Origin of the sequence: Pseudomonas sp. BYT-1, from assembly GCF_023611805.1 — a bacterium.
GTDB lineage: Bacteria > Pseudomonadota > Gammaproteobacteria > Pseudomonadales > Pseudomonadaceae > Aquipseudomonas > Aquipseudomonas guariconensis.
In genome coordinates this window covers 5030001-5145343 of sequence record NZ_CP072559.1, presented here as the reverse complement: position 1 = coordinate 5145343, position 115343 = coordinate 5030001, and the positions used below count along the sequence as shown (strand labels likewise).

The 115343-nt window shown below is 62.7% G+C and carries 99 protein-coding genes, 1 tRNA gene and 1 pseudogene (2 of these 101 cut by a window edge); 46 read left to right on the top strand and 55 right to left on the bottom strand.

Going from position 1 to position 115343, the window contains the following annotated elements:
- A protein-coding gene (locus J5X93_RS24130; protein ID WP_011920678.1) for an ISL3-like element IS1411 family transposase crosses the window boundary here: on the top strand, positions 1–393 show its 3' portion. 909 nt of this gene lie to the left of the window's left edge; only the last 393 of its 1302 coding nucleotides appear in the window; its start codon lies off the left edge, out of view; its stop codon occupies positions 391–393.
- A gap of 7 nt (positions 394–400) precedes the next feature.
- Here the strand turns inward: J5X93_RS24130 and J5X93_RS24125 are convergent.
- From J5X93_RS24125 to aceE, 3 genes and pseudogenes are all read right to left on the bottom strand, one after another.
- A pseudogene (locus J5X93_RS24125) lies at positions 401–979 on the bottom strand (PAS domain-containing protein); the annotation flags it as partial.
- A gap of 324 nt (positions 980–1303) precedes the next feature.
- Positions 1304–2944: a dihydrolipoyllysine-residue acetyltransferase gene (gene aceF, locus J5X93_RS24120; protein WP_182941940.1), complete on the bottom strand. Its 1641-nt coding sequence runs from the start codon at positions 2942–2944 to the stop codon at positions 1304–1306.
- Positions 2945–2957: 13 nt separating this feature from the next.
- Positions 2958–5603, bottom strand: coding sequence for a pyruvate dehydrogenase (acetyl-transferring), homodimeric type (aceE, locus tag J5X93_RS24115; RefSeq protein ID WP_043212611.1), 2646 nt, complete (start codon positions 5601–5603; stop codon positions 2958–2960).
- 384 nt (positions 5604–5987) lie between these two features.
- On the opposite strand from aceE, the gene glnE reads away from it, so the two are divergent.
- From glnE to J5X93_RS24075, 8 genes are all read left to right on the top strand, one after another.
- A complete protein-coding gene (gene glnE, locus J5X93_RS24110) occupies positions 5988–8921 on the top strand; it encodes a bifunctional [glutamate--ammonia ligase]-adenylyl-L-tyrosine phosphorylase/[glutamate--ammonia-ligase] adenylyltransferase (protein WP_197852584.1) in 2934 nt (977 codons plus the stop codon).
- 133 nt (positions 8922–9054) lie between these two features.
- The gene (gene waaF, locus J5X93_RS24105) at positions 9055–10104 is read left to right on the top strand and encodes a lipopolysaccharide heptosyltransferase II (RefSeq protein WP_043212615.1); all 1050 of its coding nucleotides are present in this window, start codon (positions 9055–9057) and stop codon (positions 10102–10104) included.
- The gene (gene waaC / locus J5X93_RS24100) at positions 10105–11163 is read left to right on the top strand and encodes a lipopolysaccharide heptosyltransferase I (protein WP_250034145.1); all 1059 of its coding nucleotides are present in this window, start codon (positions 10105–10107) and stop codon (positions 11161–11163) included.
- Positions 11163–12287, top strand: a complete 1125-nt coding sequence (locus J5X93_RS24095; RefSeq protein WP_043212619.1) for a glycosyltransferase family 4 protein — start codon at positions 11163–11165, stop codon at positions 12285–12287. Before waaC ends, J5X93_RS24095 begins: the two co-directional genes overlap by 1 nt.
- Positions 12284–13090, top strand: coding sequence for a lipopolysaccharide core heptose(I) kinase RfaP (gene rfaP / locus J5X93_RS24090; protein WP_043212621.1), 807 nt, complete (start codon positions 12284–12286; stop codon positions 13088–13090). Before J5X93_RS24095 ends, rfaP begins: the two co-directional genes overlap by 4 nt.
- A complete protein-coding gene (locus tag J5X93_RS24085; protein WP_043212623.1) occupies positions 13090–13833 on the top strand; it encodes a lipopolysaccharide kinase InaA family protein in 744 nt (247 codons plus the stop codon). Before rfaP ends, J5X93_RS24085 begins: the two co-directional genes overlap by 1 nt.
- On the top strand, positions 13830–14582 hold the full coding sequence (locus J5X93_RS24080) for a lipopolysaccharide kinase InaA family protein (protein ID WP_070571974.1): 753 nt from the start codon (positions 13830–13832) through the stop codon (positions 14580–14582). Before J5X93_RS24085 ends, J5X93_RS24080 begins: the two co-directional genes overlap by 4 nt.
- Entirely contained in the window at positions 14582–16024 is a 1443-nt protein-coding gene (locus J5X93_RS24075) for a lipopolysaccharide kinase InaA family protein (protein ID WP_043212627.1), read from the top strand. Before J5X93_RS24080 ends, J5X93_RS24075 begins: the two co-directional genes overlap by 1 nt.
- Positions 16025–16114: 90 nt before the next feature.
- Here J5X93_RS24075 and J5X93_RS24070 read toward each other — a convergent pair whose 3' ends face one another.
- The 7 genes from J5X93_RS24070 to J5X93_RS24040 all read right to left on the bottom strand — a co-directional run bounded on the left by J5X93_RS24070 (position 16115) and on the right by J5X93_RS24040 (position 24398).
- The gene (locus J5X93_RS24070; protein ID WP_090346288.1) at positions 16115–16294 is read right to left on the bottom strand and encodes a hypothetical protein; all 180 of its coding nucleotides are present in this window, start codon (positions 16292–16294) and stop codon (positions 16115–16117) included.
- Positions 16291–17403: a PepSY-associated TM helix domain-containing protein gene (locus tag J5X93_RS24065; RefSeq protein ID WP_250034141.1), complete on the bottom strand. Its 1113-nt coding sequence runs from the start codon at positions 17401–17403 to the stop codon at positions 16291–16293. Before J5X93_RS24065 ends, J5X93_RS24070 begins: the two co-directional genes overlap by 4 nt.
- A gap of 83 nt (positions 17404–17486) precedes the next feature.
- A complete protein-coding gene (locus J5X93_RS24060) occupies positions 17487–19919 on the bottom strand; it encodes a TonB-dependent siderophore receptor (RefSeq protein ID WP_182941932.1) in 2433 nt (810 codons plus the stop codon).
- Between the two features lie 161 nt (positions 19920–20080).
- Positions 20081–21037, bottom strand: coding sequence for a FecR domain-containing protein (locus tag J5X93_RS24055; RefSeq protein ID WP_043212635.1), 957 nt, complete (start codon positions 21035–21037; stop codon positions 20081–20083).
- Complete coding sequence (locus tag J5X93_RS24050) at positions 21034–21552, bottom strand: RNA polymerase sigma factor (RefSeq protein WP_043212637.1); 519 nt, start codon at positions 21550–21552, stop codon at positions 21034–21036. The genes J5X93_RS24055 and J5X93_RS24050 overlap by 4 nt, the downstream gene beginning before the upstream one ends.
- 198 nt (positions 21553–21750) lie before the next feature.
- On the bottom strand, positions 21751–22464 hold the full coding sequence (locus J5X93_RS24045; RefSeq protein WP_043212639.1) for a 3'-5' exonuclease: 714 nt from the start codon (positions 22462–22464) through the stop codon (positions 21751–21753).
- Complete coding sequence (locus J5X93_RS24040; RefSeq protein WP_043212641.1) at positions 22461–24398, bottom strand: DUF294 nucleotidyltransferase-like domain-containing protein; 1938 nt, start codon at positions 24396–24398, stop codon at positions 22461–22463. Before J5X93_RS24040 ends, J5X93_RS24045 begins: the two co-directional genes overlap by 4 nt.
- Before the next feature lie 214 nt (positions 24399–24612).
- On the opposite strand from J5X93_RS24040, the gene J5X93_RS24035 reads away from it, so the two are divergent.
- The gene (locus J5X93_RS24035) at positions 24613–25062 is read left to right on the top strand and encodes a response regulator (RefSeq protein ID WP_232095199.1); all 450 of its coding nucleotides are present in this window, start codon (positions 24613–24615) and stop codon (positions 25060–25062) included.
- 33 nt (positions 25063–25095) lie between these two features.
- Here the strand turns inward: J5X93_RS24035 and J5X93_RS24030 are convergent, their stop codons facing one another.
- Positions 25096–27273, bottom strand: a complete 2178-nt coding sequence (locus J5X93_RS24030) for a malate synthase G (RefSeq protein ID WP_250034138.1) — start codon at positions 27271–27273, stop codon at positions 25096–25098.
- A gap of 460 nt (positions 27274–27733) precedes the next feature.
- On the opposite strand from J5X93_RS24030, the gene J5X93_RS24025 reads away from it, so the two are divergent.
- On the top strand, positions 27734–28252 hold the full coding sequence (locus J5X93_RS24025; RefSeq protein WP_043212645.1) for a glycine cleavage system transcriptional repressor: 519 nt from the start codon (positions 27734–27736) through the stop codon (positions 28250–28252).
- A 238-nt stretch (positions 28253–28490) separates the two neighbouring features.
- Here J5X93_RS24025 and rarD read toward each other — a convergent pair whose 3' ends face one another.
- The 4 genes from rarD to J5X93_RS24005 all read right to left on the bottom strand — a co-directional run bounded on the left by rarD (position 28491) and on the right by J5X93_RS24005 (position 32087).
- Positions 28491–29378: an EamA family transporter RarD gene (gene rarD, locus J5X93_RS24020; RefSeq protein ID WP_090346268.1), complete on the bottom strand. Its 888-nt coding sequence runs from the start codon at positions 29376–29378 to the stop codon at positions 28491–28493.
- 63 nt (positions 29379–29441) lie between these two features.
- Entirely contained in the window at positions 29442–30416 is a 975-nt protein-coding gene (locus J5X93_RS24015; protein ID WP_090346265.1) for a serine/threonine protein kinase, read from the bottom strand.
- 72 nt (positions 30417–30488) lie between these two features.
- Entirely contained in the window at positions 30489–31253 is a 765-nt protein-coding gene (locus J5X93_RS24010; RefSeq protein WP_250034134.1) for a TOBE domain-containing protein, read from the bottom strand.
- Between the two features lie 96 nt (positions 31254–31349).
- A complete protein-coding gene (locus J5X93_RS24005) occupies positions 31350–32087 on the bottom strand; it encodes a ComF family protein (RefSeq protein WP_250034131.1) in 738 nt (245 codons plus the stop codon).
- An 89-nt stretch (positions 32088–32176) separates the two neighbouring features.
- Here J5X93_RS24005 and bioB point away from each other — a divergent pair, with 89 nt between their 5' ends.
- The 9 genes from bioB to J5X93_RS23960 all read left to right on the top strand — a co-directional run bounded on the left by bioB (position 32177) and on the right by J5X93_RS23960 (position 42544).
- Positions 32177–33235, top strand: a complete 1059-nt coding sequence (gene bioB / locus J5X93_RS24000; protein WP_043212657.1) for a biotin synthase BioB — start codon at positions 32177–32179, stop codon at positions 33233–33235.
- Between the two features lies 1 nt (position 33236).
- Positions 33237–34409 (top strand): 8-amino-7-oxononanoate synthase, encoded by a 1173-nt coding sequence (bioF, locus tag J5X93_RS23995; RefSeq protein WP_070571961.1) that lies wholly within the window; start codon positions 33237–33239, stop codon positions 34407–34409.
- On the top strand, positions 34402–35133 hold the full coding sequence (locus J5X93_RS23990) for an alpha/beta fold hydrolase (RefSeq protein WP_250034129.1): 732 nt from the start codon (positions 34402–34404) through the stop codon (positions 35131–35133). The genes bioF and J5X93_RS23990 overlap by 8 nt, the downstream gene beginning before the upstream one ends.
- The gene (gene bioC / locus J5X93_RS23985; protein ID WP_102081053.1) at positions 35126–35950 is read left to right on the top strand and encodes a malonyl-ACP O-methyltransferase BioC; all 825 of its coding nucleotides are present in this window, start codon (positions 35126–35128) and stop codon (positions 35948–35950) included. The genes J5X93_RS23990 and bioC overlap by 8 nt, the downstream gene beginning before the upstream one ends.
- Position 35951: 1 nt before the next feature.
- The gene (gene bioD / locus J5X93_RS23980; RefSeq protein ID WP_043215852.1) at positions 35952–36632 is read left to right on the top strand and encodes a dethiobiotin synthase; all 681 of its coding nucleotides are present in this window, start codon (positions 35952–35954) and stop codon (positions 36630–36632) included.
- Between the two features lie 117 nt (positions 36633–36749).
- Positions 36750–37046, top strand: a complete 297-nt coding sequence (locus J5X93_RS23975; protein ID WP_043215853.1) for a hypothetical protein — start codon at positions 36750–36752, stop codon at positions 37044–37046.
- A gap of 315 nt (positions 37047–37361) precedes the next feature.
- Positions 37362–39167: a phenylacyl-CoA dehydrogenase gene (locus J5X93_RS23970; protein ID WP_043215854.1), complete on the top strand. Its 1806-nt coding sequence runs from the start codon at positions 37362–37364 to the stop codon at positions 39165–39167.
- Positions 39168–39347: 180 nt separating this feature from the next.
- Positions 39348–40634 carry a GGDEF domain-containing protein gene (locus J5X93_RS23965; protein ID WP_090346249.1) on the top strand — a complete coding sequence of 429 codons (1287 nt, stop codon included), beginning with the start codon at positions 39348–39350 and terminating at the stop codon, positions 40632–40634.
- A 131-nt stretch (positions 40635–40765) separates the two neighbouring features.
- Positions 40766–42544, top strand: a complete 1779-nt coding sequence (locus tag J5X93_RS23960) for an acyl-CoA dehydrogenase C-terminal domain-containing protein (RefSeq protein ID WP_043210343.1) — start codon at positions 40766–40768, stop codon at positions 42542–42544.
- Between the two features lie 318 nt (positions 42545–42862).
- Here the strand turns inward: J5X93_RS23960 and J5X93_RS23955 are convergent, their stop codons facing one another.
- Complete coding sequence (locus J5X93_RS23955; RefSeq protein WP_043210345.1) at positions 42863–43786, bottom strand: LysR family transcriptional regulator; 924 nt, start codon at positions 43784–43786, stop codon at positions 42863–42865.
- A gap of 187 nt (positions 43787–43973) precedes the next feature.
- Between J5X93_RS23955 and J5X93_RS23950 the strand changes: the two genes are divergently transcribed.
- On the top strand, positions 43974–45251 hold the full coding sequence (locus J5X93_RS23950) for an aspartate aminotransferase family protein (RefSeq protein WP_043210346.1): 1278 nt from the start codon (positions 43974–43976) through the stop codon (positions 45249–45251).
- Positions 45252–45416: 165 nt separating this feature from the next.
- Positions 45417–45575: a YqaE/Pmp3 family membrane protein gene (locus J5X93_RS23945; protein ID WP_009681539.1), complete on the top strand. Its 159-nt coding sequence runs from the start codon at positions 45417–45419 to the stop codon at positions 45573–45575.
- Positions 45576–45657: 82 nt separating this feature from the next.
- On the opposite strand, the gene J5X93_RS23940 is transcribed toward J5X93_RS23945, so the two are convergent.
- From J5X93_RS23940 to J5X93_RS23895, 10 genes are all read right to left on the bottom strand, one after another.
- Complete coding sequence (locus tag J5X93_RS23940; RefSeq protein WP_250034127.1) at positions 45658–47490, bottom strand: S9 family peptidase; 1833 nt, start codon at positions 47488–47490, stop codon at positions 45658–45660.
- Positions 47456–48616: a pyrroloquinoline quinone biosynthesis protein PqqE gene (gene pqqE, locus J5X93_RS23935; RefSeq protein WP_090346242.1), complete on the bottom strand. Its 1161-nt coding sequence runs from the start codon at positions 48614–48616 to the stop codon at positions 47456–47458. Before pqqE ends, J5X93_RS23940 begins: the two co-directional genes overlap by 35 nt.
- The gene (gene pqqD, locus J5X93_RS23930) at positions 48588–48863 is read right to left on the bottom strand and encodes a pyrroloquinoline quinone biosynthesis peptide chaperone PqqD (protein ID WP_090346239.1); all 276 of its coding nucleotides are present in this window, start codon (positions 48861–48863) and stop codon (positions 48588–48590) included. The genes pqqE and pqqD overlap by 29 nt, the downstream gene beginning before the upstream one ends.
- Entirely contained in the window at positions 48860–49615 is a 756-nt protein-coding gene (gene pqqC, locus J5X93_RS23925; protein ID WP_182941916.1) for a pyrroloquinoline-quinone synthase PqqC, read from the bottom strand. Before pqqC ends, pqqD begins: the two co-directional genes overlap by 4 nt.
- Positions 49616–49703: 88 nt before the next feature.
- Entirely contained in the window at positions 49704–50615 is a 912-nt protein-coding gene (gene pqqB, locus J5X93_RS23920) for a pyrroloquinoline quinone biosynthesis protein PqqB (protein ID WP_250034126.1), read from the bottom strand.
- Between the two features lie 78 nt (positions 50616–50693).
- On the bottom strand, positions 50694–50765 hold the full coding sequence (gene pqqA / locus J5X93_RS23915; protein WP_003243383.1) for a pyrroloquinoline quinone precursor peptide PqqA: 72 nt from the start codon (positions 50763–50765) through the stop codon (positions 50694–50696).
- Between the two features lie 167 nt (positions 50766–50932).
- Entirely contained in the window at positions 50933–53251 is a 2319-nt protein-coding gene (gene pqqF, locus J5X93_RS23910; RefSeq protein ID WP_250034125.1) for a pyrroloquinoline quinone biosynthesis protein PqqF, read from the bottom strand.
- Positions 53252–53335: 84 nt separating this feature from the next.
- Positions 53336–54130: a carbon-nitrogen hydrolase family protein gene (locus tag J5X93_RS23905; protein WP_250034124.1), complete on the bottom strand. Its 795-nt coding sequence runs from the start codon at positions 54128–54130 to the stop codon at positions 53336–53338.
- 14 nt (positions 54131–54144) lie between these two features.
- Positions 54145–55827 (bottom strand): flavin monoamine oxidase family protein, encoded by a 1683-nt coding sequence (locus tag J5X93_RS23900; protein WP_043210361.1) that lies wholly within the window; start codon positions 55825–55827, stop codon positions 54145–54147.
- Positions 55828–56035: 208 nt separating this feature from the next.
- Positions 56036–56497, bottom strand: a complete 462-nt coding sequence (locus J5X93_RS23895; protein WP_070571947.1) for an Lrp/AsnC family transcriptional regulator — start codon at positions 56495–56497, stop codon at positions 56036–56038.
- A gap of 156 nt (positions 56498–56653) precedes the next feature.
- Here J5X93_RS23895 and J5X93_RS23890 point away from each other — a divergent pair, with 156 nt between their 5' ends.
- A complete protein-coding gene (locus tag J5X93_RS23890) occupies positions 56654–57202 on the top strand; it encodes a serine acetyltransferase (protein WP_043210363.1) in 549 nt (182 codons plus the stop codon).
- Between the two features lie 104 nt (positions 57203–57306).
- Here J5X93_RS23890 and J5X93_RS23885 read toward each other — a convergent pair whose 3' ends face one another.
- From J5X93_RS23885 to rpsU, 7 genes are all read right to left on the bottom strand, one after another.
- Entirely contained in the window at positions 57307–58608 is a 1302-nt protein-coding gene (locus tag J5X93_RS23885; RefSeq protein WP_011920678.1) for an ISL3-like element IS1411 family transposase, read from the bottom strand.
- Between the two features lie 70 nt (positions 58609–58678).
- Complete coding sequence (locus J5X93_RS23880; protein WP_250034121.1) at positions 58679–59416, bottom strand: WaaZ-like lipopolysaccharide core biosynthesis protein; 738 nt, start codon at positions 59414–59416, stop codon at positions 58679–58681.
- Between the two features lie 106 nt (positions 59417–59522).
- A tRNA-Ile gene (locus J5X93_RS23875) sits at positions 59523–59599 on the bottom strand.
- A 15-nt stretch (positions 59600–59614) separates the two neighbouring features.
- Positions 59615–63358: a bifunctional diguanylate cyclase/phosphodiesterase gene (locus J5X93_RS23870; protein WP_043210367.1), complete on the bottom strand. Its 3744-nt coding sequence runs from the start codon at positions 63356–63358 to the stop codon at positions 59615–59617.
- 123 nt (positions 63359–63481) lie between these two features.
- Positions 63482–65335, bottom strand: a complete 1854-nt coding sequence (gene rpoD, locus J5X93_RS23865) for an RNA polymerase sigma factor RpoD (protein WP_250034119.1) — start codon at positions 65333–65335, stop codon at positions 63482–63484.
- A 67-nt stretch (positions 65336–65402) separates the two neighbouring features.
- A complete protein-coding gene (gene dnaG, locus J5X93_RS23860) occupies positions 65403–67385 on the bottom strand; it encodes a DNA primase (RefSeq protein WP_250034116.1) in 1983 nt (660 codons plus the stop codon).
- 285 nt (positions 67386–67670) lie between these two features.
- A complete protein-coding gene (gene rpsU / locus J5X93_RS23855) occupies positions 67671–67886 on the bottom strand; it encodes a 30S ribosomal protein S21 (RefSeq protein WP_003255575.1) in 216 nt (71 codons plus the stop codon).
- A 206-nt stretch (positions 67887–68092) separates the two neighbouring features.
- On the opposite strand from rpsU, the gene tsaD reads away from it, so the two are divergent.
- Positions 68093–69118, top strand: coding sequence for a tRNA (adenosine(37)-N6)-threonylcarbamoyltransferase complex transferase subunit TsaD (tsaD, locus tag J5X93_RS23850; protein WP_043210373.1), 1026 nt, complete (start codon positions 68093–68095; stop codon positions 69116–69118).
- A 23-nt stretch (positions 69119–69141) separates the two neighbouring features.
- Here tsaD and plsY read toward each other — a convergent pair whose 3' ends face one another.
- Positions 69142–69711, bottom strand: coding sequence for a glycerol-3-phosphate 1-O-acyltransferase PlsY (gene plsY / locus J5X93_RS23845; RefSeq protein ID WP_043210374.1), 570 nt, complete (start codon positions 69709–69711; stop codon positions 69142–69144).
- A 74-nt stretch (positions 69712–69785) separates the two neighbouring features.
- On the opposite strand from plsY, the gene folB reads away from it, so the two are divergent.
- Both folB and folK read left to right on the top strand, forming a co-directional pair.
- Complete coding sequence (gene folB / locus J5X93_RS23840; protein ID WP_043210375.1) at positions 69786–70142, top strand: dihydroneopterin aldolase; 357 nt, start codon at positions 69786–69788, stop codon at positions 70140–70142.
- Positions 70133–70651: a 2-amino-4-hydroxy-6-hydroxymethyldihydropteridine diphosphokinase gene (folK, locus tag J5X93_RS23835; RefSeq protein WP_250034113.1), complete on the top strand. Its 519-nt coding sequence runs from the start codon at positions 70133–70135 to the stop codon at positions 70649–70651. Before folB ends, folK begins: the two co-directional genes overlap by 10 nt.
- Positions 70652–70736: 85 nt before the next feature.
- On the opposite strand, the gene J5X93_RS23830 is transcribed toward folK, so the two are convergent.
- The 11 genes from J5X93_RS23830 to J5X93_RS23780 all read right to left on the bottom strand — a co-directional run bounded on the left by J5X93_RS23830 (position 70737) and on the right by J5X93_RS23780 (position 84755).
- Entirely contained in the window at positions 70737–71864 is a 1128-nt protein-coding gene (locus J5X93_RS23830) for a multifunctional CCA addition/repair protein (RefSeq protein WP_250034110.1), read from the bottom strand.
- A 56-nt stretch (positions 71865–71920) separates the two neighbouring features.
- Positions 71921–73489, bottom strand: a complete 1569-nt coding sequence (locus J5X93_RS23825) for a SpoVR family protein (protein ID WP_043210380.1) — start codon at positions 73487–73489, stop codon at positions 71921–71923.
- A complete protein-coding gene (locus J5X93_RS23820; protein ID WP_043210382.1) occupies positions 73486–74757 on the bottom strand; it encodes a YeaH/YhbH family protein in 1272 nt (423 codons plus the stop codon). Before J5X93_RS23820 ends, J5X93_RS23825 begins: the two co-directional genes overlap by 4 nt.
- A 133-nt stretch (positions 74758–74890) precedes the next feature.
- Positions 74891–76813, bottom strand: a complete 1923-nt coding sequence (locus J5X93_RS23815; protein WP_043210384.1) for a PrkA family serine protein kinase — start codon at positions 76811–76813, stop codon at positions 74891–74893.
- A 286-nt stretch (positions 76814–77099) separates the two neighbouring features.
- Complete coding sequence (gene glpE, locus J5X93_RS23810; protein ID WP_043210386.1) at positions 77100–77429, bottom strand: thiosulfate sulfurtransferase GlpE; 330 nt, start codon at positions 77427–77429, stop codon at positions 77100–77102.
- Positions 77430–77469: 40 nt separating this feature from the next.
- Positions 77470–78309, bottom strand: coding sequence for a symmetrical bis(5'-nucleosyl)-tetraphosphatase (locus J5X93_RS23805; RefSeq protein WP_043210389.1), 840 nt, complete (start codon positions 78307–78309; stop codon positions 77470–77472).
- Positions 78309–78689, bottom strand: a complete 381-nt coding sequence (apaG, locus tag J5X93_RS23800; RefSeq protein ID WP_250034107.1) for a Co2+/Mg2+ efflux facilitator ApaG/CorD — start codon at positions 78687–78689, stop codon at positions 78309–78311. Before apaG ends, J5X93_RS23805 begins: the two co-directional genes overlap by 1 nt.
- Positions 78690–78849: 160 nt before the next feature.
- A complete protein-coding gene (gene rsmA, locus J5X93_RS23795) occupies positions 78850–79656 on the bottom strand; it encodes a 16S rRNA (adenine(1518)-N(6)/adenine(1519)-N(6))-dimethyltransferase RsmA (protein WP_043210394.1) in 807 nt (268 codons plus the stop codon).
- On the bottom strand, positions 79653–80642 hold the full coding sequence (pdxA, locus tag J5X93_RS23790) for a 4-hydroxythreonine-4-phosphate dehydrogenase PdxA (protein WP_043210396.1): 990 nt from the start codon (positions 80640–80642) through the stop codon (positions 79653–79655). The genes rsmA and pdxA overlap by 4 nt, the downstream gene beginning before the upstream one ends.
- Positions 80639–81958, bottom strand: coding sequence for a peptidylprolyl isomerase SurA (gene surA, locus J5X93_RS23785; protein ID WP_043210397.1), 1320 nt, complete (start codon positions 81956–81958; stop codon positions 80639–80641). The genes pdxA and surA overlap by 4 nt, the downstream gene beginning before the upstream one ends.
- Positions 81939–84755 carry an LPS-assembly protein LptD gene (locus J5X93_RS23780; protein ID WP_102081042.1) on the bottom strand — a complete coding sequence of 939 codons (2817 nt, stop codon included), beginning with the start codon at positions 84753–84755 and terminating at the stop codon, positions 81939–81941. Before J5X93_RS23780 ends, surA begins: the two co-directional genes overlap by 20 nt.
- A 130-nt stretch (positions 84756–84885) precedes the next feature.
- Between J5X93_RS23780 and J5X93_RS23775 the strand changes: the two genes are divergently transcribed.
- The 3 genes from J5X93_RS23775 to J5X93_RS23765 are packed head-to-tail and all read left to right on the top strand — an operon-like array spanning position 84886 to position 87339.
- Positions 84886–85905: an aminoglycoside phosphotransferase family protein gene (locus J5X93_RS23775; RefSeq protein ID WP_090346209.1), complete on the top strand. Its 1020-nt coding sequence runs from the start codon at positions 84886–84888 to the stop codon at positions 85903–85905.
- Positions 85902–86573 (top strand): N-acetylmuramate alpha-1-phosphate uridylyltransferase MurU, encoded by a 672-nt coding sequence (murU, locus tag J5X93_RS23770; RefSeq protein WP_070571934.1) that lies wholly within the window; start codon positions 85902–85904, stop codon positions 86571–86573. Before J5X93_RS23775 ends, murU begins: the two co-directional genes overlap by 4 nt.
- A gap of 1 nt (position 86574) precedes the next feature.
- Positions 86575–87339: a TerB family tellurite resistance protein gene (locus J5X93_RS23765; RefSeq protein WP_043210406.1), complete on the top strand. Its 765-nt coding sequence runs from the start codon at positions 86575–86577 to the stop codon at positions 87337–87339.
- A 57-nt stretch (positions 87340–87396) separates the two neighbouring features.
- Here J5X93_RS23765 and J5X93_RS23760 read toward each other — a convergent pair whose 3' ends face one another.
- Positions 87397–88395 (bottom strand): alpha/beta hydrolase family protein, encoded by a 999-nt coding sequence (locus tag J5X93_RS23760; RefSeq protein WP_090346203.1) that lies wholly within the window; start codon positions 88393–88395, stop codon positions 87397–87399.
- 95 nt (positions 88396–88490) lie between these two features.
- Here J5X93_RS23760 and J5X93_RS23755 point away from each other — a divergent pair, with 95 nt between their 5' ends.
- The 9 genes from J5X93_RS23755 to trpE all read left to right on the top strand — a co-directional run bounded on the left by J5X93_RS23755 (position 88491) and on the right by trpE (position 99397).
- Positions 88491–90878 carry a PAS domain-containing sensor histidine kinase gene (locus J5X93_RS23755; RefSeq protein WP_182816591.1) on the top strand — a complete coding sequence of 796 codons (2388 nt, stop codon included), beginning with the start codon at positions 88491–88493 and terminating at the stop codon, positions 90876–90878.
- 12 nt (positions 90879–90890) lie between these two features.
- Positions 90891–91520, top strand: coding sequence for a response regulator (locus tag J5X93_RS23750; RefSeq protein WP_043210412.1), 630 nt, complete (start codon positions 90891–90893; stop codon positions 91518–91520).
- 303 nt (positions 91521–91823) lie between these two features.
- Positions 91824–92948, top strand: coding sequence for an ABC transporter ATP-binding protein (locus J5X93_RS23745; protein WP_043210413.1), 1125 nt, complete (start codon positions 91824–91826; stop codon positions 92946–92948).
- Between the two features lie 40 nt (positions 92949–92988).
- Positions 92989–94023: an ABC transporter substrate-binding protein gene (locus J5X93_RS23740; RefSeq protein ID WP_102081039.1), complete on the top strand. Its 1035-nt coding sequence runs from the start codon at positions 92989–92991 to the stop codon at positions 94021–94023.
- A 66-nt stretch (positions 94024–94089) separates the two neighbouring features.
- Positions 94090–95337: an ABC transporter permease gene (locus J5X93_RS23735; protein ID WP_043210418.1), complete on the top strand. Its 1248-nt coding sequence runs from the start codon at positions 94090–94092 to the stop codon at positions 95335–95337.
- Positions 95338–95348: 11 nt separating this feature from the next.
- Positions 95349–96176 carry an ABC transporter permease gene (locus J5X93_RS23730; protein ID WP_043210420.1) on the top strand — a complete coding sequence of 276 codons (828 nt, stop codon included), beginning with the start codon at positions 95349–95351 and terminating at the stop codon, positions 96174–96176.
- Between the two features lie 179 nt (positions 96177–96355).
- Positions 96356–97030 carry a ribulose-phosphate 3-epimerase gene (gene rpe, locus J5X93_RS23725; RefSeq protein ID WP_043210423.1) on the top strand — a complete coding sequence of 225 codons (675 nt, stop codon included), beginning with the start codon at positions 96356–96358 and terminating at the stop codon, positions 97028–97030.
- On the top strand, positions 97027–97845 hold the full coding sequence (locus J5X93_RS23720) for a phosphoglycolate phosphatase (protein WP_043210424.1): 819 nt from the start codon (positions 97027–97029) through the stop codon (positions 97843–97845). The genes rpe and J5X93_RS23720 overlap by 4 nt, the downstream gene beginning before the upstream one ends.
- A gap of 70 nt (positions 97846–97915) precedes the next feature.
- On the top strand, positions 97916–99397 hold the full coding sequence (gene trpE, locus J5X93_RS23715) for an anthranilate synthase component I (protein WP_043210427.1): 1482 nt from the start codon (positions 97916–97918) through the stop codon (positions 99395–99397).
- Between the two features lie 193 nt (positions 99398–99590).
- On the opposite strand, the gene estP is transcribed toward trpE, so the two are convergent.
- Positions 99591–101456 carry an esterase EstP gene (gene estP, locus J5X93_RS23710; protein WP_250034087.1) on the bottom strand — a complete coding sequence of 622 codons (1866 nt, stop codon included), beginning with the start codon at positions 101454–101456 and terminating at the stop codon, positions 99591–99593.
- A gap of 375 nt (positions 101457–101831) precedes the next feature.
- On the opposite strand from estP, the gene J5X93_RS23705 reads away from it, so the two are divergent.
- The 4 genes from J5X93_RS23705 (at position 101832) to J5X93_RS23690 (ending at position 105150) form a co-directional block, all read left to right on the top strand.
- On the top strand, positions 101832–102425 hold the full coding sequence (locus tag J5X93_RS23705) for an aminodeoxychorismate/anthranilate synthase component II (RefSeq protein WP_043210433.1): 594 nt from the start codon (positions 101832–101834) through the stop codon (positions 102423–102425).
- Positions 102426–102434: 9 nt separating this feature from the next.
- A complete protein-coding gene (gene trpD / locus J5X93_RS23700) occupies positions 102435–103484 on the top strand; it encodes an anthranilate phosphoribosyltransferase (RefSeq protein WP_250034083.1) in 1050 nt (349 codons plus the stop codon).
- Positions 103481–104317: an indole-3-glycerol phosphate synthase TrpC gene (gene trpC, locus J5X93_RS23695; RefSeq protein WP_043210439.1), complete on the top strand. Its 837-nt coding sequence runs from the start codon at positions 103481–103483 to the stop codon at positions 104315–104317. Before trpD ends, trpC begins: the two co-directional genes overlap by 4 nt.
- Positions 104318–104445: 128 nt before the next feature.
- Entirely contained in the window at positions 104446–105150 is a 705-nt protein-coding gene (locus J5X93_RS23690) for a lipoate--protein ligase family protein (RefSeq protein WP_250034080.1), read from the top strand.
- Here the strand turns inward: J5X93_RS23690 and crp are convergent.
- Positions 105147–105791 carry a cAMP-activated global transcriptional regulator CRP gene (gene crp / locus J5X93_RS23685; protein ID WP_043210445.1) on the bottom strand — a complete coding sequence of 215 codons (645 nt, stop codon included), beginning with the start codon at positions 105789–105791 and terminating at the stop codon, positions 105147–105149. The two genes, J5X93_RS23690 and crp, sit on opposite strands and share 4 nt — an antisense overlap.
- Before the next feature lie 190 nt (positions 105792–105981).
- Here crp and J5X93_RS23680 point away from each other — a divergent pair, with 190 nt between their 5' ends.
- Entirely contained in the window at positions 105982–106404 is a 423-nt protein-coding gene (locus J5X93_RS23680) for an OsmC family protein (protein ID WP_028689009.1), read from the top strand.
- 37 nt (positions 106405–106441) lie between these two features.
- Here J5X93_RS23680 and J5X93_RS23675 read toward each other — a convergent pair whose 3' ends face one another.
- The 5 genes from J5X93_RS23675 to hemJ form a co-directional block, all read right to left on the bottom strand.
- Positions 106442–107482, bottom strand: a complete 1041-nt coding sequence (locus J5X93_RS23675) for a DUF2157 domain-containing protein (protein WP_250034078.1) — start codon at positions 107480–107482, stop codon at positions 106442–106444.
- Positions 107483–107493: 11 nt separating this feature from the next.
- Positions 107494–108141: a 2-polyprenyl-3-methyl-6-methoxy-1,4-benzoquinone monooxygenase gene (gene coq7 / locus J5X93_RS23670; RefSeq protein WP_043210450.1), complete on the bottom strand. Its 648-nt coding sequence runs from the start codon at positions 108139–108141 to the stop codon at positions 107494–107496.
- Positions 108142–108206: 65 nt separating this feature from the next.
- Complete coding sequence (locus tag J5X93_RS23665; RefSeq protein ID WP_009408519.1) at positions 108207–108545, bottom strand: histidine triad nucleotide-binding protein; 339 nt, start codon at positions 108543–108545, stop codon at positions 108207–108209.
- 64 nt (positions 108546–108609) lie between these two features.
- A complete protein-coding gene (locus J5X93_RS23660) occupies positions 108610–109392 on the bottom strand; it encodes an SDR family NAD(P)-dependent oxidoreductase (protein ID WP_043210455.1) in 783 nt (260 codons plus the stop codon).
- A 120-nt stretch (positions 109393–109512) separates the two neighbouring features.
- Entirely contained in the window at positions 109513–109938 is a 426-nt protein-coding gene (gene hemJ, locus J5X93_RS23655; RefSeq protein WP_043210459.1) for a protoporphyrinogen oxidase HemJ, read from the bottom strand.
- A gap of 141 nt (positions 109939–110079) precedes the next feature.
- Between hemJ and argC the strand changes: the two genes are divergently transcribed.
- Both argC and erpA read left to right on the top strand, forming a co-directional pair.
- Positions 110080–111114, top strand: a complete 1035-nt coding sequence (argC, locus tag J5X93_RS23650; RefSeq protein WP_090346183.1) for an N-acetyl-gamma-glutamyl-phosphate reductase — start codon at positions 110080–110082, stop codon at positions 111112–111114.
- Between the two features lie 166 nt (positions 111115–111280).
- Entirely contained in the window at positions 111281–111631 is a 351-nt protein-coding gene (gene erpA / locus J5X93_RS23645) for an iron-sulfur cluster insertion protein ErpA (RefSeq protein WP_043210464.1), read from the top strand.
- Positions 111632–111692: 61 nt separating this feature from the next.
- On the opposite strand, the gene J5X93_RS23640 is transcribed toward erpA, so the two are convergent.
- On the bottom strand, positions 111693–112784 hold the full coding sequence (locus J5X93_RS23640) for an anhydro-N-acetylmuramic acid kinase (RefSeq protein ID WP_043210467.1): 1092 nt from the start codon (positions 112782–112784) through the stop codon (positions 111693–111695).
- 3 nt (positions 112785–112787) lie between these two features.
- Positions 112788–114218 (bottom strand): peptidoglycan DD-metalloendopeptidase family protein, encoded by a 1431-nt coding sequence (locus tag J5X93_RS23635; protein ID WP_250034076.1) that lies wholly within the window; start codon positions 114216–114218, stop codon positions 112788–112790.
- A 213-nt stretch (positions 114219–114431) separates the two neighbouring features.
- Between J5X93_RS23635 and tyrS the strand changes: the two genes are divergently transcribed.
- Positions 114432–115343, top strand: the 5' portion of a protein-coding gene (gene tyrS, locus J5X93_RS23630; protein ID WP_043210472.1) for a tyrosine--tRNA ligase. The gene runs 288 nt beyond the window's last position; 912 of the gene's 1200 nt are visible here — the first part of the coding sequence; its start codon is at positions 114432–114434; its stop codon lies off the right edge, out of view.

Below are 115343 nucleotides of genomic sequence, written 5' to 3'. Positions count from 1 at the left end.
AACAAAAAGCAACTGTTCCAGCTGTTTGCAGATGAGCACCACCTCGAAGTGGATTGCACCTGGAGCATGTACCAACGGGTGGTCAGCGCCTACAACGAGCCGGATCGAAAACGTGGTAAAAAACTCATGGAAGAGGTCATAAATATCATTACAGCCAGCGACTTGCCCAAAGCGCTCATCGAGGTGAAAGGCTTGGGGGAAACGCTGAAAAAATACGCTGAGAGCATCCTTGCCTACTTCGACCGGCCAGGAACCAGCAACGGTCCAACAGAAGCTATCAACGGGCGACTTGAGCACTTACGAGGTACCGCCTTGGGCTTTAGAAATTTAACCAATTACATAGCCAGGTGCTTGCTGAAGTCAGGAGGGTTTAGAAATCAGCTACACCCTTAAATGCGAAGAGCCAGTTTTCAGCGCTGTAGCGCTGCCGGGCCAGGCGCAGGATAAGGTCCTGCTGGGCGCGCACACGCTCAAGGTGCAGCAGCTGCTCCTGCTGGGCGCGCTGGTTGAGCTGCAAGGCCAGTTGCAGACGGCTGTTGCGAGACTCCAGATCGTCCTCGCCAAGCTCTGGCTCCTGGTCCTGCTGATCATCGAGCACCATGAGATAGCCGCGCAACAGCTGGCGGTTGTGCTGGCGGTAGGCTTCGCCGATCTCCAGCAAGCGCAAGGCTGCGCCGCTGGTGTGCAGGGTGTAGCGGATCCGGTAGTGGTTACGCTGTGCCAGTTGCAGCTGAATCTCGTCATGCAGCCTGTAGCGCGCCTCTGGCTCCATGAGGCTGGCATAGGGTGAGCCGATCAGGGCGCAGAGGTCGGCGGCAGGCAGGCCGAACTGGCGCTCGCAGGCAGGATCGAGATAGAGCATCGCCCAGCTGGCTTCGTTGAGCCGTTCGAAACGCAGCATACCGAGCCGTGAAGGCACGGGGAGCTGCGTGACGACCTCGGCCGCCACTCGGCTGGCGGCATCGGGTTGGCTTTTCATCGAAGACTCGCTTGAAAGGGCGGTTGGCGCGGCGGGCCACGAGCTATGCGGCGGTGCCTAGGGCAAGGTTGCATCATGTCCCGAGGGCTGGCAAGCGGCCATGCGGGAAGCTATGTACAGCTTGTCGGCGGTTGTATGGAAATCTGAAGGCCAGAAGGGGTGGTGGGAACGGGTTCGCCTGCGAAGGGTTGCGAGTTTGACGGCGTATTCGCGTCTTTGGCATCAGGCAAAAAAAGCCCCGCCAGAGTGGCGGGGTTGAGGTACGAGCGTGGCAGCTCGAAACAGGCTTGCCTCACCCCTTGGAGGGTGAGGCAAGGGGCTGCGTTACAGCAGCATGGTGCGGATGTCCGCCAGCACGTCGCCCAGACGCTTGGTGAAGCGCGCGGCGGCGGCGCCGTTGATCACACGGTGATCGTAGGACAGCGACAGCGGCAGCATCAGCTTGGGCTGGAACGCCTTGCCATCCCAGACCGGCTGCATGGTGGCCTTGGAGACACCCAAGATCGCCACCTCAGGCGCGTTGACGATCGGCGTGAAGCCGGTGCCGCCAATGTGGCCGAGGCTGGAGATGGTGAAGCAGGCGCCCTGCATTTCGTCGGAAGACAGTTTCTTGGTGCGGGCCTTCTCGGCCAGCGCCGCGGCTTCGGCAGCCAGTTGCAGCAGGCTCTTCTGGTCGACGTTCTTGATCACAGGGACCAGCAGGCCGTCCGGAGTATCCACGGCGAAGCCGATGTGCACGTACTTCTTGCGGATGATCGCCTTGCCGCTGGGTGCCAGCGAGCTGTTGAAGTCCGGCAGTTCCTTGAGCAGGAAGGCGCAGGCCTTGAGCAGCAGCGGCAGGACGGTCAGCTTCACGCCAGCCTTCTCGGCCACGGCCTTCTGCGCAACGCGGAAGGCTTCCAGCTCAGTGATGTCGGCGGAGTCGAACTGGGTGACGTGCGGCACGTTCAGCCAGCTGCGGTGCAGGTTGGCGGCACCGACCTGCATCAGGCGGGTCAGGGCGACTTCTTCCACTTCACCGAACTTGCTGAAGTCCACAGCCGGGATCGGCGGGATGCCTGCACCACCGGTCGCGCCAGCGGCTGGAGCTTCCTTGGCTTTCTGCATCATGGCCTTGACGTAGACCTGCACGTCTTCTTTCAGGATACGGCCGTGCGGACCGGTCGCGGCGACCGCGCCCAGGTCGACGCCGAACTCACGGGCCAGCAGACGCACGGCAGGACCAGCATGGACCTTGGCGTTGCTGCCAGCAGCCGGCGCGGTGGCGACCGGAGCCGGTGCAGCAGCCGCAGCTGGCGCTGCAGCAGGCGCGGCGGCTGGCGCCGACTCGGCCTTGGCAGGGGCCGGTGCGGCAGCGGCTGGAGCGGCAGCCGGGGCGGCGCCCGCGACTTCCAGCTTCAGGATCAGGTCACCGGTGCCGACTTCGTCGTCCAGCTTGGCGATCACTTCCTTCACCACGCCAGCGGCGGGGGATGGGATCTCCATGGAGGCCTTGTCGGACTCCAGGGTGATCAGCGACTGGTCGGCTTCGACGGTGTCGCCGGCCTTGACCAGTACTTCGATGATCTTGGCCTTGCCCGACGAGCCGATATCCGGAACATGGATGTCCTGCACGCTGGCGGCAGCAGGCGCAGCAGCCGGGGCAGGGGGGGCGGCTGGCGCAGGTGCGGCAGCCGGTTGCTCTGCGGCAGCCGGGGCAGCAGCGGCCGGAGCCTCGGGCGCCGCAGCGGCACCCTCGACTTCCAGGACCATCAGCTCGTCGCCTTCTTTCAGGCGATCACCCAGCTTGACTTTCAGTTCCTTGATCACGCCGGCCTTGGGTGCTGGGATCTCCATGGAGGCCTTGTCGGACTCCAGGGTCAGCAGGCTCTGGTCAGCCTCGATACGGTCACCGACCTTGACGAACAGCTCGATGATTTCACCTTCACCGCTGCCGATGTCAGGTACGCGAATGAGTTCGCTCACTTAAAAATACTCCTCAGCAGTCCAGTGGGTTGCGCTTGTCCGGATCGATGCCGAACTTGACGATGGCGTCGGCCACCACCTTCGGTTCGATCTCGCCACGGTCAGCAAGGGCTTCCAGGGCAGCCAGCACGACGAAGTGACGGTCGACTTCGAAGAAGTGACGCAGCTTCTTGCGGCTGTCGCTGCGACCGAAGCCATCGGTACCCAGGACCTTGTACTCCTTGCTCGGGACCCACTGACGGATCTGTTCGGCGAAGAGCTTCATGTAGTCGGTGGACGCTACAACCGGGCCTTTGCGGCCGGCCAGGCACTGCTCGACGTAGGTCTGCTGTGGCTTCTGGCCAGGCTTGAGGCGGTTGGCGCGTTCCACGGCCAGGCCGTCACGGCGCAGTTCGTTGAAGCTGGTGACGCTCCAGACGTCGGCGCCGACGTTGTATTCCTCGCGCAGGATCTTGGCCGCTTCGCGGACTTCGCGCAGGATGGTGCCCGAACCCAGCAACTGCACGTGGTGCGCGGCCTCGCGGGTGTCTTCCTCGAGCAGGTACATGCCCTTGATGATGCCTTCCTCGGCGCCGGCCGGAATGGCAGGCTGGGTGTAGGCTTCGTTCATCACGGTGATGTAGTAGAAGACGTCCTGTTGCTCTTCGGTCATCTTCTTCATGCCGTCCTGGATGATCACCGCCAGCTCGTAGCCGTAGGTCGGATCATAGGTGCGGCAGTTCGGGATGGTGGCAGCCATCAGGTGGCTGTGACCGTCTTCGTGCTGCAGGCCTTCACCGTTGAGGGTAGTACGGCCGGCGGTACCGCCGATCAGGAAGCCACGGGTGCGGCTGTCGCCAGCGGCCCATGCCAGGTCACCGATACGCTGGAAGCCGAACATCGAATAGAAGATGTAGAACGGCAGCATCGGCTGGTTGTGGTTGCTGTACGAGGTACCGGCGGCGATGAACGACGACATGGCGCCGGCTTCGTTGATGCCTTCCTCGAGGATCTGGCCCTTCTTGTCCTCGCGGTAGAACATCACCTGGTCCTTGTCGACCGGCTCGTAGAGCTGGCCCACGGACGAGTAGATGCCAAGCTGGCGGAACATGCCTTCCATACCGAAGGTACGGGCTTCGTCCGGGATGATCGGAACGATGCGCTGACCGATCTCCTTGTCCTTGACCAGCTGCGCCAGGATACGCACGAAGGCCATGGTGGTGGAGATTTCGCGGTCGCCCGAACCGTCCAGGATCGCCTTCAGGGTTTCCAGCGGTGGAGTCGGGATGCTGAAGCTCTTTGCACGGCGCTGCGGTACGAAGCCACCCAGGGCTGCGCGGCGCTCGGCCAGGTACTTGGCTTCGGCGCTGCCTTCTTCCGGACGGAAGAACGGCAGGTTTTCCAAGTCGGCATCCTTGACTGGGATGTCGAAGCGGTCACGGAAGTGACGCAGGCTGTCGACGTCGACCTTCTTGGTGTTGTGCGCGGTGTTCTTGGCTTCGCCGGCACCGGTACCGTAACCCTTGATGGTCTTGGCCAGGATGACGGTCGGCTGACCTTGATGGTTGACCGCCTGGTGGTAGGCCGCATAGACCTTGTACGGGTCGTGGCCGCCACGGTTGAGCTTCCAGATCTCGTCGTCGGACAGGTCTTCGACCATGGCCTTGAGTTCTGGGGTGTTGAAGAAGTGCTCACGGACGTACGCACCGTCCTTGGCCTTGTAGTTCTGGTACTCGCCGTCGATGACTTCGTCCATGCGGCGCTGCAGGGCACCGTTGGTGTCCTTGGCGAACAGCGGATCCCAGAAGCGGCCCCAGACGACTTTGTTGACGTTCCAGCCTCCGCCACGGAACACGCCTTCGAGTTCCTGGATGATCTTGCCGTTGCCGCGGACCGGGCCGTCGAGGCGCTGCAGGTTGCAGTTGATGACGAAGATCAGGTTGTCCAGCTTCTCGCGGCCAGCCAGGGCGATCGCGCCCAGGGATTCTGGCTCGTCGCACTCGCCGTCGCCCATGAAGCACCAGACCTTCTGCTTACCGGCCGGGATGAAGCCACGGGCTTCCAGGTATTTCATGAAGCGTGCCTGGTAGATCGCCTGGATCGGACCCAGACCCATGGAAACGGTCGGGAACTGCCAGAAGTCAGGCATCAGCCATGGGTGCGGGTAGGAGGACAGGCCCTTGCCGTCCACTTCCTGACGGAAGTTGTTCATCTGGTCTTCAGTGATGCGACCTTCGAGGAAGGCGCGGGCATAGATGCCTGGGGAGGCGTGGCCCTGGAAGAAGATCAGGTCGCCACCGTGCTCCTCGGTAGGAGCCTGGAAGAAGTAGTTGAAGCCGATGTCGTACAGGGTGGCGCTGGAGGCGAAGCTCGAGATGTGGCCGCCCAGGTCCGAATCCCGCAGGTTGGTACGCATGACCATGGCCAGGGCGTTCCAACGTACCATCGAGCGGATGCGGCGTTCCATGAACAGGTCGCCAGGCATGCGTGCTTCGTGGGTAACGGGGATGGTGTTGCGGTATGGCGTGGTGATTGCGTACGGCAGCTGAGAGCCACTACGGGTGGCCAGCTCGCCCATACGGGTCATCAGGTAGTGAGCGCGGTCTTCGCCTTCTTTGTCGAGGACCGACTCCAAGGCATCCAGCCATTCCTGGGTTTCGACGGGATCGAGGTCTTGCATGGCTTGCTCCAGGGCGGAAAGGCCACCAGAATCGGGGGCCTGAGTTTGCGACTGGCCTTTTGGGCAGACGTCGTGAATTCTTGGATTAGCCGGACAGTCATCCGGCGCCGTGTAGTTTTACTACAAATGGTTTGGCATTTCATGCTTTTGAACAGCCGGGGTAGTAGTAAAACTACAGAAAAGCGGCATTTTGTCGCATGCCGGGTTGTGGGGAAAAACGTTCCCGTAGGTTTGGACTGGGCTTTGATTGGGTGAATCTTGATGTTTTTTACCAATGATTCGTTTATTTCAGCTATTTCCAACTTTTGTATGACAGTCCAACCGTCATTCGGCATCCCCTCGGCCGCCTCTACCCCTCCCACTCACGCCGATCAAGGATAGACCATGCGCCTGCCTTTGCCGCTCGATCTGCCCGCCGTCCTGCAACCGCTGGTCGTCCGTAACCAACAATCCCTGCGTGAGGCCATCGCGGGTATCGAGGGTCTGGACTTCGATGCCTGGAGCTCCGCCCAGCGCCATGCGTTCGATCAAGTGGCTGCAGTCAGCGACTTCGTTTTGGAAGTGGCCCTGCGCGAGCCGGCCATGCTCTTTACGCTGCAGGCTAGCGGTGAACTGGAGCGGCCTTTCGCCCCTGGCGAGCTGCGCGCGCGCATCGCCGCCGCTGCCGAAGCGGCGCAGAGCGAGGAGGAGCTTGCGCGCAACCTGCGTCGCGAGCGCAACCGCCAGCAGGTGCGCATCATTTGGCGCGACATCACCCGCCAGGCCGCGCTGGAAGAAACCTGCCGCGACCTTTCCGACCTGGCCGACGCCTCCATCGACCAGGCCTACCAATGGTTGTATCCGCGCCATTGCCAGCAGTTCGGTACGCCCATCGGCAACCGCAGCGGCCAGGCGCAGCACATGGTGGTGCTGGGCATGGGCAAGCTGGGCGCGGTGGAGCTGAACCTGTCTTCGGACATCGATCTGATCTTCGCCTTTCCCGAGGGCGGCGAGACCGAAGGGGTCAAGCGCTCGCTGGACAACCAGGAGTTCTTCACCCGTCTGGGCCAGCGTCTGATCAAGGCGCTGGATCCAGTGACCGTCGATGGTTTCGTGTTCCGTGTCGACATGCGCCTGCGCCCCTACGGCTCGGCCGGTGCCCTGACGTTGTCGTTCAATGCCCTGGAGCAGTACTACCAGGACCAAGGGCGTGATTGGGAACGCTACGCCATGATCAAGGCACGGGTTGTGGCCGGCGACCAGGTGGCCGGCGCCCAGCTGCAGAATATGCTGCGCCCGTTCGTCTACCGGCGTTACCTGGATTTCTCGGCCATCGAGGCGCTGCGCACCATGAAGCAGCTGATCCAGCAGGAAGTGCGGCGCAAGGGCATGTCGGAGAACATCAAGCTCGGCGCGGGCGGTATCCGCGAAGTGGAGTTCATCGCCCAGGCGTTCCAGTTGATCCACGGCGGGCGCGACCTGAGCCTGCAGCAGCGGCCACTGCTCAAGGTGCTGGCGACCCTCGAAGGCCAGGGCTACCTGCCGCCGGCGGTGGTGGCCGAGTTGCGTGAGGGCTATGAGTTCCTGCGTTATACCGAGCATGCGATCCAGGCCATCGCCGACCGCCAGACCCAGATGTTGCCGGAGGACGAAAAGGATCGCGAGCGCGTGGCGTTTATCCTGGGCTTTGCCGACTGGCAGAGCTTCCATGACCAGCTCATGCACTGGCGTGGCCGGATCGACTGGCATTTCCGCCAGGTGATCGCCGACCCCGACGACGAGGAAGGCGAGGGCGAGCTGGTCGTCGGTGGCGAATGGTCGCCGCTGTGGGAGCAGGCCCAGGATGAAGAGGCCGCCTGCCGTCAGTTGGAGGAAGCCGGCTTCAAGCAGCCCGCCGAGGCCTTGCGTCGCCTGGCGTTGCTGCGCTCCAGTCCGTCGCTGCGCTCCATGCAGCGTATCGGTCGCGAGCGCCTGGACGCCTTCATTCCGCGCCTGCTCGCCCAGGCTGTGGAGCACGATGACCCGGACCTGGTCCTGGAGCGCGTGTTGCCGCTGGTCGAGGCGGTGGCGCGACGTTCGGCCTACCTGGTGCTGCTGACCGAGAACCCAGGTGCTTTGCGCCGGTTGCTGACGCTGTGCGCGGCTAGCCCGTGGATCGCCGAACAGATTGCCCGCTACCCGTTGCTGCTCGACGAACTGCTCAATGAAGGCCGGCTGTTCAGCCCGCCCCTGGCGCCGGAGTTGGCCTGCGAGCTGCGCGAGCGCCTGACGCGCATTCCCGAGGACGATCTGGAGCAGCAAATGGAGGCTTTGCGTCACTTCAAGCTGGCCCACAGTCTGCGGGTAGCCGCCTCGGAGATCACCGGCAACCTGCCCCTGATGAAAGTCAGCGACTACCTGACCTGGCTGGCCGAGGCGATCCTCGATCAGGTGCTGGCCCTGGCCTGGCGCCAGACGGTGGCCCGTCACGGCCAGCCCAAGCGCAGCGATGGCAGCCTGTGCGATCCGGGTTTCATCATCGTCGGCTACGGCAAGGTCGGCGGCATCGAGCTGGGGCATGGCTCGGACCTGGACCTGGTGTTCATCCACGATGGCGATCCCCAGGGCGAAACCGACGGCGCCAAACCCATCGACGGCGCGCAATTCTTCACCCGGTTGGGGCAACGCATCATTCATATGCTGACTACCCAGACCAACTCCGGTCAGCTCTATGACGTGGACATGCGCCTGCGTCCTTCCGGCGCCTCGGGGCTGCTGGTCAGTTCCGTGGGTGCCTTCGAGCGCTACCAGCAGGGCGAGGCCTGGACCTGGGAGCACCAGGCTCTGGTGCGGGCGCGAGTGCTGGTGGGCTGCAAGCAGGTCGCGGCGGCGTTCGAGGACGTGCGCGCCCGGGTGCTGGGCAAGCCGCGCGAGTTGGACAAACTGCGCCAGGAAGTGAGCGAGATGCGCGCCAAGATGCGCGACAACCTTGGCACCAAGAGCACCGCCGCCGGCACTGCCGCCAATGCGTTCGAGGCCGGCATGCCCTTCGATATCAAGCAGGATGCCGGCGGTATCGTGGATATCGAATTTATGGTGCAATACGCCGCTTTGGCCTGGTCCCACGACCACCCGGCCCTGCTGCGCTGGACCGACAACATCCGCATTCTCGAGGAGCTGGAGCAGGCTGGGCTGATGCCGGCCGACGATGCGGTGCTGCTGCGCGAGGTATACAAGGCGTTCCGCTCGGCCTCGCACCGCCAGGCCCTGCAGAAGCAAGCCGGGGTCGTCGATGCCGGTCAGTTTGCCGATCAGCGTCGCCAGGTGCGGCGGATCTGGAGCGAGCTCGGGCTGACCTGAGGCCCTCCGCCAGCCCTGTAGGGGCGATCAGCGGTAGAAATGCCTGGGTGTTACACTGTCCGCCACATAGCCTGAATATAAAGAGGGGAGGCCAGGCCAACGCTGAGCCTCCCCGAGCGTTTCTGGACTAAGCATGAGAATACTGATCATTGGGCCCAGCTGGGTCGGCGACATGGTGATGGCGCAGACCTTGTTCCAGTGCCTGAAACAGCAGCACCCCGAATGCGTGATCGACGTGCTGGCGCCCGAGTGGAGCCGGCCGATCCTCGAGCGCATGCCCGAGGTGCGCCAAGCCCTGAGCTTCCCGCTCGGCCATGGCGCGCTGGAGCTGGCCACGCGCCGGCGCATCGGCAAATCCCTGGCGGGTCAGTATGACCAGGCGATCCTCCTGCCTAACTCGCTGAAATCGGCATTGGTACCGTTTTTCGCTGGCATCCCCAAACGCACCGGCTGGCGCGGCGAAATGCGCTTCGGCCTGCTCAACGATGTGCGCAAGCTGGACAAAACCCGCTATCCGCTGATGATCGAGCGCTTCATGGCCCTGGCCTATGCGCCAGGGGCCGAGCTGCCACAGCCCTATCCACGCCCAAGCCTGCGGATCGAAGCGCAGAGCCGTGACGCCGCGCTGGCCAAGTTCGGCCTGGCGCTTGATCGACCGGTGCTGGCGCTGTGCCCTGGCGCCGAGTTCGGCGAGGCCAAGCGCTGGCCGGCCGAGCACTATGCCGAGGTCGCTGACGCGATGATCCGTCAGGGCTGGCAGGTGTGGCTGTTCGGCTCGAAGAACGACCACCCAGTGGGTGAGGCGATCCGAGATCGGCTGATTCCAGGGTTGCGCGAGGAGTCCTACAACCTTGCAGGGGACACGTCCCTGGCCGAGGCCATCGACCTGTTGTCCTGCGCCGATGCCGTGGTGTCCAACGACTCCGGGCTGATGCACGTGGCCGCCGCCTTGAATCGCCCGCTGGTGGCCGTCTACGGCTCCACCTCGCCGGGCTTCACCCCGCCTTTGGCCGAACAGGTTGAGATCGTGCGCCTGGGCATCGAATGCAGTCCTTGCTTCGATCGCACCTGCCGCTTCGGTCACTACAACTGCCTGCGTCTGCTCGAGCCCGGCAAAGTGATTGCCGCGCTCACGCACCTGGGCGGACCGAACCTGATCGATGTCCTGGCCGAGGTCGACTAAGTGCGGGTCCTGATCATCAAGACATCTTCGCTGGGCGACGTGATCCACACGCTGCCCGCGGTCACCGACGCCGCGCACGCTCTTCCTGGTATCCGCTTCGACTGGGTGGTGGAGGAAGGTTTCGCCGAGATCCCCAGCTGGCACCCGGCGGTCGACCAGGTCATTCCGGTGGCCATCCGGCGCTGGCGCAAGAATCTCTGGCAGACGATCAAGAGCGGCGAATGGAAGGCGTTCAAGCAGCGTCTGCGCGCGCAAAAGTACGACTTGGTGATCGACGCCCAGGGGCTGGTCAAATCGGCCTGGCTGACGCGCTACGTGAAGGCGCCGGTGGCTGGGCTCGACCGCTACTCCGCGCGCGAAGGCTGGGCCAGCCGCTTCTATGACCGACGGTTGTCGGTCGCCGTCGGCCAGCATGCCGTGGAGCGGGTGCGTCAACTGTTCGCCCTGGCCCTGGCCTATGACCTGCCCGAAGGCATCGGCCGCTATGGCCTGGACCTGGATCGTCTGCAACTGCCGCCTGCCGCGCCATACGTGGTGTTCCTGCATGGCACCACCTGGGCCACCAAGCACTGGCCTGAGGCCTATTGGCGCGAACTGGCCGAGCGCCTTGGGCGGCGCAATCTGCAGGTTCGCCTGCCGTGGGGTAACCCGGCCGAGAAAGCCCGCGCCGAGCGTATCGCCCAGGGCTTGAAGAATTGCCAAGTCCTGCCCAAGTTGAACCTGGCAGGTGTCGCCCGCGTACTGGCGGCGGCCAAGGCCTGCGTGGCGGTGGATACCGGCTTGGGCCATCTGGCGGCGGCACTGGATGTGCCGACCATCTCCCTGTTCGGCCCAACCAACCCTGGCCTGACCGGCGCCTACGGGCGTGTGCAGGTCCATCAGGCCAGCGACTTCCCCTGCGCGCCCTGCCTGCAGAAGAAGTGCACCTACAAACCGAGCGCCGAGGACCTGCGCCGGTTCGATCTCAAACGCGAGTGGCCACTGTGCTTCACTCGCCTGAATCCCGAGCATGTGGCGAGCCGCTTGAGCGCGCTGCTGCTGGCTGAGGATGTTCGTTGATGCAACTGGCTTTCGTGCTTTACAAATATTTCCCCTTCGGCGGGCTGCAGCGCGATTTCATGCGCATTGCCTTGGAGTGCCAGAAGCGGGGCCACCAGATCCGTGTCTACACGTTGATCTGGGAAGGCGACATTCCGCCGGGCTTCGAGGTGCTGGTGGCGCCGGTCAAGGCACTGTTCAATCACCGCCGCAACGAGAAGCTCAGTGCCTGGATGGCCGCGGACTTGGCCAAGCGCCCAGTCGATCGCCTGATCGGTTTCAACAAGATGCCTGGGCTGGACGTCTACTACGCCGCCGACGGCTGCTTCGAGGACAAGGCCCAGACCCTGCGTGGCGGCCTGTACCGCCGCTGGGGCCGCTACCGGCATTTTGCCGAGTACGAGCGCGCCGTGTTCGCCAAGGACGCCCGCACCGAGGTGCTGATGATCTCCGAGGTGCAGCAGCCGCTGTTCATCAAGCACTACGGCACCCCGCTTGAGCGCTTCCACCTATTGCCGCCGGGGATTTCCCAGGACCGCCGCCGCCCGGCCGACGCCGAGGCGATCCGCGCGCAGTTTCGCAAGGAGTTCGGGCTGGGCGAGGACGATCTGCTGTTGGTGCAGATCGGCTCGGGCTTCAAGACCAAAGGCGTGGACCGCAGCCTCAAGGCGCTTGCAGCGTTACCCTCGGCGCTGCGCAAACGCACCCGGCTGATGGTCATCGGCCAGGACGATCCGAAGGTGTTCCAGTTGCAGAGCGCCACGCTGGGCCTGGGCGAGCAGGTGCAGTTCCTCAAGGGGCGCAGCGATATCCCGCGCTTCCTGCTCGGGGCCGATCTGCTGATCCACCCGGCCTATAACGAAAACACCGGCACCGTGCTGCTGGAGGCCCTGGTGGCCGGCTTGCCGGTGCTGGTTTCCCAAGTGTGCGGCTATGCCCATTACATTGCCGAGGCCGACAGCGGCCTGGTGCTGGACGAGCCGTTCGAGCAGGAGCAGCTCAACCGCTACCTGCAACGCATGCTCGAAGACGGCCAGGCGCGTGCCGCCTGGGCGCGCAACGGGCTGGCCTTCGCCGATACCGCGGACCTTTACAGCATGCCGCAGCACGCCGCCGACGTGATCCTCGGGCAGGAGCAGGCATGAAGCTGATACTGGCCGAGCCGTTCAAGCGCCTGTGGGCAGGGCGCGATCCCTTCGAGGCCGTGGAGGCCCTGCAGGGCGAGGTGTTCCGTGAACTGGAAGGCCGCCGCACGCTGCGTACCGAGGTCGAGGGCGAGGGGTACTTCGTCAAGATCCACCGCGGCATCGGCTGGGGCGAGATCTTCAAGAACCTGTTCAGCGCCAAGCTGCCTGTCCTCGGCGCCGGCCAGGAGTGGCGCGCCATCCAGCGTCTACACCAAGCCGGCGTGCCGACCATGACCGCCGTGGCCTACGGCGAGCGCGGCAGCAACCCGGCGAGTCAGCATTCGTTCATCGTCACCGAAGAGCTGGCACCGACCATCAGCCTGGAAGACTTCAGCATCGACTGGGTCAAGCAACCGCCCCAGGCACGTCTGAAATGGGCCCTGATCGCCGAGGTGGCGAAGATGACCGGCGGCATGCACCGTGCCGGGGTCAACCACCGCGACTGCTACATCTGCCACTTCCTGCTGCACACCGATCGACCGGTGACGCCGGAAGATTTCAAGCTGTCGGTAATCGACCTGCACCGGGCCCAGACCCGTGACAAGATCACCCGCCGCTGGCGCGACAAGGACCTGGCTGCCTTGTATTTCTCGGCCCTGGACATCGGCCTGACGCGCCGCGACAAGCTGCGCTTCTTGCGTGGATACTTCCAGCGCCCGTTGCGCCAGGTGTTGGCCGATGAGGCCGCCCTGCTCGCCTGGCTCGAGCGCAAGGCGCAGAAACTCTACGATCGCAAGCAACGCTATGGGGATGCGCTCTGATGGCGGGTTGGACACTGGCACCAGGCTACGAAGGCCTGGCGGCGGATTTCGGCAGTCTCGATGCGGTGTTCGCCCTTCAAGGTGAACGCCTCACCCGTGACCCGCTCAGCGAAGTGGTGCGCATCGAGCGGGATGGGGTCAACTATTACGTCAAACGCTACACCGGTGCCGGCAAGGCCCTGCGTCGCTACGTGGGGCGGCCGCGCATCAAGGCCGAGTGGCAGAACCTCAAGCAATTTGCCAAATGGGGGATCCCCACCGCCGAAGTGGTGGCCTGGGGCCTGGAACGCAACGGCCTGGGTTTTGGCCGCGGTGCGATGATCACCCGCGAACTGCCCAATACCGAGGATCTGTCCGCCCTGGCCGAACGCAAGGACCCGCGCCTGGCCGACCGCACCTGGGTCGACCATGTCAGCCGTCAACTGGCCAGGCATACCCGGGTCATGCACGATCACAACTTCGCCCACAACGATCTGAAGTGGCGCAACCTGCTGGTGGACGACAAGGCGACGCTGTTCTTCATTGACTGCCCGACCGGCGACTTCTGGCGCGGTTGCCGTGCCCTGATGTTGCGTCACCGCCTGATCAAGGACCTGGCGTGCCTGGACAAGGTCGCCAAATACCACCTGTCGGCAACCCAACGCCTGCGCTTTTACCTGCAGTACCGCGGTCACCAGCGCCTGGATTCCAGGGACAAGCGACGGATCCGTGAGGTGGTGAGCTTCTTCGAGGGAAGGGAATGACCGATTACCTGGCCAGTGCCGACGAGGCGTTGCTGCAACGTCACGGGCTAAATGACTTCGAGGCGCTGTGGGCGCTGCAGCTCGACGCCGTGGACGAGCCCAACACCGGCCGTGGCGGTTGGAGCAGCGTGTTTCGCCTGGAGCTCGAGGGCAAGGGCTTCTACCTCAAGCGCCAGAGCAACTACCTCACGCGGACCCTGCATCGGCCGTTTGGCGAGCCGACCTTCGCCCGTGAGTTCCGCAATATCAGCCGTTACCAAAAGCTCAGGATTCCCGCCTTGCAGGCGGTGTTCTATGGTGAACGCAAGGGCAACGGCCAGCACCGCGCCATTCTCATGACCCGAGCACTGGATGACTGGCGCGATCTGGATAGCCTGCTGGCCCAGTGGCCGCAACTGGCAGCCGGGCAGCGCGAGGGTATCCTCAAGGCTTGCGGCCAGCTGGCCCGCACCCTGCACGCGGCAGGCCAGGTGCACGGCTGTTTCTACCCCAAGCACATCTTCCTGCGTGAGCGTCGCGAAGGCTGGCAGGCCCAGTTGATCGACCTGGAGAAGACCCGCCCGCTGTTAATGGGCATGCGTGACCGGCTCAAGGACCTGGAACCCTTGCTGCGCCGTGCCCGCGTCTGGGGCGAGGCGGACGTACGCAGCCTGCTGGCGGCCTACCTCGAGCAGCCTGGCGACAGCAGCCTGGTCGATACTTGGTTGCAACGCTTGGTGCGTCGTCGCCGTGAAAAGGAGGCGCGTTGATGCGTTTGTCTGAACTCAAAAGCGCCGGGCGCAGCCCGTCGTTACCGCTGAGCGTGACGCTGGCCGATGCGGCCGGCAGCGCGGACCTGCAATTGCTCAGTCTGCTGCGCGTGCTGCCGGGGCAACGCTATGTCGGCGCCGGCATCTGGCGTGGCACGCCGGTGTTGGCCAAGCTGTTGGTCGGTGGCAATGCCGCCCGACACTTCCAGCGCGAACTCGAAGGTGTGAAGTTGCTTGCCGCACAAGGCCTGACGACACCCCAGTTGTTGGCAGATGGCCTGAAGGAAGGCGAAGGCGGCTGGTTGCTGTTCGAGTTACTCGAAGGCGCCCAGAGCTTGGGCGACGCTTGGGCAGCGGTGGAGAACCTGCCGGTGCTGGCCGACGAGCAGCAGCAGGTGCTGGGCGAAGCGCTCGCCGCTGTGGCGCACATGCACGCCAAGGGCCTGTGGCAAGAAGACCTGCACCTGGACAACCTGCTGCGTCATGGCGGTCAGCTGTACTTGATCGACGGGGGCGGCATCAAGGCCGAGACCCCGGGCCAGCAACTGTCGCGCCAGCGTGTGCTGGAAAACCTCGGCGTGTTCTTCGCCCAGTTGCCCAAGCGCCTGGAGCCTTTCATCGAAGAGCTGCTGGTCCATTACTTGTTGGCCAATGCCGAACATGCCCTGCCGTTGGAAGCCTTGCAGAAGCAGATCGACAAGGTGCGCAACTGGCGCTTGAAGGATTACCTGGAAAAGGCCGGGCGCGAGTGCACGCTGTTCAGCGTCGAGCGCAGCCTCTCGGGCCTGCGCGCGATTCGTCGCGCCGAAGTGCCGGCCATGCTGTCGGTGCTGCAGAACGCCGATGCGTTGATCGATGCGGGGCATCTGTACAAGACCGGCGGTGCAGCCAGCGTGGCGCGTATCGAGGTCGATGGCCGCACGTTGGTGCTCAAGCGCTACAACATCAAGAACACCGCTCACTGGTTCAAGCGCTTCTGGCGCCCCAGCCGCGCCTGGCACTCCTGGATCGAAGGGCACCGTCTCGAGTTTCTCGACATCGCCACGCCGCGGCCGCTGGCGGTGCTGGAGCAGCGGGTCATGGGCCTGCGCAGCCGAGCCTTTTTGGTCACCGAGTATGCCGATGGGCCGGATCTGATCGAGTGTTTCCAGCCGTACGTCGAGAGCGGCGAGGCGCCTGAGGAACAGGTGCAGGCGTTGGTGCACCTGATGCAGCAGCTGATTCGCGAGCGCATCAGCCATGGCGATTTCAAAGGACACAATCTGTTCTGGCAGGACGGCCAGTGGTCGCTGATCGACCTGGATGCCATGTGCCAGCACGCCACCCAGCTCAGCTTCGCACCAGCCTATGCCCGTGACCGGGCGCGGATGTTGCGCAACTGGCCAAGCGGCAGCGCGTTGCACCAGCGGCTGGATGCGCTGTTGCCGCGCATCGATCAGTAGCCCGGACACCGCGCGGCCGACAGGCACGACAGGGCTCTGGGTGGCGACTCAGGCCCTGTCGGGGGACGACGGTGCCCAATTCCACGGTATTCAGGCGCGGCCGCTCAGCCCTCGCAGCCCCAGCACCGCGGGCACGCCCAATCCCACCCAGGACAACACGTCCCACCCGCCATCTCCCAATAACGCGGCAAACAGCCCTGCCGCGCCCAGAACGGCGATGAGCGCCGGCCAGGCGAAGATTCGCCGGGTCGATTGCGACCTGTGGCTCATGCCGTCACCTCCCGACCCTTGCGCTGCTTGGCCCACCACAGGTAAAGGCCGCTGCCCAGCACGACAATTGTCAGCACGTCGAGCACCGCCCAGAGGATCTGCATGGGACGCCCGCCGTAGTCGCCGAAATGCAGTGGCTGCGACAGCCCCATGGCATCCATGTACCAAGGCCGATCACCGATGGCAGTGACTGATAGTGTGCGAGCGTCGATCAGCACCGGGGTCCACGTGTGGGAGGTCAGGTGGGTGGCGCCTTTCATGAACACCGCGTAGTGGTGCTCACTGGAAAAGCGCGTGCCGGGGAAGGCGATGAAGTCCGCCCGCATGCCAGGCGTCGCCTCGGCAGCGATGTCCAGCAGACGGCTGGCCGGTGCGCGCTCGGTGAGCGGTGGTGCGTCCCGGTAAGGGGCGACCATCGCTGCCAGGCTGTCGTTGCGCCAGGCGGCGATGACCACATCGGAGAGGGCGCTGATCACCCCGGTGACACCGACCACCAAGGCCCAGGTCAGGGTGACGATGCCGATCAGGTTGTGCAGGTCGAGCCAGCGAAGGCGGTGCGAGCGATCATGGCGCACCGTGGCGAACCCCAGGCGGCGCATGAAGGGGGCGTAGAGCACGGTGCCGGAGATGATCGCCACCACGAACAACACCCCCATGAACGCCAGCAGCAGCTTGCCGGGCAGGCCGGCGAACATGTCTACATGCAGGCGTAGCAGGGTCATCATCAGCCCGCCGTTGGCCGCAGGCATCGCCACCGCTTCACCCGTGCGGGCGTCGAGCATGAAGGTGTGCGAGGCATCGGGTTCGGTGCCAGCGGTGGCAGCCGTTATGGCAACCACGCCGTCAGGTTCGTCCTTGTCGTAGCCGAAGTACTGCACCACCTCGCCAGGACGATGGGCCTGGGCCTTGAGCACCAGGTGCTGCAGGTCCAGGTGCGGCGTGCCCTCGGGCATCTGGCGCAGTTCGGGGGCATCGCCGAGCAGGTGCTCGAGTTCGTGGTGGAAGATCAGTGGCAGGCCGGTGAGGGCCAGCAGCATCAGGAACAGGGTGCAGACCAGGCTGGTCCAGGTGTGGATGAAGGACCAGCGGCGGATGGTTGAGCTTTTCATTTCATGTTGCTTCTCTGCGTCCGGAAAGACCAAAAGCCGTCTTCCGGGGACGGCTTGATCGATGAGCGAATGACGTCAGGCCATCACCATTTGTAGGTGGCACTGGCGACGACGCTGCGTTGGTCTCCGAAATAGCAGTAGTACGCATCGCAGGTGGAGATGTAGTCCTTGTCCAACAGGTTGGTGGCGTTGATGGCCACCGATGCGCCCTTCAGGCTGTTGTCGAGACGTCCCAGGTCGTAGTGCACGGCGGCATCGAACACGGTGTAGGCGTCGGCCTTGCCCAGGTAGGTGTTGGCCTGGTCGCCATAGGTATTGCCGGTGTAGCGCGCACCGGCACCGATACCGAAGCCATCGAGCACGCCGGTGTGCCAGGTGTAGTCGGCCCACAGCGAGGCTTGCTGGTTCGGCATCCGCTGCAGGCGATTGCCTTTGTAGAGGCCGTCCTGCACTTCGGATTTGGCCAGGGTATAGGCGGCGATCACCTTCAGGTTCTCGTTGACGTCGGAGACGGCCTCGAGCTCCAGACCACGGACTTTCACTTCGCCGGTCTGGCTGGTGACGGTCACGTTTGCGACAGTGTCGGTGACCGAGACGTTCTTCTGGGTCAGGTCATAGATCGCGGCGGAGAGCAGGGTGTTGGAACCAGGAGGTTGGTACTTGATGCCAAGTTCCCACTGCTGGCCTTCGGTCGGCTTGAACGACTCCGTGGCTTTAGGGCTTGGATCACTGGTCGGCTGGAAGGATTCGGCGTAGGACAGGTAGGGAACAAAGCCTGAGTCGAACACGTAGCTGATGGCGGCGTTGCCACTGAATTTCTTGTCGCGCTGGGTAGTGGTCGCGTCATTGTCGTTGAAGTACTTAGTGCCGGTGTGCACCCAGTCCTCACGCCCGCCAATGGTCAAGCGCCAGTTGTCCAGGGCCATCTGGTCCTGGACATACAGGCCCGTCTGGCGGGTTTTCTGGTTGTAGTCGTAATAGGCGTCGGCGCGGGGCGGGCGGGTGATCGGCAGCCCATACACCGGGTTGTTGACGTTGGTGTCGGGCACGTTGAAGCCGTAGATCGCCAGGTAGTTGGTGTTGGTGCGCTGGTGATCCAGGCCGATCAACAGGGTATGGCTGATGTCGCCGGTGTCGAAGTTGCCCTGGAAGTTGTTGTCGACGGCGAACTGGCTGATGTCCTCATCGACATTGGTGGACATGCGGCTGGTGTTGCCTTGGTTGTCCACCGGCGGGTTGGTGGGGTTGTAGCTGCTGACCGTAATCGTTTGGAAAGCCAGGTCCGACTTGGTGTAGCGCAGGTTCTGTCGGAACTGCCAGACATCGTTGAAGCGGTGCTCGAAGGCATAGCCCAATGCGTAATAGGTGCGGTCGTAGAACTCGTAGTTTGGGTCGCCTAGGTTCTTGTGATGCGAGATCTTGCCGAACGGCATGTCGATCTTGGTGCCCTGGATCGGGCGGAACTGGCTCGTGACGCCGGTATCGTCGCGGGTGAACTGAGACAGAAAGGTCAGCGAAGTGTCTTCGTCGATGTTCCAGGTCAGGCTAGGGGCAATGTTGTAGCGCTTGTCGTCGATGTGGTCGATCTGGGTGCCGCCGTCGCGCAGCACCCCGCTCAGGCTGTACAGGAACTGACCCTGGTCATCGATCTTGCCGGTGCTGGCGAAGTTGATCTGTCGGTGGTTATCGCTGCCGTACTGCAGTTCGATTTCATGGGCGCTTTCGGCCTGCGGGCGGCGGCTGACCATGTCCAAGAGGCCGCCGGGTGGAGTCTGCCCGTAGATCGAAGAGGACGGGCCGCGTAGCAGCGCCAGACGGTCCAGGTTCCAGGTCTCGGCTTTGGGGTTGGCGTAGACGCCACGAGGCAGTGGCAGTCCGTCGAGGAACTGGGTCGGCTCGAAGCCGCGCACGAGCATCCAGTCGTACCGTGTATCACTGCCGAAACTCGCCGAAACGATCCCTGGCATGTAGCGCACGGCATCGTCGAGGCTGTGCACGCCCCGGTCATTCATCTGCTGACGGGTCGCGACGGAGATGGAACGGGGGACTTCGACAAGTGCCGTATCGGTCTTGGTGCCTGCGGCGGTGCGGGTGGCGGTATAGCCTTCTACTGGGCCCCAGGCCGTCTCCAAGTCGCCGCTGGCATGGATGGCGGTTTCCGGAAGTGCCAGGGTGCCGTCGGGGGTGGCCACCAGGCTGTAGCTGCCAACGCTGCTTTGCTGCAGTTGCAAGCCTGTGCCGCGCAGCGCTGCATGCAGGGCGCCCAAGGCGTCGTACTGGCCGCTGACCCGGGCCGAGGTGCGGCCATCGACCAGCGCCGGATCCAACGCCAGAGCGATACCGGCCTGGCTGGCGATCTGGTTCAGGGTGCTGGCCAGCGGTGCGCTGGGCAGATCGTAGGTACGCAGAGCCGTCTGTTCGGCGGCCTGCACGGCAGGGCTGCCCAGCGGGATGGCCAGAGCAACGGCCAGGGCCATCAGGCTAGGGCGCAGGAAAGAATCTACGGCACGGGACATGCAGCGGCTCCTCGACGAATAAGTGCTGATTGCTTCCTTGCCGAGCGAGATGTGAAAAGTGACAGAGGGTGATGGAAAAAATGCGCAAGGGGACTGGGGCTGTTTCGCAGCCCCTCGTAGGCTTGGCCAGTTCCCAAGCAGGGAGACTGAGTGTCGTGAGTCTATTTGGCGGTGACGGTCACCCACCATGGCGTATGCAGCTCGATCTTCACCGGTAACGCCGGGGTGAGCGATGCCAGGGCCAGGTCGGTGTCGGTCAGCGGGAAGCTGCCGCTCACACGCAGATCGGCCACTTCGGCGGCAACCCCCAGGTGGCCGTTGCGGTAGTGGGCGAGCGTGGCGACCAGATCGGCCAGGCGTACGTTGTCCACGACCAGCATGCCGCGGGTCCAGGCATCGGCACCGACCGCGACGGGGTCGACCTGGCCAAGACCGTCGGCGGTCATCAGTACCTGCTGGCCTTCGCGCAGGACCTGCTCATCGCTGCTGTTCAGTGGCCTGGCCGCTACCTGGGACTTGAGCACCTCCAGGCGGGTGCCGTCGCCTTCGCGCTTGACCAGAAATCGCGTTCCCAGCGGTCGCAGGCGGCCATCATCGGTACGCACCAGCAACGGACGGGCATCCCTATGGCCGGTTTCGACGGAAATCTCGCCTTGGTGCAGGACGATGACCCGCTGCGTGCCGGTAAAGTCGATGTCTACCGCAGTGCTGGTATTGAGGCTCAGCACGGTGCCGTCTTCGAGGCGCAGGGTGCGCAGCTCGCCGGTGCCGGTGCGCTGGTCGGCCAGCCAGTAGCCCGGCGACAACGAAGGTGCACCAACACCGATCAGCAGTGCGCCTACCAGCAGCAAACCAGCCAGGCCGCCACCGAACCTGCCCAGCCGCTGGCGCAAACTTGCTCGCGATTGCACCAGGGCTTTGCGTGCCGGGCCTGCCGCGGCACTGACGCGCTGATCGAGCATGCCCAGTTGCTGCCAGGCACGGGCATGTTCCTCACTGGCGGCATGCCAGCGCATGAACTCGATGCGTTCATCTGCGGTGCCGTCGCCGCCATCGAGGCTCAGTTTCCAGGCAATGGCGGCGTCCAGCACTTTGGCCGATACGGGCTTGGTGTTCACGTCGGCTCTCCATAGAGCGCCACGTAGCACTGGCGCATGCCTTGGGCGATGTACTGGCGCACCCGTGAGACCGACACGCCCAAGCGCTCGGCGATTTCGGCATGGCCCATGCCATCGAGGCGATTGTGCAGGAAGGCCGCCCGCGCCTTGCTCGACAGCTTGCCCAGGAGCCGGTCGATGGCCTTGAGGTCTTCGAGGATCAGGTGCTGGATTTCTGGGGAAGGCTGCTCGGCCTCGGGCCGGCTGGCCAGCTCGGTCAGGTAGGCCTGCTCCAGAGCCGCACGGCGGAAGTGGTCGAACAGCAGGCCCTTGGCCACGGCGACCAGAAAGGCACGGGGCTCGCGCGGAACGTCGAGCTGCTCCCGACCGAGCAGGCGCACGAAGGTGTCCTGGCTCAGGTCTTCGGCACGCTGGCGGCAGGCTGTGCTGCGTTGCAGCCAGGCCAGCAGCCAGGTGCGATGGTCGCGGTACAGCGTACCGACCAGCTGGGCATGTGGGCTCTGCGCAGACGACAAGAAGCGTCCCCCGAAAAGAATGCGTTAACTAACGATAATTATTCGCGATTGTGGCAGAGCGGAGGTGCCCGGTGCAATTGACGCTGATCGGATTGTGAAGGCGGGTTTGCCTCCACACAGGAGGTCAGGCTCCCCTGGGGCCTGCGAGCCAAGGGAGCGGGTCCATCCGCGCACGAGCAGACGCGAGCGATGTAGGGGCTACAAGCTGTATTGCTGGGTCTTACGCCGGCGCCACTGCTGCAGGCGCAGGTTCAACTGCAGGGGGCTGTCGAGCTGCTGGCGGCGGGCCTGGCTGAGCAGGATGAGGGCCAGTTCGGCTGTGACCAGGGCATCGGCGCTGGCGTGATGGCGTTCTTCTGCCTGCAGGCCGAAGCGGGCGATCCAATCGTCCAGGCTGGCTTCGCGCAGCACGGTATCGGGGTTGAGCATCGGGGCCATGTCGGCCACATCGAAGAAGTGATGCTGCAGACGATAGCCGAGGCTGTCCTTCAGGGCGCGAGCCAGCATGCGCTGATCGAAGGGGGCGTGAAACGCCAGCACGGGACTGTCGCCAATGAATTCCAGCAAGTCGAGCAGTGCAGTGGCCGGGTCGCAGCCAGCGGCCAGGGCGCTGGGGCCCAGGCCATGAATCAGGACGCTGGGGTTGGTCTTCTGCGCCGGGCGGTGCAGGGTGCGCTCGAACTGTTGGCGGAAATCGATGGCGCCATCCTCGATGGCGACCGCGCCGATCGACAGCACCTGGTCACGGTTGACGTTCAGCCCGCTGGTCTCCAGGTCCAGCACCACCCAGCGCTGCTCGCGCAACGACAGCACGCCCAGTGTCGGCGCGGTCTTGGGTAGACGCGCAATGCGCTGGCACAAGTCGGCGTCCAGCGACGGCTGGGTCGGTCGCAGCCAGGCGAACAAGCTCATAACTGATACCGCAGGGCCAGGCTGCTTTGCAGGCGCTGAGCCTGGCGCAGGGACTCACGCAGGATGCGTCGGTCCAAGTGGTTAAGGCTGTCCGGGTCGAGCCGGTTGGAGTAGGGCAGGTTGTCACGGCTTTGGCGCTGGTGCTGCTGCATGCGGGTCTGCTGGATGAAGTGGTAGGCCTCCTCGTAGGCGGCGCCATCCAGTGGCTCGATGATGCCCCGGGCTACCAGGTGGCGCAGACGTTCCAGGGTATTGCAGGCCTTGATGCCATTGGCCAGCGCCAGCAGGCGTGCGCCATCGACGAAGGGGGTCAGTCCCTGGACCTTGAGGTCGAGGGTCGCGGCCTTGTCGTTGCCCTGACGGGTCAGCACGAACTCGCGCAGGCGGCCTACCGGCGGGCGTTGGCGCAGGGCGTTGTCGGCCATCATGCGCTGGAAGATACGGTTGTCAGCGACCTGCTCGAGAATACCGCGGCGCAGTTGTTCGCAGCCCTGTTCGTCGCCCCAGACCACCCGCAGGTCGAAATAGATGCTCGAACCCAGCAGGTTTTCGGGGCTGGCCTCACGGATGAAACCGGCGAAGCGGCGCGCCCATTCGCTGCGCGACAGGCACAACTCGGGATTGCCGGCCATGACATTGCCTTTGCACAGGGTGAAGCCGCACTGGGCCAGGCACTGATTGATGTACTGGGCAAGTGGCAGCAGTCGGGCGCGAATCGCCTCGGCCTCGGCGGCGTCATTGGCTTCGAAGAGAATGCCGTTGTCCTGGTCGGTGTGCAGGGTCTGCTCGCGGCGGCCTTCGCTGCCAAAGCACAGCCAGCTGAACGGCACGCCCGGATCGCCGCGCTCGGCCAGGGCCAGCTCGATTACCCGGCACACGGTATGGTCGTTGAGCAGGGTAATGATCTGGGTGATCTGCGTCGAAGAGGCGCCGTGGGCAAGCATGCGTTCGACCAGTTGGCCGATCTCGCCGCGCAGCGATACCAGGTTCTCCAGGCGTGGGGCGTGGCGAATGGTGCGGGCCAGGTGCACCAGGTCGACCCGTTGCAAGGAGAACAGGTCCCGCTCGGACACTACGCCGCACAAGCGTTGGTTATCCACCAGGCAGACGTGGGCGATATGCCGTTCGGTCATGGCCATGGCGGCGTCGAAGGCGCTGGCCTGGGGGCTGAGGTAGAACGGCTGGGCGGTCATGTAGCGCTCGATCGGCGCGGTCAGTTCGGCGCTGGCGTCGGCCACTACCTGGCGCAGGTCGCGCAGGGTGAAGATGCCAAGGGGGAAGCGCTGTGGATCGACGATGACGATGCTGCCGACCTGCTGTTCGTGCATCAGCCCCACGGCTTCGCGCAAAGGGGTGTCCGGTGTGCACACCACCGGGTGACGCATGGCCAGCTCGCCTAGCGGCGTATTGAGGGAATACTGGGTCCCCAGGGTTTCCACGGCGCGCTGGCGTACTTGCTGGTTGACCTGGTCGAGCAGGCTGCTGACGCCACGCAAGGCGAAATCGCGAAATGGCTCGGACAACGAGAACACGCGGATGAACGCGCTCTTGTCCAGTTGCAGGCAGAAGGTGTCCTCACCGGCCAGGTGCTCGGTGCGCGTGGCCCGCTCGCCCAGCAGCGCTGCCAGGGGAAAGCACTCGCCACTGGCGATCTCGAAGGTGGTTTCCATGCCCGGCTTGGTGACGTGCTGGCGCTCGCCGACCACTCGGCCTTGCTTGACGATGTAGAAGTGTTCGACCGGGCCGTCGGCCGGTTTGATGATGCTCTCGCCGCTGGCGTAGAAGCGCAGCTGGCATTGCTCCACCAGGTAGGCCAGGTGGCTGGGCTCCATCTGATTGAACGGCGGGAAGCGCTGCAGGAACTGCAGGGTACCCTGGATGTTCTGCAGCACTGCCGTTCTGCCGGCCTGGCTGTAGGCGTCCTTCTTGCTCATGGAACTGACCGCATTTAGGGGGCACTAGGCGCAGGCCCTGTTGTTCTAAGGCTCCATGGTCGGCCGCTGGCCTTGCGGTGCCCATTGGACGTAAGTCTATAAGGCACGGCACGCCCCGCCTGGCAGGCGCCTGGGTGTCAAATAGACGACGAAAGGTGCCTTGCATAGCGTTGTTTTGCGGTCTGAACTCTTAGAACGGGATTTTTTTGACGAGATGAACATGGCCGAGCATGACGACATCCTCAGTGACGACGAGCGCGAGGCATTGGCCACGCTGACCGCTCCGGCTGCGCCTGCGCAACGGGTGCTGGTCGTGGACGATGATGTCGCGAACCGTGAAGCGTTGTGTCTTTACCTCAAGTCCAAGGGAATCGACTGCATCACTGCTGACGGTGCCCAGGCGGCGCTGAGCCTGCTCAAGCGCAGGGCCAACATCGGCCTGATGATCACCGACCTGCGCATGGAGCCCAAGGACGGGCTGGAACTGATTCGGCAGGTGCGTGAATCGCAGTGTGCGGCGCTTTCGATCATCGTGGTGTCGGGCGACACCGATGTGAAGGAGGCGGTGGACGTGATGCACCTTGGGGTGGTGGATTTCCTGCTCAAGCCAGTGGACCTGGACAGGTTGCTGGAGCTGGTGAGAAAGGAACTGGGAATCGAATAAAGCATTGGGGCCGCAGAGCGGCCCCAAAAGGTTTTACAGCCCGTTGCGTGCCTTGAACTCGCGGCGACGACGGTGCAGCACCGGCTCGGTGTAGCCGTTCGGCTGCTTGGCGCCTTCGATGACCAGCTCGATAGCGGCCTGGAACGCGATGTTGTCATCGAAGTTCGGTGCCATCGGGCGGTACAGGGCGTCGCCGGCGTTCTGCTTGTCGACCACCGCCGCCATGCGCTTGAAGCTTTCCAGAATCTGCTCCTGGCTGACGATGCCATGGCGCAGCCAGTTGGCCAGCAGCTGGGCGGAGATACGCAGGGTGGCGCGGTCTTCCATCAGACCGACATCGTTGATGTCCGGCACCTTGGAGCAGCCTACGCCCTGGTCGATCCAGCGGACCACGTAACCCAGGATGCCCTGGGCATTGTTGTCCAGCTCGTTGCGGATTTCTTCTTCCGACCAGTTGGTGTCGGTCGCCAGCGGAATGGTCAGGATGTCGTCCACCGAAGCCGGTGTGCGCTTGGCCAGCTCGCGCTGACGCTCCTGCACGTTGACCTTGTGGTAGTGCAGGGCGTGCAGGGTGGCGGCGGTCGGCGACGGTACCCAAGCGGTGTTGGCGCCGGCCAGTGGGTGAGCGATCTTCTGCTCGAGCATGGCGGCCATCAGGTCCGGCATGGCCCACATGCCCTTGCCGATCTGGGCGCGACCTTGCAAACCGGTGGCCAAGCCGATGTCGACGTTGTTGTTTTCGTAGGCGCCGATCCACTTCTCGTTCTTCATGGCGCCTTTGCGCACCACGGCACCGGCTTCCATGGAGGTGTGGATTTCATCACCGGTACGGTCGAGGAAGCCGGTGTTGATGAATACCACGCGCTCGGCGGCAGCCTTGATGCAGGATTTGAGGTTGACCGTGGTACGGCGCTCCTCGTCCATGATGCCGACTTTGACGGTGTTGCGCTTCATGCCCAGCAGGTCTTCGACGCGGCTGAAGATCTCGGCGGCGAAGGCCACTTCCTCCGGACCGTGCATCTTCGGCTTGACGATGTAGACGCTGCCGGTGCGGGTGTTCTTGCGGGTGGTATTGCCCTTGAGGTTGTGCAGGGCGATCAGGTTGGTGAACAGACCGTCCTGGATACCTTCGGGAATCTCGTTGCCTTGGGCGTCGAGGATCGCCGGGTTGGTCATCAAGTGACCGACGTTGCGCACGAACAGCAGCGAACGACCGTGCAGGGTGACGGTGCCACCGGCGGCTGCGGTGTACTCACGGTCAGGGTTCATGGTGCGGGTGAAGGTCTTGCCGCCTTTGGTCACGCTTTCGGACAGGTCGCCTTTCATCAGGCCCAGCCAGTTGCGATAGACCACGACCTTGTCGTCGGCATCGACCGCGGCGACGGAGTCTTCGCAGTCCATGATGGTGGTCAGAGCCGATTCCATCAGGATGTCCTTCACGCCGGCTGCGTCGGTGCTGCCGACCGGGGTGCTGGCATCGAACTGGATTTCGAAGTGCAGGCCGTTGTGCTTGAGCAAGATGGCGGTCGGGGCGCTGGCATCACCACGGAAACCGATCAGCTGAGCGTCATCGCGTAGGCCGCTGTTGCTGCCGCCCTTGAGGGCGACGATCAGCTTGCCACCGTCGATGCGATAGCCGGTGGAGTCGACGTGGGAGCCGGCCGCCAGGGGCGCGGCTTCGTCGAGGAAGGCGCGACCGAAGGCAATGACCTTGTTGCCGCGGACCGGGTTGTAGCCTTGGCCTTTCTCGGCACCGCCTTCGTCGCTGATGGCGTCGGTGCCATAGAGTGCGTCGTACAACGAACCCCAACGAGCGTTGGCGGCGTTGAGGGCGAAGCGGGCATTCATTACCGGCACGACCAGCTGTGGGCCGGCCATGTGGGCGATTTCTTCGTCCACGTTCTCGGTGGTGGCCTGGAAATCGTCGGCTTGTGGCAGCAGGTAGCCGATTTCCTGGAGGAAGCTCTTGTAGGCCACGGCGTCATGGGCCTGGCCTTTGCGTGCCTGGTGCCAGGCATCGATCTTGGCTTGCAGTTCGTCGCGCTTGGCGAGCAGGGCTTTGTTCTTTGGAGCGAGGTCATTGATGATCTTTTCCGCACCGGCCCAGAACTGCTCGGCGACGATGCCGGTCCCTGGAATGGCTTCGTCGTTGACGAAGTCGTACAGGACCTTGGCGACCTGAAGGCCACCGACTTGAACGTATCCAGTCATTGCTTGCCTCACTCTGCTCAGCTATTTCGCTCTTCTGTATTAAGCCTGTAGCGCTTCTCTAAACACGGCACCAGTACTTGCCCTCGTCTGAGCGCGGCTGGGTGCGGCTCGCCAGACGGGCTGGCGGGCGGGTTGCGTATTTTCACAGGCGCCTTGGCAGACATCCAAACGACGTTTTGTAGTCCGCACCGAGGCATACTACATGAGGCAGTAGGCTGGTGAACATCAGACTAAAAGCGTCGTTGTGCGACCAATCGGTCGCGTATGGTCACGCTGGGAGAGGATATGTTCGCAAAAAACAGGTGGATTGTTCCAGATAAATCTTGAAACAGTACACGATTCGTTGTGCGAACCGCCCTGCGGCAGGTTGCCGCGCCTTGCCTATACTGAGGCGATGCCCCCGTATTTCGCCGCGTGCAGCGGTGTCCTAGACCTAACAGCAGAGCTCAGGAGCGGCCCCGTGGACCATCTCGTACTGACAGTGATCGCCCCCGATAAAGCCGGGCAGGTCGAGCGTATCGCTCAATGCATCGCCGAGCATAACGGTAACTGGCTGGAGAGTCGCATGTCGCGGATGGCCGGGCAGTTTGCCGGGATTTTGCGTGTGGCGGTGCCGGCCGAGTCCTATGACGACTTGGTGGAGGCCCTGCAAAAGCTTTCCAGCCACGATATTCGCGTGCTGATCGCCGAGAGCGGTATCGAGCCTTCCTGCACCTGGAAACCGATCGCCATGGAGCTGGTGGGCAACGACCGGCCCGGGATCGTGCGCGATATCACCCGGTTGCTGGCCGAGCAGGGCGTGAATCTGGAGCGCTTCACGACCGAGGTGCGCCCGGCGCCGATGAGCAGCGAGCCGCTGTTTTGTGCCGATGCATTGTTGGCGCTGCCGCTGACGTTATCCCTGGATGACCTGCAACGGCGGCTGGAGAGCCTGGCGGATGATCTGATGGTCGAGCTGAAGTTGCGGCCCGAAGAGTGAATGCTGGCGGGTAATCCCGTGGAAGGGTTATCCCAGATTCGTGGGGGCGGCGCTGTGGATAACCTGGGGGTGCACCGCTGTAGCCCAGGCTTGTCAGGGCTTCCGGCGCTTTGAGCAAAAAATGTCCAGATTTCAGTGCGTTGTGCACAAAGCGCGGGGACGAGGGTGTGGATAACCTTTGGAGACATCGCTGCAGGCCACGTCGTACGTGGCTTGCAGCGGGTTGTTCGTTTTTTGATCAGGCGCGTTTGCGCAGGCTCAGCCAGGCATCCACGCTGTAAAGGGCCAGGCCTGCCCAGATGAAGACGAACGCCAGCAGGGTGCTGGACGACAGGTGTTCACCGAACAGCAGTACCGCCTGCAGCAGAACCAGAGTCGGCGCCAGGTACTGCAGGAAGCCCAGGGTGGTGTAGGGCAGGTGACGTGCGGCGGCGTTGAAGCACACCAGCGGAACCAGGGTGACCGGCCCGGCTGCCATCAGCCAGAGGGCTTCGCTGCTGGTGTAGAAGCTGGCATGGGCGCTGGTCGCCTCTGGATTGAGGAGCAGCCAACCGGCGGCCAGGGGGACCAGCATCCAGGTTTCCACCACCAGGCCAGGCAGGGCTGCGACCGGTGCCTGTTTGCGGATCAGGCCATAGAAGCCGAACGACAATGCCAGCACCAGCGACACCCACGGCAGGCTGCCGACTTGCCACACCTGCTGGGCCACACCCACCGCCGCCAGGCCCACCGCCAGCCATTGCAGGCGACGCAGGCGCTCGCCGAGCAACAACATGCCCAGCAGGACATTCACCAAGGGGTTGATGTAGTAACCCAGGCTGGCTTCGAGCATGCGTCCGTTGTTCACCGACCACACATAGGTCAGCCAGTTGCCGGCGATCAACGCCCCGCTCAGGGCCAGGATGCCCAGGCGGCGCGGGTTTTCACGCAGTTCGCGCCACCAGCCCGGGTGCTTCCAGACCAGCAGCAGGAGCGAGCCGAACAGCGCCGACCAGAGTACGCGGTGGACGATGATTTCCACCGCCGGGACGCTCTGGATGGCTTTGAAGTACAGGGGGAACAGGCCCCAGATGATGTAGGCGCTCAGGCCCAGGATGTACCCGCGGCGCGGGTTGGCGGCGTGCATGGAGAGTCCTTGCTTAGGTAACTAAATACTGCACGCCTATTGTAGACAGACCACCTGTCGCTTCTAAAACAATTTCAGCGGTTCTTCATCCAGCGCTGCGATCTGTTCGCGCAGGGCGAGGATCTGATCGCCCCAGTAGCGCGGCTGGCCGAACCAGGGGAAGCTCGGCGGGAATGCCGGGTCGTCCCAGCGCCGGGCCAGCCAGGCGCTGTAGTGCAGCTGGCGCAGGGCACGCAGCGGTTCGATCAAGGCCAGTTGGCGCGGGTCGAAGTCGTGGAATTCGTTGTAGCCGTCGATCAGCTCCGCCAACTGGCCCATGCGCTCCTCGCGGCTGCCGGCGAGCATCATCCACAGGTCCTGGACCGCAGGCCCCATGCGGCAGTCATCCAGGTCGACGATATGGAAGGCCTCATCGCGGAACATCAGGTTGCCTGGGTGGCAGTCGCCGTGCAGGCGAATCATTTCATGCGGGGTGCGGGCGTAGAGGCGTTCGACCCGTTGCAGCACGTCCCTGGCAACGGATTCGAAAGCCGGTCGCAGTTCTTTGGGTACGAAGTTACCTTCGAGCAAGGTGTTCAGCGAGGCATGACCGAAGTTATCCACCGCCAGCGTTTCGCGGTGCTCGAAGGGGCGGGCAGCGCCGACCGCGTGCAGGCGTCCGAGCAGTTGGCCCAGGCGGTAGAGCTGATCGAGGTTGCCCGGCTCCGGTGCGTGGCCGCCTCGGCGAGGAAACAGCGTGAAACGAAAGCCCTGGTGTTCGAACAGGCTGCGGCCTTCGTGCAGCAGGGGAGCTACCACCGGTACGTCGCATTCGGCCAGCTCGGCGCTGAAGCGGTGTTCCTCGAGGATCGCATCGTCCGTCCAGCGTCCGGGGCGGTAGAACTTGGCGATCAGCGGTTGCGCGCCTTCGATGCCCACTTGGTAGACCCGGTTCTCGTAGCTGTTGAGGGCCAGCACCCGGGCATCGCTGAGAAAGCCCAGGCTTTCCACGGCGTCCAGGACCAGGTCGGGGGTGAGGGTGTCGAAGGGGTGGGACATGAAGGCTCCGGGCACGGCGGCAGGATAAGGTGCCATGGTAGCGCAGGTTGACCAGAGGCTGCCCTGGCCCTGTTACACCGGAATCCCCAGCAATACATAAGAGGGATGAAACTGCACACGCACTTGGCTACCGGCATCCAGCTCATGCTGTGTAAGCCAGTGCTCATCGGCAAAGGCGCACAGGGTCTGCCCGTTACCCAGCACCAGCCGCACTTCGCTGGGCCCGTCTTCATCGGTCAGTACCTGTTCGACGGTGGCCATAAGGCAATTGCTGCCCGCTTCGACGTGATCGCCCTCGAGGAGCAACTGCACCCAGCCGGCCTTGAGCAGCGCGACCACGGTGGTATCGAGCGTCAGCTCCAGACGCTCGGTGCTGCCTCGGGTGATCAGCGCCTCGATCTGTAACCCGCCGCCAAGATCGAGGCTGACCCGGTCGTGCCGCCCTTCGCGGCGCAACCCGCTGATGCGTCCTTGCAGCTGGTTGCGGGCACTGGTGCGCAGCATCAGGCGGCCGAGCAGATCGAGGTCACTGCTTTCTTCGGCGGCGTCCAGCAACTGGGCCTGCAGGGTTTGCAAACGTTGATACAGGCGCAACACCCGCTCGCCTTCGGCCGACAGACGCGCACCGCCACCCCCACGTCCGCCCGTGCTGCGCTCCACCAAGGGTTGGGTGGCCAGGTTGTTGAGCTCATCGATGGCGTCCCAGGCAGCTTTGTAGCTGATGCCGGCCGCCTTGGCAGCGCGAGTGATCGAACCTTGTTCGGCAACATGTTGCAGCAAGGCGATGCGCTGAGGACGACGGGCGATGTGCTGGGTGAGCAGGGCAGGTAGTGACATGACGGAGGTCGGTCTCGGTGAAGATGCTGTGACGGTGCCGGTGGCCTGTTGGCAAGTCAAGACAAGGTGTCCTCCCTGCGATGGTGCCAGTACCACTCACTCCTGCCCTGGTTTGGGCGTGCGCGCCAGGCAATACACGTCGACCCGCCGGGCACCGGCTTTGCGCAGCAGTGTGGCGATGGCCTGGGCGGTGGCGCCAGTGGTCAATACGTCATCGATGATGGCCAGGTGAAGGCCATCGAGCCGGGCATCGGGTGCGAGCCCGAACGCCTGGCGCAGGTTGCGCTGCCGGGCCTTGGCGCCGAGGGTCTGTTGGGCAGGAGTGTCGCGGGGCCGGCGCAGCAATTGCTCGTTGCACGGGATGTTCACTTGCGCGGATAGCCACCGTGCCAGCAAGGCAGCCTGGTTGAACCCTCGTCGGCGCAGTCGACGAGCAGCCAGGGGTACGGGTAACAACTGGTCAGGTTTTGCCAGCCCCTCGGCGAAGCGATGCGACAGCGCCTGGCCCAGCAAACAGGCCATCAATCGGCCAAGCGGCCACTGGCTGTGATGCTTGAAACGGCTCACCAGCGTGTCGATGGGAAATCCGAAGTACCAGGGCGCCACGACGTGGTCGAAGGCCGGCCTATAGCGGCTGCAATGGCCGCAGGTCAAACCGGCCATCGGCAGGGGTAGGGCGCATCGGATGCAGTGATCGTCCAGCCAGGGCAGTGCGTGCTCGCATTCGGTGCACAGGGGATAGGCCTGGTCGGCGGGCTCGTCACAGAGCAAACAGTGCTGGCTAATATTTATACACTTGTAAACCAAGTGTTTTGCGAGTGGTTGACAGTGCATGGGCCTTCCATGAGTATGCGAGCTATCCGTGATGCGCTGGCGGGCTTTCCTGTCCCGGCGCCAGCAAGAGCCTAAACAAGGAAACACCGATGAGCGCCAGCACAACTGCAACAACACGTCACGACTGGTCCCTGGCCGAGGTCAAGGCCCTGTTCCAGCAGCCGTTCAACGACCTGCTGTTCCAGGCGCAGACCGTGCATCGCGCGCACTTCGACCCAAACCGCGTGCAGGTTTCCACGCTGCTGTCGATCAAGACCGGCGCCTGCCCGGAAGATTGCAAATATTGTCCGCAGTCCGGCCACTACAACACCGGCCTGGAAAAACAGAAGCTGATGGAAGTGCAGAAGGTGTTGGAAGAAGCCGCTCGGGCCAAGGCCATCGGCTCCACCCGCTTCTGCATGGGCGCTGCCTGGAAGCACCCGTCGGCCAAGGACATGCCCTACGTCCTGGAGATGGTCAAAGGCGTCAAGGCCATGGGGCTGGAAACCTGCATGACCCTCGGCAAGCTCGATCAAGAGCAGACCAAAGCCCTGGCCGACGCCGGCCTGGACTACTACAACCACAACCTGGATACCTCGCCGGAGTTCTACGGCAGCATCATTACCACCCGCACCTATGCCGAGCGTCTGCAGACCTTGGCCTATGTGCGCGATGCGGGGATGAAGATCTGCTCCGGTGGCATCCTTGGCATGGGCGAGTCGCTCGATGACCGCGCCGGCCTGCTGATCCAGCTGGCCAACCTGCCGGAGCATCCGGAGTCGGTACCGATCAACATGCTGGTCAAGGTCGCTGGTACACCGCTGGCCGAAGAGGAAGACGTCGACCCGTTCGATTTCATCCGCATGCTCGCGGTAGCGCGCATCCTTATGCCCAAGTCCCACGTGCGTCTCTCCGCCGGCCGCGAGCAGATGAACGAACAGATGCAGGCCCTGGCCTTCATGGCTGGCGCCAACTCGATCTTCTATGGCGAGAAGCTGTTGACCACCGCCAACCCGCAAGCTGACAAGGACATGCAACTGTTCGCCCGTCTCGGTATCCAGCCCGAAGCGCGCGAAGAGCACGCCGATGAGGTGCACCAGGCGGCCATCGAGCAGGCACTGGTCGAACAACGCAGCAACGAGCTGTTCTACGACGCAGCACAGGCCTGACATGGCGTTCGACCTGGCGGCGCGCCTGGCCGAACGGCGCGCCGCGGATCTGTACCGGCAGCGGCCATTGCTCGAAAGCCCCCAAGGGCCGGAGGTGGTGGTCGATGGCCAGCCGCTCTTGGCCTTTTGCAGCAACGATTACCTAGGGCTGGCCAACCACCCGGAAGTGATCGCCGCCTGGCGTGCAGGCGCCGAGCGCTGGGGAGTGGGGGGAGGTGCCTCGCATCTGGTGGTCGGTCACAGCACGCCTCATCACCAGGTGGAAGAAGCCCTGGCCGAACTGACCGGACGCCCACGCGCGCTGCTGTTTTCCACCGGCTACATGGCCAACCTCGGCGCCATCACCGCCTTGGTGGGGCAAGGCGACACGGTGCTGCAGGATCGTCTCAATCATGCCTCGCTGCTCGATGGCGGACTGCTCAGCGGTGCGCGTTTCAGCCGTTACCTGCACAACGACCCCGTGAGCCTGGCCAACCGCCTGGAGAAGGCGACCGGCAATACGCTTGTGGTCACCGATGGGGTGTTCAGCATGGACGGCGACCTGGCCGACCTGCCTGCGCTGGCCAAGGCCGCCCGCACTCATGACGCCTGGCTGATGGTCGATGACGCCCATGGACTGGGCACGCTCGGTGCCCAGGGTGGCGGCATCGTCGAGCATTTCGGCCTGGGCGTTGAGGATGTTCCGGTGTTGATTGGTACCCTGGGCAAGGCGTGCGGCACCGCTGGTGCTTTCGTGGCCGGCAGCGAGGAGTTGATCGAGGCGTTGGTGCAGTTCGCCCGTCCCTATATCTACACCACCAGCCAGCCGCCAGCGCTGGCCTGCGCCACGCTCAAGAGCCTCGAGCTGCTGCGCCGCGAGACCTGGCGCCGCGAGCACCTGGCGGCATTGATCCGCCAGTTCCGCGCGGGCACCGAGCAGATCGGGCTGGCGCTGATGGACAGCCCGACCGCGATCCAGCCGATCCTGATCGGCGACAGCGCACGCGCCCTGCAGTTGTCCCGGATGCTGCGCGAGCGGGGCTTGCTGGTGACTGCGATCCGCCCACCGACCGTCCCCGCCGGCAGTGCACGCCTGCGCGTGACCCTGAGCGCGGCCCACAGCGAGGCGCAGGTCCAGCTATTGTTGAATGCATTGGCCGAGTGTTACCCACTGCTGGAGTCCGCCGATGCGTAACCGACTGATCCTCTTGCCCGGCTGGGGCCTGGGCACTGCTGCACTTGAACCGCTGGCTGCAAGTCTCAGGGCCCAGGATTCACGTCTGCAGGTCGAGCTGATGCCGCTGCCGGAGCTCGCCGATGCCGATGTCCATGCCTGGATCGATTACCTGGACCGCAAGCTGCCCACCGACAGTTGGCTGGGCGGCTGGTCGTTCGGGGGCATGCTCGCCAGTGCCCTGGCGCACACACGTGGCGATCACTGCTGTGGTCTGGTGACGCTCGGCAGCAACCCGAGCTTCGTCCAGCGCGCTGATTGGCCCCATGGCATGGCAGTGGACACCTTCGGTACGTTCCTCGACGGCTGTCGCAGCCATCCGCAGGTGACCCTCAAGCGTTTTCGCAGCTTGTGCAGCGATGGCGCGCAAATGCCGCGCACGCTACTGCGCCAGTTGGGTGTCGGCGTGCCGGACACCGATCCGCTCTACCTGGCCACAGGGCTGGAAGTGCTGGCCAAGCTGGACACCCGCAATGCCCTGGAGCAGTACGGCGGGCCGCAATTGCATCTTTTTGCCGGCAGCGATGCGCTGGTGCCGGCGGAGGCAGCCAAGGCCTTGAGCGAGTTGTTGCCGGATGTGGAAGTCGGCCTGGTCGAAGACAGTTCCCACGCCTTCCTGCTGGAGTATCCACAGGAGCTGGCGGCGGGTATCAAGAGTTTCCTGCATGAGAGTGGTGATGACTGACCTTTCCCGTCCGACCCTGCCCGGCACTCTGCCGGACAAGCGCCAGGTGGCGGCCTCGTTCTCCCGCGCTGCAGCCAGCTACGACAGCGTGGCGGCCCTGCAACGGGCGGTGGGCCTGACGCTGCTCGGCCAGCTCCCTGCTGACCTGCAGCCTGAGCGCTGGCTTGACCTGGGCAGCGGCACGGGGCATTTCAGCCGCGCCCTGGCCGAGCGCTTCAGCGCTGCGACGGGTGTGGCAGTGGACATCGCCGAAGGCATGTTGCGCCATGCCCGTGAACAGGGCGGGGCGCATCATCATGTGGCGGGCGATGCCGAGCGGCTGCCGTTGCGCGATGACAGTGTCGACCTGGTGTTCTCTAGCTTGGCGGTGCAATGGTGCGACCAGTTCGGCAGCGTGCTGAGCGAAGCCCGCCGTGTGCTGCGGCCGGGCGGGGTGCTGGCATTCAGCAGCCTGTGCGTCGGCACCCTCGATGAGCTGCGTGCCAGTTGGCAGGCGGTGGACGGCCTGGTCCACGTCAATCGTTTCCGACGCTTGGAGGACTATCAGCGGCTGTGTGGCCAGAGTGGCCTGCAGATGCTTGGCCTGGAGCGTCGCCCGCATGTCCTGCATTACCCAGACGTGCGCAGCCTGACCCACGAGCTCAAGGCCCTGGGGGCGCACAATCTCAACCCTGGACGGCCTTCGGGCCTGACCGGGCGGGCGCGGATGCAGGGCCTGTTGCAGGCCTACGAACGCTTCCGCCAGCCCGAGGGCCTGCCGGCCACCTACCAGGTGGTCTATGGCGTACTGCGCAAACCCTTGGCAGACGAGGCGTGACATGAGCCAGGCCTATTTCATCGCGGGCACCGACACCGATGTCGGCAAGACCACCATCGCGGCCGGGCTGCTGCATGCGGCGCGGTTGGAGGGCTTGAGCACCCTGGGCGCCAAACCGGTGGCATCCGGCTGCACGCCAGGCGCCAAGGGCCTGCGCAACGCCGACGCCCTGGCCTTGATCGCCGAAAGCTCGGTGAAGCTGCCCTACGAGCAGGTCAATCCATTCGCATTCGAGCCGGCCATCGCTCCGCATGTGGCGGCCCGTGAGGCAGGGGTCAGCCTGGACGTACCGGTGCTGCTGCAGGCCATGCAGCATGTACTGGCCCAAGGGGCCGACTTCACACTGGTGGAGGGGGCAGGGGGCTGGCGGGTGCCGTTGTCCGCCCATGCCCATCTGTCGGACCTGGCTATCGCCTTGAAGCTGCCGGTGATCCTGGTGGTGGGCGTGCGCCTGGGCTGCATCAACCACGCTTTGCTGAGCGCTGAAGCCATCGCCCGTGATGGGCTGCCACTGGCAGGATGGGTGGCCAATATCGTCGACCCGCGGACGTCGCGTCTGGAAGAAAACCTCGCCAGCCTCGCCGAGCGATTGCCGGCGCCTTGCCTGGGACGGGTGCCGAAGCTCAAGCAGGCCACAGCCGAGGCCGTGGCGGAGCACCTGCACCTGGATCTTCTGGATTGACGCGCTCAACATTGTCTATTAAGTGGCACAAGGCTATTAGGTATTTAAACGGGCCTTTTACGCTTTCGGCTGCTTTAATAAGCCTGACCTCGCATCCTGCGTCTTTGGAGTCCTGACATGGAAATCACCGGTAGCACTGCCTATTACGCTGGCCTTGGCGCCATCCAGGCCGGGCAGAACCGAGTCGACCAAGCCGCCAGTCAAATCGCCAGCAGCACCGTCGAGCGTGCCGCCACCAGCCAGTCCAGCGACTATCAAGCCGAACGCCTGCGAGCGGTCGATCGCAGCCAGCAGATGGACCTGGCCACCAGCACCGTCGAGTTGGCGCTGGGCAAGCATGAAGTCGCATTGGGCGTGAAAGTCGCCAAAGCCTCGGACGAGATGCTTGGCCGGTTCATCGATACTTACGTCTGATCCAACCCCCATCCACCGCCTAGACTCCTTGTAGAGGGGCGGTTCTATCCGCTGATTTTCTGACCTCAACCAGACGGCTCCGTTGTCTGTGTCGTCCTATTCGCGGTTAAACCTGCGAACAGGCTGCGGCATCCAGGGTCGCTTCGGCGCTTATGGCGTTTATGTCGTGTTTCGCGGCGTAAATGGCACCATAGTCCATCCTTGACATTGGGCGGGGCTAAACGTAAGTTTCAAACAACTGTTTGACCGAAAGCCGCCAAGAGCTGGTTGGTACCTGCGGTCTCTCCACTGGACTCATCACAGAGGTTCATCGCTATGCCTGATTACAAAGCCCCCTTGCGTGATATTCGCTTCGTCCGTGACGAGCTGCTCGGCTACGAGGCGCATTATCAGAGCCTGCCGGGTTGCCAGGACGCCACGCCGGACATGGTCGACGCGATCCTCGAGGAAGGCGCGAAGTTCTGTGAGCAGGTGCTGGCGCCCCTGAACCGTGTCGGTGACCTGGAAGGCTGCACCTGGAGCGAGTCGGGCGTTAAGACCCCGACCGGTTTCAAGGAGGCCTACCAGCAGTTCGTCGAAGGCGGCTGGCCGAGCCTTGCGCATGACGTGGAACATGGCGGCCAAGGTCTGCCTGAGTCCCTGGGCCTTGCCATTAGCGAAATGGTCGGTGAGTCCAACTGGTCCTGGGGCATGTACCCAGGCCTGTCCCACGGCGCCATGAACACCCTGTCTGCCCACGGCACCGCCGAGCAGCAGCACACCTACCTGACCAAGTTGGTGACCGGTGAATGGACCGGCACCATGTGCCTGACCGAGCCGCACTGCGGTACTGACCTGGGCATGCTGCGCACCAAGGCCGAGCCCCAGGCGGATGGTACCTACAAGGTGTCCGGCACCAAGATCTTCATTTCCGCTGGCGAGCACGACATGGCCGACAACATCGTCCATATCGTCCTGGCCCGCCTGCCCGATGCCCCGGCGGGCACCAAGGGCATCTCGCTGTTCATCGTGCCGAAGTTCCTGCCCAACGCCGAAGGCGGTGTTGGCGAGCGCAACGCCGTGAGCTGTGGCTCCATCGAGCACAAGATGGGTATTCACGGCAATGCCACCTGCGTGATGAACTTCGACGGCGCCACCGGCTTCCTGATCGGCCCTGCCAACAAGGGCCTGAACTGCATGTTCACCTTCATGAACACCGCCCGCCTGGGCACCGCGCTGCAGGGCTTGGCCCACGCCGAAGTGGCTTTCCAGGGTGGCCTTAAGTATGCCCGCGAGCGTCTGCAGATGCGTTCGCTGACCGGCCCGAAAGCGCCAGACAAAGCAGCCGACCCGATCATCGTCCACCCGGACGTGCGCCGAATGCTGCTGACCATGAAGGCCTTCGCCGAAGGCAACCGCGCCATGGTCTACTTCACCGCCAAACAAGTGGACATCGTCAAGTACAGCCAGGACGAGGAAGAGCGCAAGAAAGCCGACGCCCTGCTGGCCTTCATGACTCCGATCGCCAAGGCCTTCATGACCGAGGTTGGCTTCGAGGCTGCCAACCACGGTGTGCAGATCTACGGTGGCCATGGCTTCATCGCCGAGTGGGGCATGGAGCAGAACGTACGCGACAGCCGCATCTCCATGCTGTACGAGGGCACCACCGGTATCCAGGCCCTGGACCTGCTCGGTCGTAAGGTGCTGATGACCCAGGGCGAGGCGCTCAAAGGCTTCACCAAGATCGTGCACAAGTTCTGCCAGGCCCAGGAAGGCAACGAAGCCGTCAAGGAATTCGTCGAGCCGCTGGCCGCGCTGAACAAGGAGTGGGGCGAACTGACCATGAAGGTGGGCATGGCCGCGATGAAAGACCGCGAAGAAGTCGGTGCTGCCTCGGTGGACTACCTGATGTATTCCGGCTACGCCTGCCTGGCGTACTTCTGGGCCGACATCGCCCGCCTGGCTGCCGAGAAGCTGGCCGCCGGCACCAGCGAAGAGGCGTTCTACACTGCCAAGCTGCAAACCGCGCGCTTCTACTTCCAGCGTATCCTGCCGCGTACCCGTGCGCACGTGGCGGCCATGCTGTCCGGCGCGGGCAACCTGATGGCCATGAAGGAAGAAGACTTCGGTCTGTCCTGCTGAGCCAAGCGGTAACCAGGAAAAACCGCCTGCCTTCACCGGCAGGCGGTTTTTTTTTGCCTGGCGCTGCAAGCACACATCCAGCAATCGTTTAAACGTTCCGTGTATTCATCTATTCATGTGCGCTGCCGATGAACTAGAGGCACAATGCTATTATTGATCTGCCGGGTCGGAGATTGCCTTTTGTTTCGTTTATCCGCTGTACGCGCGAGCCATTTCCTGCCTTCGTTGTTCCTGTTGCTGTCGGGGCTGGCGGCAGCTTATGTGAGGGACCTCAGCGTCTTCTTCACCTCCCTGTTCAATGTACTGCCGACATTGGTGTTGTTGCTCGGCGGTGCCTATTGCGCCGTGTACCGTCGCCAGCGCGAGCTGTTCTTGATGGTCACGGTGTACATCGCCTACTTCCTGCTCGACACGCAGACCGATTTCTATCGCGACAACGGCCGGGTCCGAGAGGATGCGGCGGTCGTGTTCCATCTGGTCTGCCTGCTGTTGCCCCTCCTGTTCGGGCTGTTCGCGGCGTGGCAGGAGCGCACCCACCTGGCCCAAGACCTGCTCGCCCGCTTCGCCGTGCTGTTCGCCGTCGGCAGCGTGGCAGTGGCGTTGGAGCAGAGTTTTCCCCAGGCACTGCTGAGCTGGTTGGCGGAGATTCGCTGGCCATCGCTGCATGGTCAATGGATGAGCCTGATCCAGCTGGCCTATCCACTGTTCCTGGGGATGTTCGTACTCTTGGTGGTGCAGTACCTGCGCCAGCCACGGCCCTTGCATGCGGCGCAGATCATCGGTCTGATCGGCATCTTCTGGATGCTGCCCAAAACATTCATCCTGCCGTTCACCCTCAACATCATGTGCAGTCAGGTCATGCTGATGATCGCAGCGGCGGTGTCTCACGAGGCCTATCAAATGGCCTTTCGCGATGAGCTGACTGGCCTGCCGGGGCGCCGCGCTCTGAATGAGCGCATGCAGCGGCTGGGGCGCAACTACGTGATCGCCATGACCGATGTGGACCACTTCAAGAAATTCAACGACACCCATGGTCACGATGTCGGTGACCAGGTGTTGCGTCTGGTGGCCAGTCGCTTGGGGCGTGTGACCGGGGGTGGGCGCGCCTATCGCTACGGTGGCGAGGAGTTCGCGCTGGTCTTTGCCGGCAAGACGGTCGAGGAGTGCACGCCCCACCTGGAAGCGGTGCGGGAAATGATTGCCAACTATGCGATCCAGCTGCGTGACCAGAACAGCCGCCCACAGGACGATTCGACCGGACGTCAGCGCCGCGCGGGCGGCGCGGGCAGTACGGTTTCGGTGACCATCAGCATTGGGGTTGCGGAACGCCAGGTGGATCATCGTTCACCGGACGAGGTGCTCAAGTCAGCCGACGAGGCGCTCTACAGCGCCAAGGGAGCCGGTCGTAATTGCGTCATGGTTTTCGGGCAGCATTCCCGGCGCGGGGCGGTTCGCATGGCGTCGTGATCGTGGTGACTGAAACTGACTTATCAGTCGCATGATGACCCTATGTCTCGTAAAAGTTGTTCGGTTACACTGGCTCCAACCTAGTGTCGCGATCCTGAGGGATCGCCCCGACCTGATAGCGAGAGGTTGTCATGGCTGAGTACAAAGCGCCGCTGCGCGACATGCGTTTCGTTCTGAATGAAGTCTTCGAGGTGGCCAAGCTCTGGTCCCAACTGCCGGCCCTGGCCGAGGCGGTCGATCAGGATACCGCCATGGCTGTTCTGGAAGAGGCGGGCAAGGTCACCGGCAAGACCATCGCTGGGCTAAGCCGTAGCGGCGACGAAGAAGGCTGCCATTGGGACAACGGCACCGTGCGCACCCCGGCTGGCTTCATCGAGGCCTACAAGACCTACGCCGAAGGCGGCTGGGTGGGCGTGGGCGGTGACCCGCTGTTTGGCGGCATGGGCATGCCCAAAGCCATTTCGGCGCAGGTCGAAGAGATGGTCAACGCCTCCAGCCTTGCCTTTGGCCTATACCCGATGCTGACCGCAGGTGCCTGCCTGTCGATCAACGCCCACGCCAGCGAGGCACTGAAGGAAAAGTACCTGCCCAACATGTACGCCGGTGTCTGGGCCGGCTCCATGTGCCTGACCGAGCCCCATGCCGGTACCGACCTGGGAATCATCCGTACCAAAGCCGAGCCCCAGGCTGACGGCAGTTACAAGGTCAGCGGCACCAAGATCTTCATCACCGGCGGCGAACACGACCTGACTGAGAACATCATCCATTTGGTGCTGGCCAAGCTGCCGGATGCGCCGGCGGGTCCCAAAGGCATCTCGCTGTTCCTGGTGCCTAAGTTCCTGGTCAACGAAGATGGCAGCCTGGGGGCACGAAACCCGGTCACCTGCGGCTCGATCGAGCACAAGATGGGCATTCAGGCCTCGGCCACCTGCGTGATGAACTTCGATGACGCCACCGGTTACTTGGTGGGCGAGCCGAACAAAGGCCTGGCGGCCATGTTCACCATGATGAACTACGAGCGCCTGGGTGTTGGCATCCAGGGCCTGGCGTCGGCCGAGCGCTCCTACCAGAACGCTGTCGAGTATGCCCGCGAGCGCTTGCAGAGCCGGGCACCGACCGGCCCGCAGGCCAAGGACAAGGCCGCCGATCCGATCATCGTCCACCCCGATGTGCGTCGCATGTTGCTGACCATGAAGGCGCTGATCGAAGGCGGGCGTGCCTTCTCCACCTATGTCGCCCTGCAACTGGACAGCGCCAAGTACAGCGAAGATGCCGCCACGCGCAAGCGCAGCGAAGAGTTGGTAGCGTTGCTGACCCCCGTGGCCAAGGCCTTCCTCACCGACCTGGGCCTTGAGTGCACCGTTCACGGCCAGCAGGTGTTCGGCGGTCACGGATACATCCGCGAATGGGGGCAGGAGCAACTGGTCCGCGATGTGCGCATCACCCAGATCTACGAAGGCACCAACGGCATCCAGGCCCTGGACCTGATGGGACGCAAGGTGATCGGCAGTGGCGGCGCGTTCTACCGCCTGTTCTCCGATGAGATCCGTCAGTTCATTGCCAGCGCCGGTGCCGAGCTGGATGAGTTCACCCAGCCACTGGCCACCGCGCTCGACGAGCTGGACGGGTTGACCGAATGGGTACTGGCGCAGGCCAAGGGCAACCCCAACGAGATCGGTGCGGCCTCGGTGGAGTACCTGCAGGCGTTCGGTTACGTGGCTTATGGCTACATGTGGGCTTTGATGGCGCGCGCTGCTCGGGCCGGCAAGGACGACGAGGCGTTCTATGGTGCCAAGCTTGGCACCGCGCGCTTCTACTTTGCCCGTTTGCTGCCGCGCGTGAATTCGCTGGTGGCATCGGTGAAAGCCGGTAGCGAGACGTTATACCTGCTCGACGCCGCACAGTTCTGATATCGCCCATGTAAGCCCGCTCCTACACGGTCACCACGGCCAGGTAGGAGTGGGCTTTTTTTCGAGTGCGAATCCACAGCATGTCGTCTTTTGAGACTTTTGTGTAAGTGATTTCTTACACGACGCGGTGGCTTTTTTCCTCTTTTCTGAAATTGGATCCAGGGCTAATCTTCACCCCATGGACGTAGCGCAGGATGCGCAATGGACAGAACAGGGACAACGTAGGATTTCCTGCCAGGGTGGCGGGGCGATAAGGATGTCAAGGGAAACAGTCTGGAAAACCCCGCTTCGGCGGGGTTTTCTTTGTCCGCTCGTTTTTCAGCCAAGCACGTCCAAGGGCGAAACGCCTGGCAGGCGGGCGTCGGTCTCTTCCTCCAGCAGTGTACGCAGCAGTTCCACCGAGGCCTGCTGGCGCTGGGCATCGCGGAACACCAGGCCGACCTTCAGCGGCACCCTCGGTTCGCTCAAAGGCTTCCACAGCAAGTCCTGGTCATCTTCGGTGGCATCCTTCGCCCGGCCGGGCAGGATGGTTGCCAAGGCGGTATGGGCCAGGCTGTCGAGAATCCCCGCCATGTTGTTCATCTCCGCCTGCACTTGCGGCCTGCGCCCCAGGCTGGCCAGTTGCGCCTGCCAGATCTGCCGAATCTGGAACTCTTCGCCGAGCATCAGCATCGGTAACTCAGCCGCCTGGCGCAACGAGACTTTCTTGAAGTCCTTCAAGGGGTGGGTATTGGGGATGACCAATTGAAGTTCATCTTCGTACAACAGCAATCCATGCAAGCCCGGTTGGCGTGGCGGCAGGTAGCTGATGCCGATATCCAGGCTGCCATTAAGCAGGCGCCGCTCGATTTCTAACCCTGACAACTCATAGATCTGCACCACCAGGTGCGGTTGAGCCCGGCGCACGCGCTCCAGCAATTGCGGTACCAAACTCGGGCGCACGGTCTGCAGTACGCCGATGGCCAGCGTACGCAGAGACTGGCCTTTGAAGTTGCGCATCGCTTCATGGGCGCGCTGCAGGCCGTCAAGCAAGGGCAGGGCGTGGTTGTACAAGGTATGGGCGGCGAGGGTCGGCAGCAGGCGTTTGTTGCTGCGCTCGAACAGACTCAGGTCGAGGCTGTGTTCAAGTTGGCGGATCTGCTGCGACAACGCCGGCTGGGACAGCGACAGGCGCTCGGCGGCCCTGCCCACATGGCCTTCTTCATACACCGCGACGAAATAGCGCAGTTGTCGAAAATCCATAAGATCTACTTATCGAAAAAGCTGGAAAAACGGAATGGCCGAATGTCGGCTTGAAGCCTAGTCTATCGCCGTATTCCAAAGGGTTACAGCGCTCGCCGAGCCGATTGTTACCTGCAGGGAAAAACACTTTTGATAGGCAAGGCAAAATAAACCGCTGCCGACCCTGACCCAGATGGCTGGAGCCCCGATGAACCTGTTCAACCTGCGCCGTTCGGCCCCTGCCGCTGCCGAGCCCAAGCCTGCTCCGGTGAGCGCGCCAGCGGCGTCGGAGCCGACCCGCGAACGGCTGATGCCAAGCGCCGAGCGGGCGCCGCAGGTGTTCGTACGAGGCCAGGGCTCTTGGCTGTGGGACAACCAAGGCCATGCCTACCTGGACTTCACCCAGGGCTGCGCCGTCAACAGTCTTGGCCACAGCCCAAGCGTGCTGGTCAAGGCCCTGGGCAACCAGGCCCAGGCGCTGATCAACCCTGGCGCGGGGTTCCACAGTCGTGGCTTGCTGAGTCTGGTCGATCGCCTCTGCCAGAGCACCGGCAGCGATCAAGCCTACCTGCTCAACAGCGGTGCCGAGGCCTGCGAGGGCGCCATCAAGCTGGCGCGCAAATGGGGGCAGCTGCATCGCAACGGCGCCTATCACATCATCACTGCCAGCCAGGCCTGCCATGGGCGCAGCCTGGGGGCGCTGTCGGCTTCCGACCCGTTGCCCTGCAATCGCTGCGAGCCTGGCCTGCCAGGTTTCAGCAAGGTGCCCTTCAACGACCTCGCGGCCCTGCACGCCGCCGTGGACTCGCGCACCGTGGCGATCATGCTCGAGCCGATCCAGGGCGAAGCGGGGGTGATCCCGGCGACTCGCGAGTATCTGCAAGGGGTCGAGCGTCTGTGTCGCGAACTCGGCATCCTGCTGATCCTCGACGAGGTGCAAACGGGCATCGGCCGTTGTGGCGCCCTGCTCGCCGAGCAGACCTACGGCGTGCGTGCCGACATCATTACCTTGGGCAAAGGCCTGGGTGGTGGTGTGCCGCTGGCGGCCTTGCTGGCCCGCGGCAGCGCATGCTGCGCCGAGCCGGGCGAGCTGGAGGGCAGCCATCATGGCAACGCGCTGATGAGCGCGGCCGGCCTTGCGGTACTGGAGACTGTGCTCGAGCCAGGCTTCTTCGAACACGTGCAGGACAGCGGTCGCCACCTGCGTGACGGCCTCAGCCGCCTGGCCGGTCGTTATGGCCAGGGCGAAGTGCGTGGCCAAGGGCTGCTCTGGGCGCTGCAGTTGCACGAGGACCTGGCCCGCGAGCTGGTCGAGGCGGCGCTGCACGAGGGGCTGCTGCTCAACGCACCGCAGGCCGATGTGGTGCGCTTCTCTCCAGCGCTGACCGTGAGCAAGGGCAACATCGACGAGATGCTCCTGCGCTTGGCCCGCGCCTTCGCCCGCCTGCATGCCCAGCAACACAGTCGCCGCGAGGTTTCGGCCTGACCGGCCCCGGGCGCCACGAATTTCACCGAACCGTCTCGCGTTCCTGCGCATCGCCCTTGGCCAGCAGTATTTGGCTCGGGGCGTTTTTTTTGCCTGGCGCTTGATCATGGAACCCTGGCGTGGCCCGGCTAGTCTCTTTTGAAACCCTTCCAAGGAGAGACGAACATGGATTTCATCCGCATCATCATCGCTATCATCCTGCCGCCACTGGGCGTATTCCTCCAGGTCGGGTTCGGCGGCGCGTTCTGGCTGAACATTCTGCTGACATTGCTGGGTTACATTCCGGGCATCGTGCACGCGGTGTATATCATCGCCAAGCGCTGACACTTCGCGGGTAAGCCTGCTCCCCCACGGCTCATTGCCCGTCTTGTGGGAGCGGTTTTACCCGCGAAAAGGCCTCCGATGTCTATCGCCCCAGCACCCGGCAATAGAACTTCCATTCTTCCTCCAACGCGTGCGCCAGGTTCTGCGCCTTGCGCAGCCCGTGCCGCTCACCGGCATAGAAGTGCCCTTCGGCTTCGATGCCATTGGCCTTGAGCGCGGCCAGCATGGCGCGGGTCTGTTCGGGCACTACCACGGCGTCCAGCTCGCCCTGGAAGAAGATCACCGGCACCTTGATCTGGGCAGCGTGTAGCAACGGCGTGCGTTGGCGATAGCGTTCATGGTCGAGCTGCGGATCACCGATCAGCCAGCCCAGGTAATCGCCTTCGAACTTGTGGGTGGCCTGGTCGAGGGCGACCGGGTCGCTGACCCCATAGAGGCTCGCCCCCCCGCGGAACACATCATGGAAGGCCAAGGCACACAGCGTGGTGTAGCCCCCGGCACTGCCGCCGCGGATGAAGGCTTGACGCGGGTCGACCAGGCCGAGTTTGGCCAGATGGTCGACGGCGGCGCAGGCATCCTGCACATCGAGCTCGCCCCAGTTGAGGTGCAGGGCCTGGCGATAGGCACGGCCATAGCCGGTACTGCCCCGGTAGTTGAGGTCGGCCACGGCGAAACCGCGCTGGGTCCAGTACTGGATGCGTGCATCGAACACCGGGTAGCAGGCCGAGGTCGGTCCGCCATGGATGAACACCACCAGTGGCGAAGGGGTTTCGGCGCCGACGGCAGGATAGAAGAAGCCATGGGCCTGGCCATCGCCACTGGGGTAGTGGATGGGGCGCGGGCGGCTGACCCGGTCGGCGGGTAACGCAAGGCCACCGCCGGCAAGTACCCTGCTCCGGCCGGTGTGCCGATCGAACGCGACGACCGCAGGCGGGGTCAGGGGCGAGGCGGCGATGGCATAGACATGCCCGTCATCCGCGGCGAGGCTGCGAAAGCGCGTGTACTCACGGCCCAGGCGCTGAACCTGACGATCTTCGCCGTACAGTCCCAGCAGCCCGAATCCATCCTCGAACCAGCTGGCGAGGTACGCTTGCGGCCCGATCGGCAGCCAGGAGCTGGCGCCCAGTTGCCAAGGTGCGGCGGCATGGTCGGCGGCTGCGGCAGGCAAGGCTTGCCAGGTGCCACCCAGCTCGCCCCAGGGTTGCCAGAAACCATTTTGGTCAGAGAGACAGTAGAGCTGCCCTTGGGCATCGAAGCGCGGTTGTTGCAGTGAAACCTCCCGCATCCCATGCCCTGCCAGGCAAAACGCTGCTCCCCAACGACCGTCATGGTTGCGCGCCTGGCACATCAGGCGTGTTTGGGTCCAGGGCTGCGCGGGGCGGTCCCACTCGATCCAGGCCAGGCGCTGTCCATCGTCGCTGAGGGTGGGCGAGGCATAAAAATCAGCCCCTTCGGCCAATACTTCGCGCCCCTCGGGCCCGATGGCCACGAGCCGATGCTCGACCGACACACCATGGCGCTCCTCGACCGCCAGTACCCGTTGCGCATGCCACAGCACATCGCCATAGCGGCACTGCGCATCCTGGGTCAGCGGACGCGGTGGGGAGCCATCGAGGGCCTGGGTATAGAGTTGCTGGTCGGCTTCATTGACGAACACCACGCCGTCGCCGCCAAGGCAGAAGCTGCCGCCGCCGTATTCATAGACGCGGCTGCGGGCGCTGAAGCCGTCCGGCGTCAGGCAGTGGGCCTGCTCGTTGCGCCAATGCCAGAGGCGGCAGGCGCCATCGGCGGGGCGGAATTCGTTCCAGAATACGCCGTTGGCACCGACCTTGAGCTCAGCGAAATCGGTGCTGGCCGCGACCGCCTGGGCGGCGCTGAAATCAGCCGCGGGTGATGATTCGTGAATTGCGCTCATTGCGGAAGGTCATCTCTTCGATGGTCAACTGGGCGGTTTGCGCTTCTTCACGGGCCTTGAGAATGATGCCGTGATCAGGGGATTTGGCGCACACCGGGTCGGCGTTGCTGGCATCGCCTGTGAGCATGAAGGCCTGGCAGCGGCAGCCGCCGAAGTCCTTTTCCTTCTCGTCGCACGAGCGGCAGGGCTCGGGCATCCAGTCGTAGCCACGGAAGCGGTTGAAACCGAAGGAGTCGTACCAGATATGCCGCAGATCGTGGTCGCGCACGTTGGGGAATTGCACCGGCAGTTGACGTGCGCCGTGGCAGGGCAGGGCGGTGCCATCGGGCGTGATGGTCAAGAACAGGCTGCCCCAGCCGTTCATGCAGGCCTTGGGGCGTTCCTCGTAGTAATCCGGGGTGACGAAGATGAGCTTGCAGGGGTTGCCCGCGGCCTTGAGTTGCTCGCGGTATTCGTTGGTGATGCGCTCGGCCCGTTCCAGTTGGGCGCGGGTCGGCAACAGCCCCAGGCGGTTGAGGTGCGCCCAACCGTAGAACTGGCAGGTGGCGAGTTCTACGAAATCCGCCTCCAGGGCGATGCACAGCTCGATGATGCGGTCGATCTTGTCGATGTTGTGCCGGTGGGTGACGAAGTTGAGCACCATGGGATAGCCATGGGCCTTCACTGCGCGGGCCATCTCCAGCTTCTGGGCGAAGGCCTTCCGGGAGCCTGCCAGCAGGTTGTTCACCTGCTCGTCGCTGGCCTGGAAGCTGATCTGGATGTGGTCCAGCCCGGCCTGCTTGAAGGCGGCGATCTTCTGCTCGGTCAGGCCGATGCCGGAGGTGATCAGGTTGGTGTAGTAGCCCAGGCGGCGGGCTTCGCCGATGAGCTCGGGCAGGTCCGGGCGTACCAGCGGCTCGCCGCCGGAGAAGCCCAGTTGGGCCGCTCCCAGCTCGCGGGCCTCGGCCATCACCCGGAACCACTGTTCGGTGCTGAGCTCCTGACCCTGCCGGGCGAAATCCAGCGGGTTGGAGCAGTACGGGCATTGCAAAGGGCAGCGGTAGGTGAGCTCGGCGAGCAGCCACAGCGGCAGACCGACTTCGGGCTTGGCTGGCATTTCAGCCGAGGACGATCCAGTGTTCGGCACGGGCCACCTCCATGAACTGCTCGATGTCTTCGGCGACTTGCGGGACATCCGGGAACTGACCCTCGAGCTCGGCGATGATCGCCGCCACATCGCGCTCACCGTCGATCAGCGCGCCGATCAGGCCAGCGCTCTCATTGAGCTTGATCATGCCCTCGGGGTATAGCAGGACATGGCCTTTTTGCGCAGGCTCGTACTGGAAACGATAGCCCGGGCGCCAGGCGGGGACTTGCTTGCGGTCGAAACTCATAGGGCGATCCCCTTGTGCCAGACCCGCTCAGCCGTGACGGTGTGGTAAGGCGGGCGGTTCAGTTCATAGGCCATGCTCATGGCATCGAGCATGCTCCAGAGAATATCCAGCTTGAATTGCAGGATCTCCAGCATGCGGTCCTGCCCCTCGCGGGTCGTGTAGTGCTGCAGGGTGATCGCCAGGCCGTGCTCCACGTCGCGCCGGGCTTGGCCCAGGCGGGTGCGGAAATAGTCGTACCCGGCCGGGTCGATCCAGGGGTAGTGCGTGGGCCAGCTGTCCAGACGCGACTGGTGGATCTGCGGGGCGAACAGCTCGGTCAGCGAACTGCTGGCGGCCTCCTGCCAACTGGCGCGGCGGGCGAAGTTGACGTACGCGTCCACGGCAAAGCGTACGCCCGGCAGTACCAACGCTTGGGAGCGCAATTGGTCCGGGTCCAGGCCCACGGCCTGGCCCAGGCGCAGCCACGCTTCGATGCCGCCGTCCTCGCCCGGTGCGCCATCGTGGTCGAGCAGGCGCTGGATCCACTCGCGGCGTACTTCGCGGTCGGGGCAGTTGGCCAGGATCGCCGCATCCTTCATCGGGATGTTGACCTGGTAATAGAAGCGGTTGGCCACCCAGCCCTGAATCTGTTCACGGGTGGCGCGGCCTTCGTACATCGCCACGTGGTAGGGGTGGTGGATGTGGTAATAGGCGCCCTTGGCGCGCAGGGCCTGCTCGAATTCGGCAGGGGACATGGGGCGTGCATCGTTCATCAATTGACTCCCATAGAACGCACTATCGGCTGACTTCGCCGCCTGTGGGAGCGGGTGAACCCGTTCCCACAAGGGCCGAGCAGCTTCGTTACAGCTCGATGCTCATGCCGTCGTAGGCCACTTCCACGCCGCGGCGTTGCACTTCGGCCCGCTCGGGTGAGTCCTCATCGAGAATCGGGTTGGTGTTGTTGATGTGGATGAGCACCTTGCGCTGACGCGAGAAGCCGTCCAGCACCTCGAGCATGCCACCCGGACCGTTCTGCGCCAGGTGGCCCATCTCGCGGCCGGTACGGGTGCCGACACCGCGGCGTTGCATTTCATCATCCTCCCACAGGGTGCCATCGACCAGCAGGCAATCGGCGCCCTGCATCATCTGCAGCAATTTGTCGTCGACCTGGCCCAGGCCCGGGGCATAGAACAGCTTGCCGCCGGTGCGGGTGTCTTCCACCAGCAGGCCGAGGTTGTCTCCCGGATGTGGATCGAAGCGGTGGGGCGAATAGGGCGGCGCGGCGCTGCGCAAGGGGAAGGGGGTGAACCGTAGGTTCGGGCAGGCTGGGATGACGAAGCTGCCTTCGAGCTCGATGCGGTTCCACACCAGACCGCCATTCCAGTGGCTGAGCATGGTGAACAGCGGGAAGCCGGTGGTCAGGTCCTGGTGGACCATCTCGGTGCACCAGACCTGGTGCGGGCAGCCTTCGCGCAGGCTGAGCAGGCCGGTGGTGTGGTCTATCTGGCTGTCGAGCAGGACGATCGCGTCGATACCGGTATCGCGCAGGGCGCGGGCTGGCTGCATTGGCGCGAAGGCCTGGAGCTGGGCACGGATGTCCGGCGAGGCGTTGCACAGGACCCAGTGCTCGCCATCGTCCGACAGTGCAATGGAGGACTGGGTACGCGCGGTGGCGCGCAAGGTTCCATCGCGGTAGCTCTTGCAGTTGGCGCAATTGCAGTTCCATTGAGGAAACCCGCCACCGGCGGCGGAACCGAGAATCTGGATGTACATGGCTGCTCTCTATCCGAAAAACCGTTGCCAAAAAACGCAAACGCCCCGGCGGACCGAGGCGTCTGATCGCAGCGATGCTTAGCGGTTGGCGAAGTACATGGTCACTTCGAAGCCGATACGCAGGTCAGTGTAAGCAGGTTTGGTCCACATGGGCGTTCTCCTTCCGGATGGGGTTGGGTGGTCAGTTACTTGTTTGGCGCCGCCTTGGGGAGGAGGTTCCATTGACTGAGATTGCGCTATCTTACAAGAAAAATTTGTACCGAAAGGTTAATTATTCGAAAAGTGCCGTTGCAGTCTCCGTAACAATCCGGCTGAGTTCAGCGCCAACTGGCATCCGGCGCCGGGGCGTTGGCCAGGCACACCCAGCCATGCTCGGCTGTCAGCAGGGCCTGCCTGAGCCGATCCAGATGCGTTTGCTCTGTCGTCAGGATAGACCGCCTTAGCGCAGCAAGATCGTCGGCTTCTATAGCCAAGTGTGTCTGCCATGCCCATTGCGCGACATCGCCATTGTTCATGGCATTTTCTTCAAATTGAGCGGCGAGGTTTTCGCGGGCTTGCACGTCGAGCGGCAGGTTCTGCCCGAGCAAATGCAGGATATGGTCGAGGATCTGTGCATGGCTGGCCTTGGGCGACTGCACGCCGAAGAGCAGCCCGCAGACACCTTCGACCTGACGAAAGGTACTGAACACGGCGTAGCCCAACTGCAATTCGACTCGCAGACGCTGATAGTACGGGCCTTGCAGCAAGTGGGCGAGCAGACGGCCAGCGGCTTGCTGGTGCGCGGGCAGTGGGCAGAACAGCAACAGCGCCGGTTCGCTGCCTGGGGTCTGTAGCGCATGCCAACGACGACCCATGAGCGATGGAGGGGCATGGCGCGTTTCAGGCGTGCCCATCACTCCCTGCAGTGCTGCAGCCAGCGCTGACTGCTCGGCCGCGGCGAACCCCACCGCCAAGCCCTGCCAGCGAGCGGTTTGCCAGAGCACGTCAAGCGAGGCTTGGTCCAGCACTGTGTCATCGGGCTGTCGAGACGGGTCGTGCCGGATCGCATCGGGCAGGGCCTGAAGCAACGCGCGGATCGGAACCAACGCAGGCTTGGACGCCGATGGTGATATCCAGTCATCCACGCCAGGTCGGCGTAGCAGCGGGAGGGCTTCGTCGAGTGCGCGTATCACCGCTTGTGGTGCACCTGCGCAGTGCAATTGCCAGGCATTGCCGCTCGCCGTGAAATCCAACTGCAATGACGCCCGCTTGGCGCGTTCGACCAGCGGCTGTAACGAATGCTCGAGCAGGGGTTGGAAGCGCTGGCCCAAGGGAGAGCTGACGTGCCAGCGCAGGTAGAGCGCGGCAAAGCGGCGTGAAGCGGGCAAGGCATCGCTGATCGCGAGGCTCGCGGGGAGGGCTACGCGCGCATGGCGAGGCAGGGTTGCCAGCAAAAGGGGGTCCGCGGGCGCTAGTTGCCAGTGGCCATGGTCGCGGTGCGGCAGGCTGTCCAGCAGCGTGCGCAAGGCCGCGAGGCCCTGCTCGTCAAGGTGGCGAAAGGGCAGACCTGTGCTATCCCGGCGTGCCAGTTCCAGAGCGCTGGCCGTGTATGCGCGACGTTGCTGCAACTGGGCATGTGTGCGGTTCAGTGCGTTGTGATCGGTCTGGCGCAGAAAGCCCAGCCAGCCTTGGAGCGAGGCCAGGATCTCATCTTGCGAGGCGTCTTCGCTTACCTGTAGCTGGGCGCTCCACAGCAACTGGCCGGCATGAACATAAAGGGGCTCGGCCTTGAAGCTGCGCAGCCAGCCGCGCTGGCGCAGATAGGCCAGCCAGCCGCCAGGCCGGTTGTCGCCCAGACAGGCGAGCAGCAACTCCAGGGCGGCTTCGGTGCCCTCGGGCAGATGCTCGTGGGCAAACAGCAGGTCGAGACGATCATCGACTCTGACAGCGGCCGGCTCCGCACGCTGCAAGAGCCTCGGCGGCAGGGCTTGCGCGGTGGGATCGCCAGAGGCCAGCAACAGGCCAAAGCGAGTGCCCAACGTTTGAAGGTCATCCAACGACTGGGGCCCGCACAGGCTGAGCACCATTTGCCCGCCGTGGTAATAGCATCGATGGAAGTCGCGCAGCGCCAACTGGAATGCTGGCGCCTGTATGGCCAGTGTGTATCGATTGCCAGCGTGAAAGCCGCCCAGCGGATGTGCAGGGGCTGCGCTCTGCAGCAGGGCGAAATGCCGTTGGGCTTGCCGGTTGCGCGCCCAGGCGATGAACTCTGCATGGATCACTTCCCGCTCACGGCGTTGGCGCTCGATGCTAAGGTCAGGTTCCGCCAGCATCTGGCACAGTCGCTCAAGGCCACCTGCCAACGCGTGGGGCGGGACTTCGAAGAAAAAATCGGTGGTGCGTTCGCGGGTACTGGCATTGACCTGACCGCCCAGGCCCTGCACGTAGCGCATCAGGCCATCTGCCAGGGGAAAGCGCTCGGTGCCGAGAAAGAACAAATGTTCGAGAAAGTGCGCCAGCCCAGGCCATTGGGCTGGAGCGTCATGGCTTCCAGCATGCACCCGGATAGCCGCGGCAGCGCGTTTGAGGCGCGGGGCGTGGCGCAGGGTGAGCTGCAGGCCATTGGAGAGGGTGAGGTGGCGGGTGGCGTCAGGCATGGCGTAATCCTAACGCATTGGCCGGCCCTGAGCTGCAGGCGTGGGCCTGCTTAGTGCCAGGCCGCATCCGGCCCCTCGCAGGTTTCAGGTGTTACGAAGATGCAGCTCGCAGCGCAGGTCGGTCAAATAAGGAAATGCCTTGCGCCCTTGCTCCACGCATGCGTGGTCAAGGTCCGCCACCAACTGGCATTCCTCCTGGCCGGCCATCGCCAGAACGCTGCCGTCCGGCCCGATGATGCTGCTTTGGCCGCAGTAGTGGATCTCACCCTCGGCCCCGCAATAATTGGCATAGACGAGGAAGCACTGGTTTTCCTGTGCCCGCGAGCGCACGGTGACCTGGCAAGTGAAGTCGTACGGCTGCATGTTGGCCGTCGGCACCACGATCAGTTCGGCGCCGCCCAGCGCCAGGCGCCGGGCGTTTTCCGGGAACTCGATGTCGTAGCAGATCAACATACCCAGCCTCCAGCCCTCCAGCTCGACCACCGGAAAGTGATCAGGGCCTGGGCTGAACATCGAACGGTCCAGTTCGCCGAACAGGTGCGTCTTGCGGTAGTTGCACAGGCTGCGACCGTGGCTGTCGATCAACTGCACGCTGTTGTACAGCGCGCCATCCTCGCCTCGCTCCGGATAGCCATAGGCGATGGCGATGCGATGGGCCTGGGCGATATCGACCACGCTCATGGCCGACGGGCCATCGTTGGGCTCAGCCAGGCGCTGTACGGCGCCCAGGCCGATGTTGTAGCCGGTCAGGAACATCTCCGGACATACCAGCAACTGCGCGCCGCCAGCGGCGGCCAGTTGCGCCTGCTGTTGCAGGCGCTCGAGGTTGCCGGGTACATCCAGTGGCCTTGGCGCGCCTTGGTACAGGGCGATGCGCATGGTGCGTCCTCGTGTCAGTCCGGCAGGGCGATCGGGCCGAGGTCATGGAAGACATCGCCTGGGCCCGGGTTTTCAGGATGGGTCTTGCCGCCGAAGTGGTTCATGATACCCCACACCGCATTCAGCGATGTCTGCACCGCGCCTTCCACCCAGGCTGGGGTCCACGACACATCGTCGCCAGCAATGAAGATGCCGCGCTGCTCGGCAGGCATGTCCTGCTGCATGAAGTGCGCGTACATGCGCTGGTTGTAGCGGTAGTGCCCTGGCAGCGCGCCTTTGAAGGCGCCGAGGAAGTACGGGTCGGCCTCCCAGGAGATGGTGATCGGATCGCCGATGATGTGCCCCGCAATATCGGTTTTCGGGTAGATCTTCTTCAGAGCATCGAGGGCCAGCTGCACACGTTTTTCAGTCGGGTGCGGCAGCATCTTAAGGGCATCGCTCATCCACGCGTAGGACAGGCAGATGACCCCCGGCTTGTCGTCGCCGTTATCGAACAGGTAGGTCCCACGGGTCAGGCGGTCGGTGAGCGTCATGCTCATCAGGTCGCGCCCGGTTTCCGGGTCCTTGTCCTTCCAGAACGGTCGGTCGACCATGACGAAGGTTTTCGACGACTGCATGTAGCGGGTGCGGTCCAGGGCCATCCACATCTTTTGCGAGAACAGCGACTCCTCGCAGTCGATCTGGGTGGTCAGCAGCCAGGTCTGGCAGGTCGCGAGCACTGCGGCGTAATTGCGGGTATCGCCCCAGGTATCGGTGACCGCCAGGCTGCCATCGGCCGCTCGGTGGATGCGCTTGACGCCGCCGCGTGGCGCGCCGCCATGCAGCGAGCTCAGGCTGGTGCCGGCTGGCCAGTGGGCGCAACGCTCGGGTACGTGACGCCAGATGCCCTGAGGTACTTGCTCGACGCCGCCGACCACCAGATGCTGATGATCGTCGCAGTTGGTCATCACCACGCGGAAGATTTCCAGCATCGAGTTGGGGAAGTCCGAGTCCCAGCCGCCCGTGCCGAAACCGACCTGACCGAAGACTTCGCGGTGCTGGAAGCTGAGCTTGGCGAAGGAGCGCGAGGTGGCGACGAAATCATAGAAGGTGCGATCGTCCCACAGCGGAACCAGGGTGTTCCACAGCTCTTTCAGGCGCGGTACATCGCGGTCACGGATGGCTTGCTGGATCTCGCTGAACTGGGCGCCGCTTTCCAGGGCATCGGCCCAGGCATCGGCCACTTCCTGGAACAATGCCGGCAGGTCGGAAATCTTCTCGGCGTAATAGGTCTGGCCTTCCAGGTCGATGACCGTGCTGCCGGAGGCTGGGGTCAGCGGGTTGGGGAAAGGTTTGGTTTCCAGGCCCAGTTTGTCGACATAGTGATAGAACGCCGTGGACGAGACCGGGAAGCGCATGCCGCCCAGTTCGGCGACGATGCCGTCAGTGCCGTTGAAGGCCTGCGAGCGCAGACGCCCACCCAGTTTCGAGGCTTCGTACACCACCGGCTTGAGGCCCAGCTTCATCAGCTCGTACGCCGCCACCAGACCTGCGATGCCGCCACCGACGATCGCCACTTCCTCGCCATGACGCTCGGCCGGGATGCTGCCCAAGCCAGCCGGGTGCTCCAGCCAATCGTCAAAGCCGAAGGGAAAGTCCGGGCCGAAGATGGTGACAGGTTTCTTGCCGTCGACGGGGTGGCGGTTTTTCTTGTTCATGTGATGACCTTGCCAGGGAGGCTACGCAGAAGGCGGAGCCTGAGTATAGAAAATGTCTGGAGGCCATTTTATGAAGCGGGACGTTCGTAATTAAGGTGCAGAGTGGCGTCGTTATGTGAAATTTGTCGTCTTAATGACGGCTTGGGCATGCAGAGTGACGAGCGCTGATCGCCAGGGGCAAGCTCGCCTTGGTTACGAGGCTGAATGATCAGCCCGGTTGGCCCCGGTCGACCTTGCTGCTGAGAATGATGGAAGTCGTGGTTTTCTCGACCCCTTCGAGACTGCCGATCTGATCGAGCAGCTGGTCCAGTTGTTCCGGCGAGTCGCTGCTCAGCCAGGCCACGTAGTCGAATTCGCCACTGACCGCGCACAGCTGCTGAACCTGGCCCATGGCGCTGAGGCGGCGCACGATGTCCTTTCCCGAACGCGGCTGCGCCTTGATGCCCACATAGGCCTGCAACCCCCCTCCACGCATCCGCTGGCCCAGACGCACACCGTAGCCTGTGATGATCTTGCCCTTCTCCAGCCGCTCCAGGCGGGAATTGACGGTAGTACGGGCAATACCCAAGTGCCGAGCGAGGGTGGCGACGCTTTCCCGGGCGTTGATCTGCAGCAGGGAAATCAACTGGCGGTCGATTTCGTCGAGGGTGATGGAGCGAGCGTCGGGCATGGCGAATCTCTTTGATAGGCGGTTCAGCGGGGTGGGAGTGCTGTGCAGGAGGAAAAGTGCCTGCCTGGGCCGCCTTTTATCATAAGAGCGCAGCCGCTATGCTGACCAGCAGTTGGGAAGAGGGGTAATCTTGGAAATGGTCAAGCGGGGCGGAAAGTGAGTTTTGAAGAGTTGCTCGAGTGCTGGCGTGCAGAAGTGTCAAACAAGAAAAAACCAGGGCGCCGTGTCAGTTTGTTTTTCAATATTCTCAGGCGTGCACGCCGAAACAATAAGCTGCGCTATTTGTTGTGGTTTCGTTTCGCCCAATACCTTCATCGAAAGAAAGGGCTACGCGCAGCTTATGCTCGCCGGCTCAATCAGCGTTTGAATCTCAAGTACGCTGTCGACATAAGTCTGGACGCTAGCATTGGACCAGGGCTGCGAATTGCCCATTTGCCGGGTATCGTCATCAGCGGCTACGCCCGGATTGGTCGGAATTTGTTCATTCGCCAGAACAGCACCATTGGGATAAAGACCCTTGGCCTAGAACGTTACCAACTGGAAATTGGTGACAATGTGAGCATTGGTGCCAATAGTTGCATCATTGGCGATACGCTTTCCATCGGCGACAACGTGACCATTGGCGCGATGTCGTTGGTCAATAAAAGTGTGCCTGCCAATAGCATTTATTACACGCAGCGCAGTGGCGTTCTGGTCGAGAAATGAGCTTCAGGCGTCAGATCATCGATCTGAACGCCTCGATGCTGATCTTCGGAATGACTTCATGGGGAATTCTGGAGTTGGCCGAAAGGTTATAGGGCTCTTCGCATTTAAGGGTGTAGCTGATTTCTAAACCCTCCTGACTTCAGCAAGCACCTGGCTATGTAATTGGTTAAATTTCTAAAGCCCAAGGCGGTACCTCGTAAGTGCTCAAGTCGCCCGTTGATAGCTTCTGTTGGACCGTTGCTGGTTCCTGGCCGGTCGAAGTAGGCAAGGATGCTCTCAGCGTATTTTTTCAGCGTTTCCCCCAAGCCTTTCACCTCGATGAGCGCTTTGGGCAAGTCGCTGGCTGTAATGATATTTATGACCTCTTCCATGAGTTTTTTACCACGTTTTCGATCCGGCTCGTTGTAGGCGCTGACCACCCGTTGGTACATGCTCCAGGTGCAATCCACTTCGAGGTGGTGCTCATCTGCAAACAGCTGGAACAGTTGCTTTTTGTTGGCGTCAGACAGGTAGCTGATCCGAGTCAGTAGCGTTCGACGGCTTTTGTAGAGCGGGTCATTTTTACGCCCTCTGCGGCCCAGGATGTCGTGTTGCACACGCCGGCGGCATTCATCCAGCATGTTGCTTGCCCAGCGCACGACATGGAAAGGATCCAGCACGGTTTGGGCTTGAGGCAGGGCTTCTTGCGCTGCAGATTTAAACCCCGTAAAACCGTCCATGGCAATGCTTTCGATCTGGTCACGCCACGATTTGGGGCGACTCTGTAGCCATTGCTTAAAGGCTTGTTTGGAGCGGCCTTCCAGCACATCGAGCAAGCGGGCCGGCCCGTTTTTGTTACGCACGGGCGTAAGGTCAACCACGATGGTGACGTACTTGTCACCACAGCGTGTATGTCGCCAAACATGCTCATCCACGCCCAGCACGGTCACACCGTCAAAACGTGTCGAGTCATTAAAAAGCAGGCGCCGTCCTTCGTTGATAATGGCATTATTAGCGGTGTGCCATGCAACATCAAGCTGGCTCGCAACACGAGATACCGACAGATGATCCAGCACGATGGCAGCTAATGCCCAGCGTATCGCCCCATATGAAAGCTTTGAACGTGGAGGTGCTGCACTGTTTGTATCTTCATGCCAGAAACAGCCGCAAGCACAACGCCAGCGACGGATACGCAGCAGCAATCTGGTTGGTCGTTGTCCGTAAGGTGTGTGAGCAAGATGCCTATCGACAGTACCGCGTGAAACACCAGCAGCCCCGCACTTGGGGCATGGCTCGGGTGCTTTGGTTAAACGACATTCGATGACGGCGCGCTCTGCACAAAGATGTTGTCCAGTGGCAGTCAGGCCGAGGTTATTCAGTTGGCAAAAGCTGGAAAGATCAGGGCTAGAAAAGGTAAGATTGTTCACGTCGGGGGCTTAGTTTTTGTTGGTGTGAGAGCTTACATTTTCTAAGATCCTCGACTCCTTTTCCAGCCGGTCAGATTTTTTCTACACCCTTAAATGCGAAGAGCCGGTTATAGACCTGGAACTGCTCGCTGACGACTTGCCGTGCGGCGAGCTCGAAGGAGGGCAGAATCCGGCCTTCGAAATGTTGATCCAACCCACACGGTGATTTACGCGAGTCGTCATTTTCATAGAAGCGGGCGACAGCCTGATGCAAGTCGACGCCTAAGAGAAACACACGCGAGAACCCCAAGTGGTAAGCAATCTGCAGCGCAAGGTACGCAACCGTCCGGGCGTCGAAATAGCCGTGTTCGAGATTTTTGCTGAAGCCGAGGGAGCGCACTCGCTTATTCAGACTATTGCGGTTGCGGATCAGCACCGGATCATTGTCGATCATGCGTTGAAGAAAAGTGAGATTCCTGGCTTTTTTCAGAAAATACACTTCACCCTTCGGCTGCCGTTGAAGGCGTTCGTATTGATCCTGCCAAATCGCTACCCGTTGGCTCTTCTCCATCGCCAAAGCGAACAGCTCCGGTTGTTGGCGCGCGAATCCCTTATCAGAGCATACGTAGAAGAATGGGCGTATACCGGCCTCGCTCAATAGCGTGATCGAGCCATTCATCGCAATGACTGGTATATGGGCAAATTCGGTGATCGGGAAATTTTTCGCCGACGCCCCGGATGCCAAGATAATGACCGCCCCTTCTGCGATATTTCGGCAGGCCCCGAATTCCCGAAGGGAAGACGTAGGGCTGGGGGTGACTGCAAGCATGCATAGAGTTCCGTCTGGTAGGCGCATTCGATGTTACATAATCTTGGGAGCACCAGCCAATCACCCAGATAGCAAAAAGCCGCGCAATGCGCGGCTTTGTCGTATCTGGTGGGCCCACACGGACTCGAACCGTGGACCAAAGGATTATGAGTCCTCTGCTCTAACCAACTGAGCTATAGGCCCCAGAGGTGGCGGGGATTATAACGAGGGTTTGAGGTGGGTGCCATCTGAAAGATCTGATAGTGCTATGCGAAGGAAGGTGGCAGCGAATTCCTCCGCAGGCAGGGGCAGGCTGACGATGTAGCCCTGAATCTGTTCGCAGCCTTCGCAGGCGAGAAAGTTTTGCTGCGCCTGGTTCTCGACACCTTCGGCAATGATGGTCAACTGCATGCTGCGTCCCAGGGCGATGATTGCGCGGGTGATGGCGACGTCATGGGGATCGCTGGGCAGGCCGCGAATGAATGACTGATCGATCTTGAGAATGTCCAGGGGTAGACGTTTGAGGTAGCTCAGGGACGAATAGCCGGTGCCGAAATCGTCGATGGCCAGTTGCACGCCGAGCGCCTTGAGCTGATGAAGGATGGCCAAGGCTTCCTCGGCCTGGCTCATGATGAAGTTCTCGGTGATCTCCAGCTGCAGGTCCCCGGCCTTGAGCTGGTAAGTCTTGAGCAGGTGTTCTATGCGTCTGGCGAGGTTGGGCTGGCGCAGCTGGGCGCCGGCGAGGTTGATCGACAAAGGGCCAAACGGCTCGTAGGTGCTCTTCCATTTGTACATCTGCCGGCAGGCTTGTTCCAGCACCCAGTCGCCCAACTGCAAAATGGTGCCGTTCTCTTCGGCCAGGTGGATGAACTGCTCTGGCGGGACGTCGCCTAGGGTGGGGTGACGCCAGCGGATCAAGGCCTCTGCGCCAACCAGGTTTTGGGTCTTGAGGCTGAACTTGGGCTGAAAGCACAAGCTCATTTCGTTGCGCTCGATGGCCCGACGCAGTTCGTGTTCCAGAGCGATGCGCTCGCTGGCCTGGGCGGTCAGGTCGCGGGTATAGGCCTCGACCCGGTTGCGGCCCTTGGCCTTGGAGCGGTACATGGCCGCGTCGGCGTTGCGAATCAGGTTGGCGACGTCGGTGCCATCCTGTGGATAAAGGCTGATGCCGATGCTGGCGCTGGTGAAGAACTCATGTTCACCGGCCTCGAACGGGGCATGGAAGCAGGTCAGCAGCTTGTTGGCGATGGCGCTGGCATCGCTTGGGCGATGCAGGCCGGGCAGGAGGATGATGAACTCATCGCCACCTAGCCGCGCCACGGTGTCCAAGTCGCGTACCTGCTCTCTCAGGCGTTGGGCGATGCCTTTGAGCAGTAGGTCGCCGACCGGATGGCCGAGGCTGTCGTTGATGTGCTTGAAGCGGTCCAGATCCAGAAACAGCACCGCACCCTGTCGGTTGGCCTCTTGCGGGCAAGTAAGGGCGGCCTGCAGGCGCTTTTCGAACAGCGCACGGTTGGGTAGGCCCGTCAGCGGGTCGTGGTGGGCCTGGTAATCGAGCTTGGCTTGGGCGAGCTTGAGGCTGGAGATATCGGCGAACACAGCCACGAAGTGGGTGATCTCATGATCGCGGTTGCGCACGGCGCTGATTGTCAGCCAGCCGGGGTAGAGCTCGCCATTCTTGCGCTTGTTGTAGATTTCGCCTTGCCAATGGCCTTCGGCAGTCAGTTGATGCCACATGGCCGCGTAGAACGCGCTGTCGTGCTGCCCGGACGCGAGCAGGCGTGGGGTTTGTCCAAGGGCTTCGATCTCGCTGTAGCCGGTGATCTCGCTGAAGGCACGATTGACGGCACTGATGCGCTGGTCGGGATCGGTGATCAGTACCCCTTCGGCGGTGTTCTCGAACACAGTGGCGGCCAGTTGCAGTTTTTCCTGCATCAGATGGCGCTCGGTGATGTCCCGGGCGATGGTCAGCATGCAGTCGGTGCTTTCGATCGGCAGCGGTCTGGCGGAGAGTTCACACAGGCGGATCTGCCCATCGCTGCGCCGGATATGACAACTGAAGTCACGCACGAAACCGTCGCGCTGCAATTGCTCGATCAGGCGCTTGCGCTCGTTGAGATCGACCCAGATACCCAGGTCCAGGGAGGTCTGGTCCATGGCTGGATTGATGTCATAGCCGGTGAGGCGGCAGAACCCTTCGTTCACTTCGAGCAACAAGCCGTCGCTCTGGCGCGACAGCAACAGGCCGTCGGGGGAGGCATGGAAGGCCTTGGCGAATTTTTCTTCGGAGGTCTGCAGTTGTCGCTGGGTTTCCTTCAGTTGGCTGATGTCGCGCACCGCCACGACCATGGCCCGGGTGCCGTCGAGGTCGAACGTCTCGGCCGAGGTCAGGCCGGTGAACACCTGGCCGTTGCTGCGGCGAAAGCTCATTTCCAAGTTGCGGATGCCGCCTTGCTGCAGGCGCTCGAGCAGAGCGGGGCCGGCGCCAGCCAAGGCCCACAGGTCTAGTTCGGTGGCGGTGCGCCCGATCACCTGGCCTGGGCTCAGGCCGATCTGTTCCTCGAAGGCTTCGTTGACTTCCAATAGGCAACCGTCGCTATGGCGAGCAATCACCAGGATGTCCGGGCATTGCTGGAACACCGAGGCGAACTTCTGTTCCGACAGGCGCAGGGCATCTTCCGTACGTTTGGTTTCGCTGATGTCGATCATCAAGCCCCGCAGCAACGGGCGGTGGCCGTGTTCGATCATGCTGACGATATTGCGTACCCAGAGGGCGTGGCCGTCCGCGCGGATCACTCGATAGTCGAGGCTGTGGTCGCGCCCCGCGGCGGTTTCGCTGTCGCAATAGGCCTGGGCCCAGAGCGCGTCCTCAGGATGCAAGATGCTGCGCCAGAAACCGGGGCGCAGCCAATCACTCAAGGGGTAGCCGAGCAGGTCTTCGGCATGGGGGGAGACATAACTGTATGTGAAGTCGTTGGCATCGGCTTCCCAGGCGATGGCGGACAGGCTTTCGACCAGGCTGCGGTAGTGGTACTCGCTGCTGCGCAGTTCCTGTTCGAGGGCGATACGCCGCGAAATTTCTGAACTCAGGCGCCGGTTGATGCGAATGACCACCGCCAGACCGGCAAGCAGCAGCAAGACCGCAGGCAGGCCGTAGATCAGCATGTCACTCCAGAACGACCGCTGGTCGACGACGTTCCCGACCCAGCGTTGCTGGATGTGGCTGATTTCTGCCGTGGTCATGTCGGCCATGACCTTGTCGAGAAGGCCGACCAGTATCTTGTTGTCCTTCTGGGCCGCCATGGCCAGTTGATAGCGATAGGGCGTCTCACCGCTAACGTACAGGCCGTCGAGCTTGAGCTGACGCAGGGCCCAGATGCTCGAGGCGAGGTCCCCGACCACTGCGTCCACTTCATCTGTCGCCAGGGCCTGAAGGGAGGAGCTGACGTTGGGCAGTGCCACCAGGTTCAGGTCCGGGTGGTGAGTGCGCAGCAGCTCATGGGGGGCGTAGTTTTCAACCACGGCCACCTTCAGCCCATACAGGTCTTCGAGGGTGCGGGGCTGTGGGCCGCCCTTGTGTGCCAGGATGACGATGGGGAAGTCCAGGTAGGGGCGGGTGAAGGCGAGGTATTGCTGGCGTTCGGGCGTCGACATGATGCCGGGGAGCAGGTCGATGCGTTTTTCCCTAGCCTGCTGCAATACCTCGGTCCAATTGCTGGGCTCGATCGGTTTGAGCGATATGCCCAGACGCTCCTGGATCAAGGCAACGTAATCGGCGGCCAATCCCTGGTAACGGCCTTCCTGGTCGCGAAACTCGAAAGGCGGCCAGGAGGCATCGACGCCCAGGCGCACGTGTGGGTGAGCGCTGAGCCAGGCTTTTTCTTCATCAGTCAGGGTCAGGGCGCCGGCCGTTGCGTTCCACGCAAGCAGGATCAGCAACAGAAGGGCCGGCACAAAGGACATAGCGGCCTCTCATTCAGGTGGTCTGAATCGAGTGTAGACGGGCAATGGCCGAGGGGAGAGGCGATCAGTGGGGTTTGTCGCGTGCCTGAAAAGAAAAACCCCGGCCTAGGCCGGGGTTTGTCATCACTCGTCGAGGAAGGAGCGCAGGTGCTCGCTTCGCGTCGGATGGCGCAGCTTGCGCAGCGCCTTGGCTTCGATCTGACGGATCCGCTCGCGGGTCACGTCGAACTGCTTGCCTACCTCTTCGAGGGTGTGATCCGTGTTCATGTCGATACCGAAACGCATGCGCAGCACTTTGGCTTCGCGTGCGGTCAGACCGGAGAGCACGTCACGCGTGGCTTCCTTGAGGCTTTCGACCGTGGCCACGTCGATCGGGGACTGCATGGTCGAGTCCTCGATGAAATCGCCCAGATGCGAATCTTCGTCGTCACCGATCGGCGTTTCCATGGAGATCGGTTCCTTGGCGATCTTCAACACCTTGCGGATCTTATCCTCAGGCATTTCCATGCGCTCGCCCAGCTCTTCCGGCGTCGGTTCGCGACCCATTTCCTGCAGCATCTGGCGGGAAATACGGTTGAGCTTGTTGATCGTCTCGATCATGTGCACCGGAATACGGATGGTGCGTGCCTGGTCGGCGATCGAGCGGGTGATCGCCTGGCGGATCCACCAGGTGGCATAGGTCGAGAACTTGTAGCCGCGACGGTATTCGAACTTGTCCACCGCCTTCATCAGACCGATGTTGCCTTCCTGGATCAGGTCCAGGAACTGCAGACCACGGTTGGTGTACTTCTTGGCGATGGAGATCACCAGACGCAGGTTCGCCTCGACCATTTCTTTCTTGGCGCGACGGGCCTTGGCCTCGCCGATCGACATGCGACGGTTGATTTCCTTGATCTCGGCGACGGTCAGGCCGGTTTCGTTCTCAAGGTCGATCAGCTTCTGCTGGCAGGCGACGATCGCAGCGTCTTTCTCACCCAGGGCGGCAGCCCACTTGGTGTTGCGCTTGGACAGGTCACCGCTCCAGGTCTGGTCGGTCTCGTTGCTTGGGAACAGGCGCAGGAAGTCGGCACGAGGCATGCGTGCATCACGTACGCACAACTGCATGATGGCGCGTTCCTGGGCGCGCAGGCGATCCAGTGCACTGCGCACGCGCTCGACCAGAACGTCGAACTGCTTGGGTACCAACTTGATCGGCATGAACAGGTCTGCCAGGGCCTGGAGGGCTTCGATGCTCTCCTTGCCGCTGCGCCCGTGTTTCTTCAGGATCTTGCCGGTGATCTGGAGCTGGTCGGCGACGGCGCCGAAACGCTGGCGGGCGACTTCTGGATCCGGGCCGCTTTCGCCCTCGTCCTCGCTGTCGTCGCTGTTTTCTTCGCTCTCTTCGTCTTCGTCCTCTTCTTCCTTGGCAGCTGCGGCCTTGGCGCCCGGGATCGGGACTTCTTCGGTCGGCGCGGCAATGTTGTCGTCAGGGTCGATGTAACCGCTGAGGACATCGGACAGACGGCCACCTTCGGTGGTGACACGATCGTATTCGCTGAGGATGTAGTCGACAGTCCCCGGGAAATGGGCGATGGCGCCCATGACTTCGCGAATGCCTTCCTCGATACGCTTGGCGATTTCGATCTCGCCTTCGCGGGTCAGCAGTTCGACGGTACCCATTTCGCGCATGTACATGCGCACCGGGTCGGTCGTGCGGCCGATATCGGTTTCGACTGCCGCCAACGCTGCGGCGGCTTCTTCGGCTGCGGCTTCGTCGGTGTCGGCTTCCGCCAACAGCAGGGCATCCGCATCCGGAGCACTCTCGAATACGTTGATCCCCATGTCGTTGATCATGCGGATGATGTCTTCCACCTGTTCCGGATCTGAAATATCCTCAGGCAGGTGGTCGTTGACCTCCGCGTAAGTCAGGTAGCCCTGCTCACGACCGCGGGTGATCAACTCTTTGATACGAGATTGCTGTTGCGCTTTTCCGGACATAACACCCTATCCACTGAAGGTCTTGGCGGGCAAAAAACAAGCCGAGGATTATACCCGAGCATGGACCTCACGCGCCAGATGAGGTCGGGGTTTGTGCGGGAACATTCCGGCTCAGCAGTGCGAGGAGCTGCGATTTTTCCTCGGTGCTCAACTCGCTTTGACGTGCTTTCCTGAGCAGATGTTCCAGGCTGCGCTCGCGTTGGCGGGCGGACAAGCTAGTTATAGTGTCGAAAAACTGTTGTTCAAGGTTATCGGCATCGATCAGCCATTCCTTTTCCGCCAGAGCCCGCAGCAGACGGCCTTGTTCGGTGCCGTGCCAACGTGCGATCAGCTGCATTGAGCTTAGCTTAGGATTCTTCTGCGCGGCCTCGATCAGTGCGACCAACAGCTGGCTGTAGATATGCTCTTCGTCGGCAAAATGGCTGGCATCTTCCACCTTTCCGGCCAACAACGGGTAATGCAGCAGGGTGCGCAGGGCCGACAGGGTCGGCGGCTCGACCGGGGCGGGGACACGCGGTGGTGCTTCGCCGCGCTGGCCATCGCGTTGCCAGGGTTTGCCGCCTTTTTTGTCCCAGGGCTTGCCATCCCACGGTTTCTTTGCGCCCTTGTTCGGGATCCATGGACGCTGCTCCTGCTGGGCGGGCGCGTAGTCGGGCTGATGCGCGTCGCTGTAGTCAGGGGCGTAGCTGGCCATGGCGTCGTAGTCATAGCCTGGGTCGTAGTCGGGCACGTTGGGTGCCGGCGCGTGCTGTGCCAACTGCTCGACCTGCTGAGGATCGAGACCGGTGATTTCCTTCAAGCGATTGCGCATGAGCTGACGCAAATTGGCGCCCGGAATCTTTTCGATCAGCGGTGCAGCCAATGTAGCCATGTGCGCCTTGCCTTCCAGCGACCGAGGGTCCGCCTCGTTGCTCAGTTGCTCGAAGAAGTAGTCCGCCAGCGGTTGGGCGTGCTGGTTGATGCGGGCCATGAAAGCGTCGGTGCCTTCGGCGCGGACCAGGCTATCCGGGTCTTCGCCCTCGGGCAGGAACAGAAAGCGCGCCCGGCGCCCATCCTGCAGGCTGGCCAGTGTGGACTCCAAGGCGCGCCAGGCAGCCTTGCGACCAGCCTGGTCACCGTCGAAGCAGAACAGGACACTCGGCACCACGCGAAACAGGCGCTTGAGATGTTCCTCGCTGGTTGCGGTGCCGAGGGTTGCCACCGCGTTGCGCAGGCCTTGCTGGGCCAGGGCGATGACGTCCATATAGCCCTCGACCACGATGATCTCATCGAGGTTGCGGTTGTGCTTTCGCGCTTCGAACAGGCCGTAGAGTTCTTGGCCTTTGTGAAAGACCGGGGTTTCCGGGGAGTTCAGGTACTTGGGCTTGTCATCGCCCAGGACCCGGCCGCCAAAGGCGATGACCCGCCCCCGGCTGTCACGGATCGGGAACATCACCCGGTCGCGGAAGCGGTCGTAGCGCTTGCCGCTCTCGGCGTTCTCGATCAGCAGGCCTGCGTCGATCATCACTTTCTGTTGCAGGCTATCGGCGCCCAGGTGTTTGAGCAGGTTGTCCCAGCCCGGCGGCGCGAAGCCGAGGCCGAAGTCGCGGGCGATCTCGCCGGACAGCCCGCGGCCCTTGAGGTAGTCCACCGCTGCCTTGCGGGTCGGGTGAGCGCGCAGGGCCTGGCGATAGAACTCGGCAGCGGCCTCGAGCAACGGGTAGAGGGGTGAATCGGTGGGCTGACGGGGCTTCTGACCTCGGCGGCCTTCTTCTCGCGGCACTTCCATGCCAGCGGCGCGTGCCAGTTCTTCCACGGCCTGGGGGAAGTCCAGGTTGTCGTGGTCCATGACGAAGCCGAGCGCGTTGCCGCCAGCGCCGCAGCCGAAGCAGTAATAGAACTGTTTGTCTGGGCTGACGGTGAAAGAGGGGGTTTTTTCTTTGTGGAACGGGCAGCAGGCGGAGAGATTCTTGCCGGTTTTCTTCAGTTGGATACGCGAACTCACCACATCGACGATATCGGTGCGGTTGAGCAGGTCATCAATGAAGCTTTGGGGAATCAGCCCGGCCATGGCAGTCTCGTCATCTGGCAGCTGGCAAGTCTAATCGCTACGCGCGGGTTAGGGGCGAGTAGTGCGGTGCGGGAAGTATGAGAAAAAATGTGCTCGTCAGCCACGGAGGGCTCGTCAGTCAGGACGTGCACGACTGGTCGAGGACCAGCTCTGACGTGTTCAGGCAGGTTGCCCCGGGGTTGTTGCGAGGGGCGCCTCGGACGTGAGTCTGAGGTTTGAAACAACCGCTGCCATCAACCCGGCACAGGGCCGGGCGGGGCAGAAGCTTTGCGTAGAACGTCTGTATTAGTACAGACGAACGGCGCGGCGCTGTTCGCGCTGAACCTTCTTGGCGTGACGCTTTACAGCGGCAGCAGCTTTGCGCTTGCGCTCGGCAGTCGGCTTCTCATAAAACTCGCGGCTACGAACTTCAGCCAGTACACCGGCTTTTTCGCAGGAGCGCTTGAAACGACGCAGAGCTACGTCGAAGGGTTCGTTCTCTTTAACTTTGACGGCTGGCATCCAGGGCTACCTTCATTCATTACCGGGGTAGACGTGCTCCTGGCAAAACAAAAAGGTGTGCTGGAGAACGTCGGTTTTCAAGGGTTGCGGATGTTAACCCTTAGCTGGCCGGAATGCAAAGCCTCTGATCGAAAACCGCTGGTCGGCATGGGGTACGAGGACTATCATGCGCGCCTTCGAATTCAGCCTCGACAAGGCACGGACCCATGCTAGTACTGGGATTGGAAACATCCTGCGACGAAACCGGCGTCGCATTATACGACAGCGAACGTGGCCTGCTGGCCGATGCGCTGTTCAGTCAAATCGACCTGCACCGCGTCTATGGCGGCGTGGTGCCGGAGCTGGCCTCGCGTGATCACGTCAAGCGCATGCTGCCCTTGATCCGCCAGGTACTGGCCGAGGCCGGCTGTGTCGCCACCGAGATCGATGCGATCGCCTACACCGCTGGCCCCGGGCTGGTCGGCGCGCTGCTGGTCGGCGCTTCCTGCGCCCAGGCGCTGGCGTTCGCCTGGGACATCCCGGCGATCGGCGTACACCATATGGAAGGTCACCTGTTGGCGCCCATGCTGGAAGAGACCCCACCAGAGTTCCCGTTCGTCGCTTTGTTGGTCTCCGGCGGCCATACCCAGCTGGTGCGGGTCGATGGCATCGGTCAGTACGAGCTGCTGGGCGAAAGTCTGGACGATGCGGCAGGCGAGGCGTTCGACAAGACGGCCAAGCTGATCGGCCTGAATTACCCCGGAGGCCCGGAAATCGCCCGTCTGGCCGAAAAAGGCGTGCCGGGCCGCTTCGTGTTCCCACGGCCGATGACCGACCGCCCAGGCCTGGAGTTCAGCTTCAGTGGTCTGAAGACCTTCGCCCTGAATACTTGGCAGCAATGCCGGGATGCCGGCGATGATAGCGATCAGACCCGCTGCGACCTTTCGCTGGCGTTCCAGCAGGCGGTGGTCGAGACGTTGACCATCAAGTGCAAGCGCGCGCTCAAGCAGACTGGCCTCAAGCGCCTGGTCATCGCCGGTGGTGTGAGCGCCAACAAGGCCTTGCGCGCCTCGCTGGAAACCATGCTCGCCAGTCTCCATGGCAACGTTTACTACGCACGTCCCCAGTTCTGCACCGACAACGGCGCGATGATCGCCTATGCCGGTTGCCAGCGGCTGCTGGCCGGGCAACGCCAGGACCTGGCGATCAGCGTGCAGGCGCGCTGGCCGATGGAGCAGTTGTCAGCCTTATGAGGCGGGGTGTTGCCGGGCAGGCGTTAGAAATGTCGTTCGCGCCCGGCAAACAGGTCGCGTAGATTGCTGCGGTGGCGCCAGACGATGAGTACTGTAAGCACGGTGATTGGCAGCAGTGCCTCAGGTTCGCGCCAGGCCAGCAATGGCAGTGTCAGCGGTGTGGCAATCAATGCGGCGAGGGAACTGGTGCGGGTCAGGTAGAAGGTCAGCAGCCAGGCGGCGATGGCCAGCAAGGCGGCCGGAAAGTACAGGCCCATGAGCATGCCGGCTGCGGTGGCCACGCCCTTGCCGCCCTTGAAGCAGAAGTAAAGCGGGAACAGATGACCGATGACCGCGCATAGGCCGATCCAGGCTTGCTCCTGAAGGCCGAGGCCGGCCAGTTGGGCGAGCAGCACGGGCAACAGCCCCTTGCACAGGTCGCCGAGCAGGGTCAGGATCGCCAGCTTGCGGCCCGCCAGGCGTAGCATGTTGGTCGCGCCGGCGTTGCCTGAGCCGCTCGAACGCGGGTCCGGGCTGCCGCTGAGGCGGCTGAGGACGATGGCGAAGGACAGAGAGCCGAGCAGGTAGGCAAGCAGCGCCAATAACCAAAACATGCTAACTATTCCGGGCGAGGACGCCTTGATTCTAACGGCGCCAGTCGCCCTTGTCGTGCTGTGGAGAGAAGTGCTTGGACAGAGTGTTCATCGAAGGCCTGGAAGTCGAGACCGTCATCGGTGCCTATGACTGGGAGCGGGATATTCGCCAGTGCCTGCGCCTGGACCTGAGTTTCGCCTGGGACAACCGCCCGGCGGCAGCAGGCGACGACCTGAGCCTTGCCCTGGACTACGCCAGTGTGAGCGCGCGTATTCAGGCGTTCGCCGAGCAGTCGCGCTATGAGCTGGTGGAGACCTTCGCCGAACGCTTGGTTGCGGCGCTGATGGAAGAGTTCAACATCCCTTGGGTACGCCTGAAGCTGACCAAGCCCGGCGCCGTGCCGGCTGCCCGCGGTGGTGTTGGCGTGGAGATTGAGCGCGGATGTCTTTGAGCACGGTTTACCTGGGCCTGGGCAGCAATATCGACCGGGAGGTGCACCTGTGCGCCGGGCTCGATGCGCTGGCGAGCTTTCTGCAGGGCATGCACTGCTCTCCAGTGTTCGAGAGCCAGGCGGTGGGCATCAAGAGTGGGCCTTTCTACAACCTGGTGGTGACCGGCAAGACCGACCTGCCGCTGCTGGAGCTGGACCGTCGGCTCAAGTTCATCGAGGCGGACAATGGTCGCTATGCGCCTGAGCGCAAAGGCCTGCCGCTGGACATCGATGTGCTGATGTATGACGACTTGTTGGGGACGTTCAATGGCTTGGTGCTACCACGGGCCGAGATTCTGAAGAACGCGTTCGTGTTGTGGCCGCTGTCGCTGATCGCGCCGCAACTGGTGCATCCCGGTGAAGGCAAAAGCATGGCTCAGCTGTGGCAGGAGGCGCGGATCGAGCAGGTGCTGGCGCCGGTACCGTTCCAGTGGCGCGGGTTGCAGCTGACGCCACTGCAGCCGATCTGAAGCCATCTGCGTGGGAGCGAGGGCACCCGGTGAATGCGGTATTAACCCAGCGCTCATCGTTGCGCCCGCTCCCATGGCCAGCCATTCAGCGTTGCCTGTAGGCCTCGAGCGCCGTCAGCCGGGCCTCCTTCAGCGCTTCGCCCAGTGCCTGCCCGGTCAGGCCTTTCTCCACCAATCCCTTCACATCGACCGCCTTGGCCACTGCCGCCGCGCCGCGCAGGTAGTCGGCTTGTGGATAGGCCTGGTTCTCGCCTCGGCTTCGCGCTTGTGCCTGGCAGGCGGCGATGAAGTCCTCCAAACGCTGGGGACGACGGTACACATCGAACTTCTGCAGTAACTCGATAAGCTCAGCAGCGCTCAGTTCCAGAGCACCATGGCACAGCGTTTGGCATTCCACGACCAGCAAGGCCAGTTCCTGGGACTCCCGGGGCGCCTTGAACCGCCGGTTGAGGGCCTTGGCCTGGTCCAGGTCGGTAAGTTCATGCAGCAGGCAGGCCCAGCGTACGTGGAGCGGTAACTGCTCGCCGGCGGCCTGTTCCAGTGCTTGCAGGGTATGGCTTTGCTGCTTGTCCAGCAGTGCGTCCACCTCTGGCATCAGGACCTTCAGGGCGCCGCAGTCGCGCAGCACCTGGATGAATACCTGGGGTTGATCCTCCATCAGCGCGCGCTCTATCTCCTTCCAGCTGCGTTCGGCGGTAAGCGCCTGCAATTCGCCGGATGCGCTGATCTGGCGCATCAGCTCGAGCGTTTCGTCGGCAACCCGAAACCCCAACGGCGCATAGCGGGCGGCGAAGCGGGCCACCCGCAGTACGCGCAGCGGATCTTCGGCGAAAGCCGGGGAAACATGACGCAATAAGCGCTGCTCCAGATCCTTCTTGCCATGATAGGGATCGTACAAATTGCCTAGTTCGTCTTCGGCCATGGCGTTGATGGTAAGGTCCCGGCGGATCAGGTCCTCTTCGAGGGTTACATTGGGGCTGGCATGGAAGGTAAACCCACCATAACCCCGCCCGCTCTTGCGTTCGGTACGCGCCAAGGCGTACTCCTCGCCCGTGCGCGGATGAATGAACACCGGGAAATCAGCCCCGACCGGGCGGTAGCCCAGGGCCTGCATCTGGTCGACCGTAGCGCCGACTACCAGCCAGTCGATATCGCTGACCGGGCGCCCGAGCAGGCGATCGCGTACCGCGCCACCGACTTTATAGATCTGCATGAAAAACCTCCGTGACTGCCGACAGGATACCCTGTCGACAGCTACGGAAGGGGGCTCTAGAGGTGGTGGACCACTGCCAGGTCCATGCGACCGTACTCTCCCGCTTCGCTCTGGTCGCCCCGGGGAGGCATGTGATGGGTCTTCATGACCTGGTCGCCTTGCACGGTTTCCAAGTGGATATCGAAGCCCCACAGACGATGAAGGTGCTTGAGCACTTCCTCGGTGGAGTCGCCCAGCGGCTTGCGATTGTGCTGCTGGTGGCGCAGGGTCAGGGAGCGGTCGCCGCGACGGTCGATGCTCCAGATCTGCACGTTGGGTTCGCGATTGCCCAGGTTGTACTGGGCGGCCAGTTGCTCTCGGATGATCCGGTAGCCAGCTTCGTCGTGGATCGCCGGTACCAACAGGTCGTCGCGCTGGTCGTCATCCAGGATGCTGAACAGCTTGAGGTCTCGGATCACCTTGGGCGAGAGGTATTGCAGGATGAAGCTTTCGTCTTTGAAGCTGCTCATGGCGAACTTGAGGGTGGAAAGCCAGTCGCTGCCGGCGATGTCAGGGAACCAGCGACGATCTTCTTCCGTAGGGTGTTCGCACATGCGACGGATGTCCGTGTACATCGCAAAACCCAGGGCATAAGGGTTGATACCGCTGTAGTAAGGGCTGTCGAAGCCCGGCTGGAACACCACGCTGGTGTGCGACTGCAGGAACTCCATCATGAAGCCTTCGGTCACCAGGCCTTCATCGTAGAGGTCGTTCATCAGGGTGTAATGCCAGAACGTCGCCCAGCCTTCATTCATGACTTGGGTCTGTCGCTGCGGGTAGAAGTACTGGGCAATCTTACGCACGATACGCACCACTTCGCGCTGCCAGGGCTCGAGCAGCGGCGCGTGTTTTTCGATGAAATAGAGGATGTTTTCCTGCGGTTCGGCGGGGAAGCGCACATCATCGCGTTCATTGCCTTTTTCCGAACCCTTCGGGATGGTGCGCCACAGGTCGTTGATCTGCCGTTGCAGGTGCTCCTCGCGCTCTTTCTGCCGCCGACGCTCTTCCTCGGCAGAAATGGGGTAGGGGCGCTTGTAACGGTCGACGCCGTAGTTCATCAGGGCGTGACAGGAATCGATGAGGTCTTCGACGGCATCGATGCCGTGGCGCTCCTCGCATTGGGCGATGTACTGCTTGGCGAACACCAAGTAGTCGATGATGGAGCTGGCGTCGGTCCAAGTGCGGAACAGGTAGTTGCCCTTGAAGAAGCTGTTGTGGCCATAGCAGGCATGGGCGATTACCAGCGCCTGCATGCACATGGTGTTTTCTTCCATCAGATAGGCGATGCACGGATCGGAGTTGATCACGATCTCGTAGGCCAGGCCCATCTGGCCACGGCTGTAGGACTTCTCCGTACTGAGGAACTGCTTGCCGTAGGACCAATGGTGATAGCCCAGCGGCATGCCGACGGAGGCATAGGCGTCCATCATCTGCTCGGCAGTGATCACCTCGATCTGGTTGGGGTAGGTGTCCAAGGCGTAGCGCTCGGCCAGGCGGCTGATTTCGCGGTCATAGGCCTGGATAAGCTCGAACGTCCACTCGGACCCGGTGGAGATGGGTTGGCGTCTCTGCTCTCTGGCGGTCATGTGGCTAACCTGCGCTGGAAGAGTTCACGGAAGACCGGGTAGATATCACCGGCCGATACCAACTGCTGCTGGGCGAAGGTATCTGGGAAAGCCTCGCCGATGCGCTCGTATTCATACCAGAGCGCCTGGTGTTCGCGAGGGGTGATCTCGACGTAAGTGTAGTACTGCACATGCGGCATGATCTGCTTGGAGAGGATGTCGCGGCAGATCGGCGAGTCGTCGTTCCAGTTGTCGCCGTCCGAGGCCTGGGCGGCATAGATGTTCCAGTCGCTGGCCGGGTAGCGTTCGGCCATGATTTCCTGCATCAGCTTGAGTGCGCTGGAAACAATGGTGCCGCCGGTTTCACGGGAGTAGAAGAACTCTTCTTCGTCCACCTCGCGCGCGCTGGTGTGGTGGCGAATGAATACCACCTCGATGCGATCGTAGTTCCGCTTGAGGAACAGGTACAGCAGGATGAAAAACCGTTTGGCGATGTCCTTGGTGGCCTGGGTCATGGAGCCGGACACGTCCATCAGGCAGAACATCACCGCTTTGGAGCTGGGGTTGGGCTGCTTGACCAGCAGGTTGTACTTGAGGTCGAAAGTGTCGAGGAAGGGCAGGCGGTTGATGCGTGCCTTGAGGCGTTCAATCTCGGCCTCGGTGGCCTGGATATCGGTGAAATTGTCCGGCTCCTCGACCTTGAGGCGGGCGAGCTCAGCCTGGGCCTCGCGTAGCAGGGCACGGCTGCTGCCGGTCAGGGCAATACGCCTGGCGTGGGCAGAGCGCAGGGTGCGGACAATGTTGATGCGCGAGGGGTTACCTTCGTTGGCGATGCCTGCACGCACGGTCTTGAAGGTGTCGGCGCCGGTCAGGTGACGCTTGACCAGGTTAGGCAGTTCCAGGTCCTCGAACATGAATTCGAGGAATTCTTCCTGGGTGATCTGGAACACGAAATCATCCATGCCCTCCCCGGAATTGCCGGCCTTGCCGCGGCCGCCACCCCCTCCGCCACCCTGTGGCCGGGGGATATGCTCGCCTGCGGTGAACTCTTTGTTGCCGGGGTGGATGATGGTCTGTTTGCCGCCACGACCATGGTGCAGCACGGGTTCGTCGATATCACGACCCGGAATGCTGATCTGCTCGCCATGCTCCATGTCCATGATGGAGCGGCGGCTCACGGCCTCTTCGACGGCTTTCTTGATGTGCTCACGGTACCGCCGCAAGAAGCGTTGGCGGTTGACCGTGCTCTTGTTCTTGCCGTTCAGGCGTCGGTCGATTACGTAGCTCATGGTCCCTCCGGTGACTGGATGCAGCTGCAAGCCTCAAGCTGCAAGAATGAGCAGCCACCGCTGCTGCAAGCTGTGGCGCGAGACGTCGCCTGGCGCCGGACAGCTTGCAGCTTGCGGCTTGTCGCTTGCCGCTTTATTGCGATTTCCTGACCCGCAGATACCATTCCGACAGCAGGCGAACCTGTTTGTCGGTGTAGCCACGCTCCACCATCCGGGTGACGAAGTCGTTGTGTTTCTGTTGATCCTCCTTACTGGCCTTGGCGTTGAAGCTGATGACCGGCAGCAGGTCTTCGGTGTTGGAGAACATTTTCTTCTCGATCACCACGCGCAGCTTCTCGTAGCTCAGCCAGCTGGGGTTCTTGCCGTTGTTGTTGGCTCGCGCCCGCAGCACGAAGTTGACGATCTCGTTGCGGAAATCTTTTGGGTTGCTGATGCCGGCCGGCTTCTCGATCTTCTCCAGCTCTTCGTTGAGGGCAATGCGGTTGAGGATCTCGCCGGTTTCCGGGTCGCGGTACTCCTGGTCCTGGATCCAGAAGTCGGCGTACAGCACGTAGCGGTCGAAGATGTTCTGGCCGTATTCGCTGTAGGACTCCAGATAGGCGGTCTGGATCTCCTTGCCGATGAACTCGATGTAGCGGGGAGCCAGGTATTCCTTGAGGTAACGCAGGTAACGCTCGCGTACTTCGGCAGGGAACTGCTCCTGTTCGATCTGCTGTTCGAGCACATAGAGCAGGTGCACCGGGTTGGCGGCGATTTCATGCGGATCGAAGTTGAACACCTTGGAGAGGATCTTGAAGGCGAAGCGGGTCGACAGGCCGTTCATGCCTTCATCGACACCGGCGGCGTCGCGGTATTCCTGGATCGACTTGGCCTTCGGATCGGTGTCCTTGAGATTCTCACCGTCGTAGACGCGCATCTTCGAGTAGATGTTGGAGTTCTCCGGCTCCTTCAAGCGCGACAGCACGGTGAACTGCGCGAGCATCTTGAGGGTGTCCGGTGCGCAGTGGGCCTTGGCCAGCGAGCTGTTGATCAACAGTTTGTCGTAGATCTTCACTTCGTCGCTGACACGCAGGCAGTACGGCACCTTGACGATGTAGATTCGGTCGATGAACGCCTCGTTATTCTTGTTGTTGCGGAAGGTGTGCCATTCCGATTCGTTGGAGTGGGCCAGCAGAATCCCGGAGTAGGGGATCGCTCCGAGGCCTTCGGTGCTGTTGTAGTTGCCTTCCTGGGTGGCGGTGAGCAGCGGGTGCAGGACCTTGATCGGCGCCTTGAACATCTCGACGAACTCCATCAGGCCCTGGTTGGCCCGGCACAGCGCGCCCGAGTAACTGTAGGCGTCGGCGTCGTTCTGCGGGAATTCCTCGAGCTTGCGGATATCCACCTTGCCGACCAAGGCGGAAATGTCCTGGTTGTTCTCATCGCCTGGTTCGGTCTTGGCGATGGCGATCTGGTTGAGGATGGAGGGGTAGAGCTTGACCACCCGGAACTTGGAGATGTCGCCGCCGAACTCCTGCAGGCGCTTGGTGGCCCACGGGGACATGATGGTGTTCAAGTAGCGGCGCGGGATGCCGAATTCTTCTTCAAGAATGGCGCCGTCTTCGCTGGCATTGAACAGCCCCAGGGGCGATTCGAACACCGGGGAGCCCTTGATGGCGTAGAAAGGGACCTTCTCCATGAGCTGCTTGAGCTTCTCGGCCAGGGACGATTTGCCGCCACCCACCGGGCCCAGCAGGTACAGGATCTGTTTCTTCTCTTCCAGGCCCTGTGCGGCATGGCGGAAGTACGAGACGATCTGGTCGATGCATTCTTCCATGCCGTGGAAGTCGGCAAAGGCCGGATAGCGCCTTATTACCTTGTTGGAGAAGATTCGCGACAGCCTGGAATTCGTTGAGGTATCGACCAGCTCTGGTTCGCCTATGGCCAGCAACAGCCGTTCGGCCGCCGATGCATAGGCACTGCGATCCTCTTTGCACAGCTCGAGGTACTCCTGCAGCGAGAATTCTTCCTGGCGGGTTGACTCGAAACGTTGTTGGAAGTGGCTAAAAATGCTCATGACGTCACCTCGCTCGATACGTTGGAGCCGACGCCGGATCAGTCAGCATGATGCTGGCATGCAACCGGGCTGGCCGATTGCTGTATACCCCCCAGAACACCCGTAGAAACGCTACCGATGACCCGCACGCCGGTGTACCGGCTCTCCCCTTTTTTGGATGGCCTGGGCTTAAGGATAGTTGGTTATACGGGAGGTCAAGGGCGCGAGGCCGAGAAGATACTCACGACCGTTCGTCAGGAAAGGCCCAAGCCCGCACGTGGCGCGGGCTGCGGGAAAATGAAAAATTTTATTCGGCGCCGCCTTGAGCGGTTTCAGCCGGGTAGGTGTTGCGCCACAGCTCGAAGCCGCCATCGAGGCTGTACACCTCGGAAAAGCCCTGGCCCACCAGATAGGCCGCGGCGCTCTGGCTGGAATTGCCGTGGTAGCAGACCACCAGGGTCGGTGCATCGAGGTCGGCATTGCGGATGAACTCCGCGACCGAATGGTTATCCAGATGTGTGGCGCCGCTGATATGGCCGGCAGCAAACGCCTGTGGGTCGCGAATGTCGACGACCACCGCACCTTGCTCACGCAAGGCCAGGGCCTGCTCGGGAGGGATGCGCTTGAATTCGCTCATGGGTCGGTTTCCTTCGGGGCTGATCGTTAAGTCTAGTCGGTTATGCCGATTGGCGTGGGGTGCCATCGTCGGCGCACTCGCAGCGGTGGAATTCGCCGCTGTCAACGTTGTACAGCGTCATGGCGCCACCCCAGACGCAACCGGTGTCCAGGCCGATGACATCGGGGACATCGACACGACCTTCCAGGGCGGCCCAGTGGCCGAAGAGGATCTTCACATGACGTGAGCGGCGGTCCTTGTGGGCGAACCAGGGCTTATAGCCCTTGGGGGCGCTGTCCAGGCCTTCCTTGCTCTTGAGGTCGAGCTTACCCTCGGCAGTGCAAAAGCGCATGCGGGTGAAATAGTTGGTGATGACCCGCAGGCGTTCGACGCCGGTCAGGTTCTTGCTCCATTTGTTCGGTTCGTTGCCGTACATGCCATCGAGAAAGAGCTGCAGGCGAGTGTCGTCGCGCAGCACTTCCTCCACTTCGGCCGCCAGTTCGAGCGCCTTGCCCAGGGTCCACTGGGGCGGGATGCCGGCGTGGACCATGGCGATACCGCGTGCCTCGTCATAGTGCAGCAGCTTCTGCTGGCGCAGCCAGTCGAACAGCTGGTCGGCGTCTGGTGCTTCGATGATCTCGCGCAGGGTGTCGCTCTTCTTCAAGCGCTCGACGTTGTACCAGGCTGCCAGCAGATGCAGGTCATGGTTGCCCAGCACACACACCAGCGACTGGCGGATCGAATACAGAAAGCGCAGGGTCTCGAGGGACTCGGGGCCGCGGTTGACCAAGTCGCCTACCAGCCACAGGCGGTCCACGGCGGGGTTGAAGTGCACGCGTTCGAGCAAGCACTTGAGCGGCTGCAGGCAGCCCTGCAGGTCGCCGACCGCGTACACCGCCATCAGTGCAATGCTCCAGGCACGGCCAGGCGGAACGGCGCGATAGGCGCATCGAAGTGTTTGCCGTCCTCGGCGAACATCTGGTAGCTGCCCTGAATGGTACCGACACGGGTCGTGAGCACCGCGCCGCTGCTGTAGGTGTGGCTGTCGCCTGGCTCGATGAGCGGTTGCTGGCCGACCACACCCGCCCCGCGAACCTCATCGACTTCCCCGTCACCGTTGGTGATCAGCCAATGGCGTGAGACCAGACGGGCCTTGAGCGTGCCGTTGTTTTGCACAGTGATCGTGTAGGCGAAGGCAAAGCGGTCGTTGTCGGGATCGGATTGTTCTTTGAGGTAACGGGTCACGACGCTGACGTCGATCTGATAGCGGGGGTCTGACATGCAAAGGCCTTGGACGAGCGGACGCAAATACTGCAATGGTTGCAGTCTAGGCCATGGACGGGGCTTGAGGCCAGTTATGCAGGGCCTGGCGTCGCTTGTAGACATTATCGGCCCCATCACGGGTTTGTCTGCGCGATGGGGCCACACCAATGGCGTGTGCTTAGCTGGCGCTTGGCTGCTCGGCCAGCTTGTCGGCCAGGCGTACGAACGCCGCGAGATCCAGTTGTTCTGGACGCAGGCTGCCATCGACACCCGCGGCCTCGATGGCCTGGCTGTCGAGCAGCCCTTTAAGGGTGTTGCGAAGGGTCTTGCGACGCTGGTTGAAGGCCTCGCGCACGATGCGTTCTAGCAGGCGTGGATCCTTGGCCGGGTGCGGCAGGGTTTCATGCGGTACCAGGCGGACGATGGCTGAGTCCACTTTCGGCGGCGGGTTGAAGGCGCCAGGGCCGACGTTGAACAAGTGTTCCACGCGGCAGTGGTACTGCACCATGATCGACAGGCGGCCCCAGTCGCCGCCTCCTGGGCCGGCGGCCAAACGCTCGACCACTTCCTTTTGCAGCATGAAGTGCATGTCGCGGATCAGGTTGGCGTGTTCCAAGAGGTGGAAGATCAGCGGGGTGGAGATGTTGTAGGGCAGGTTGCCCACCACCTTGAGGCTGCGCTCAGGCACGCCCAACTGATTGAAGTCGAACTTCAAGGCATCGCCCTGGTGCAGGCGGAAGTTGTCCCGGTCTGCAAACTTGTGCTGGAGAATCGGCACAAGGTCCTTGTCCAGCTCGACGACGTCCAGTTGGGCGCCGCTGCCCAGCAGGCCTTCGGTCAGGGCGCCTTGGCCCGGGCCGATTTCCAGCAGATGCTCGCCGGGTTTGGCATTGATGGCACGCAGGATGCGGTCGATGATGCCGGCGTCGTGCAGGAAGTTCTGGCCGAAGCGCTTGCGCGCCCGGTGTTGGTATTGCTCGGTCATGGTCGGTTCTCGGCCATCTGGTAGGCGGTTTCCAGGGCGACACGCAGGCTGCCGGTGTCGACTTTGCCGGTGCCAGCCAGGTCCAGGGCGGTGCCGTGGTCGACCGACGTGCGGATGATCGGCAAGCCCAAGGTCACGTTGACTGCGGCGCCAAAGCCTTTGTACTTGAGTACCGGCAGGCCCTGGTCGTGGTACATCGCCAGCACCGCATCGCAGTGCTCCAGATATTTGGGGGTAAACAGGGTATCGGCCGGTAGCGGACCACGCAGGTCCATGCCTTGGCTGCGTAGGCGCTGCAAGGCGGGCTCGATGATGTCGATTTCTTCGCGGCCTAGGTGACCGCCTTCGCCGGCATGCGGGTTGAGACCGCAAACCAGGATGCGGGGCTGGGCGATACCGAACTTGTCGCGCAGGTCGGCATGCAGGATCCGCGTGACCCGCTCCAGGCGCTCGGCGGTGATGGCGTCGGCGACGTCACGTAGGGGCAGGTGGGTAGTCACCAGCGCCACGCGCAATCCATGGGTGGCCAGCATCATCACCACCTGGTTGGTGTGGGTAAGGTCAGCCAAAAATTCGGTATGGCCGGAGAAAGCGATGCCGCTTTCATTGATCACGCCCTTGTGCACCGGTGCGGTGATCATGCCGGCGAAATGCCCATCCAGACAGCCTTGGCCAGCGCGGGTCAAGGTCTGCAGCACGAACGCGGCATTAGCCTTGTCCAACTGCCCGGGTACAACCGGGGTGGCCAATGGCGTATCCCAGACATACAGGCTGCCGGCGGGGGCGGGTTGGTCGGGCCAGGCGCCTTGGATGACCGGCAGCAGATTGACAGCCAGCCCCAGCTGCGTGGCCCGCTCGGCGAGCAGGTCACGGCTGGTGATGGCGATCAAGGGATGAGGCTGAGCCTCGGCGGCCAGCAGCAGGCACAGGTCTGGACCTATGCCGGCCGGCTCGCCGGGCGTGACGGCGAAGCGCAGGGGCTTCACTGGGCGGCCTGGTCGGCGCCAGGCAGCTTGATTTCAACGTAGGCTTCGTCGCGGATCTGACGCAGCCAAGTCTGCAGCTCTTCATCGTACTTACGGTTGCGCAGCACACTCAGGGCCTGCTGTTCACGCGCTTGCTCGGTGCTGTCGGTAGCGCGGCGGCCCAGCACTTCCAGTACGTGCCAGCCGTACTGGGTACGGAACGGACGGGTCACTTCGCCCTGGGGGGCGTTGGCCATCTGTTCGCGGAACTCCGGCACCAGGCTGTTGGGGTCAACCCAGTTGAGGTCGCCACCGTTGAGGGCCGAACCTGGGTCTTCCGAGAAGCTCTTGGCCAGCTCGCCGAAGTCTTCGCCGTTCTTGATGCGCTCATACAGGCGCTCGGCCAGTTGCTCGGTGGCCGCATCGCTGCGGATCTCGCTTGGCTTGATCAGGATATGGCGAACATGGACTTCGTCACGCAGCACGCTGGCATTGCCCCCACGCTTTTCCTCGAGCTTGAGGATAATGAAGCCGTTGGGGATGCGGATTGGCTGGGTGATATCGCCGTCGGCCATGCTGCTCAACATCTTGGCGAAATCAGGTGGCAGTTGGCCGGCTTTACGCCAGCCCATCTCACCGCCTTCCAGGGCGTTCTCGCTGGCGGAGCGGGCGATGGCCATCTGGCCGAAGTCCGCACCTTGCTTGAGCTGCTGGTAAACGTCACCGGCTTGGCGGGCGGCCGCCTGGATTGCCTCGGAGTTGGCGCTTTCCGGGGTCGGGATCAGGATGTTGGCCAGACGGTACTCTTCCGACAGTTGCATCTTGCCCAGGTCGGAGTTGAGGTAGTTTTTCACTTCCTGTTCGGAGACCTGGATACGCTCGGCCACACGGCGTTGGCGCACGCGGCTGATGATCATCTCGCGCTTGACCTGGTCACGGGCGTCGTCGAACGACAGGCCATCGTGGGCCAGGGCGGCACGGAACTGATCGAGGCTCATGCCGTTGCGCTGGGCAATGGTACCGATGGCCTGGTTGAGCTCTTCGTCAGTGATGCGGATGCCCGAACGTTCGCCGATCTGCAGTTGCAGATTCTCGACGATCAGGCGCTCCAGCACTTGCTGCTCCAGGGCTCCGGCCGGGGGCACGCCGCCGCCGCGCTTGGCGATGGTCTGCTGCACTTCGCGGATGCGTTGATCCAGTTGGCTTTGCATGACCACGTCGTTGTCGACGATGGCCACCACGCGGTCCAGAGGTTGTACCGCGGCATGCACCGCGCCACTCAGCAATGCAGCGCCCAGCAGCAGCGGGCGCAGTCGATCAATAAGCTTGGTCTTCACGTGTACGGTAACCTTGAATGCCTTCGTCGAGGAACGTCTCGACCTTGTTGCCCACAACGCCGCCGAGGCCTTTGAGGACGATTTGCAAGAAGACGCCGTGGTCGCCCTTCTCGTTTTGCGGCAGTGCCTGGCTGAAGTCGTCGTAGTCGATCCAGTAACGGTTGATCAGACGCAGCTTCCAGCAGCAGTTGTCGTACTCGAAACCACCCATGGCTTCCAGGGTGCGGTTGCGGTTGTAGTCATGCTGCCAGCGACCGATCACGCTCCACTGAGGAACGATCGGCCAGATGACCGAGAAGTCGTGCTGCTGGATCTTGTAGTAGTCCTTGACGTAGTTCGGGCTGCCCGGGGTGCCGTAGTCGCCACCACCCACCTGCCAGGTGCCGGTGAGCGAGTCGTAGCGAACCAGGTCGTTGCGGTAGCGGTAGCCTGCGTTGATGACCTTGTTCGGGTTGTCTTCCGGCTGGTAGTGGAACATGGCGCTGCCGGAGCGTGGCTTGCGGCTGTCCGGGTCCCAGTTGTAGTCAGAGTTGAAGCGCCAGTCGCGGTTGAAGGCGTACTGGTATTCCAAGGCGTACGGGGAAACGTCCGACTGCGAGTCGGCACGGGTCCGCCAGTCGATACCTGGCATCTGCACCTTGCGGTCGCGGAAGTACAGGGCCTGGCCGACGCTCAAGCGCTGGCGCTCGAAGCCGTTTTCCTCGATCCAACGGTTAGTCACGCCCAGCGACAGCTTGTTCTCGTCGCCGATGCGGTCGGAGCCGCTGAAGCGGTTGTCGCGGAACAGCGAGGCGTAGTTGAAGTAAGTTTCTCCAGTGTCGAAGACCGGGATGTCCTTCTGATCCTCATACGGCACGTAGAGGTAGAACAGGCGCGGTTCGAGGGTCTGGCGGTAGTTCTTGCCGAACCATTGGGTGTTGCGGTCGAAGTACAGGCCGCTGTCGACGCTGAAGACCGGAACACTGCGGTTTTGAGTGCTGGAAAAGTCGCCACGTAGCTCACGTGTTGCCGGGCTGGCATTGGCAAGATCGGTCTTGCCCTTGTTGTCCAGGTCCAGATCGTAGTGCGTATAGACGTACTTCAGCTTCGGTTTGAGGAACCCGTAGCTGGCTTCCATCGGCAAGCTGATGGCTGGCGCGGCATTCAGGCGGGTGCCGTTGGCGCGCGCGAGGCCGAAGACGTTCTGATCGAGGCGTCGACCTGGCGCACCCGCGGAGGTGTCCGGCAAACCATCTTCGTTATAAACGAAGTCGTCCTTCAGGTCACGATCGAAGCGCACGGCTTCGGTCTGGTAGCTGAAGTCGAACCCGCCCGGGTGATAGGGCAGGAGGCCGTTGAAGGTGACTTGCGGCAGTTTGTCGTATGGCGTGACCCGCGACAGCGTGGCCATTTCATACGCATGCACGTTCAACCGCGCCTGATAGCTATCACCGCGGTAGGTAAGCGCACCCTGCTGATTAACCACATCCCGACTTTCAACACCAATCTGACCGGTTTCCAGATCCTGGAAGTAGAACGGGTCGCTAATGTCGGTGTAGTCAACCTCGCTCATCAAGCGCGAATCCAGCCCGCCCTTGTGCTGCCAGTTGTACATCCAGCGCTGTTCTTTGTAGTCGGTCTGATCTTTACGATCGTCGTTCTTGTCGTTCAGGTACGCAGCACCGAGCTGGCCTTCGCTGGACTTGGTGAGGTAGCGGAATTCGCCTTCCATCAACATGCCGCGTTTGGCCATGTAGCGCGGGTACAGCGTGGCGTCGTAGTTTGGCGCCAGGTTGAAGTAGTACGGCGTGACCAGCATGAAGCCGGTGTCGCTGCTGGTGCTGAACGACGGCGGCAGGAAGCCGGACTGGCGACGGTCGTCGATCGGGAAGTAGATGTACGGTGTATAGAACACCGGGAAATCCTTGACCCGCAGGGTGACGTTGGTCGCGGTACCGAAGCCGGTGGCCGGGTTCAGGGTGATGTTGTTGCCCTTGAGCTGCCATGCGTTGCTGCCCGGCTCACAGGTGGTGTAGGTACCGTCCTTGAGGCGGATGATGGCGTTTTCGCCACGCTTGGCGTACAGCGCGTTGCCGCGAATGTGCGACTTGTGCATCACGTATTCGGCGTTGTCGACCTTGGCCTCGCCGGTATCCAGCTGGATTTCGGCCTGGTCGCCGACGACCAGCGAGCCATTGTCGCGCAGCTTGACGTTGCCCTTGAGCTCGCCGCGGTTCTCGGCCTGGTACAGGTTGGCCTCGTCGGCCTGGACCTGCATGCTGCCCTGGCGCATGACCACGTCACCGGCGAGGGTGGCGATCTGCTGCTCCTGCTGGTAGCGGGAGACCTTGGCGTTCAGGTAGGTCGGCGCTTCGTCCTTGGGCGTGGTGTCATCCATGCCAGGACGCGACGGCTCGATGTAGGCGCCACCGCAGTACGGACCGGTCTCAGCCAATTGGGCGGCGGTGAGTTTGTCGCGGGGAACCCAGTCAAGGTGGCTGTAGTCTTCGCTACGCGACTTCAGGCCGCGGCCCTTGCTCTCGGTGACCAGCACCGGCTTGGGTTCGCCATCGGCGTCGGTCTCGGCGACCTGGGCGTCACCGCCCGAGCTCAGCGCGGCGCCTTCATGCACTGGGCGCGGCGGCAGGTTGTTGGCCGTGGTCTTGGGCTTGCAGTCCCAACCACCGGAGGCGGACACTTGGCAGTCGAACTGCTCGGCTGCCACCACGTATGACGTGGCCAGAGGTTGCAGAGCCAGCAGACCGCCAGTCACCAGCAACGGAAACTTTCTACGAAACGCGGGGGATTTCAATGCCATCTTATTAGTCCGGGCTTCCTGCGTGCCATCTGCCCGCGTGTGGGGCCGCACGCCTCTCGATGGTCTGAAAAAGATGCTGGATAATAAAGCATGACCCGCTTGACGGCTAGGGCCGTCGGAGACCCTTGTAATGCCCGATCACGATGTACGCCTGCAACAACTGACCGCTTGGCTCGATGAGCAGCTTGACCGTCTTTTCCGTGAAAACGCCTGGGGCGAGGTGCCAGAAGGCGCCCTGACCGCCGCCAGCAGCGACGCGAGCTTCCGTCGCTACTTCCGCTGGCAGGGGGGCGCACGCAGCTTCGTGATCATGGATGCGCCGCCGCCACAAGAGAATTGCCGGCCCTTCGTCGACATCGATCATCTACTGGCCAGGGCCGGCGTGCACGTGCCGGCCATCCACGCCCAGGATCTGGAGCGTGGCTTCCTGTTGCTGGGGGATCTGGGCCGTCAGACCTACCTGGATGTCATCGATGCCGGCAATGCCGATGCCCTGTTCGCCGATGCCATCGACGCCTTGCTGGCCTTCCAGCGCCTGCCGATGGACGCGCCGTTGCCCAGCTACGATGTCGCCCTGCTGCGCCGCGAAGTGGAGCTGTTCCCCGAATGGTACGTCGGGCGCGAGCTGGGCCTGGCGTTCACCGATTCGCAGCAGGCGACCTGGCAGCGGGTGAGTCAGTTGCTGATCGACAGTGCCCTGGCCCAGCCCAAAGTCCTGGTGCATCGCGACTATATGCCGCGCAACCTGATGCAGAGCACACCGAACCCTGGCGTGCTGGACTTCCAGGACGCCGTCTACGGCCCGGTGACCTATGACATCACCTGCCTGTTCAAAGACGCGTTCGTCAGTTGGCCCCAGCTGCGAGTCGAGGGCTGGCTACGCGATTACTGGCAGAAAGCCCAAGCGGCCGGCATCCCCGTGCAGGCCGACTTCGAGGACTTCCACCGCGCCAGTGACCTGATGGGCGTGCAGCGTCACCTGAAGGTCATCGGCATCTTCGCCCGTATCTGCCACCGCGACGGCAAGCCGCGATATCTGTCTGACGTGCCGCGATTCTTCGCCTATATAGATGAAGTGATCAGCCGTCGTCCCGAGCTGGCCGAACTGGGGCAACTGATCGCCGAGCTGAAGGCCGGAGCGCGTTCATGAAGGCTATGATCCTGGCAGCGGGCAAGGGCGAGCGCATGCGCCCCCTGACCTTGCATACTCCCAAGCCACTGGTGCCAGTGGCAGGCCAGCCATTGATCGAATATCACCTGCAGGCGCTGGCCAAGGCGGGCTTCACCGAGGTGGTGATCAACCACGCCTGGCTGGGCCAGCAGATCGAGGATCACCTGGGCGACGGTGCCCGGTTCGGCCTGCACATTCGCTACTCGCCCGAGGGCGAACCGCTGGAAACCGGCGGCGGGATCTTCAAGGCGCTGCCGTTGTTGGGCGATGCGCCGTTTCTGCTGGTCAATGGCGATATCTGGACCGACTACGACTTCGCCCGGCTGCGCGTGCCCATGAGGGGGCTTGCGCACCTTGTACTGGTCGACAATCCAGGCCATCACGGCCGTGGTGACTTTCGTCTGGATGGCGATTCGGTTGTCGATGGCGACGAGGCACCTGGCACCCTGACCTTCAGCGGCATCTCCGTACTCGATCCTGCATTGTTCGAAGGCTGTGAGCCCGGCGCGTTCAAGCTCGCGCCATTGCTGCGCCATGCAATGGCCGAGGGGCGGGTGAGCGGTGAGCACTTCCAGGGGCGCTGGGTCGATGTCGGCACCCTAGAGCGCCTGGCCGAGGTCGAGCGTTTGATCGGCGAGCGCGTTTGATATGTGGTGGCCAAGCACATTGATAGGTGCCGGCGCCGGTTTCGCCGTGGCCAGCATCCCCGGTGCGTTGCTCGGGGCCTTGCTTGGCCAGGCCATGGACCGGCGCCTGCGTCTGGAGGGCTGGGAAGACCTGCGTGAGCGTCTGGGTGGACGCCCGGCATTGCGTGACGAGGAACTGCTATTCGTCCTGCTCGGGCGACTGGCCAAGAGCGATGGCCGTGTCGTGGATGGGCACATCCAGCAGGCCCGCCAGGAAATGACCCGTCTGGATATGGCTGAGCCGGCTCGGTTACGGGCAATCGCCGCCTTCAATCGTGGCAAGTCGGGCAAGGTGCGTGTGGGGCGCTATTTGCAGCGGATCAAGCAACAGCCCCATGCCGCTGAAGGCACCCTACGCGCCTGCTGGCGGATGGTCTGGGCGGATGGCAAGGCGGGGATGCGTGAACGCGAGCTGCTGCTGGAGTGGGGGCGCCGGCTAGGCCTGTCGCGGACTCAGATCCAGGCGCTGGCTCTTGAATACGAACCGCGCAAGGCGGCTCCGGAGGGCGCCGTGTTGACCTACGCAGCAGCCCTGCGCCTACTCGGGGTCGAGGCGGACAGCGAGATCGAGCACGTCAAGCAAGCCTATCGCCGGCTGGTCAGCAAGCATCATCCGGACAAGCTCGCCGGCAGCGGGGCCAGCGACGCGCAAGTGCGCGAGGCGACCGAGCGCACCCGTGAGCTACACCAGGCCTATGCCCTGGTGCGCAAGCGGCGCGGGCTTTGACGCCTCTGACCTGGGGCGGGCGCGCGGCCGCGATGGGCTGCAAGGCAGCCCCTCCGATCACTCCTGAGGCATCAGCCACCCACGCACCCGGCGGAACAGCTGCTCCTGCTGCGCCGCCGCATTCCCCGGCATGGCAATCAGCGACAGCTGCCGATACTGGCTGTCCTTCTGCCGCTTGCTGGCCTGCAGGCGCTGCTCGGCAGCACGGCGGTCACGCGGCTGCGTGCTGTAGTAGACGTCGGCGGTCGGCACCTTCACGGTGGGCGCCAGAGCTTCGAGGTCCTGTTCCACCTGGGCCGGTGTCTGCGCGGCGATCATCACCAGCTTTTGCACCTGTGGCGGCTGTCGCTCGCTGAGGTAGCGCGCGGCCCAATAAGCGCCGCTGCCATGGCCGACCAGGGCGATGCTGCGCGCATTGTGCTGCTGGGCAAAAGCCACTGCGGCGTCGAGGCGGGCGAAGATGCGCTCGGCATCGGCCGGATCGTTTTGCTCGGCGGCTTCCTTGGCATCGGTGCTGTCGGCCGCATCGGCTTCGGCGGCCGTGGCCTGGGCAACGTTGGCGTTGGCATCTTCCGGCGTGTCCTTGGCGGGCGCCGATTCGCCTTCGCCCTTTTCAGGTTCGGGGGCAGGCTTGCTCTCGGCTCGCGGCTGCGGGCTCTCGCTGACAAGGTCCGGCAGGCTGATGCTCAAGCTGTGCCAGCCGACATCGGGAAACTTGCGCCGCAGCGGCCCGACAGCATTGGGCCAGTCGGCGTTTTCACCGGCACCCGGGACGATGATCACAGCGCCCTTGGGGTCGGCATCGTTGGCCGGCTTCCACAAAGCGAGGAAGCTTTCGGCGCCCGCCTGCAAGGTTTGCTGTTCGGCCTTGGGCACGGTACGTTCGAGCGCCTGGGCATCTTCCTGGCTGCGTTCGGCCAGGGGTGGGCGAGGTGCGGGCGCCGTGGGCGACTCTGCGGCGGCGGGAGGTGTTTGAGGTTCGGCGGCCTGTGTGCCGAGCGGTAGGATCGTGGCCAGGCAGCAAATGGCCAGCGTCGTGCGATAAAGTGTGAACATGAATCAACCCAAGGCCAGAATGATACCGGCAGCCTAATAGTATTTGTCCGTGACGGCCATGCGCATCGGCCGTCCTTGCCCAGACGAGCGTGTAGATGAAGCGAATGCGTTGCCTGTTGGTTATCGGCTGGTTGCTGCTGCCCTTGATCGCCTTGGCAAGGCCCGCGCCTGAGCCTTCGGTGGTGTTGGAGCCGGCTCAGCAGCAATGGCTGGATGACCATCGCAACCTGCGGGTCGGCCTGGTGCTGCAGGCGCCCTATGCCCAGTTCGATCGTCGGCTGCAGCAGTTCTATGGTGCCAATGTCGAGATCGTGAATGCGCTGGCGCGGCTGCTCAGGCTGGACCTGACGTGGCGCAACTTCCCGGATCAGGCAGCACTCGAACATGCCCTGCAAGCCGGTGAGATCGATTTCGCGCCCGGTCTGACCCAGACCCCGGCCAGCTTGCGCCTCTGGTCGTTCAGCGATCCCTACATGCGTGTGCCGCAAATGGTCGTCGGGCTGCGCACCGGAGCGGTGGCGGTCGAGCTGGAAAACCTGGGCGCCAACGACCGGGTGGCGGTGCGCATGCCCAGCGCCTTGGCCGATTACCTGCGGGCCAACTACGTCAACCTCAACCTGCAGGGCGTGCCCAACGAGCGCCAGGCCCTGCAATTGGTGCTGGGTGGCCAGGCCAGTTTCGCGGTCATGGATGAAGCACGCCTGAGCGGGTTGTCTCGGGAAAGCGAGTTCGGCGAACTGGCGGTGGTCGGTGACATTGGCCTGCCGCAACTGCTTCGGGTCGGCTCGCGGCGCGACTGGCCGATCCTGGCCGATGTCCTGGAGCGCGGCTTGCAGGGCATTCCTGCCAAGGAGCTGGAACAGCTGCACCAGCGCTGGCTGCAACCGAAATACCCACGGCTGAGCGACACCGCAGGCTTCTGGCAGAACCTGGCGTCGTTGTTCGGCCTGTTGCTCATCTGTGCAGTGGTCACGCTGCTCTGGCAACGGCGTCAGCAGCACCAGCTTGAGCGCAACCTGCTGGCCACGCGGGAAACCCTGGCCGAACGCCAGACGCGCGAAGAGGCGCTGCGCCTAAGCCAGTTTTCCATCGACCAGAGCACGGTCGGCATTCTCTGGGTCAACTGGGACAGCCATGTGCGCTACGCCAACCACGCCGCCGAGCGCATGCTCGGCAGGGGTGAGGGCGAGTTGCTGGACCGGCCGCTGATCGACTTCGAGCCCAACCTGCACATGGACCGCTGGTTGCAGTTGTGGAAACGCGTGCGCACCGGCGATGGAGGGGTCGAGCCGTTCGAGACCCAATGCCTGCGCAGCGACGGCAGCCTGTTACCGGTGGAGCTGTCGCTGAGCTTTCTGCGTTTTCGCGATGCCGAGTACCTGGTGATGTTCATCACCGACATTACCGAGCGCCGCCGCGCCCTGGCGGCGTTGCGCGAAAGCGACGCCCGGCTCAAGGGCATCGCAGGCAACGTCCCTGGGCTGGTGTTCCGTCTGGAGCGCGATCCGGCCGAAGGTGATCTGGAGTTTCCGTACATCAGTGAGGGCAGCGAAGCGCTGGTTGGCTATGCGCCAGCCCAGATCCAGCAACCGGACATGGGCCTTCGCAACTTGGTCCATCCCGAGGACCGTGCCGATTACCACCGGGTCCAGGACTTGGCACTGGCCACCGACCAAGACTGGTCCTGGCAGGGGCGGATCCTCACCCGTCAGGGCGAACAGCGCTGGGCCGACATCAAGGCCAGCACCCGGCGCCTGGCCGACGGCCGGGTGGTGTGGGACGGCATTGTCTGGGACATCACCCAGAGCAAGCGGGTCGAGCTGGAGCTGGCGCGGTCCCAGGAGCAGTTACGTGAGCTCTCGGCGCACTTGGAGAGCGTGCGTGAAGAGGAAAAAGCGCGGATTGCCCGGGAAGTCCATGATGAACTGGGGCAGATGCTCACCGTGCTCAAGCTCGAAGTGTCCATGTGCGAGCTGGCCTATGCCCAACTCGACCCTGGCCTGAATGAGCGTCTGGACAGCATGAAGCGCCTGATCGCGCAGTTGTTCCAGCTGGTGCGCGACGTGGCCACGGCCTTGCGTCCGCCGATCCTCGATGCCGGCATCGCCTCGGCCATCGAATGGCAGGCACGGCGCTTCGAGGCGCGTACGCAGATTCCCTGTCTGGTCCAGGTGCCGGACAATCTGCCAGCATTGAGTGACGCCAAGGCCACCGGCCTGTTCCGGATCCTGCAGGAGGCACTGACCAATGTCATGCGCCACGCCCAGGCCCATACCGTGCAGATCGAGCTGGCGCGCGAGGAGGGCTGTCTGCGCATGACGGTCATCGACGATGGTGTGGGGTTCAGCTGCGATCAGGCCAGGCCAACGTCCTTCGGCCTGGTGGGCGTGCGCGAGCGGGTCCTGATGCTGGGCGGCGGCATGACGCTGGACAGCGAGCCGGGTGAAGGTTGTAGCCTGAGTGTGACCATTCCGTTGGGGTAGGGGAGAACGACTGTGATACGCGTGCTAGTGGCCGAAGACCACACGATTGTCCGCGAGGGCATCAAACAGCTGATCGGCCTGGCCAAGGACATGCAGGTGGTGGGCGAAGCCGGCAACGGCGAGCAACTGCTCGAGACCCTGCGTCATACGCCCTGTGAGGTGGTGCTGCTGGATATTTCCATGCCTGGGGTGAACGGCCTGGAGGCGATCCCGCGTATTCGGGCGCAGCACAACCCGCCCTCGATCCTGATGCTGTCCATGCATGACGAAGCGCAGATGGCCGCCCGAGCCCTGAAGGCCGGCGCCGCAGGCTATGCCACCAAGGACAGCGACCCGGCCCTACTGCTCACCGCTATCCGGCGGGTGGCCGCTGGCGGACGCTACATCGACCCGGCGCTGGCGGACCGCATGGTCTTCGAGGTCGGTCTGACCGAGACCCGGCCCTTGCATACGCTGCTGTCGGAGCGCGAGTTCTCGGTATTCGAACGCCTTGCCCAAGGCGCCAACGTCAACGATATCGCCCAGCAGCTGGCGCTCTCGAGCAAGACCATCAGCACCCACAAGGCGCGCTTGATGCAGAAGCTCAAGGTGAACTCCCTGGCGGAGCTGGTGAAGTACGCGATGGAGCACAAGCTGGTGTGAGTGTTCTGGTTGCGACAGCTGTGCTCTTATGCCCGGCCCTTCGCTTGTGGGAGCGGGTTTGCCCATGAAAGGGCTGGGCCTGCGATTCGCGTTGCCTGGGCTGATCTCGTCGGGGGTATAGCCGCTCCCAGAGCGGGGGATGCTGGGCTGGCGCACTGTCCCAATCCCGCCACTCTTGTAGGGATCGCCCTACAACAAATCTTCCATCCGGATGATGGCATTCTCTCAGCACCCCCGATTTTCCCGGGCTTGCGCCTTCTCTAGTCTTTGCCTACGCAGTCATTCCAACAAGAAGGTGCAGGCATGAGCGAGGCGAATTCGAACGCTGCCACCGGCGAGATCCTGGTCAGCTTCCGCGGTGTGCAGAAAAGCTACGACGGCGAATCGCTGATCGTCAAAGACCTCAACCTGGACATCCGCAAGGGTGAGTTCCTGACCCTGCTCGGTCCGTCCGGCTCGGGCAAGACCACCAGCCTGATGATGCTGGCCGGTTTCGAGACTCCTACCGCGGGTGAAATCCAGCTGGCCGGGCGCTCGATCAACAACGTGCCGCCGCACAAGCGTGACATCGGCATGGTGTTCCAGAACTACGCGCTGTTCCCGCACATGACCGTGGAGGAGAACCTGGCGTTTCCTCTGACCGTGCGCAACCTCAGCAAGACCGACATCAGCGAGCGGGTCAAGCGCGTGCTGACGATGGTCCAGCTCGATGCTTTCGCCAAGCGCTACCCGGGCCAGTTGTCCGGTGGCCAGCAGCAGCGTGTGGCCCTGGCCCGCGCACTGGTGTTCGAGCCGCAATTGGTGTTGATGGACGAGCCGCTCGGCGCGCTGGACAAACAGCTGCGTGAACACATGCAGATGGAGATCAAGCACATCCACCAGCGTCTGGGCGTGACCGTGGTCTACGTGACCCACGACCAGGGCGAGGCGCTGACCATGTCCGACCGGGTAGCGGTATTCCACCAAGGCGAGATCCAGCAGATCGCCCCGCCGCGCACCCTCTACGAAGAGCCACGCAATACCTTCGTGGCCAACTTCATCGGCGAGAACAATCGCCTCAACGGCACCTTGCTGTCCCGTGATGGCGAACGCTGCCAGGTTCAGCTGGCCCGTGGGGAGCGGGTCGAGGCCTTGGCGGTGAACGTCGGCGAGGCGGGTGATCCTGTGACCTTGTCGATCCGCCCCGAGCGCGTGCGCCTAAACGGGCACAGTGAAAGTTGCGTCAATCGCTTCTCCGGCCGCGTAGCCGAATTCATCTACCTGGGCGACCACGTGCGGGTTCGCCTGGAAGTCTGCGGCAAGGGTGACTTCTTCGTGAAGCAGCCGATCGCCGAACTCGACCCGGCCCTGGCTGTGGGCGATGTGGTACCGCTTGGCTGGGAGGTGGAGCACGCCCGCGCGCTCGATCCGATTGCCGAAGCCCATTGATGGTTTGCTTCACCAACCCTTAACTGTGGAGAGAACAATAATGCACAAGCAGTTGAAACTGACCGCCCTGGCCCTCGGCTTGTTCGCCGCCGGCCAAGCCCTGGCTGCGGATCTGACCGTGGTGTCCTTCGGCGGTGCCAACAAGGCTGCCCAGGTCAAGGCGTTCTATGAGCCATGGGAGAAGGCAGGCAAAGGCAAGATTGTCGCCGGTGAATACAACGGCGAGATGGCCAAGGTCAAAGCCATGGTCGACACCAACAGTGTCTCCTGGAACCTGGTGGAAGTGGAGTCGCCGGAACTGGCCCGCGGTTGCGACGAGGGCATGTTCGAGGAGCTGGACCCGGCCTTGTTCGGCAACGAGGCCGACTACGTGCCGGGCGCCATCCAGCCGTGCGGCGTGGGCTTCTTCGTGTGGTCCACGGTGCTGGCCTACAACGCCGACAAGCTCAAGACCGCACCTACCAGCTGGGCTGACTTCTGGGATACTCAGAAATTCCCGGGCAAGCGTGGACTGCGCAAGGGCGCCAAGTACACCCTTGAGTTCGCCCTGATGGCCGACGGCGTGGCGCCCAAGGATGTGTACAAGGTGCTGGGCACCAAAGAAGGCCAGGATCGCGCCTTCAAGAAACTCGACCAGATCAAGCCAAGCATCCAGTGGTGGGAGGCGGGCGCCCAGCCGCCACAGTATCTTGCCTCCGGTGACGTAGTCATGAGCTCGGCCTACAACGGCCGGATCGCCGCGGTGCAGAAAGAGAGCAACCTCAAGGTCGTCTGGAACGGCGGCATCTACGACTTCGACGCCTGGGCCATCCCGAAAGGCGCCAAGGATACCGATCTGGCGAAGAAGTTCATCGCCTTCAGCGTCCAGCCCGAGCAGCAGAAGACCTACTCCGAGAACATCGCCTACGGCCCGGCCAATACCAAGGCTGTCAGCCTGCTGTCGGACACGGTGAAGAAGGACATGCCGACCACGCCTGAGAACATCGCCAACCAGGTGCAGATCGACGTGGCCTTCTGGGCCGACAACAGCGAGCAGCTGGAGCAACGCTTCAACGCTTGGGCGGCGAAGAAGTAAGCCGCGTTGACGGAGCGCCGGCCTTTAAGGCGGCGCTCATCGTTCCCCAGATTTTCGGAGTTCGCCATGGCCATTGCAGTGCCCCTGAACGAAGGCGCAGGTAAAAGCCTCAAGCAGCGCCTCAAGCATGCCGAGCGGGTCAACCGTTGGAAGGCGCAGGCGTTGATCGCGCCGCTGGCGCTGTTCCTGTTGCTGGTGTTTCTGGTGCCGATTGCGGCACTGCTGTACAAGAGCGTCGGCAACCCCGAGGTGGTCAACGGCCTGCCGCGCACCGTCGAGGCCATCGCGCAATGGGATGGCAAGGGCCTGCCGGGCGAGGACGTGTACAAGGTGCTCAGCCAGGACCTGGCGGAGTCACGCAAGAAACAGACCCTGGGCGATCTCTCCAAACGCCTGAACATGGAGTTGGCCGGCTACCGCAGCCTGCTGGCGAAGACTGCACGGGCGTTGCCGTTCAAGGCCGAGCCTAGTTCTTATAAAGATGCCCTGCAGACGCTCGACGAGCGCTGGGGCGACCCTGCGTACTGGCAGGCGATCCGTCGCAATACCAGTGCAGTGACACCGTTCTACCTTCTGGCGGCGCTGGACCATCGCATCGACGACCTGGGCGAACTGGCCAAGGCCACGCCAGACCAGGCCATCTATCTGGACATCTTCACCCGAACCCTTTGGATGGGGGTGGTCATCACCGCAATCTGCCTGGTGCTGGCCTACCCGTTGGCCTACCTGCTGGCCAACCTGCCGACCCGGCAGAGCAATTTGCTGATGATCCTGGTGCTGCTGCCGTTCTGGACCTCGATCCTGGTGCGGGTGGCTGCTTGGATCGTGCTGTTGCAGTCCGGTGGCTTGATCAACAGTGCGTTGATGGCGATGGGCATCATCGATGAGCCGCTGGAGTTGGTGTTCAACCGCACCGGTGTGTACATCGCCATGGTGCACATCCTGCTGCCGTTCATGATCCTGCCGCTGTACAGCGTCATGAAAGGTATCTCGCCCAGCTATATGCGTGCGGCGATCTCCCTGGGCTGCCATCCGTTCGCCAGCTTCTGGCGCGTGTACTTCCCGCAGACCTATGCGGGTGTGGGGGCCGGTTGCCTGTTGGTGTTCATCATCTCCATCGGCTACTACATCACCCCGGCGCTGCTGGGCAGCCCGAACGACCAAATGGTCAGCTACTTCGTGGCCTTCTACACCAACACCAGTATCAACTGGGGCATGGCTACCGCCCTGGGCGGACTGTTGCTGCTGGCCACCGTCGTGCTGTACCTGATCTATAGCTGGCTGGTCGGCGCCAGCCGCCTGCGCCTGAGCTGAGGAGCCCTGTCATGCTGAGCCCTTACATGTCGCCCGTGGAGCGGGTCTGGTTCTACAGCCTGCGTATTCTCTGCGGTTTGATTCTGTTGTTCTTGGTGTTGCCGGTGCTGGTGATCGTGCCGTTGTCATTCAACAGCGGCAGCTTCCTGGTGTACCCATTGCAAGGCTTCTCGCTGCACTGGTACCAGGACTTCTTCGCCTCGGCCGAATGGATGCGATCACTCAAGAACAGCATCATCGTCGCCCCGGCCGCCACCGTGCTGGCGATGGTATTCGGCACCCTGGCCGCCATCGGCCTGACCCGCGGGGACTTCCCGGGCAAGTCGTTGGTCATGGCCCTGGTGATTTCGCCGATGGTGGTGCCGGTGGTGATCATTGGTGTGGCCAGCTACTTGTTCTTCGCGCCACTGGGCATGGGCAACAGCTTCGTTTCGTTGATCCTGGTGCATGCGGTGCTGGGCGTGCCCTTTGTCATCATCACGGTGTCGGCCACGCTGCAGGGCTTCAATCAGAACCTGGTGCGGGCTGCCGCCAGTCTCGGTGCCTCGCCGCTGCTTACCTTCCGTCGGGTGACCCTGCCGTTGATTGCCCCAGGTGTGATCTCCGGCGCGCTGTTCGCCTTCGCCACCTCCTTCGACGAAGTGGTGGTGACGCTGTTTTTGGCCGGCCCTGAGCAAGCGACCTTGCCACGGCAGATGTTCAGCGGCATTCGCGAGAACCTCAGCCCGACCATCGCCGCGGCCGCGACCTTGCTGATCGCTTTCTCTGTGGTGCTGTTGCTCACCCTTGAGTGGCTGCGCGGGCGCAGCGAGAAGCTGAGGACACAGCAGCCGACCTGACGGTTCCGAATCAATACCCGCTCTCACAGGGCTACGCTGAAACTGTGGGAGCGGGTTCACCCGCCAAGCGTTTGCACCGCATTGAAGCAACTGGTCGACACCCATTGATACCAATCAGCCTTCATTGGCTTGCCTGAGTTACAATGCGCGCCACCGTGATTTCTGCCAACAGGTGCGCCATGCAGCCCTACGCTATTGCCCCCTCCATCCTCTCCGCCGATTTTGCCCGTCTGGGCGAGGACGTCGACAAGGTGCTGGCCGCCGGGGCCGACATCGTTCACTTCGATGTGATGGACAACCACTACGTGCCCAACCTGACCATCGGCCCGATGGTCTGCAGCGCCCTGCGCAAGTACGGCGTGACCGCGCCGATCGACGTGCACCTGATGGTCAGCCCGGTCGATCGCATCATCGGCGACTTCATCGAGGCAGGCGCCACTTACATCACCTTCCATCCTGAAGCGTCCCAGCACATCGACCGCTCCCTGCAACTGATCCGCGATGGCGGCTGCAAGGCCGGCCTGGTGTTCAACCCGGCCACCAGCCTGGATGCCCTCAAATACGTAATGGACAAGGTCGACATGGTGCTCTTGATGAGCGTCAACCCAGGCTTCGGTGGCCAGAAGTTCATTCCCGGCACCCTCGACAAACTGCGCGAAGCCCGCGCGCTGATCGACGCCAGCGGCCGTGATATCCGCCTGGAGATCGACGGTGGCGTCAACGTCAACAATATCCGCGAAATCGCCGCCGCCGGTGCCGATACCTTCGTGGCCGGCTCGGCGATCTTCAATGCGCCGGACTACCAGGAAGTCATCGGTAAAATGCGCGCCGAACTGGCCCAGGCGCGCCCATGAGCGGCTTCGAGCAGCTGTTCCCGGGAGCGCTGCCAAGGCTGGTGATGTTCGATCTGGATGGCACGTTGATCGATTCGGTCCCTGACCTTGCCGCCGCCGTGGATCGCATGCTGCTCCAGATGGGGCGCCCACCCGCGGGCCTGGAGGCCGTACGCCACTGGGTCGGCAATGGCGCCCAGGTCCTGGTCCGTCGGGCCTTGGCCGGTGGCCTGGACCACGATGCCGTGGACGATGCGTTGGCCGAACAGGGCCTGGCCCTGTTCATGGAGGCCTATGGGCAAAGCCATGACCTGACGGTGATCTACCCCGGTGTACGCGACACCTTGCGCTGGCTGCGCAAGCGCGGCGTGGAAATGGCGCTGATCACCAACAAGCCCGAGCGCTTCGTCGGGCCACTGCTCGATCAGATGAAGATCGGTCGTTATTTCCGCTGGATCATCGGCGGCGACACCCTGCCTCAGAAAAAACCCGATCCGGCCGCGTTGCTGTTCGTCATGAAGATGGCCGGCGTGCGCCCCGAGCAGGCATTGTTCGTGGGCGACTCGCGCAGCGATGTGCTGGCGGCCAAGGCGGCGGGCGTCAAGTGTGTAGGACTGAGCTATGGCTACAACCATGGCCGGCCGATCGACGAGGAGTCGCCCAGCCTGGTCATCGACGATCTGCGTGCCTTGCTGCCAGGTTGCTTAGTCCCGGCCACTGGGATAACGTTGGCGGACCTTCAAGCCTCACAAGACAGAGAGTCCACCGTGGCGGTCATCGGCAAATTCTGGATGAAAGTCATCAAGGCCCTGGCCCGCTGGCGCTGGCGCGCCTGACTTCTGCCCGCCGGCGCCTGCCGGCCCGTCCGCTTGCCCGACCCCATTGCCGCTTGCCACGAGGCTACCCATGACCCGCGAAGAATTCCTGCGCCTGGCCGCTGCCGGCTACAACCGCATTCCCCTGGCCTGCGAAACCCTGGCTGACTTCGACACGCCGCTGTCGATCTACCTGAAGCTTGCCGACCAACCCAACTCCTATTTGCTCGAGTCCGTTCAGGGCGGCGAGAAGTGGGGGCGATATTCGATGATCGGCCTGCCATCGCGCACCGTGCTGCGTGTGCATGGCTACCACGCGAGCGTCCTGCAGGACGGCGTGCAGGTGGAAAGCCATGACGTAGAGGACCCCTTGGCGTTCGTCGAGACCTTCAAGGATCGCTACAAGGTCGCTGACATCCCGGGCCTGCCACGCTTCAACGGTGGTCTGGTCGGTTACTTCGGCTATGACTGCGTGCGTTACGTGGAAAAGCGCCTGGGTGCCTGCCCGAACCCGGACCCGCTGGGTGTACCGGACATCCTGCTGATGGTCTCCGATGCCGTGGTGGTGTTCGATAACCTCGCGGGCAAGATGCACGCGATCGTGCTAGTGGACCCGGCCGAGGAACAGGCTTACGAGCAAGGCCAGGCGCGGCTGCAGGAGCTGCTGGCCAAGCTGCGCGAGCCGATCACCCCGCGTCGCGGCCTGGACCTGAGCGGCCCGCTCGCCGCCGAGCCCGCATTCCGCTCCAGCTATACCCGCGAGGACTACGAGAACGCGGTCGGGCGCATCAAGGAATACATCCTGGCCGGTGACTGCATGCAGGTGGTGCCGTCCCAGCGTATGTCCATCGACTTCAAGGCCGCGCCGATCGACCTTTACCGAGCGCTTCGCTGCTTCAACCCGACGCCTTACATGTATTTCTTCAACTTCGGTGACTTCCATGTGGTGGGCAGCTCGCCAGAAGTGCTGGTGCGTGTCGAGGACAATCTGGTCACCGTGCGACCGATCGCCGGAACCCGTCCACGCGGCGCCACCGAAGAAGCCGACCGGGCACTGGAAGACGATCTGCTGTCCGATGATAAGGAAATCGCCGAGCACCTGATGCTCATCGACCTGGGTCGCAACGATGTGGGCCGGGTATCGTCCACCGGCAGCGTGCGCCTGACCGAGAAAATGGTTATCGAGCGCTACTCCAACGTCATGCACATCGTCTCCAACGTCACAGGTCAACTGCGTGAAGGCCTGACCGCGATGGACGCGCTTCGCGCGATCCTGCCGGCTGGCACCCTGTCGGGCGCCCCAAAGATCCGTGCCATGGAAATCATCGACGAGCTGGAACCGGTCAAGCGTGGCGTCTATGGCGGCGCCGTGGGCTACCTTGCCTGGAATGGCAACATGGACACCGCTATCGCCATCCGCACCGCGGTGATCAAGGACGGCGAGCTGCATGTGCAGGCTGGTGGCGGCATCGTCGCTGACTCGGTACCGGCGCTTGAGTGGGAAGAAACCATCAACAAGCGTCGGGCCATGTTCCGCGCGGTGGCCTTGGCGGAGCAGACGCCACAAGCCTGACGGGCAGTAGATGAGTGAACGGCGCCCTAGTGGCGCCGTTCTTCTTTGGAGGGCCTGTGCGGAGCCTGTTGCGACAGCGGCGCTCAGGCCTGTTTCGCGGGTTCTCGAGTGCTTTTGACGAGTCCGCTGTCCTGCAGGAGCGGGATTACCCACAAAACAGGCAACGGGATCTGCCGCAGGGCGCCAGTTCCGTTCAAAAGTCCAAGCTCAGCGCCAGGCCGACGCCTTGCTGGGTCAGCGCATCGCTCTTGCGCCAATTGTAGTTGCCCCGCAGGTGCACACCGGGCACCAGTTCATGGGTCAGCCCCAGGCTGGCACGGGTCAGGTTGCTGTCCGGCGTGTAGCCGGTGAGTGTGAAGTCATGGGCTGGCAGGCTGGTGAGGTGCAGGCTCAGGTCTTGGCGGTCGTCTTCGAATTCGTGCTCTCGGGCGATTTCGACAAATAACCGGGTACCTGCCGCAAACTGATAGCCACCTTGCAGGCCTATCCCCAGACGCCGCGAGCTGCGTTCCTGGTCATCGTAGGCCAGGGCTGTGGAGCGCCCGCTCTTTTCCTCGTAACCGTCGACCTTGACCCGGGCATAGTCGGCGCTGAGGAAGGGCGACAGCTGCCAGACACTGTGCTCGCTCGCCAGGTTGTAACCCAGCCGGCCGGTGACCGACCACGCCTCGCCATCCGTGTCGCCTTTCTCGCTGCGCTCCCCCACGCCGAGCGCGAAGGTACGCTTGAGGTCGTGATAGTCCAGGTGCCCTGCGGTCAATGCCGCGTCGGCCCACCAGCGGTGCTGGCGATATTGGGCAAAGACCGTGGCGAGATAGCTGTCGAGCTTGTAGTCCGAGTCGTATTCTCCGACCTCGAGCTTCTGCCGGTTCACGCCAGCCGCCAAGCCGATGCGCCACGCGTCGTCGAGGCGGTAGCTGCCGCCCAGGGTCAGGTTGTAACCGCGTCCATCTGCGCTGGCGGCACCGCGCTGGTCGTCGAAGTCGAGGTCCTGAGCGCCCGTGGCGACAAAGGGCTGCCATTGGCCAACGGCCTGCCAGGGTGTCTGCCATTGGTTGCGCAGCTCGTCCTGATGGGCCCGTAGGTTGCCGTGGGCCATTTCCGGCAGTAGCGTCAGCTCCCAGGGTGCAGCAAGGATCGAATAGCCGTAGTCGGCGATCAGTTTCTGACCGGCGATGGTCGGATGCACCGAATCGTTGAACAGCAGTTTGGTGGGATCCGGTGTGATGCCGTTGGCCCCGTACACCGGGTTACCCACGCAGCCTTCGCCGCTGTAGCAGGTGCCGACCAGGTTCTGGCCGGTGGCCAGCCCGAAGTCGGCTGGATTCGCCAAGGCCTCCTGAAGCAGGGCTGGAATGTTCAGAGGGATGATCTGTGCGTCGATCTGGCCGAGCTGGTTCAGCAATGATTGATTGAACACGCCAGACAATTGCGACAGCGGGCCTTCCAATGGCGTGCCGCTGTAGTTGGGTGTCTGCCCCAGATCCGGCAACAGCCAGACCATGATGTAGCGCGCACCACCCTGTTGCAGGGCCTGCGCACTGGCTGCCAGGCGCGCGCCGGCGGCAGCGGCGTCGCCCGGGGTATTGACCAGCCCTTGAAGGAAGTCGTTGCCGCCGCCGGTCAGGTAGTACAAAGCGTTAGGGGCGGCGCGCAAACCATTGGCCAGGTAGCCGTCACGCTCGCGCAGCACCGTACCCGCACCCGGACGTCCCGGCGGGATGATGGTGCGTGAGGTCTCGGTGATCGAGTCGAGTATCTGCTGCGTTGTGTAGCCTCCGACCGCCCAGTTGTTGCCGTCGGGGCGGGTGCCGATGGAAGTGGAGGGGTTGAGCTCGTCGGTGGGTACACCCAGCCGGTTCCCCAGGATCATCGGCGTGACCGGTGCATAGCTGCCATCGGCATTGCGGTTGGTGAAGCGCAGCCCGAACTGTCCGGCATCGCTGAGGCTGTCGCCGAACACGATGAGCGAGGAGTAGGGCGAGGGCGCTGCCATGGCCTGGCTGCAGGAAAGGGCCAGAAGCCCCATCAGGGGACGAATGAAGCGTGTTTTGCGCATTGGAGAAGGTCCTTTTCTTTATTTTTGTCGGAACAGCCCGATTGACCTTAACAAAGCTGAGGGAATTCGATCCAAGTGGATTCGTTTCTCCGTATTTACGGGCATATTGCACCCGCCGGCCCGGTAGGCTACTGTGCCGTGACGTACAAGCGAGACCTACTTCTGTGTTGATCGTCAGCAAACTCTTGATGCGCGTTATCAAGGCCCACGCCCGTTGGCGTTGGCGCGCCTGACTTTATCTCCTGCCGGCCCGTCCGGCCCGCCCCCGTTTGCCTTCCAGTCGCTTCATCCACCGCTCGCTGCGGGACAGCCCGCGCTTGCACCGGCATTGGAAGGTTCGAATTCAAAGTCAGTAGATTCAAGAGGTTCAGCCCGATGTTACTGATGATCGACAACTACGACTCCTTTACCTACAACGTCGTCCAGTACCTGGGCGAGCTGGGCGCCGAGGTCAAGGTCATTCGCAACGATGAAATGACCATCGCCCAGATCGAAGCCCTCAAGCCCGAGCGCATCGTCGTCTCCCCTGGCCCTTGCACGCCGAGCGAGGCCGGGGTCTCTATCGAGGCCATCCTGCACTTCGCCGGCAAGCTGCCGATCCTCGGCGTCTGCTTGGGCCACCAGTCCATCGGTCAGGCCTTTGGCGGTGATGTGGTTCGCGCCCGCCAGGTGATGCACGGCAAGACCAGCCCGGTCCATCATCGCGACCTGGGCGTGTTCGCCGGCTTGAACAACCCGCTCACCGTGACCCGTTACCACTCGCTGGTGGTCAAGCGCGAAACCCTGCCCGAGTGCCTGGAAATCACTGCCTGGACGGCCCATGCCGATGGCTCGGTCGACGAGATCATGGGCCTGCGCCACAAGACGCTGAACATCGAAGGGGTGCAGTTCCACCCCGAGTCGATCCTCACCGAGCAGGGCCACGAACTGTTCGCCAACTTCCTCAAGCAGACCGGCGGCCATCGCTAAGGAGCGAACATGGATATCAAGAGCGCGTTGAGCCGTATCGTCGGCCACCTGGATCTGTCCACCGAAGAAATGCGCGCTGTCATGCGCCAGATCATGACGGGCCAGTGCAGTGAGGCGCAGATCGGTGCCTTCCTGATGGGCATGCGCATGAAGAGCGAGAGCATCGACGAGATCGTCGGTGCCGTATCGGTGATGCGTGAGTTGTGCAGCAAGGTAGAACTGCAAACCCTCGACGGTGTGGTCGACATCGTCGGCACCGGCGGCGATAGTGCCAACATTTTCAACGTGTCCACCGCGTCGGCGTTTGTCCTCGCGGCAGCGGGTTGCCCGGTGGCCAAGCATGGCAACCGCGCGGTATCCGGCAAGAGTGGCAGTGCCGACCTGCTGGAGGCCGCTGGAATCTACCTGAACCTGACGCCCGTGCAGGTCGCCCGCTGCATCGACAGCCTGGGGATCGGCTTCATGTTCGCCCAGACCCACCACAGCGCCATGAAGCATGCTGCCGGCCCGCGCCGTGATCTGGGGCTGCGCACCCTGTTCAACATGCTGGGCCCGCTTACGAATCCGGCCGGTGTGAAACACCAGGTGGTCGGGGTGTTCACCCAGGCCCTGTGCCGCCCGTTGGCCGAAGTGCTGCAACGCCTGGGCAGCAAGCATGTGCTGGTGGTGCACTCCAAGGACGGTCTGGATGAGTTCAGCCTGGCTGCACCGACCTTCGTGGCCGAACTGAAGAATGACCAGATCTCCGAATATTGGGTCGAGCCCGAAGACCTTGGCATGAAGAGTCAGAGCCTCCACGGTCTGGCTGTCGAAGGTCCGCAGGCCTCGCTGGAGCTGATCCGTGACGCCCTAGGCCGGCGCAAGACCGAGAATGGCCAGAAGGCCGCCGAGATGATCGTGCTCAATGCTGGCGCGGCGCTGTACGCCGCCGACCACGCCATGAGCCTCAAGAGCGGTGTAGAACTTGCCCATGACGTGCTGCACACAGGCCTTGCCTGGGAGAAGCTGCAAGAGTTGGGCGCTTTTACCGCGGTATTCAAGCAGGAGAACGAAGCATGAGCGTACCGACGGTGCTGGAGAAGATCCTTGCCCGCAAGGTCGAGGAAGTGGCCGAACGCAGTGCCCGCGTCGGCCTGGCCGAGCTGGAGCGAATGGCCAAGGCGGCCGACGCCCCGAGAGGCTTTGCCAACGCCATGCTCGCACAGGCCAAGCGCAAGCAGCCGGCAGTGATTGCCGAGATCAAGAAAGCCTCGCCCAGCAAAGGCGTGATCCGCGAGCATTTCGTTCCGGCCGACATCGCCGTCAGCTATGAAAAGGGCGGGGCCACCTGCCTTTCGGTACTGACCGATGTGGATTACTTCCAGGGCGGCGATGCCTACCTGCAGCAGGCCCGCGCGGCATGCAAGCTACCGGTGATCCGCAAGGACTTTCTCATCGACCCTTACCAAGTGGTCGAGGCCCGGGCCCTGGGCGCCGATTGCGTCTTGCTGATCGTCGCCGCGCTGGATGACGTACGCATGGCTGAACTGGCTGCTACCGCCAAGTCTGTCGGGCTCGATGTTCTGGTCGAGGTGCACGACGCTGCTGAGCTGGAGCGCGCGTTGAACACCCTCGATACTCCGCTGGTCGGGGTCAACAACCGCAACCTGCATACTTTCGAGGTCAGCCTGGAGACCACGCTGGACTTGCTACCACGCATTCCGCGTGACCGCCTGGCGATTACCGAGAGCGGTATCCTCAACCGTGCCGATGTGGAGCTGATGGAAATCAACGAGGTCTATTCGTTCCTTGTCGGTGAGGCGTTCATGCGTGCCGAGCAGCCTGGGCTGGAGCTGCAGCGACTGTTCTTCCCCGAGCGCGCGGTGAAAACCGTGGTTCAGGAACTGGACTGATCGATCGAAGCCGGCGTTTGCCGGCTTTTTTGTATGCCTGCTCTTCGCAGCCTGAACGCAACGAAAATCCCATGGGAGCGGGTTTGCCCATGAAAGGGTTTGTGCAACCAACATCTTTAGGTGGATCAATGACCGAACGACCGCTGGCGCTGACCGTCGAACAAGGCCTGCACGCCGAGCAGGAGCTGCTGGCGGCGGTATGCCGTGGCGAGCGTGACGCGGGTGTGCTGTTCTGGCGCCCGACCGACCACGCCCTGGTGATGCCTCGACGCATGAGCCGCCTGGACAACTTCGAGGCCGCCTGCTCTGAGCTGGCCATTGCCGGGTGGCCTGTGCTCTTGCGCGAAACGGGCGGCGAGCCGGTGCCTCAGTCCCATTCGACAGTGAATGTGGCGTTGGTCTACGTTGCGCCGCGCAGTGAAGGAGATCACGGGCGCATCGAAAATGCCTATGAGCGCCTGTGCCTACCACTGTGCGATGTGCTGCGCGAGTGGGGCGGCGTGGCTTCGGTCGGCGAGATCGACGGCGCGTTCTGCGACGGTCGGTATAACGTCAATCTCAATGGTCGCAAGCTGGTCGGTACTGCCCAGCGCTGGCGCCAGGGCTTAGGCGGAAAGCGTGCGGTGGTGCTGGTGCACGGCGCGCTGTTACTGGACAACGAGCGAGAATCGATGGTCGCGGCGGTCAACCGCTTCAATGAATGCTGTGATCTGGAGCAGCGTTGCCGTGCCGACAGCCATATCGCTCTGCACGAAGTGGTGCCCAAGGCGCCGTGGTTCGAGCGCCTGAGTCAGGCCTACAATGAGGTGATCGCGGCGATCCCTCGCGACTAACGGGTGCCGTGGACCACCATGGTCTTGCCCTTGACCTGCACCAGGCTGCGCTCTTCAAGGTCCTTGAGCACGCGGCCGACCATCTCCCGTGAGCAGCCGACAATGCGGCCGATCTCCTGACGGGTGATCTTGATCTGCATGCCGTCCGGGTGGGTCATGGCATCGGGCTGCTTGCACAGGTCAAGCAGGCATCGGGCCACGCGGCCGGTGACATCGAAGAAAGCCAGGTCGCCCACCTTGCGGGTGGTATTTCGCAGGCGCTGGGCCATCTGGCTGCCCAGGGCGTAGAGGATGTCTGGATCCTGGCGGGCCAGTTCACGGAACTTGTCGTAGCTGATTTCAGCTACCTCGCACTCAGTCTTGGCGCGGACCCAGGCGCTGCGCTGCTGCTCTTGTCCTGCGGACTCGAACAAGCCCAGCTCACCGAAGAAATCCCCGCTATTGAGGTAGGCGATGATCATTTCATGGCCATCGTCATCCTCGATCAAGATGGTCACCGAACCCTTGATGATGAAGGACAACGTTTCAGCCCGGTCGCCAGCGCAGATGATGTTGCTTTTGGCGGCGTAACGGCGGCGCTGGCAGTGGGCGAGCAGCTTGTCGATATTCTTGATCTTGGCAGGTAGAGCGGAGGCAACCATCACGAAATCCTGTTCGGGGCGAGGCATTGCACTTTTTATAGGACGTTGGCGACGAGCGCCAGTCATTTGGCGTCAGCTTATCAGACACTGCCACTTGCAATGGCTTTAAAGGCGCTCGCATTGCGCTTTTCCGAGAGCGCCACAAAGACTAAGCTGACGACCTTTCTCAAGCATCTTGGAGTCCAGATACATGAAGGCACGCATCCAGTGGGCCGGTGAAGCGATGTTCCTCGGCGAATCGGGGAGCGGCCATGTCGTGGTCATGGATGGCCCGCCCGAGGCAGGCGGACGCAACCTGGGCGTACGCCCCATGGAAATGTTGCTGCTCGGCCTGGGCGGCTGCAGTAGCTTCGACGTGGTGAGCATCCTCAAGAAGTCCCGCCAGGCCGTGGAGAGCTGCGAGGCCTTCCTGGAAGCCGAGCGCGCCAGCGAAGACCCCAAGGTATTTACCAAGATCCACCTGAACTTCGTGGTCAAGGGGCGCGGGCTTAAGGAAGCTCAGGTCAAGCGCGCGGTGGAACTGTCGGCGGAGAAGTACTGCTCGGCCTCGATCATGCTCGATCGCGCTGGCGTGGAAATCACACACGGCTACGAGATCGTCGAGCTGGGTTGAATGACCGGTCGGGGCTGCTTTGCAGCCCCAAGCCTGTTCAGTTACGAAGTGCGGGCAGCGCTTGCTGCAACCATCTTGGCAGGTGTGCCCGTAGCGACTGGCTCAGTTGCTCACGCTTTTTTTGGTACAGCAAACCCAGCCCGATCACGCCCAGGCCGATCACGGTCAGCACCAGCGGGAAGAGCAGCGACTCGGCGAACACGTCATAGGAGAGGTAGCCCAGGTAGGCCGCCACGCCCATGGAACCAAAAACCATGAACACCGGCCGACGCAACAGTACCGCCAAGCCCATCAGGCCAAGATTGACCACGCAATACAACGCCTTGCCCAGCTCGCTGCCGCTGTCCATCAGCGTCAGTCCGCCCCAGAATGCCGCCAGTCCCGCCAGATAGCCCCAGCCTGCGTAGTCCCGGCGGGTTCGCCCATCGATCACGATGAAGACCGCCAGTAGCGTCAGACCGAACCACAACGAGACCGTGCGACGCTGTTCCCAGCTGAACGGTGAACCGAAGAACCATTCGCTGAGGTCCATGGACATGAACCACAGGGCCACGGCCATCGGCATCACGATGAAGGGAAAGGGGACCAGGCGCAGCATCAACAAGCCCGCCACCACCGTGGCCGCCTCCATCAGTACCCAGCCGCCCTGTACGTAGGTGTAGTACTGGTGATACTCGCTCTGGGTATCGTCGAGTGGCCACCAACCGGCAAGGCGCTCGATGGCGAACACTGCCAAGGGCACGATGCTCACGGCGACTGCGGCCAGCACGCCAGCGGCAATGGGTTGCTCCCGGCGTTGCAGCCTAAGGGCGAGCAGCGTCAACAAGGCGATGTAGAGCGAGGAAACGCCCAGCAGCGCCGAATCGCCGATGCTCATCCAGGCTTCGGTGAGCAGCCAGCCCATGGCGCCCATGATCAGTAATGCGCCGAAGTAGAACGCCACATGGGCAAGCTGGAAAGTACCGCGGGTTTGCGGTTGCTGGCGCAGGAAGGCTAACAAGGCCTGGTCCTGGCCCGGTTGAAGAACACCTGCGTCCACCGCGCGAGCCAGGTCCTTGGCGTCGAAACGTTCCGTCATGTTCGTGCCCTTCAGATGCGGTAGGTGCTTTTAGTCATCACCTTGGCCATCAGGCTCATGCCGAAGCGCACAGGGGCTGGGAAGCGGTAGCCGCCGGCTTCGAGTGCAGACTCGGCGTGCTGTTCTTCATCGACACGCATCTGTTCGAGAATGGCCCGGGACTTTTCATCCTCCTGGGGCAGTTGCTCAAGGTGCTCGTCCAGGTGCTTGCATACCTGGTGTTCGGTCGCTGCGACGAAGCCGAGACTGACCTTGTCGCTGACCAGGCCGGCAAGGGCGCCGATGCCGAAGGACATGCCATAGAACAGCGGGTTGAGCACGCTCGGGTGGCTGCCAAGCTGGCGGATGCGTTGCTCGCACCAAGCCAGGTGGTCGACTTCTTCTTCGGCGGCATGCTCCATGGCCTTGCGCACTTCAGGCAACTTGGCGGTCAAGGCTTGGCCTTGGTACAGCGCCTGGGCGCAGACTTCACCGGTATGGTTGATCCGCATCAGGCCGGCAATATGGCGGGTTTGGCTTTCGTCCAGTTCGGCATCGGGTTGGACGATGGCCGGGGATGGGCGGGCAGGTTGGCCGCTGAAGGGCAGCAAGGTGCGCATGGCAGTATCGGCCTGCAGCAACAAGCGGTCGAGCGGCGAGTAGTGACGTTCGGTAGCCATCGGGCACCTCCGCTAGAGTGTGCCCGACAGTTTACCGCAATCGGGAAGGAGACGGTTGCCCTGGATCAGCCCGGCGGCCAGTGCATCTGGCGCTGGCCGAGCACGTGCATGTGGATGTGGTAGACCGTCTGGCCGCCCAGCTCATTGCAGTTCATGACCACACGGAAGCCATCCTCGCAGCCGAGTTCCTTGGCCAGGCGCTGGGCCGTGAACAGGATATGGCCGGCCAGGCCTTTGTCTTCCTCGGTCAGGTCGTTGAGGGTGCGGATGGGCTTTTTCGGGATGACCAGAAAATGCACAGGTGCCTGCGGGGCGATATCGTGGAAGGCCAGAACCTGGTCGTCCTCGTAGATGATCTTCGCCGGGATCTCCCGGTTGATGATCTTGGTGAAGATAGTCTCCACAGCTCGTACTCCATGGTGAGTGTCCGGGCCGAGTGTACCCAGCACGACGACGCTCGCCCAGTGGCTATTCGACGCCGACCGGGCAGTAGCGCCGATGGATGACGCCGGCCAGCTTGCGCGTGAGCCAGCGTGGCATCAGGCGAGGCATCGCCGCCAGCCAGCGGTTGCGTCGTCCAGGCATGATCAGGGCGCGGTTCTTGTCCAGCGCGCGTACGGTATAGAGCGCCACTTCTTCCGGGCTCAGGCAGCGCGCGCTGTCGTCCAGCCGAGGGATGCGTCGGCGCGAGGATCGCACAGGCCCGGGGCACAGGACCGAGACTTTGATTCCGGTGCGCTTGAGCTCCTCGCGAAGCGCCTCGGAGAAACTCACCACATAGGCCTTGCTGGCTGCGTAGGTGGCCATCCACGGGCCGGGCGCGGCGCTGGCCAGGGCTGCGACATTGAGGATTTGTCCGCCTCCGTGCAAAGCCATCAGGTTGCCAATGGCATGACACAGGCGGCTCAGGGCGAGGACGTTGACCTCCAGCAGATCTTGTTCGTCGGCCCATTCATGGGCGAGAAACGGCCCATAGGTCCGCTGGCCGGCACAATTGACCAAAAGGTCGATGTGTCGCTCGCCTTCTTCGAGCTCCAGGACGAAGCCCGACAGGCGTAGGGGTTGGCTCAGGTCGCAAGCCCGGAACAGCACTTCGACGCCGAAGCGCTGGGTCAGCTCGATGGCGACCGGCTCCAGGGTCTCGCGGTGGCGTGCCACCAAGATCAGGTTGCGCCCACGCCGTGCCAGGGCTTCCGCCAGGGCAAGCCCTAGGCCGCTGGAAGCACCGGTAATCATGGCGTAACGGGTCATGCAAGGCTCCTGAGGCCGAAAAAGGGCGACTAGTGTACAGCGTGGCCGGAGAAGGTGTTGCCTTTTGCTACCGGCTCAGCCCCGAGCCTCAGGGGCCTGCCAGCACATGATCCTTCGGGCTCAGAACGGCTTGACCACTACCAGGATCACGATGCCCAGCAGAAACAGCACCGGCACTTCGTTGAACCAGCGGTAGAACACATGCCCGCGAGTATTGGTGCCAGCAGCGAAGCGTTTGCGCTGGGCGCCGCACATATGGTGGTAGACGGTCAACAGCGCCACCAGGGTGAGCTTGGCGTGTAGCCAGCCCTGGCTCAGCCAGCCAGGATTGAGGTAGAGCATCCAGGCGCCGAAGACGTAAGTGGCGATCATCGCTGGGTTCATGATGCCGCGATACAGCTTGCGTTCCATGGTGACGAAGCGGTCCAGGCTGAGGCTGTCCTGACTTTGGGCGTGGTAGACGAACAGGCGCGGGAGGTAGAACAGCCCGGCGAACCAGCAGACCACGCTGACGATATGCAGGGCCTTGATCCATAGATAAAGCATGGGGGAGTTCCTTCAGGATTCACGGTCGTCAGATAGTAACGGTCAAGCGTCCAATGGGGCATCCGAAGAGTTGTTACAGAGGCCCCGCACCCCTATTATCGTGCGCTTTCCAGTGGGCTCGTTGAAGAAGGGGCAAGCGTTATGATCAAGGTCGGTATCGTTGGCGGCACGGGTTACACCGGTGTCGAACTGTTGCGCCTGCTGGCACAGCACCCACAGGCCGAGGTCGCTGTCATCACGTCGCGCTCCGAGGCGGGCGTCGCGGTCGCCGACATGTATCCGAACCTGCGCGGTCATTATGATGGCCTAGCCTTCAGCGTGCCGGACAGCAAGACCTTGGGCGCCTGTGACGTGGTGTTCTTCGCCACGCCCCATGGGGTTGCCCACGCACTGGCTGGCGAATTGCTGGCTGCCGGGACCAAGGTCATCGACCTGTCCGCGGATTTCCGTCTGCAGGATGCCGTGGAGTGGGGCAAGTGGTACGGCCAGCCCCATGGTGCGCCGGAATTGCTCAAGGATGCGGTGTATGGCCTGCCAGAGGTCAACCGCGAGAAGATCCGCCAGGCCCGCCTGATCGCAGTGCCCGGTTGCTATCCGACCGCCACTCAGCTGGGTTTCCTGCCGCTGCTGGAGGCAGGCCTGGCTGATCCATCGCGACTGATTGCGGACTGCAAGTCCGGGGTGAGCGGGGCGGGGCGTGGCGCAGCCGTAGGTTCACTGTTCTGTGAAGCAGGCGAAAGCATGAAGGCATACGCGGTCAAGGGCCATCGCCATCTGCCGGAGATCAGCCAGGGGCTGCGTCAAGCCGCTGGCAAGGAAGTCGGGCTGACCTTCGTGCCGCATCTCACGCCGATGATTCGCGGTATTCACGCGACCCTTTACGCGACCGTCGCCGACACTTCCGTCGATCTACAGGCGCTGTTCGAGAAGCGCTATGCCGATGAGCCGTTCGTCGATGTGATGCCGGCTGGTAGCCATCCTGAGACCCGCAGCGTACGTGGTGCCAATGTCTGCCGCATCGCTGTACATCGTCCTCAGGGGGGCGACCTGGTGGTGGTGCTGTCGGTGATCGACAACCTGGTCAAGGGGGCTTCCGGCCAGGCGGTACAGAACCTGAATATCCTGTTCGGTCTGGACGAGCGCATGGGGCTCTCCCATGCGGGTCTGCTGCCCTAAGCGCAGCGGTAAGCTGCAAGCCTCGAGCTACAAGTGAGCACGCCGGGATTGGCTTTCCGCTTGTAGCTTGTCACTTGCAGCTTTCGTATTGTTGACCAATTTTCTCGGAGAAGCGGATAATGCGCGTCATCGAGTTTTATGGCGACACTGCGCCGGGAGAGTCAACATGAGCGTCGAAACCTTCACCCCCACGGCTTTGGAATTTACCCAAGGTGCTGCGAACAAGGTGAAGACCCTGGTCAGCGAGGAAGGCAATGATCGCCTGAAGCTGCGTGTGTTCGTGACGGGCGGCGGTTGCTCTGGCTTCCAGTACGGCTTCACCTTCGATGAAGAAGTGGCCGAGGACGACACCATCGTCGAGCGCGAGGGTGTATCCCTGGTAGTGGACCCGATGAGCTTCCAATACCTGGCAGGCGCCGAGGTGGACTACCAAGAAGGCCTTGAAGGTTCGCGTTTCGTGATCAAGAACCCCAATGCCACCACCACCTGCGGTTGCGGTTCCTCGTTCTCGATCTGAGGCCGGGCCCTGCAACGAAAACGCCGCGCAATTGCGCGGCGTTTTGCGTTGTGCAGGTTCGTCAGGCTGGATAGATCGCCCCGAGAACGCGCAGCCCCCGGGCGGCGGTCACGCTGGGGCGGTTGGCCGGGATGCGTTCGAGGCAGCAATGGGCCAGCCATGCGAAGGCCATGGCTTCGACCCAGTCCGGGTCCACGCCATGGGCGGCTGTGCTGCTGACCTGGGCACAAGGCAGCAGCGCTGCCAGGCGACCCATCAATGCGCTATTGCGAGCACCACCACCACAGACCAGCAGGGCCTCGGTGCCTGATTGGGCGCCAAGCAGCGAGTCAATGATGCTGCGGGCGGTCAGTTCCAGCAGCGTGGCCTGTACATCTTCGTCCCGATAGGCTGGCAGCGCTGCCAGATGGGCGTCCAGCCAGGGAAGGTTGAACACTTCACGGCCGGTGCTCTTGGGGCCGCTGCTTGCAAAGAAGGGGTCCGCCAGAAGCTTGTCCAACAACGTATCGATGATCTGGCCGCTGGCGGCCCAGGCGCCATCGGCGTCATAGGTTTGGCCGCGCTTGCGTTCGATCCAGGCGTCCAGCAGCACGTTGCCTGGGCCGCAGTCGAAACCACGGACCGGTTGGTCTTGCTCGATCAGGCTGAGGTTGCTGAACCCGCCCACGTTCAGAATGGCCACGCGTTGCCCCAGGTGGCTGAACAGCGCCTCATGGAATGCAGGCACCAACGGGGCGCCTTGGCCTCCCGCGGCCACGTCACGACGGCGGAAATCACCGACAACGCAGATGCCCGTCAGCTCGGCCAGCAACGCCGGATTGCCAATCTGTACAGTGAATTCACGGGCCGGCTCGTGGCGGATGGTCTGACCGTGGCTGCCGATTGCACGGATGGCGCTGGCGTCCAGGCCTTGGCTTGCCAAGAGCTGTTTTATGCCTTCGGCGGCGAGGCTAGCCCAGCGGTTCTCCGCCAATGCGGCACGCGCGATCTCGTCAGGGCCGCTGGCACAGAGGGCAAGCAGCGCCTGACGAAGATCAGAAGGCATGGGGGTGTAGTGAGTGGCGAGCAGGTGGGTCTGCTCGCGTTGTTCGATCAGTGCGATGTCCAAACCATCTAGGCTGGTTCCGGACATCACACCCAGATAAAGCGCCATGGTTCAGCGCTTGTTGGCGGCGAGCAGGGTGGCCTTTTCCTGATCCATGCGGGCGATCAGGGGTTGGCTCTGCTGCAGGAAGCGCTGGCGCTCGGAGCGGGCAATCGGGTCGGCCATGGGCACCTTCTGGCTCAACGGGTCGACGTGAACGCCATTGACCTGAAACTCGTAGTGCAAGTGTGGACCCGTGGACAGGCCGGTGGTGCCGATGTAACCGATCACCTGGCCTTGCTTGACCGAGCTGCCGGTCTTGATGCCCTTGGCAAAGCCCTGCATGTGACCATAAAGGGTCTTGTAGGAGTTGCCGTGGGCGATGATCACGGTATTGCCATAGCCACCGCGGCGGCCTGCCAGAAGTACCTTGCCATCGCCGGCGGCCTTGATCGGCGTGCCCCGTGGTGCGGCGTAGTCCACACCCTTGTGAGCGCGGATCTTGTTGAGGATCGGGTGCTTGCGGCCAGCGGAGAAGCGCGAGCTGATGCGGGCGTAATCCACCGGCGTACGGATGAAGGCTTTGCGCAGGCTGTTGCCGTCGGCGGTGTAGTAGCTGGTGTTGCCCTGCTTGTTGGTGTAGCGCACAGCGGTATAGGTCTTGCCGCGGTTGGTGAAGCGCGCGGACAGGATGTTGCCGGTGCCGACCACCTTGCCGTCCATGACCTTCTGCTCGTACACCACGTCGAATTCATCGCCAGGGCGGATGTCCTGGGCGAAGTCGATGTCGTAGCCAAGGACGCGGGCCATGTCCATGGTCATGCTGTGGGACAGGCCGGCGCGCTTGGCGGAAGCCGACAGCGAGCTTTTGATCACGCCATGGGCATAGGCAGTGCGCACCACCGGCTTGCTGATTTCCCGGTTGAAGCTGTAGCCCTTGGCTGTTTTGGTCAGGCGTATGGTCTCGAGGTTGCTGATCTTGCTGTGCAGGCTGGCCAGTTGGCCGTCTTCGTCGAGTTCGAACTGCAGGACCTGCCCATGCTTTAGCTGACTGAACTGCTTGGCCTGCTTGCCGCTTGCCAGGACGTCATGGACTACGTTGGCTGGCAAACCAACCTTGGCGAACAGTGTGGAGAGGGTATCGCCGCGCGCGACCGCGACTTCACGATGGCCGGGCAGCTTGGCCTCGGCGGTCTCCTTGGCTTTTTCCTCGGTAGCTGGCGCTTGTTGCTCAGCCTGCTTGGTGGGTGGTTCGGCCTCTTCGACTTGGGCAAAAGGAGAGCCTTCGTCGTTCTCGGCTTGAACCAGCGGGGCGGCCTTGGACTCGTCCTTCAACTGCTCGGCCGGCGTTTCCAGCTCCAGGCTGAGGGTGGTCTTCTTGGCTTCGACTTCGCTGGAGGGAAATACCAGCAAAGCCAGGCTGAGCAAGGCGGCAATGCCGCTGGCGGCCAACAAATGGCTTTTCGGATAAAGCGGGGGCGCTTTAGGCGTCTCGTTGGTCATAGGTGAGGTGACTTTGAAAAAGGTGAAATGGAAAAGATGAATGACATGATGAAGATGAAATAACTGTATAAAATATAACCAAATCCGGTTTCGCGCAAGGGCGCGTAGACGCCGCAATGCGTCATCCGGGTCACATTCCTTTGCGAAACTTGTAATTGATGGCCGATCTTGTATGGTTGGCTCCCCTTGAATCTGAGCCTTGCGGGTCTGTCTATGAAGTCGGTTGAAGAGCAGCTGGCGCTTATCAAGCGCGGTGCGGAAGAGGTATTGGTCGAGTCGGAACTGGTGGAGAAGCTCAAGCGCGGCCAGCCCCTGCGTATCAAGGCGGGCTTCGACCCGACTGCGCCGGACCTGCATCTGGGCCATACTGTGCTGATCAACAAGCTGCGCCAGTTCCAGGACCTTGGGCATCAGGTCATTTTCCTGATCGGTGACTTCACTGGCATGATCGGTGACCCGAGTGGCAAGAGCGCGACCCGCCCGCCGTTGACCCGGGAGCAGGTGCTGGATAACGCCGAGACCTACAAGCAGCAGGTATTCAAGATCCTTGATCCGGCCAAGACCGAAGTCGCGTTCAACTCTACCTGGATGGACAAGCTGACGCCGGCCGACTTCATTCGACTGGCCTCCCAGTACACTGTTGCGCGCATGCTCGAGCGCGATGACTTCGACAAGCGCTATAGCAGCAACCAACCGATTGCGATCCATGAATTCTTGTATCCGCTGGTGCAGGGATACGACTCGGTTGCGCTCAAGGCGGACGTGGAGCTTGGTGGTACCGATCAGAAGTTCAACCTGCTGATGGGGCGCGAGTTGCAGCGTGCCTATGGCCAGGAGGCGCAGAACATTGTCACCATGCCTTTGCTTGAAGGGCTTGATGGCGTCAAGAAGATGTCCAAGTCTCTGGGCAACTATGTCGGCATCCAGGAAGCTCCGGGGGTGATGTACAGCAAGCTGGTCTCCATTCCGGACACCTTGATGTGGCGTTATTTCGAGCTGCTGAGCTTCCGCTCCATGGAAGAGATCAACCAGTTCCGAGCCGATGTGGAGAAGGGTGCCAACCCGCGCGACATCAAGATCAAGCTGGCCGAAGAGATTGTGGCGCGCTTCCATGGTGAAGAGGCT

Bases quoted from the DNA above. Each gene is read 5' to 3' on its own strand.
- aceE (WP_043212611.1), bottom strand. From the start codon at position 5,603: ATGCAAGACCTCGATCCCGTCGAAACCCAGGAATGGCTGGATGCCTTG.
- glnE (WP_197852584.1), top strand. From the start codon at position 5,988: ATGCGCCTGCCTTTGCCGCTCGATCTGCCCGCCGTCCTGCAACCGCTG.
- waaF (WP_043212615.1), top strand. From the start codon at position 9,055: ATGAGAATACTGATCATTGGGCCCAGCTGGGTCGGCGACATGGTGATG.
- J5X93_RS24095 (WP_043212619.1), top strand. From the start codon at position 11,163: ATGCAACTGGCTTTCGTGCTTTACAAATATTTCCCCTTCGGCGGGCTG.
- rfaP (WP_043212621.1), top strand. From the start codon at position 12,284: ATGAAGCTGATACTGGCCGAGCCGTTCAAGCGCCTGTGGGCAGGGCGC.
- J5X93_RS24085 (WP_043212623.1), top strand. From the start codon at position 13,090: ATGGCGGGTTGGACACTGGCACCAGGCTACGAAGGCCTGGCGGCGGAT.
- J5X93_RS24080 (WP_070571974.1), top strand. From the start codon at position 13,830: ATGACCGATTACCTGGCCAGTGCCGACGAGGCGTTGCTGCAACGTCAC.
- J5X93_RS24075 (WP_043212627.1), top strand. From the start codon at position 14,582: ATGCGTTTGTCTGAACTCAAAAGCGCCGGGCGCAGCCCGTCGTTACCG.
- J5X93_RS24070 (WP_090346288.1), bottom strand. From the start codon at position 16,294: ATGAGCCACAGGTCGCAATCGACCCGGCGAATCTTCGCCTGGCCGGCG.
- J5X93_RS24065 (WP_250034141.1), bottom strand. From the start codon at position 17,403: ATGAAAAGCTCAACCATCCGCCGCTGGTCCTTCATCCACACCTGGACC.
- J5X93_RS24060 (WP_182941932.1), bottom strand. From the start codon at position 19,919: ATGTCCCGTGCCGTAGATTCTTTCCTGCGCCCTAGCCTGATGGCCCTG.
- J5X93_RS24045 (WP_043212639.1), bottom strand. From the start codon at position 22,464: ATGAGCTTGTTCGCCTGGCTGCGACCGACCCAGCCGTCGCTGGACGCC.
- J5X93_RS24040 (WP_043212641.1), bottom strand. From the start codon at position 24,398: ATGAGCAAGAAGGACGCCTACAGCCAGGCCGGCAGAACGGCAGTGCTG.
- J5X93_RS24035 (WP_232095199.1), top strand. From the start codon at position 24,613: ATGAACATGGCCGAGCATGACGACATCCTCAGTGACGACGAGCGCGAG.
- J5X93_RS24030 (WP_250034138.1), bottom strand. From the start codon at position 27,273: ATGACTGGATACGTTCAAGTCGGTGGCCTTCAGGTCGCCAAGGTCCTG.
- rarD (WP_090346268.1), bottom strand. From the start codon at position 29,378: ATGCACGCCGCCAACCCGCGCCGCGGGTACATCCTGGGCCTGAGCGCC.
- J5X93_RS24015 (WP_090346265.1), bottom strand. From the start codon at position 30,416: ATGTCCCACCCCTTCGACACCCTCACCCCCGACCTGGTCCTGGACGCC.
- J5X93_RS24010 (WP_250034134.1), bottom strand. From the start codon at position 31,253: ATGTCACTACCTGCCCTGCTCACCCAGCACATCGCCCGTCGTCCTCAG.
- J5X93_RS24005 (WP_250034131.1), bottom strand. From the start codon at position 32,087: ATGCACTGTCAACCACTCGCAAAACACTTGGTTTACAAGTGTATAAAT.
- bioB (WP_043212657.1), top strand. From the start codon at position 32,177: ATGAGCGCCAGCACAACTGCAACAACACGTCACGACTGGTCCCTGGCC.
- bioF (WP_070571961.1), top strand. From the start codon at position 33,237: ATGGCGTTCGACCTGGCGGCGCGCCTGGCCGAACGGCGCGCCGCGGAT.
- J5X93_RS23990 (WP_250034129.1), top strand. From the start codon at position 34,402: ATGCGTAACCGACTGATCCTCTTGCCCGGCTGGGGCCTGGGCACTGCT.
- bioC (WP_102081053.1), top strand. From the start codon at position 35,126: ATGACTGACCTTTCCCGTCCGACCCTGCCCGGCACTCTGCCGGACAAG.
- bioD (WP_043215852.1), top strand. From the start codon at position 35,952: ATGAGCCAGGCCTATTTCATCGCGGGCACCGACACCGATGTCGGCAAG.
- J5X93_RS23975 (WP_043215853.1), top strand. From the start codon at position 36,750: ATGGAAATCACCGGTAGCACTGCCTATTACGCTGGCCTTGGCGCCATC.
- J5X93_RS23970 (WP_043215854.1), top strand. From the start codon at position 37,362: ATGCCTGATTACAAAGCCCCCTTGCGTGATATTCGCTTCGTCCGTGAC.
- J5X93_RS23960 (WP_043210343.1), top strand. From the start codon at position 40,766: ATGGCTGAGTACAAAGCGCCGCTGCGCGACATGCGTTTCGTTCTGAAT.
- J5X93_RS23955 (WP_043210345.1), bottom strand. From the start codon at position 43,786: ATGGATTTTCGACAACTGCGCTATTTCGTCGCGGTGTATGAAGAAGGC.
- J5X93_RS23950 (WP_043210346.1), top strand. From the start codon at position 43,974: ATGAACCTGTTCAACCTGCGCCGTTCGGCCCCTGCCGCTGCCGAGCCC.
- J5X93_RS23945 (WP_009681539.1), top strand. From the start codon at position 45,417: ATGGATTTCATCCGCATCATCATCGCTATCATCCTGCCGCCACTGGGC.
- J5X93_RS23940 (WP_250034127.1), bottom strand. From the start codon at position 47,490: ATGAGCGCAATTCACGAATCATCACCCGCGGCTGATTTCAGCGCCGCC.
- pqqD (WP_090346239.1), bottom strand. From the start codon at position 48,863: ATGAGTTTCGACCGCAAGCAAGTCCCCGCCTGGCGCCCGGGCTATCGT.
- pqqC (WP_182941916.1), bottom strand. From the start codon at position 49,615: ATGAACGATGCACGCCCCATGTCCCCTGCCGAATTCGAGCAGGCCCTG.
- pqqB (WP_250034126.1), bottom strand. From the start codon at position 50,615: ATGTACATCCAGATTCTCGGTTCCGCCGCCGGTGGCGGGTTTCCTCAA.
- pqqF (WP_250034125.1), bottom strand. From the start codon at position 53,251: ATGCCTGACGCCACCCGCCACCTCACCCTCTCCAATGGCCTGCAGCTC.
- J5X93_RS23905 (WP_250034124.1), bottom strand. From the start codon at position 54,130: ATGCGCATCGCCCTGTACCAAGGCGCGCCAAGGCCACTGGATGTACCC.
- J5X93_RS23900 (WP_043210361.1), bottom strand. From the start codon at position 55,827: ATGAACAAGAAAAACCGCCACCCCGTCGACGGCAAGAAACCTGTCACC.
- J5X93_RS23895 (WP_070571947.1), bottom strand. From the start codon at position 56,497: ATGCCCGACGCTCGCTCCATCACCCTCGACGAAATCGACCGCCAGTTG.
- J5X93_RS23880 (WP_250034121.1), bottom strand. From the start codon at position 59,416: ATGCTTGCAGTCACCCCCAGCCCTACGTCTTCCCTTCGGGAATTCGGG.
- J5X93_RS23870 (WP_043210367.1), bottom strand. From the start codon at position 63,358: ATGTCCTTTGTGCCGGCCCTTCTGTTGCTGATCCTGCTTGCGTGGAAC.
- rpoD (WP_250034119.1), bottom strand. From the start codon at position 65,335: ATGTCCGGAAAAGCGCAACAGCAATCTCGTATCAAAGAGTTGATCACC.
- dnaG (WP_250034116.1), bottom strand. From the start codon at position 67,385: ATGGCCGGGCTGATTCCCCAAAGCTTCATTGATGACCTGCTCAACCGC.
- rpsU (WP_003255575.1), bottom strand. From the start codon at position 67,886: ATGCCAGCCGTCAAAGTTAAAGAGAACGAACCCTTCGACGTAGCTCTG.
- tsaD (WP_043210373.1), top strand. From the start codon at position 68,093: ATGCTAGTACTGGGATTGGAAACATCCTGCGACGAAACCGGCGTCGCA.
- plsY (WP_043210374.1), bottom strand. From the start codon at position 69,711: ATGTTTTGGTTATTGGCGCTGCTTGCCTACCTGCTCGGCTCTCTGTCC.
- folK (WP_250034113.1), top strand. From the start codon at position 70,133: ATGTCTTTGAGCACGGTTTACCTGGGCCTGGGCAGCAATATCGACCGG.
- J5X93_RS23830 (WP_250034110.1), bottom strand. From the start codon at position 71,864: ATGCAGATCTATAAAGTCGGTGGCGCGGTACGCGATCGCCTGCTCGGG.
- J5X93_RS23825 (WP_043210380.1), bottom strand. From the start codon at position 73,489: ATGACCGCCAGAGAGCAGAGACGCCAACCCATCTCCACCGGGTCCGAG.
- J5X93_RS23820 (WP_043210382.1), bottom strand. From the start codon at position 74,757: ATGAGCTACGTAATCGACCGACGCCTGAACGGCAAGAACAAGAGCACG.
- J5X93_RS23815 (WP_043210384.1), bottom strand. From the start codon at position 76,813: ATGAGCATTTTTAGCCACTTCCAACAACGTTTCGAGTCAACCCGCCAG.
- glpE (WP_043210386.1), bottom strand. From the start codon at position 77,429: ATGAGCGAATTCAAGCGCATCCCTCCCGAGCAGGCCCTGGCCTTGCGT.
- J5X93_RS23805 (WP_043210389.1), bottom strand. From the start codon at position 78,309: ATGGCGGTGTACGCGGTCGGCGACCTGCAGGGCTGCCTGCAGCCGCTC.
- apaG (WP_250034107.1), bottom strand. From the start codon at position 78,689: ATGTCAGACCCCCGCTATCAGATCGACGTCAGCGTCGTGACCCGTTAC.
- rsmA (WP_043210394.1), bottom strand. From the start codon at position 79,656: ATGACCGAGCAATACCAACACCGGGCGCGCAAGCGCTTCGGCCAGAAC.
- J5X93_RS23780 (WP_102081042.1), bottom strand. From the start codon at position 84,755: ATGGCATTGAAATCCCCCGCGTTTCGTAGAAAGTTTCCGTTGCTGGTG.
- J5X93_RS23775 (WP_090346209.1), top strand. From the start codon at position 84,886: ATGCCCGATCACGATGTACGCCTGCAACAACTGACCGCTTGGCTCGAT.
- murU (WP_070571934.1), top strand. From the start codon at position 85,902: ATGAAGGCTATGATCCTGGCAGCGGGCAAGGGCGAGCGCATGCGCCCC.
- J5X93_RS23765 (WP_043210406.1), top strand. From the start codon at position 86,575: ATGTGGTGGCCAAGCACATTGATAGGTGCCGGCGCCGGTTTCGCCGTG.
- J5X93_RS23760 (WP_090346203.1), bottom strand. From the start codon at position 88,395: ATGTTCACACTTTATCGCACGACGCTGGCCATTTGCTGCCTGGCCACG.
- J5X93_RS23755 (WP_182816591.1), top strand. From the start codon at position 88,491: ATGAAGCGAATGCGTTGCCTGTTGGTTATCGGCTGGTTGCTGCTGCCC.
- J5X93_RS23745 (WP_043210413.1), top strand. From the start codon at position 91,824: ATGAGCGAGGCGAATTCGAACGCTGCCACCGGCGAGATCCTGGTCAGC.
- J5X93_RS23740 (WP_102081039.1), top strand. From the start codon at position 92,989: ATGCACAAGCAGTTGAAACTGACCGCCCTGGCCCTCGGCTTGTTCGCC.
- J5X93_RS23735 (WP_043210418.1), top strand. From the start codon at position 94,090: ATGGCCATTGCAGTGCCCCTGAACGAAGGCGCAGGTAAAAGCCTCAAG.
- J5X93_RS23730 (WP_043210420.1), top strand. From the start codon at position 95,349: ATGCTGAGCCCTTACATGTCGCCCGTGGAGCGGGTCTGGTTCTACAGC.
- rpe (WP_043210423.1), top strand. From the start codon at position 96,356: ATGCAGCCCTACGCTATTGCCCCCTCCATCCTCTCCGCCGATTTTGCC.
- J5X93_RS23720 (WP_043210424.1), top strand. From the start codon at position 97,027: ATGAGCGGCTTCGAGCAGCTGTTCCCGGGAGCGCTGCCAAGGCTGGTG.
- trpE (WP_043210427.1), top strand. From the start codon at position 97,916: ATGACCCGCGAAGAATTCCTGCGCCTGGCCGCTGCCGGCTACAACCGC.
- estP (WP_250034087.1), bottom strand. From the start codon at position 101,456: ATGCGCAAAACACGCTTCATTCGTCCCCTGATGGGGCTTCTGGCCCTT.
- J5X93_RS23705 (WP_043210433.1), top strand. From the start codon at position 101,832: ATGTTACTGATGATCGACAACTACGACTCCTTTACCTACAACGTCGTC.
- trpD (WP_250034083.1), top strand. From the start codon at position 102,435: ATGGATATCAAGAGCGCGTTGAGCCGTATCGTCGGCCACCTGGATCTG.
- trpC (WP_043210439.1), top strand. From the start codon at position 103,481: ATGAGCGTACCGACGGTGCTGGAGAAGATCCTTGCCCGCAAGGTCGAG.
- J5X93_RS23690 (WP_250034080.1), top strand. From the start codon at position 104,446: ATGACCGAACGACCGCTGGCGCTGACCGTCGAACAAGGCCTGCACGCC.
- crp (WP_043210445.1), bottom strand. From the start codon at position 105,791: ATGGTTGCCTCCGCTCTACCTGCCAAGATCAAGAATATCGACAAGCTG.
- J5X93_RS23680 (WP_028689009.1), top strand. From the start codon at position 105,982: ATGAAGGCACGCATCCAGTGGGCCGGTGAAGCGATGTTCCTCGGCGAA.
- J5X93_RS23675 (WP_250034078.1), bottom strand. From the start codon at position 107,482: ATGACGGAACGTTTCGACGCCAAGGACCTGGCTCGCGCGGTGGACGCA.
- coq7 (WP_043210450.1), bottom strand. From the start codon at position 108,141: ATGGCTACCGAACGTCACTACTCGCCGCTCGACCGCTTGTTGCTGCAG.
- J5X93_RS23660 (WP_043210455.1), bottom strand. From the start codon at position 109,392: ATGACCCGTTACGCCATGATTACCGGTGCTTCCAGCGGCCTAGGGCTT.
- hemJ (WP_043210459.1), bottom strand. From the start codon at position 109,938: ATGCTTTATCTATGGATCAAGGCCCTGCATATCGTCAGCGTGGTCTGC.
- argC (WP_090346183.1), top strand. From the start codon at position 110,080: ATGATCAAGGTCGGTATCGTTGGCGGCACGGGTTACACCGGTGTCGAA.
- erpA (WP_043210464.1), top strand. From the start codon at position 111,281: ATGAGCGTCGAAACCTTCACCCCCACGGCTTTGGAATTTACCCAAGGT.
- J5X93_RS23640 (WP_043210467.1), bottom strand. From the start codon at position 112,784: ATGGCGCTTTATCTGGGTGTGATGTCCGGAACCAGCCTAGATGGTTTG.
- J5X93_RS23635 (WP_250034076.1), bottom strand. From the start codon at position 114,218: ATGACCAACGAGACGCCTAAAGCGCCCCCGCTTTATCCGAAAAGCCAT.